The organism is Mycolicibacterium hippocampi (genome assembly GCF_010723735.1).
In the GTDB taxonomy this organism is placed as follows: Bacteria; Actinomycetota; Actinomycetes; order Mycobacteriales; family Mycobacteriaceae; genus Mycobacterium; species Mycobacterium hippocampi.
Genome location: NZ_BLLB01000002.1, coordinates 5414044 through 5527799 on the forward strand (window position 1 = coordinate 5414044; position 113756 = coordinate 5527799).

The window sequence follows — 113756 nt, forward strand, 5'->3', positions numbered from 1 at the left end:
AATGATCCGACGGTCAAGGGTGGCACCAGCAATCCGTGGACTCTGCGAAAGATTCTGCGGGCCAACCAGATCGCACGGCAGAACCGGCTGCCGGTGATCTCCCTGGTGGAGTCCGGCGGCGCCGACCTGCCCACCCAGAAGGAGATCTTCATCCCCGGCGGGCAGATGTTCCGCGACCTGACCCGGTTGTCGGCAGCCGGCATCCCGACAGTCGCCCTCGTTTTCGGCAACTCGACCGCGGGCGGCGCCTACATCCCGGGCATGTCCGACCACGTGGTGATGATCAAGGAACGCTCCAAGGTGTTCCTGGCCGGGCCTCCCCTGGTGAAGATGGCCACCGGTGAGGAATCCGACGACGAGTCGCTCGGCGGGGCCGAGATGCACGCCCGCATCTCGGGTCTGGCCGACTACTACGCGGTCGACGAACTCGATGCCATCCGCATCGGACGCAGAATCGTGGCCCGGCTGAACTGGCGCAAGCAGGGCCCGCAGCCACAGCCGGTGCGCCCCCCCTTGTTCGACGAGAACGAGTTGATCGGTGTCGTCCCACCGGATCTGCGCATTCCCTTCGACCCGCGCGAGGTGATCGCCCGCATCGTCGACGGTTCGGAGTTCGACGAGTTCAAGCCGATGTACGGCGGATCGCTGGTGACTGGCTGGGCCACTCTCCACGGCTACCCGCTGGGCATCCTGGCCAACGCCCGCGGAGTGCTGTTCAGCGAGGAATCCCAGAAGGCCACCCAGTTCATCCAGCTGGCCAACAGGTCCGACACGCCGTTGTTGTTCCTGCACAACACCACCGGCTACATGGTGGGCAAGGACTACGAGGAGGGCGGGATGATCAAGCACGGCTCGATGATGATCAACGCCGTGTCGAATTCGACCGTGCCGCACCTGTCGCTGCTGGTCGGCGCGTCCTACGGCGCCGGTCACTACGGCATGTGCGGGCGTGCCTACGACCCCCGGTTCCTGTTCGCGTGGCCGAGTGCCAAGTCGGCGGTGATGGGCGGTGCGCAGCTGGCCGGGGTGCTGTCGATCGTGAACCGCGCCGCCACCGAGGCCCGCGGGCAGAAATTTGACGAGGAGGCTGATTCCGCGATGCGCGCCGCTATCGAAGGTCAGATCGAAGCCGAGTCACTTCCGATGGTGTTGTCCGGCATGCTCTACGACGACGGGGTGATCGACCCACGGGATACCCGCACGGTGCTGGGGATGTGCCTGTCCGCCATCGCCAACGGGCCGATCGAGGGGACGTCGAACTTCGGCGTCTTCCGGATGTGAGTGTCCTCATGTCCGCGAATTCGGCGTGCTTTTCACCGCTGAGCGACCGAAATCACGCCGAAATCGCTGGGGGGAGCACGTGATCACACGAGTCCTGGTGGCCAACCGCGGTGAGATCGCCCGCCGGGTGTTCGCCACCTGCAGGCGAATGGGTATCGGCACCGTGGCGGTCTACACCGACCCGGACGCCGACGCTGCCCACGTCACCGACGCCGACGCCCGGGTGCGACTCGAGGGCACCCGCGGCTATCTGGACCCGGCCCAGCTGATTGCCGCCGCCCACGCCTCCGGCGCCGACGCGGTGCACCCCGGCTACGGATTCCTCTCGGAGAACGCGGAGTTCGCGGCCGCGGTGCAGGACGCGGGCCTCATCTGGGTCGGGCCGCCGGTGGCCGCGGTGGCGGCGATGGGATCCAAGATCGAGGCGAAGAAGATGATGGCCGCCGCGGGTGTGCCGGTGCTCGACGAACTCGATCCGGACACCGTGACCACCGACATGCTGCCGGTGCTGATCAAGGCCTCCGCCGGCGGAGGCGGGCGCGGCATGCGGGTGGTGCGCGACCTCGCCGAGCTGCCCGAACAGGTCCAGGCCGCCCGCCGCGAAGCCCAGTCGGCCTTCGGCGACCCCACGGTGTTCTGCGAGCGCTATCTCGACTCCGGCCACCACGTCGAGGTGCAGGTGATGGCCGACGCGCACGGCACCGTGTGGGCGGTCGGCGAGCGGGAGTGCTCGATCCAGCGCCGCCACCAGAAGATCATCGAGGAAGCGCCCTCGCCACTGGTGGAACGCATTGTGGGCATGCGGGACAAGCTCTTCGAGGCCGCGCGGCTGGCGGCGACAGCCATCGGCTACACGGGTGCGGGCACCGTCGAGTTCATGGCCGCCGATGACGGCCAGTTCTTCTTCCTGGAGATGAACACCCGACTGCAGGTCGAACATCCGGTCACCGAACTCACCACCGGTCTCGACCTCGTCGAGTTGCAACTGCTGATCGCCGACGGCGCAGCGCTCGACCCCGCGCCGCCGGCATCCCGGGGTTCGGCCATCGAGGCCAGGTTGTACGCCGAGGACCCGGCGAAGAACTGGCAGCCGCAGGCCGGCACGGTGCACCACTTCTCCGTGCCAGCGACGTCCACCCACTTCGGGCTCCTCGACAGGATCGGTGTGCGCCTCGACTCGGGCATCACCGACGGGTCGGTGATCTCGGTCTTCTACGACCCGATGGTGGCGAAGATCGTCTCCCACGCACCAACCCGCCACCACGCCGCGACACTGCTCGCCGACGCCCTGGCCCGCACCCGGATACACGGCGTCCGCACCAACCGGGACCTGCTCGTCAACGTGCTGCGCCACTCGGCTTTCCTCGACGGGGCCACGGACACGGCGTTCTTCGACACCCACGGCCTGGCGGCGCTGGCCGCCCGGGTCGGGGACACTCGCGCCACCAAGTTGTCGGCGATCGCCGCGGCCCTGGCAGACGCTGCGCACAACCGAAGCACCGCAACGGTCTTCGGTGCCGCGCCCAGCGGCTGGCGCAACCTGGCATCGGGGTATCAGACGAAGCGCTACGAGGACGCCGACGGTCGCAGCCATGAGGTTCGCTACCGCTTCACCCGAGCCGGAGTGCAGGTCGCGGATGACACCGATGGCACGGACATCTCGGCCGTCACGCTCGTCTCGGCCACCCCGCAACGGGTGGTGCTGTCGGTCGGCACGCACGGGCCGCGCGTGGACCACCCGTTCGACGTCGCCCACTACGGCGACGCCGTTTTTGTGGACTCGCCGCTGGGCTCGGTGTCCCTGCTCGTGCAGCCCCGCTTCCCCGACCCGGACGACGCGCTGGCCCACGGTTCGCTGCTGGCGCCGATGCCGGGGTCGGTGCTGCGGGTCGGGGCCGCGGTCGGTGACACGGTGGCGGCCGGGCAGCCGCTGATCTGGCTGGAGGCGATGAAGATGGAGCACACCATCACCGCTCCGGCGGACGGCGTGCTCGTCGAACTGAACGTCGAACCGGGCCGACAGGTCGAGGTCGGCGCCATCCTCGCCCGGGTGGACAACCCCGGGCAGGCGGACAACCCAGGAGGAACCCCATGACCCACGGCTTCGTCGAGACCGAGGAACAGCAGGCGTTACGCAAGGCGGTGGCCGCGATGGCCGCCAACTACGGCCAGGAGTACTACCTGGAGAAGGCCCGCGCGGGACAGCACACCGATGAACTGTGGTCCGAGGCAGGCAAACTCGGATTCATCGGGGTGAACCTGCCCGAGGAGTACGGCGGCGGCGGTGCCGGCATGTACGAGTTGAGCCTGGTGATGGAGGAGATGGCCGCCGCCGGCGCGGCGCTGCTGATGATGGTGGTCTCCCCCGCGATCAACGGCACCATCATCTCGAAGTTCGGCACCGACGAGCAGAAGCAACGCTGGCTGCCCGGGATCGCCGACGGAACCACCACCATGGCGTTTGCCATCACCGAACCCGACGCCGGTTCGAACTCGCACAAGATCACCACGACTGCCCGGCGTGACGGCGGCGACTGGATCCTGTCCGGGCAGAAGGTGTACATCTCCGGCGTCGACCAGGCCCAGGCGGTGCTGGTGGTCGGCCGCACCTTGCAAACGAACGGCGCGGCCAGGTCCGAATCGCTCAAACCGGCGCTGTTCGTGGTGCCCACCGACACCCCGGGCTTCACCTACACGAAGATCCCGATGGAGATCGTCAGTCCCGAGTTCCAGTTCCAGGTGTTCATGGACGAGGTACGCCTGCCCGCCGACGCGCTCGTCGGATCGGAGGACGCGGCGATCGCGCAGCTGTTCGCCGGGTTGAACCCGGAGCGCATCATGGGCGCCGCCAGCGCGGTCGGCATGGGCCGCTTCGCGATCGGCAAGGCCGTCGACTACGTCAAGACCCGTCAGGTGTGGAAGACACCCATCGGTGCGCACCAGGGCCTCTCACATCCGCTGGCGCAGAACCACATCGAGATCGAGCTGGCCAAGCTGATGATGCAGAAGGCCGCCGCCCTCTACGACAGCGGCGACGACGCGGGCGCCGCCGAAGCCGCGAACATGGCCAAGTACGCCGCCGGCGAGGCGTCGGTGCGCGCCGTCGACCAGGCCGTGCAGTCCCTCGGCGGTAACGGCCTGACCAAGGAGTACGGCATCGCCTCGGTGCTGACCGCATCCAGGCTGGCACGCATCGCGCCGGTCAGCCGCGAGATGATCCTCAACTTCGTGGCGCAGACCTCGCTCGGACTGCCCCGCTCCTACTGATGGAGTCGTACTGATGGACACGCTGGTCAGATATCACGCCGAAGGCCCGGTCGCACAGCTCACGCTGGATTCACCGAGTAACCGCAACGCCCTGTCCACCGCGCTGGTCGAACAACTGCACGACGGTCTGACGCGCGCATCGGCCGAACAGGGGGTGCGGGTGGTCGTGCTCGGTCACACCGGCGGCACCTTCTGCGCGGGGGCCGATCTGGGCGAGGCCTCCGGACGCGATCCCGGCGATCTGGCCGTCGTGCGGGCGCGGGAACTGACCCGGCTGCTGCGCAGGATTCTCGAGTCGCCGTTGCCGGTCATCGCGGCGATCGACGGCCACGTCAGAGCCGGCGGGCTGGGGCTGGTCGGTGCGTGTGACATCGCGGTGGCGGGAAGCGCCAGCACTTTCGCGCTCACCGAGGCGCGGATCGGCGTCGCCCCCTCGATCATCTCGTTGACGCTGCTGCCGAAGATGACGGCGCGCGCGGCCGGCCGGTACTTCGTCACCGGAGAGAAGTTCGGTGCGCAGGCTGCCGCCGAGACCGGGCTGATCACCGTGGCCACCGATGACGTAGCGGCGACGGTCACCGAGTTGGCTGCCGCGGTGGCGCAGGGGTCGCCCCAGGGTCTGGCCGAGTCGAAGCGGTTGACGACGGCAGCCATCCTTGCCGACTTCGATCTGCACGCAGAGAAACTGACGCAACGGTCGGCGGCGCTGTTCGTTTCCGAGGAGGCCCGCGAAGGAATGCTGGCCTTCCTCCAGAAGCGCAGACCCGATTGGGCCGGCTGAACGCTTACAGTTTGGCCAAGGCCCTTGCATGTACCGGTGTTCGTCGTAGGCTCGTGGGCGATGTGCGCTTGCGCGAACACCAGAAGGTCCCGATGAGCACCCCCGCGTCGCGGCACGGGTCGATGCGCGCTGCGGACACCGACCGGATTCAGGTCGCGCAATTGCTGACCGATGCCGCGGCATCCGGCACCCTCGAGCTGACCGAGTACGAAGACCGGCTGAACAGGGCTTACGCCGCCCAGACCTACGACGAACTCGCTCGGCTGTCCGACGACTTGCCCGGGTCGGTGACCCAGGGGCGCTCCGGACCGTGCCGGCCGGCTCCGTCGACGCTGCTGCTGGCAATCCTCAGCGGTTACGAACGCCGCGGTCGGTGGAACGTGCCGAGCCGGCTGACCACCTTCGCCTTCTGGGGCGGGGGCGTGGTCGACATGCGCTACGCCGACTTCACCTCCCACGATGTCGAGATCCACTCTTACTCGATCATGGGCGGGCAGACGATCCTGGTGCCGCCCGAGGTCAACGTCGATCTGCGCGGGGTCGCCGTGATGGGCAGTTTCGATCAGCGCGTCAGCGGGGAAGGTTCCCCCGGCGCGCCGTGCGTCAGGGTTCGCGGGTTCTCGCTGTGGGGCAAGGTCGCGGTCAAACGCAAGAAACGCACGGCCGCGGCCTGACGTTCAGCGGCGCCGTTTGGCGCTCAAGTAGTCGCTGACCACCGCCGCGCCCAGACCGTCGAGGTCCGGCTCCACCACCCGTCCGCCCACCCGGCGGGCCACCTGGTCGATGAACCGCGCCAGTCCCGGGTCGCTGCCCAGCCGGAAGATCGTCACCTGTGCCCCCAGCCGGGCGATCTCGTCGAAACCGCGCACCGTGTGCGCGATCGTGCGGGGATGAGGCGGGTAGTCGAAGAACACCTCCGAGGACCCGTCGAAGTTCTCGAGGTGTGCGGTGGGTTCACCGTCGGTGACCACGAGGACCACCGGTTGGGCGTTGGGGTGTCGCCGCAGGTGGCGGGCGGCCAGCGCGAGCGCGTGGTGCAGGTTGGTGCCCTGTTCGTAGACCCCCTCGAGCCCGGTCAGCTCGGTGGCGGTCACCGTGCGGGCGTACCGGCCGAACGCGACGATCTGCAGGTCGTCCGACCGGAACCGGGTACTGACCAGGTGGTTGAGGGCCAGTGCGGTGCGCTTCATCGGCAGCCACCGGTTCTCCATCACCATCGAGAACGACGTGTCGACCAGCAGCGCCACCGCCGCCTGGGTGCGGGTCTCGGTCTCGGAGATCTCGACGTCCTCGACGGTGATCCGTATCGGCTTGGCGGGTTCTGCGGTGCCGGCCTCGCGCAGCACCGCATTGGTGAGGGTGCGGGTGACGTTCCACGGCTCGGTGTCGCCGAACTGCCACGGTCGGGTGGCGCCGGTCAGTTCGCCGGCCGCCCCGGCCCGACGGGTGTCACGCTCCCCGTGCCGACCCGAGAGTTGTTGCGCCACATCTCTCAACGCGGCTTGCCCCAACTGGCGCATCGCCTTGGGCGACAACCGCCACTGCCCGTCGGATCCGCGATCCAGGAACCCCTGGTTCATCAGTGCGCGTTCGAGATCGGCCAGGGTGCGCGCGTTCACCGCGGCTTCGTCCCCGAGCTGGCGGGCCAGCATGTCGAGGTCGACGTCGTCCATCGTCGCTCCGGCGTAGCTCTGCGAGAGCTGCTCGGCGAGCTGTTCGAGTTCGGAGATGTCGGCCAGCGCCTGGGCGCCTTCCCCCATGCCCAGCGGATCACCTCCGGAGAACCGCTGCGAGCCTGTCCAGTCCTCCCCCGGTCGTGCGGCCTGCAGATGGCCGTCGAGACGGTTGAGCGCATTCATCAACGACGGTGACCCGAAAGCCTGCTGCGCCAGCGAGTCCAGCTCCGCTCGCTGCTCGTCGGAGAGGCTGTTGCGGAACCGCTGTGCGGCCGCGGCCCGCTGTGCCAGCGAGTCCAGCAGCTCGTCGATGTTGCGCGGATTCTCCGGGAAGAACTCGCCGTGCTTGGCCATGAAGTCTTGAAAATCTTCTGGGGAGTCTTGCCCTCTTGCGTGCTTGTCCAGCAGGTCGTTGAGGTCGTCGAGCATCTCGTTGACACGCTGCCGGTCCTCGTCGGTGGCGTTCTCCAGCGCCTGCTTCATGCCGGCGAAACGCTGGTCGAGCATCTCGCGGCCGAGCAGGTCGCGGATCTGTTCGTACTTCTCGCGAGCCTCCTGCGACCGCCAGTCGTAGTCGGCGAGCTCCTGGACAGCCTTGGCCGGCGACGGCGAAAGGGACTCCAGCTGCAACTCCCCGAAACGGGCGTCGTCGTCGAGCGCGCGCGCCAGTTCCTTGCGCTCGGCCAGCACCGCCTCGTCGAGCAGCTTCTTGATGTCGGCGAGCGTGCCGTCGAGGTTGTTGCGCTGCAACAGTTCCCGTCGGCGCCGGTTGGCTTCGGCCGCCAGCTTGTCGGCGCCCCGCATGTTCGCCGAACCACGCCTGAGCAACTCCGACAGCGCCCGCCGCGGGGAGGTGCCCTCCATGACGTCCTGGCCGATCGCCTCGAGCGCCTCGCGCAGATCCACCGGAGGGGCCAGCGGGTCCGGGCCGCCCGTGTATCGCGAGTAGCGCGACAAGCGCTTAGCCATAGACGGTTTCGCCCTCATCGGAGACCTTGTCGATGCGCTTGGCGAGATACAGCGCCTCCAACGCCAGCTCGATCGCGGCAGCCCGCTGGCCGTCGCTGGATGCCTGCAGCCGTTGCTGGATCTCGGCGACCGCGGACACCTCGGGAACCGCGGCGAGCACGTCGCGTGCCGACACCCGGTCCCCGGTGGTGACCGGCGAGCCGTTCTCGACCGCCGTCACGATCGGGCCCACATCGATGCCGCCGAGCAGCCGCTGTGCGGTGTCGGCGGTGGCGCGGCGCAGCAGATGTTCGAGGATCGCCTGCTCACGGCCTTCCTCGCCGGATTCGAACTCCAACTTGCCGCGTAGCACGTCGATCACCGACCCGAGGTCCACCACGCGCGCCACCGGATCCTGCTCACCGAGCACCGCGGCCCGGTGTCGCGCGGATGCCGCGACGGTCTCGGCAGCCGCGATCGCGAACCTCGCCGACACCCCGGACCGCTGGTCGATGGAGCTCGACTCCCGCAGGCTGCGCGCGAACCGGGCCAGGATCTGCAGCAGATGGTCGGGCACTTCGGCGGCCAAGTGGGCTTCCTGGGAGATCACGCCCACCTCGGCGACCAACTCGAGCGGGTAGTGGGTGCGGATCTCGGCGCCGAACCGGTCCTTGAGCGGGGTGATGATCCGGCCACGGTTCGTGTAGTCCTCTGGATTGGCGCTGGCGACGACCAGTACGTCCAGCGGCAGCCGCAGCGTGTAGCCGCGCACCTGGATGTCCCGTTCCTCCATCACGTTGAGCATCGCGACCTGGATGCGCTCGGCGAGGTCGGGGAGCTCGTTGACGGCGACGATGCCCCGGTGCGCCCGCGGGATCAGGCCGTAGGCGATGGTTTCCGGATCTCCCAGCGAGCGGCCCTCGGCGACCTTGATCGGGTCGATGTCGCCGACCAGGTCCGCGACGCTGGTGTCGGGGGTGGCCAGCTTCTCGGTGTAGCGCTCGCTGCGGTGCCGCCACGTCACCGGCAGGTCGTCGCCGGAGTCGGCGGCCCGCCTGATCGACTCGGGCGTGATGGGGCTGTACGGATGCTCACCGATTTCCGCCCCGGCGATCACCGGGGTCCACTCGTCGAGCAGTGCGGTCAGCGCGCGCAGCAGCCGGGTCTTGCCCTGGCCGCGTTCGCCGAGCAGCACCAGGTCATGACCGGCGATGATGGCGCGTTCCAGCTGGGGGATGACGGTGTCGTCGAAGCCGAGGATGCCGGTCCACAGATCACGGCTTTCGGACAGCGCGGCCAGCAGGTTCTCCCGCATCTCGGCCTTGACGCTGCGTTCCTGATGCCCGGATGCCCGCAGCTCACCGACAGTGCGTGGGAGGTCGTTAGGTGAAGTCACCACTCCACGCTACGACTCCTGTCCGCGGGCGCGCGTGTCTGTCCCCGACACACCGCCGCGAACTGGCATTTTGCGCGCGCTCGCCGTCGGCGTCAGTGCGCGAAGTGACGCGCTCCGGTCAGATACAGCGTGATGCCGGCCCCCTCGGCGGCTGCGGTCACCTCGTCGTCGCGGACCGAACCGCCGGGATGCACGATCGCCTTCACCCCCGCGCGGGTCAGCGTCTCCAGGCCGTCCGGGAACGGGAAGAACGCATCGGAGGCCGCGACGGCGTCCCGGGTGCGGGCCCCGGCCCGTTCGACCGCCAGCCGGGCGGCATCCACCCGGTTGACCTGACCCATCCCCACTCCGACGGTGGCCCCGTCCTTGGCGACGACGATCGCGTTGGACTTGACTGCACGGCAGGTGCGCCAGGCGAACACCAGATCGGCCAGCGTCTGCGGATCCGCTGGTGATCCGGTGGCCAGCGTCCAGTTCACCGGGTCGTCGCCCGCGGCGTCGATCGCATCGCGCTGCTGCAGCAACAGACCGCCGCTGATCTGACGGAACTCGGTGCCCCCGATCGCAGGCTCGGAGGCGACCAGCACGCGGATGTTCTTCTTCCCGGTGAGCACTTCCACCGCGCCGGGCGCGTAGGCCGGCGCGATGATCACCTCGGTGAAGATGCCGGCGACGGTCTCGGCCATCTCGACGCTGACCTCGGTGTTGGCCGCGATGACGCCGCCGAACGCCGACAGCGGGTCGCACTCGTGGGCCTTGCGGTGGGCATCGGCCACCGAAACCGACGACACCGCGATACCGCACGGGTTGGCGTGCTTGATGATCGCCACGCAGGTGTCCTCGTGGTCGAAGGCCGCGCGCCACGCCGCATCGGCGTCGGTGTAGTTGTTGTAGGACATCTCTTTTCCGTGCAGCTGCAAGGCCTGGGCGAGTCCCGGCCACGCACCGTCGTCGCTGTAGAGGGCGGCCTGCTGATGGGGGTTCTCGCCGTACCGCAACACGGCGGCACGCCGGAACGTCGCGCCGAGCCATGGCGGCAACGACGGCGCAGCCTCTCCGCCTTCGGGGGCCAGTACCGACTCCATCCACGACGCCACCGCCACGTCGTACTCAGCAGTGTGCCGGAATGCCAGCGACGCCAGCTTCTTTCGCTCGGCAAGGGTGAACCCGCCGGCCCGCACCGCAGCCAGTACCCCGTCGTAGCCCAACGGCTCGACGACCACCGCGACGCTCGGGTGGTTCTTCGCGGCGGCACGCACCATCGACGGCCCGCCGATGTCGATCTGCTCCACACACTCGTCGACCGCTGCGCCGGAGTTGACCGTCTGGGTGAACGGGTACAGGTTCACCACAACGAGTTCGAACGCCGCGACCCCGAGTTCAGCGAGCGCCGACACATGCTCGGGCTTGCGCTGATCGGCCAGCAGTCCGGCGTGCACGTGCGGGTGCAGCGTCTTGACACGGCCGTCGAGCACCTCGGGGAAACCCGTGACATCCTCGACCGGCGTGACCGGGATACCGGCGTCTGCAATGGTTTTGGCGGTCGATCCGGTGGACACGATGTCGACACCGGCGGAGTGCAGACCCTGCGCGAGCGGCACCAGACCGGTCTTGTCGTAGACGCTGATCAACGCACGGCGGATCGGCCGCCGGAACAGGCCCTCGTTCTCACTCATCCTATGGTCGCCTTTCGTCCTGTCCAGGTCACGCCGTGGGTTGCCACCGCTTCCAGTACCTCCACCAGCAGCTGTCGTTCGATCACCTTGATCCGTTCGTGCAGAACGGCTTCGTCGTCGTCGTCAAGCACGGGTACCGCCCGCTGGGCCAGTATCGGCCCGGTGTCGGTCCCGGCGTCGACGAGGTGCACCGTGCATCCGGTGACCCTGACCCCGTAGGCCAGGGCATCCGACACCGCGTGCGCACCGGGGAATGCGGGCAGCAGCGCCGGATGGGTGTTGACCACCCGCCCGGGGAACCTCGAAAGAAACTGGGGGCCAAGGATCTTCATGAACCCCGCCGATACCACCAGGTCTGGCTCGTGGACCGCGGTCGCCTCGGTGACGGCAGCGTCCCACAGCTCGCGGCGGGGATGGTCGGCGAGCGGGACCGTGAACGTCGGTATCGACTCGGCCGCAGCGATGTCGAGAGCGGCGCAGACCCGGTCGGTACCCACGGCGACCACTCTTGCCGGATAGTCCCCGACCGCGGAGCTCAGCAGCGACGCCAGAAGCGAACCGGTGCCGGAGGCCAGCACCACCAGCCGCGCCGGTGCGCTCGGGGGCACACGGACCGCAGGCTGCACGCCTGAGAGCCTAATGGGTCGCTAGCCGACACCACCTCCGCGGTGGCCGCCGCCATCAGGGTCCACGTCGTCGACTACGAAATGGTCCTCGGGGTCGACTACGAAGTGGTCCTCGGGGTCTAGGTCCTCGACGGGTGGCGCGGGCTCAGCCACCGGTGGCGTCACGTCGTTCTCACCGCCGGTGTCGGCGGCGGGCTGCTCGACGACGGGCGCGGAGTCGGCCTCAGGCTCGACGACGACGTCCGGAGCAGACTCGACGATGTCGAGAGACTCGACCTGTTCATCGCCGGGGGTCGGCACGACGTCGGTGTCGGTGTCGATGTCGGTGTCGGTGTCGGTGTCGGTGCCGGTGTCGGTGTCGGTCTCAGCGTCCTCATCGACGCCGGCGTCGGTGGCGGGAGCGACCTTCGGCCGGCGCACCCGCGGCTGCAGGCCGCCTGACATCACCACCGTGAGCGCGCCGATTCCCGCGAACCACAGGAACACCGCGGGCCCGAACGTCGTCTGGTCGACGCCGACGTCGCCGAAGTTGCCCAGCTGTCCCCCTCCGGCGTGCCCCAGCACAGCCATGACCGCGGCCGCGATCAACGCCGCGACCACCAGCTTGGCCAGCGCGGACCACACCGGCAGCCGGTGCCGCGCGCACTGCTGACCGAGCGCGACCGCGGACACCGCCGCCACGATCATCAGCGCCACCCACACCGGCCCGAGGGGAGGTGTGGGCACCGCGGCCAACACCGGCAGCGCCGGGATGTCGCCGCCGAACACCGTGAACGAACTGAACGTCGCCAGCCCGACGTGGGCACTGGATCCCACCGCCACAGCCGCCGCACCGACCATGACATTGGGCAGATAGAGCACGGAGAGAACCGTCAGGCTCAATTGCCCGAACATCGAATCGGTGATCGAGTACAGCTCGTGCATCGTCGACCAGTGCACGACCAGGGACCCAGCGACGATCGCTCCGGACAGGCCCATCAGCGCGATCACCCCGGCGGCAGCCGCGCGGAAGGCGTCGGGCAACCACCTCGGCAGCGGGGAGGCCAGCAGCAGTCGCCGGCCCACCCGGGAACCCACCCCGAGCAGCGCACCGATCAGATGTACGGCGAACACGCTCCCGAACGCGTGCAGCGCGTCCGGCGTCTGCAGGTCGGTGAGCACCGACGCCGCGTCGTGGATGACCGCCAGGCAGATCGCGGAGACCAGCACCGGCCCGCCCAGCGCGGAGGCCACCACCCAACGGGTGACGAACCACGACGTGCTCACAGTCGCCGACGCCGTGGTGCGTGCCGTGCCGTAGATCATGATCAGCACCGGGAGCAGCGGCATCGCACCGAGCGAGCTGCCCGCGATGGACACCGGCACCAGGTGCACGCCCAGCCACATGCTGGCGGTGGCGCCGAGTGCGCCGGTCATGTCGCTGTTGGCGATCAGCAGCTGCAGCAGCACCACCGCGGCGATGACCACCAACGCGACCAGCGACGGTCCGAACGCCACCCGGAGAAGGTCACGCGCCTGACGTGTCCCCACTGGTCGGGGGGTACCGCCCGGTTGCGGGGGTTTATCCACGGGTTGGGCCGCTCCTCGCACACGCTCGGCGCGCGCCGTACGCGCACGCGCGGCTCAGACTACGACGACGACGACTGATCCGACTGCGAGGATGGTGACGACTGTTGTTGCGTCGGCACCTGGGTCGTCGGCGTGTTGCTCGCCGGCGGTTGGCCGTAGGTCGGGAAACCGGTGGGCGGGGTCGGCGGACCCGACTGGTCCGACTGTCCCGGGCCGGACGTGGCGGGAAATCCGCCGGTGGACGGGCCGGTGGCGGGATAACCGCCGCCGTAGGGCGAGGGATACCCGGGACGTTGCTGCTGCGATGCCTGGTGATGGCTGGGGGCACCGTGCTGGGGCTGCCCCTGAGGCTGTCCGTAGTAGCCGCCGGGATACTGACCGTACTGCTGATGCTGGTCGTACTTGGGCCGCGGCACGGGCGCGCTGATGATCCCCGCGTCCAGCAGCAGGGCCCCGACGGCGACGATCGCCTGGATCGCCGTGAACGCGACGACCAGGTACAAGCCCCAGCCGATGGTGACGGCGCTCGGAGCGGTGAGCACGATCGAGATGACGAGCAGGAAGCTCAACAACGAGAGCACCCCGACCAGCGCCGGTCGGGGCGTCTGCTTCGGCAGCAGGCTGAACCCGGCGATGAGTGCGGCGACAAGCGACGCCACCAGCCCGAGGTCGATCCGCAGCGGGGCCAGGAAGACCTCGGTGCCGACAATGAACTGCTCACCGAAGCTCGACAGGTACACCAGGCCGCCGAGAACGGCGACCGCAGCGGCGAGGTAGACCGGCAACTTGGTGACTCCTGCGTCGGCCGGGGCCGACTCAGGGAGTTTGGCGAACTGCTGCGTGGGCGCCGAGAACTGAGCGTTCGGCTGCTGCGCGGGCGAGTATCCGGGGCCTCCCGGCGCGCCTTGGGGGTACGACATGACTTCTCCTGTGCTGTGCGGGCTCGAATCGCCGGTGACGTCGACGTAGACGACCTCCACGACGTGGCCCGGCTGCGATGGCGACGGACCGCCTGATCGATTCGATGATCCACGCTAGCGCACCGGCGGGTCGGCACCGGAGTACCCGCCGCGTGCGCCGGTGTCGCACACCGTGGGAAAGTCAGCGCCGGGTGGTCCTTGCGGTCAGCGACTGAAACACGTTCTAATTCCGGCATGGACTTCGGGCTCGTACTGTTCACCTCCGATCGTGGTATCGCTCCGGCCGCAGCCGCCAAGCTCGCCGACGAACACGGCTTCACGACCTTCTACGTGCCCGAACACACCCACATCCCGATCAAACGCCAAGCCGCCCACCCCACCACCGGCGACGAAACCCTGCCCGACGACCGCTACATGCGCACCCTGGACCCCTGGGTCTCCCTCGGCGGCGCCGCCGCCGTCACCACCCGCATCCGACTGTCCACCGCGGTGGCACTACCCGTCGAACACGACCCCATCACCCTGGCCAAATCCATCGCCACCCTCGACCACCTCTCCGCCGGACGGGTCTCCCTGGGCGTCGGATTCGGCTGGAACACCGACGAGCTCGCCGACCACAACGTGCCCCCCGGCCGCCGCCGCACCATGCTGCGCGAATACCTCGAAGCCATGCGCGCCCTGTGGACCGACGAAGAAGCCGAATACCACGGCGAGTTCGTCGACTTCGGCCCCTCCTGGGCCTGGCCCAAACCCGTCCAACCCCACATCCCGATCCTCGTCGGCGCCGCCGGCACCGAAAAGAACTTCAAATGGATCGCCCGCTCCGCCGACGGCTGGATCACCACACCCCGCGACTTCGACATCGACGCCCCCGTCAAACTCCTCCAGGACACCTGGGCCGGCGCCGACCGCGACGGCACCCCACAAATCGTCGCCCTGGACTTCAAACCCGACCCCGACAAACTGCACCACTGGAAAAACCTCGGCGTCACCGAAGTCCTCTTCGGCCTCCCCGACCGCAACCCCGACGACATCGCCACCTACGTCGAACGCCTCGCCACCAAACTCGACGGGCTGGGCTGATCGAAGCAGTAACGATCACCGGCCCGGGGCGCGATACTCCAGGTGATGATGAGGTCTTCGATCGGGCGCACCCACCTCGCCATGGGCCTGTCGGCGCTGGCGCTGGCAGCGGGTTGCGCCCAGGCGACGGCCACCCCGCCGGCAGACTTTCCCGATCTGTCGGGCTACCCGCCCGTCGACACCCGGACCTACAGTCAGAGCTACCCGCGGTTCATCGGCTTCGACTTCATCACCCCGGACGGCTTGTTGTGCAGTCACAACACGATGAACTCGCTGGGTGATCCTGCCCGGCTGACGCTGTCGTGCGAGGGACCGCGCCCCGACCTGGGTCCTGGCACCTGGCTGGTCCGCGTCGCCACCGATGAGCCGGCGGTCGTGGAACCGTCGTACCCGCCACTTGATCCGGCCTCCCTGGCAGCGAGCGGGGTCCAGCAACTTCCGCCGTTGCGCAAGATCGTGCACCAGGCCATCGAGTGTGGTGTCGACGACCGCGGCATGACCGCATGCCGGGTCGGTGATCACGGGTTCGTGCTCACCCCGACGTCGACGGAACTGTTCTAGCGCAGCACCGCGCGATTGCCGTTCTCGGTTGTCCTGACGGCGATCTCGGCGCCCAGGGGGTCGCCCTCGCCCATCAGCGACACCAGGTCGGCGTCTTCGGTGGTCGCCATCAACCGCGAGCCGTCGGCATCCAGACGGCCGACGATGATGCCGGTGCGTATCGGCCAGTCGTAGCGCACCGAATAGGTCTCGATCGTCGCGGCACCTTCCGGCGTCTTGACGACGGGTACTTTCGGCAGCTCGGCGACCTGTGCCGTCAGCTCCGCGCTACGCGACGTGCGCCACGGCACCGGCTCGGTCGAGTAGATGCCGGCCGAGTACTTGCTCTGGATCCCGCCGTTGGCGCCGACGAAGCCGAATTGTCCTGGCTTGTCCCGCATCTGACAGACTGTCTCGGCGATTCCGTGCAGCGAGTAGCTGTTTCCGGGGCCGCCGAAGTACGGAAGGCCGCCGGTGAGGGTGAGGCCGCGCGGATCGTCGGACGCCAGTTCCAGCGCCTCGCAGATCACGAACACGGGGAACGGGAAACAGCTGTAGAGGTCGAAAGTGGCGATGTCGTCGACGCCGATTCCCGCGACCCGCAGGGCCTCGTGCGCGGCGAGCACCGAGGCCGGGGCGGCACCGAGGTCGGCCCGCGTCAGCAGGGCCTGCTCGACGAGGTTGGAATGCCCGTGCAGGTACACCCACTTCTCTTCCGGCACACCGTGACGGCGCGCCGCCTCGACCGACATGATGACCGCCGCCGCGCCCTGGTTGACGGTGTCGCGTGCGACGAGCAACCGGGGGTAGGGATCGCAGATCATCCGGTTCTCGTCGGTGACCGTCTCGATCTCCTCGACCGTACGCTCCACCGGTGACGACGAGAACGGGTTCTTGGCAGCAACTTTCGACATCGGCGCGAACAACTCGGCCATCTGGTGCCGGTACGCTTGAACACTCAGCCCAAGTCGGGATCTGCGCGCGTTGTCCAGCAGCCCGTACTGGACCGGGGCACCGGTGAGCCCGTGCTGCACGGTGTATTCGTCGATGTAGCTGAAGATCTGGTGACCGCGGTCCTCGAGTTGGCCGTCGACGTGTTCGGTGAAGTCGGGTTTGTCGTCCCGGTTCGCGAAGTACTTCGCGGTTGATCCCGGCTCCGAGCCCATGATCATGACGACGTCGGCCTCGCCGGCGACGATCGTGTCACCCGCCTCGATGACGAGCTTCTGCGGGCTCTGCCCACCGACCGGTTCCAGGACCACCCGAGCCGGGTCCCCACCGAGCCGCTGCATCACCGATCGCGGGTAGTTGTTCGACTTGCCCAACGTCGCGGGCATCGGCCCGGAGATCTCGAACTGCCGCAGCCCGAAAACGGTGTCGACGGCCGCGGCCAGCCGGGTTTCGTCCACGCCGGTGTCGGCCAGCGCGGCTTGCACCGCTGCCGTCGCCAGATCCACGGCCGACATGCCCCGGTAGCCGGGGTCATCCATCCGCTCGGTGAACTGCCCGACCCCGACGATCACCGGCGTCCGTGGATCAATTGCCATGCTGCTGTCCTCTCGATTACTTCGAAAGGCTAATAGAACACGTTATAGTTTCGCGAACCGGCAGCAGCACGCGACGAGCGGCGCTTAGTTCAAGATCTCCCGGGCCAGGTTCGCGGTCTCCGACGGCGTCTTGCCGACCTTGACGCCCGCGGCTTCCAGCGCCTCCTTCTTGGCGGCGGCGGTGCCCGAGGAGCCGGACACGATGGCGCCCGCGTGGCCCATCGTCTTACCCTCCGGGGCGGTGAAGCCGGCGACGTATCCGACGACCGGCTTGGAGACATTGGCCTTGATGTAATCGGCCGCGCGCTCCTCGGCGTCACCGCCGATCTCACCGATCATCACGATGACCTTGGTCTCGGGATCCTTCTCGAACGCCTCGATGGCGTCGATGTGGGTGGTGCCGATGACCGGGTCGCCGCCGATGCCGATGGCGGTGGAGAAGCCGAGATCACGCAGCTCGTACATCATCTGGTAGGTCAGCGTGCCCGACTTCGACACCAGGCCGATCGGGCCTTTGCCGGTGATGTTGTTCGGCGTGATGCCGACCAGCGACTCACCGGGGGTGATGATGCCCGGACAGTTCGGGCCGATGATCCGGGTCTTCTGGCCCTTCTCGACGTTGTAGGCCCACGCATAGGCGCTGTCCTGCACCGGGATGCCCTCGGTGATGACGACCAGCAGCGGGATCTCGGCGTCGATGGCCTCGATGATGGCGTCCTTGGAGAACGCCGGCGGTACGAAGGCGATCGAGGTGTCGGCGCCGGTCTCCTTCATCGCCTCGGCGACGCTGCCGAACACCGGCAGCTCGACCTCGTTGCCGTCTTTGTCTTCATGCTTGACGGTGGTGCCCGCCTTGCGTGCGTTGACGCCGCCGACGATCTGGGTGCCGGCCTTGAGCATCAGCTTGGTGTGTTTGGTGCCCTCGCCGCCGGTGATGCCCTGGACGATGACCTTGCTGTCCTTGTTCAGGAAAATAGACATTTATTCGGTCCCTTACTTGTTCGCCAGCTCGGCGGCCTTGTCGGCGCCGGCGTCCATGGTGTCGGCCTGGATGACCAGCGGATGATTGGCCTCGGCCAGGATGCGGCGGCCTTCTTCGACGTTGTTGCCGTCGAGGCGCACGACCAGTGGCTTGTTGGCCTCGTCGCCGAGGATCTTCAGCGCGTTGACGATGCCGTTGGCCACCGCGTCGCAGGCGGTGATACCGCCGAACACGTTGACGAACACGCTCTTGACCTGGCTGTCGCCGAGAATGACGTCGAGGCCGTTGGCCATCACCTCGGCCGACGCGCCGCCGCCGATGTCGAGGAAGTTGGCGGGCTTCACGCCGCCGTGCTTCTCACCGGCGTAGGCCACCACGTCCAGCGTCGACATGACCAGTCCGGCACCGTTGCCGATGATGCCGACCGCGCCGTCGAGCTTGACGTAGTTGAGGTCGTTCTCCTTGGCCTTCAACTCCAGCGGATCGGTGGCGTCCTTGTCCTCGAACTCCGCATGCCCGGGCTGGCGGAAGTCGGCGTTCGCGTCGAGCGTCACCTTGCCGTCGAGGGCCAAAATCTGACCTGGGTCGCCTTCACCACGGGAGGGGGTCCGCACCAGCGGGTTGACCTCGACCAGCGTCGCGTCCTCGCCGACGAAGACATCCCACAGCTTGGCGATGGTCACCGCCGCGGCATCGAGCACCTCGGCGGGCAGGTGGCCCTGCTCGGCGATCGAGCGGGCGAACGCCTCGTCCACGCCCTTGACGGCGTCGACGGACACCCTGGCCAGCCGGTCGGGCTTGGTGGCGGCGACCTCCTCGATCTCCACGCCGCCCTCCACCGAGCACATCGCCAGGTAGGTGCGGTTGGCGCGATCGAGCAGGAAGGAGATGTAGTACTCCTCGGCGATGTCGCTGGCCTCGGCGACCAGCAACTTCTTCACGACGTGGCCCTTGATGTCCAGGCCGAGGATGTTCTGGGCGTGGGTGAAGGCGTCATCGGGTGTCGCGGCGTACTTGACGCCACCGGCCTTGCCGCGGCCCCCGACCTTGACCTGTGCTTTCACCATGACCGGCTTGCCGATCTCCTCGGCGATGGCCTTGGCGCCCTCGGCGGAGTCGGTGACCCGGCCCGGGGTGGTGGGGACGTTGTGCTTGGCGAACAGTTCCTTCGCCTGGTACTCGAAGAGATCCATGGACTCCGAAACACCTCTGTCTGTTGTTGTTGTCTGCAGTCGCTCGACTCGCGCGCCCGCCGAACATCTACGAAGTTGTTTGTCCCGCCGGGCTCGGGGGAACTTTATCGACACGAGCGCAGAGCTTTGACACCGCCTGCCGCTCATGTGGTGGATCTCACCGCCGGCGAGTCGTGATTCAAGTCACAATCTCCGGCGGAATAGGCGCTCGGGTTGCCACTTTGATTGGAATTTGGTTAACGTCCCTGTGGTCTCGGTAACGGTCCGATCACGACGACTCCGATCATCAGGACAGGACGTTTCAGCTTGCCCCAGCATCGTTCGCCTCGCCCCCCTGCGGGATTTTCGGCGAATGCGCGCACCGCGAGAACCGGCAATCGGCTCGCCGTCGCAGCGCCGAAGGCGACCGAAGTCACCGACATCATCCCGTTCAACGAGTTCGGTGAGATCGGCGACTTCGACGATCTGGACCTGCTGCCGCACGCCGCGTTCGACCGTGAGGCGCGCGTCATCCGCGCCCCTGAGCTCGACGATCTTCACGACACCGACGACCTGACCCCGTTGCGCCTCGAGGTGCCCACGCAGTTCCGTACGCCACGCGACGAGAACCGGGCACCCACCAGGGCCTACCGCGACAGCCACACCGACGTCAGCGACGGCGCCGCGGCCACCGACGTCATCGACATGCGGGGCCGCGCCGGCGGCATGCACCGCAAGCCGGAGGTACCCGTCAAGGGCCGCCTGATGGTCGCCGCCATGGCCGTCGGAGCCACCGCGGCGGGCGCCTACACCGTGACCAGCGGCACGCCGAAAGCTCCCGCGGAAACAGTGCTCGCCGCCGATCCGACCCCGACGGGCGGCGGCGCCGTGATCACGGGTTCGGTGGACGGCATGCAGGTCGTGACCGTCACCCCGGCCGCGAACTCGGCCGTTCACGCCGAGGAGATCACCAAGGCCGCGGCGTTCGCCCAGGAGCGTGCCGAACGCGAGGCCCGACTGGTTCGCCCACAGTTCGCGATGCCGACGCGCGGTGTGTGGACGTCCGGCTTCGGCTACCGCTGGGGCGTACTGCACGGTGGTATCGACATCGCCAACTCGATCGGCACGCCGATCCTGGCCGCAGCCGACGGAGTGGTCATCGCGGTCGGTCCGACCGCCGGATACGGCGCCTACGTCAAGCTCAAGCACTCCGACGGCACGGTGACGCTCTACGGCCACATCAACACCTGGACGGTCAGTATGGGCGAACGGGTCATGGCCGGCGACCAGATCGCCACGATGGGCAACCGGGGCAACTCGACCGGACCGCACCTGCACTTCGAGGTCATGGTCAACGGCACCGACAGGATCGACCCCGTCGGGTGGCTGTCCAAGCGGGGGCTCACCCCCGGCGGCTACGTTGGCTGAGTGGCCAGCGAACCCCACGACGTAACACCAGCTGAATCAGGCGCGTCAGGCTCCTCGCGGGACGCCGACGACTCCGTCGACACCCGGATCATCCGTCGCGCCCCGCTGAGCACCTCGTCCCAGCCGCAGCCGGCCTCGACCGACCCGCCGACGTGGGGGCACCGCCCGCTTGCGGGGGACATCATTCGCCGCCATCCGACCGGCGAGATCCCCACCGCGCACGACGACCTCAGCCCGCGGGCCAAACCCGTCGCGGTGGGCCCGTCCCGGACGCCTGCGGCCGACCCGAAGCCGGCCATCGCGGCCGCGGTCGTCAGCATCGTGGCCGGGTGGGCGACCGCGGTGATCGCCACCGACCTGATCACCGGTTGGTGGGGGACGGACCTGCTGTTCTGCATCGCCGTCGGCTTCCTGGCAGCGATTTCCGCAGCGGCCACCATCGGCGGGGTGATCGCGCTGCTGCTGCGACAGCGGGTCGGACGACTGCTGATCGTGGTCGGGTCGGTGGTCGCGATGCTGATCTTCACCAGCCTGTTCATCGCGGGCGCCAAACTACCCGGGCTGGTTTATGCCATGCCTCTGCTGCCGCTGGCGTCGATCGGGTTGGCACTGCTGCCCGACACCGCCCGTTGGGGCCGCGCGGGTTGACGGGCGGAAACGGCCCTAGAGCTTGGCGATCGGTGCATGGTTGTGCATCAGCTTCACCCGCCCGGCGCTGCCGAAGTCGATCAACGACATCGCCGACTCGCCGGCGCCGGACACCTCCTCGACCCGGCCAAGCCCGTACTTGTCGTGGGTGACCCGGTCACCGGCCTCCAGCACGATCAGCGGACGCTTGCCCGCCGACGACCGCGCGGGCGACGGCCGCGGGGTGCCGTACCGCCCCGCGTTGCCGACCGGCGCCGAGAACGTCGATGTCTGCTCGGTGCGCCGCCAGTCGATCAGCTCCTGGGGAATCTCCCGCAGGAAACGCGATTCCGGGTTGAGCATCGGCTGACCCCACGACGAGCGGACCTTGGCCCGGCTGAGGTAGAGACGCTGCCGGGCGCGGGTGATACCGACATAGGCCAGCCGGCGTTCCTCGGACAACTCACCCGGGTCGCCGAGCGCCCGCATGTGCGGGAACATGCCGTCTTCCCAACCGGTGACGAAGACCACCGGGAACTCCAGGCCCTTGGCGGTGTGCAGCGTCATCATGGTGACCACCCCCGAGCCGTGTTCGGGAATGTCGTCGGCGTCGGCGACCAGTGACACCCGTTCCAGGAATGCGGCAAGCACTCCGGTGTCGGGAATGTCCTCGTCTTCCGGTTCGGACTCGGCCAATGCCTTCGCGTTGGCCAGGTCGATGCTGAATTCGTGTGCGACGCTGACCAACTCGTTGAGGTTGTCCAACCGTGCCAGATCCTGGGGATCGCTCGAGGCCTCGAGCTCGGCGCGGTAGCCGGTACGGTCGAGCACGGCCTCCACGAGATCGCCGAGTTCGTCGTCGAGCTTGCCCCGCAGTTCGTCGAGTAGCGCGACGAACCCGGCGATCGCCTTCTCCGAGCGGGTGTTGAGCATCGGCACCCTGCCTTCGGCAGCCGCCACCAACGCGTCGTTGAAGTTGGCGCCGGTGCTCTCCGCGTGTACCGCCACACACGCCTCGGCGCGGTCCCCGATGCCGCGGCGCGGGGTGTTGAGGATGCGTCGCATGCTGACCGCGTCACCGGGGTTGTCCAGCACCCGCAGGTAGGCGACGATGTCACGGATCTCCCGGCGCTCGTAGAAGCGCACTCCCCCAACGACTTTGTACGGGATACCGGCACGGATGAAGACTTCTTCGATGGCCCGGGAGGAGTTGTTGGTGCGGTAGAAGACCGCCACGTCGTTATAGGAGAAACCTGGCACGGAGTCGGACAGCGAGTCGATCTCCTGGGCGACGAACCTCGCTTCGTCGTGCTCGTTGTCGGCGACGAAGCCGACGATCAGCTCACCCTCGCCGGCGTCGGTCCACAACCGCTTCTCGCGCCGCCCGGCGTTGCGCGCGATCACCGAGTTCGCGGCGTTCAGGATGGTCTGGGTGGACCGGTAGTTCTGTTCCAGCAGAATCGTCGTCGCATTCGGGAAGTCTCGTTCGAAGTCCTCGATGTTGCGGATCGTGGCGCCGCGGAACGCGTAGATCGACTGATCGGCGTCGCCGACCACACAGAGTTCGGCAAGCGGTACCTGATCGGTGTCGGGGGCCGCCACCCCCACGAGCTCGCGCACCAGCATGTACTGGGCGTGGTTGGTGTCTTGGTATTCGTCGACCAGGATGTGCCGGAACCGCCGGCGGTAGTACTGGGCGATCTGCGGAAAGGCCTGCAGCACAGCGACTGTCTCACCGATCAGGTCGTCGAAGTCCAGCGCGTTGGCAGCGCGCAGCCTGCGCTGGTACTCCCCGTACACTTCGGCGATGACGCGCGCCAGGTCGTCTGCCGCCTCTGATGCCTCGGCGGCCGCCTGCTCCGGACCGATCAGCTCGTTCTTGAGGTTGGAGATGCCGTTGGCCAGCAACCGGGGCGAGTGCCGCTTGGTGTCCAGGCCCATGTCCTTGCCGATCATCAGCAGCAGGCGTCGGGAGTCGTCGGCGTCGTAGATGGAGAAGTTCGAGTTGAGGCCGGGTAGCAGCGAGGCCTGGTTGCGCAGGATCCGGACACAGGTCGAGTGAAACGTCGACACCCACATGCTGCGGGCTCGGGGGCCGATGAGCCCGACGATCCGTTCGCGCATCTCCGCGGCGGCCTTGTTGGTGAAGGTGATGGCGAGCACCTGGCCGACGCCGACGTCGCGTGCGGCCAACAGGTAGGCGATCCGACGGGTCAGAACCGCGGTTTTTCCCGACCCCGCCCCGGCCACGATGAGGAGCGGGGAACCCTCGTGCAGCACGGCTTGGCGCTGCTGCGGGTTGAGCCCGTCCAACAGGTGCTGCTGATCGACGTCGCTGGTGGCGGAGAAGGCGGTCATATGCGCTCAAACCTACCGCTGCCCGGGGACACCTTTGCGCTGGCACGTCCGGTAGTGGCACACTCGTTGGGTGCAAACTGCGCAGTGGCGATTTTTTTACGGGTACCGGCCAGCGGTGCCCGTGGTCTAGCTGCTTCCTCCAGCCCCGCGGTCCGCTTCCGGATCCGGGGCTCGTCTCTTGTGTGAGGCCCGAAACCGGATGAGACCAGGCCCTTCACGCAACGAGAAACCGGAGAACCAAGACATGACGACGATGGAAACTTCCGACCCCGGCGCCTCCCAGACGCCCGCCACCTCCGACATCGACGGGCTGCGTCAGGAGATCGACCGCCTCGACGCGACGATCCTCGAGGCCGTCAAGCGCCGCACCGAGGTCTCTCAGCTGATCGGCAAGGCGCGGATGGCGTCGGGGGGCACCCGCCTGGTGCACAGCCGCGAGATGAAGGTCATCGAGCGCTACAGCGTGCTGGGCGTCGAGGGCAAGAACCTGGCGATGCTGCTGCTGCGCATGGGCCGCGGCCGCCTCGGTCACTGATCCCCGCCCGCGCTTTCACTGCGGTCTGAGCGCCTCGGACAGCCACGGCGTCAACCATTCGACGGCCTCCGGTGTCGGATGCACGCCGTCGCTGCGCATCCTGATGCCGTCGACCTTGATCTGGTAGTACCCGTTCGGGCTGAGCTTGCGGTTGAGGTCCAGCACCGAGGCGTTCGGCCGCTGGGCGACGACGCTGCGCAGCAACGTGTTCCAGCGTTCGACGCGCCTGGGCTGGTCCTCCGGGTAGAGGCTGCCGTCGGGCTTCTCGGCACGCCGGTTGTACGGTTCGGTGGTCACGACGATCCGCGCCCCGGTCGACCCCAGAATGTCCAGCGCCCGGTTGAGCTCCGCCCGCAGATACCCGTCGTAGCCGGGTTCGCCGATGTGGGTCCACCGGCCCTCGTTCATCCGGTCGACGACCTCCCAGCGCCCGACGATCAGCAGCACCACGTCGGGCCGCTCATGGCTGATCCGCTGCGCCCATCTGGCAGGCCAGGCGTCGCACTCGGGTTTCTGGTCGAGTTCCCGGCCGACGTACTCGTACGGTCCACCGCGGGCGATGCCGCAGCCGATGGTGGTGTAGTCGGTGAAGTGCAGCCCGGGCGTCGCCGGCAGGTACCGCATCAACGTCCACGCGATCGAGTCCCCGAACACCGCCACCCTGGTCTCTCCGGGGGTCCGCGGTCGCACCGGGGTGGTCACCTCGACGGGGACCTCCGGGGCGATCAGCGCCGCACTGTCCACCAGCGGCCCGGGCGTCGGCTCCGCGCTCTTCACCCCGACGGGCAGCACGCTCATCGTCACCACCGCGGCGGTCGCCGCCGTTGCGGTGGCCAGCGGCAGCATCGGCACGGTCAGCGGTCGCCACCGGCGGATCGGTTGTTCGACCAGCCACCACACCACGGTCGCGACCGCGACGGTCGCCGCGCACCGCAGCGCGAACAGTTCCCAGCCCGTCGTGCCGGTCCGCTCGCCGTTGATCACCAGGAACAGCGGCCAGTGCCACAGGTAGACGCCGTAGGAGATCGCGCCCAGCCCCACCAGCGGCGGCAGCGCCAGCAGTCGGGCGACGGGCCCGTCCTGCTCCAGGGCCACCGAGGCGACGACGAGGACCGCCGCGACCGCGACCACGATCAGCAGACCGTGGCGGAACTCCTGTGCGCTGCCGGTGGCGAGGTGAGCAGCCCCGCCGAGCACCACCAGCCCGACCACCGGTGCGAGGCGCGCCAGCCACCTGGCCCACCGGGAGCGCAACACCGCGCCGCCCTCGGCCAGCCCCCGCCAGTCGCGCACCAGCAACGCCGCCGCCGCGGCACCGACGAGCAGGGCCTGCATCCGGGTGTCGGTCCCGAAGTACACCCGGTTGAGCGTGGCTTGAGACGCCGAGGCGCTCAGCAGCACGGTCGCGCCCGCGGACCCGACCACCCCGACCGCCGCGGTGACGAAGACCGCTGTGCGCACTGCCCGCACCGTCAGCGGGACGCCGCGGCGGTAGGCCGCCGCGGCCAGGCCGGCGACCACGCCGGCCACCAGCAGCGGCCACAGCACGTAGTACTGCTCCTCGACACCCAGCGACCAGGTGTGCTGCAACGGCGACGGCGGAGCGCCCTGAGAGAAGTAGTCGGTCTGCTCGGCGACGAACACCCAGTTCGACATCCAGAAGAAGGTTGCGACGGCGTGCTCGCGCAGGGAAACGGTCGACTCGGCGGCAAACAACTCCCGCGCCGCCACGACGGCGAGCACCATCACCACCAGCGCCGGCAGTAGCCGCCGGGCGCGGCGAATCCAGAAGTCCTTCAAGCCGATCCGTCCGGTGCGACCGATCTCGTCGAGCAGCAGCGAGGTGATCAGGAACCCGCTGAGGACGAAGAAGACGTCGACGCCGAGGAAACCGCCGGACAGTCCGGGGACGCCGCCGTGGTCGGCCAGGACCAGTGCGACGGCCACTGCTCTGACGCCGTCGAGAGCGGCGATCCCCCGGCCCGGGCTGACATATCGGCGTGGGCCCACACGGATCGGCGCCGCAGTCACGGCAGTCACGGTCCAGCGCCCTCCTGATCATTCGCAGCCAGCTGCGAACCAGGAATTTTATGGGCTGCGCGGCGCCGGATCCGGAAGGCGCGCGGCCCGGACGCGGTCGAGTTCGGGCGCTAGTTCGTCAGCGCGATGTACTTGGTGTCGAGGTACTCCTCGATGCCCTCGGTGCCCCCCTCGCGGCCGAAGCCGGATTCCTTGACACCGCCGAACGGCGCGGCCGGGTCGGAGATGACACCGCGGTTGACGCCGACCATGCCCGCCTCGATGCCTTCGGCGGCGCGCAGCGCCCGGTCCAGCGACTGCGTGTACACATAGGCTGCCAGGCCGTACTCGGTGTCGTTCGCGGCCGCGATGCCCTCCTCGTCGGTGTCGAACCCGGTGATGGGTGCCACCGGCCCGAACACCTCCTCCTTGAGGATCCGGGCGTCGGCGGGGACGTCGGCGAGGACGGTGGCCGGGTAGAAGTTGCCGGGCCCACCAGGGGCGACACCGCCGACGGCGACGGTCGCGCCGCGCGACACCGCGTCGGACACCAGATCCTGGACCGTGGAGACCTGCTTGGCGTTGATCAGCGGGCCCAGGGTCGCCGATGGGTCGAGGCCGTCACCCAGGGTGAATTCGCTCATCCGCTTGACCAGCTTTTCGGTGAACTCCTCGCGCACCGCGTTGGCCACGTGGAACCTGTTGGCCGCCGTGCAGGCCTCGCCGCCGTTGCGCATCTTGGCCAGGATCGCCCCGTCGACGGCCGCGTCGACGTCGGCGTCGTCGAACACGATGAACGGCGCGTTGCCGCCGAGTTCCATGGACTGCCGCAACAGCGCATCCGACGCCTGCTTGGCCAGCGCCTTGCCGACGCCGGTGGACCCGGTGAAGGTCAGCTTGCGGATCCGGCCGTCGTCGATCAGCGCGGTGGTCACGTCGCGCGGTTTGGTGGTCGGCAGTACCGACAGCACACCCTTGGGCAGGCCGGCCTCGTCGATCAGCTTGGCCAGCAGCAGCATGGTCAGCGGCGTCTCCTGAGCAGGCTTGACGATCATCGTGCAACCGGCGGCCAGCGCGGGCCCGATCTTGCGGGTGCCCATCGCGAGCGGAAAGTTCCACGGCGTGATCGCGTAACACGGGCCGACCGGCGCCTTGGTGACGATGATCCGTCCGGTACCCGCCGGAGCCGGCGTGTAGCGGCCGCCGATGCGCACCGCCTCCTCGGCGAACCAGCGGAAGAACTCCGATCCGTACTTGACCTCGCCCTTGCTCTCGGCGAGCACCTTGCCCATCTCGAGCGTCATCAACGCCGCGATCTCGTCGGTCCGTTCGGTGATGGTCTCGAAGACCGCGCGCAGTATCTCGCCGCGTTCGCGCGGTGCGGTGGCGGCCCATTCGGCCTGCACGGCACACGCCGCATCGAGCGCGGCGACGGCGTCCTCGGCGGTCGCGTCGGCGACGCTGATCAGTACTTCCTCGGTAGCGGGGTTGAGCACATCGAACGTCGACGAGCCGGCGCGTTCCTCACCGCCGATCCACACGCCCGTCGGTACCGATGCCAGCAGTGCGGAAGTATCCATACCCCAATCATCTACTCCGTTGTCCGCCTGCCCGCACTAGGGTTCTTCACATGGCCGCAGAGTTTTCCGATATCTCCACCACCCCGGCATGGCAGGCGTTGGCCCGGCACCACGACGAGATCGGCGCCGAGCATCTGCGCGAGCTGTTCGCCCAGGATCCCACCCGCGGTACGGAACTGGCGTTGACGGTCGGGGACCTCTACATCGACTACAGCAAGCACCGGGTCACCCGGCAGACCCTGACGTTGCTGCTGGACCTCGCCCGCGCGGCCAGGCTCACCGAGCGCCGTGACGCGATGTTCTCCGGCGCCCACATCAACACCTCGGAGAACCGGGCAGTGTTGCACACCGCCCTTCGGCTGCCCCGCGGCGTCGAACTCGAGGTCGACGGCCAAGACATCGTCACCGACGTCCACGAGGTGCTCGACCGGATGGGCGACTTCACCGACCGGCTGCGCAGCGGCGAGTGGCGCGGCGCGACCGGGGAGCGCATCACCACCGTGGTCAACATCGGTATCGGCGGGTCGGATCTGGGCCCGGTGATGGTGGACCAGGCGTTGCGCCACTACGCCGACGCCGGCATCTCGGCACGGTTCGTCTCCAACGTCGACCCGGCCGATCTGGTCGCCAAGCTGGCCGGACTCGACCCGGCGTCCACTCTTTTTGTTGTCGCGTCGAAGACGTTCTCGACGCTGGAGACGTTGACAAATGCGACCGCCGCCCGCCGGTGGCTGATCGACGCGCTCGGGGATGCAGCGGTGGCCAAGCACTTCGTCGCGGTGTCGACCAACAGCAAGCTGGTCGACGAGTTTGGCATCAACACCGACAACATGTTCGGCTTCTGGGACTGGGTCGGCGGCCGCTACTCGGTGGACTCCGCCATCGGCCTGTCGGTGATGGCGGTGATCGGTCGGGAGCGGTTCGCCGAGTTCCTGGCCGGGTTCCATCTCGTCGACGAGCATTTCCGGACCGCGCCGCTGGAGGCCAACGCGCCGGTGCTGCTCGGCATGATCGGGCTCTGGTACAACAACTTCTTCGGCGCCGGGACCCGCGCAGTTCTGCCGTACTCCAACGATCTGTCGCGGTTCGCGGCATACCTGCAGCAGCTCACGATGGAATCCAACGGCAAGTCGGTGCGCGCCGACGGCACACCCGTGACCACCGACACCGGCGAGATCTTCTGGGGCGAACCGGGAACCAACGGCCAGCACGCCTTCTATCAACTGCTGCACCAGGGCACCCGGCTGGTGCCCGCCGACTTCATCGGGTTCAGCGAGCCCACCGACGACCTGCCCACCGCCGACGGCACCGGCAGCATGCACGACCTGCTGATGAGCAATTTCTTCGCGCAGACGCAGGTGCTCGCGTTCGGCAAAACCGCCGACGAGATCGCCGGGGAGGGTACGCCGCCAGATGTGGTGCCGCACAAGGTGATGCCCGGCAACCGTCCCAGCACGTCGATCCTTGCCACCAAGCTGACCCCGTCGGCGGTCGGCCAGCTGGTCGCCCTCTACGAGCACCAGGTGTTCGTCGAGGGCGCCATCTGGGGCATCGACTCCTTCGATCAGTGGGGCGTCGAGCTGGGCAAGACCCAGGCCAAGGCACTGCTGCCGGTGATCACCGCCGCCGAGGCACCCGCCGAACAGTCCGACTCCTCGACTGACACCCTGGTCCGTCGCTATCGCACGGAACGCGGCCGGACAGCGTGACTAGTCGGGGTCCGGGCGGGTCCACCCGAGGATCATCGCCGGCAGGCAACCGCCGATGAGCAACACGGTGAGCACCATCAGACCGCCGGCATAGGCCATGTCGGTGTCCGTGCCCTCAGTCTGCACCGCGCCGAAGATCAGGTAGAAGATCGGCAGCAGCATCAGGTTCTGGGTCACGGTGAGGCCGATGGATCTGGCGCTGTTGCGCTGCGCCAGTTCGTATTCGTCGAGCGCGGCGTCGGGCGCGTCACCCTGCCGGCCCGACACGACCTGCAGCACCAGCCAGAGCGGGAAGAACACCAGGCATGCCGGCAGCCACAGCAGCGGGGCCCACTTGATTCCGAAGGCGCACATCACACTCACCACCGCCATGAACGCGAACGTGATCGCCAACGCTGTGACGAGGATGCGCCGCCGCCTCTGGGTGCGCCATGCCGGCAGCGAATTGGCGTACGTGCGTTCGTGTTTGAGAAAGCGACGGGTGCGGTAGGTCTGGTACCGATCGATCAGGGTCGCTTCAGGCATGGGCATTCCCTCCTTGCGGTTTCCGGTAGAACTCCGTCGACAAGGGGGTGAACGGGGCCCGTGAGAACACGGCTTCGACGGGCAGGTCGAAGACGTCGCAGATGCGGAACGCGAGGTCGAGGCTTGGATAGTGGTCGCCTCGCTCCAGGGCGCCGACAGTCTGCGGGTTGACCTCGATGAGCTCCGCGAGCTGCGCGCGGCTCATCCGCCGCTCGGCACGCAGCACCCCGATCCGATTGTGAATCGGAGCAGTTTCCCCTCGTCTGACCGGGCTCATCTAACACATTGTTAGGAAAACCCAACAATTCGTCAAGGTGTCACGCGGCGGAGGACGCTCAGGCGAAGCGCTTGGTGAACCGCGGTGGCATCACTTTCATCAGCTCCACCAGCGGCCACCACGGCCACCCGGGCACCACAGCGCGGCCTTTCTCCTTCTCGATCGCGTCGACCATCGCCTTGACGCCGGTCTCGTTGTCGACCATCAACATCGTCGAGTTGGACTTGGCCGTCATCTCCGACTCGATATACCCGGGCTCGAGCACGGTGATCTTGATGGGACCGGACGGGTACTCGGCGCGCAGCGATTCGCCCAGCGAGATCACCCCGGCCTTGCTCGCCGAGTAGGCGGCCTTGTGCCCGGGCACGCCGACGTTGCCGAGCACGGACGCGACCAGCACGAGGTGCCCTGCGCCCGCCGCCTTGAACATCTCCAGCGCGGACTCGATCTGCACCAGCGCCGCAACAAGATTGGTTTCGATCGTGGCTTTGTTGGCCCACGGCTTCCCGCCGCCGAGCGGGTAGCCCTTGCCGATGCCCGCGTTGACGATGATGCAGTCGATACCACCGAGTTCGTCGCTGAGCTCGGCGAACACCTTGGGCACCTGCTCGTGGTCATTGACGTCCAATGCGGCGACGGCCACCGTGATGTCGGGGTGGCGAGCCGTCAGCTCGGCCTGCAGTTCGCTGAGGTTGTCGACGCGGCGCGCGCACAGCGCGAGGTCGCGGCCCTTGGCGGCGAACTGGCGGGCCATGCCCGCACCCAGTCCCGAGCTCGCCCCGGTGATGAGGATCTTCTGCCGAGTCATGCCGGGCAGGATAACCGAGTTAGACAAGTCCGATGTAATCCCGCCACCCGCCGGAACTGTATTCCGTGCGCGATTTTCCGAGTGAGCCCCTGCTGGAATACCGTTCCGGCGCTACTTGAGCAGCCGCGACATCCGCCGGTCGGCGAGGATCTTGCCCGCGGTCTGACAGGTCGGGCAGTACTGGAACGACTTGTCGGCGAACGACACCTCCCGCACGGTGTCACCGCACACCGGACACGGTAGCCCGGTGCGGGCGTGGACCCGCAGTCCGGAACGCTTCTCCCCTTTCAGCGTGGCCGCCTGCTGGCCCACCGACCGGGTGACGGCATCGGTGAGCACCGACAGCATCGCATCGTGCAGCGCCGCGAGCTGCGCGTCGGTCAGCTTGCTGGAGGTCGCGAACGGGGAGAGCTTGGCCACGTGCAGGATCTCGTCGCTGTAGGCGTTCCCGATACCCGAGATCACCTTCTGGTCGGTGATGACGGTCTTGATCCGGCCCGACTGGCCCGCGAGCACCTCGGCGAGTCCCTCGGGGCTCAGCGACAGCGCATCGGGGCCGAGTGCGGCGATCTGGGGCACCGCCATCGGATCGGTGACGATCCACACCGCAAGGCGCTTCTGCGTCCCGGCCTCGGTGAGGTCGAAGCCCACCGTGTGGTCCGGGGCGCTCGGAGTCGTCAAGTGCACCCGCAGCGCAATCGGGCCCTTCCCCGGCTTGAGCGGCGCAGCGGCCAGTTTGTCCGACCACCGCAGCCAGCCTGCCCGGGACAGATGGGTGATCAGATGAACGTCTCCCACCTGCAGCCCGAGGTACTTGCCCCACCGGTGAGCATCGGTCACCTGGTGGCCGGCCAGTGCGGACACCGGCGGGTCGAACGTCTTGAGCACCGACAGTGCCGCGACGTCGACGCGACTCACTGTCAGTCCGACGGCGTGCCGACGCAGATGATCGGCGAGGGCCTCGATCTCCGGCAGTTCGGGCATGACACTCAGTCTGCCTTCACGACCAGCGAGAGAAGCCAACTCACGACCGACAGCACGATCGCGGCCCAGATCGCGGTCCACCAGAAGTCGTCGATCGCCAGACCCCAGTGGGTGGTGTGTTCGGTGATCCACGATGTGATCCACAGCATGAACGCGTTGATGACGACGTGGAAGAGGCCGAGCGTGAGGATGTAGAGCGGGATCGAGATGATCTGGACGATCGGCTTGATGACCGCGTTGACCAGGCCGAAGATCACCGCGACGACGAAGATGACGCCGACCCTGGCCACTGTCGAGTCGCCGCCGACGAAACCGATGCCGGGGACGAGGAGCGTGACGACCCACAACGCGATCCCGGTCAGCGCGGCGCGGAGCAGAAAAGATCCCATAACCACCATGATCGCCCACCGCCCCGAATTCCGGGGTCCGCATTATCGATACCAGAGGTATGCGGTACCCGAGGTATTGACATCCTGCGGGACGCGGCCATAGTTTCGAGTCACCTCACATCGACGACAGGACATTCGCGATGACAGCTCCGGTGAGACCATCCGCGGCGGCGTCCGCCGGACCCACCCGCGACGAGTTCGCCGAACGCCTGCTGAAGGGATCGGTCAAGAAGTCCTATGCCCCGGTCGTCGACATCGACTGGGACGCGCCGCTGGATCCGGACAAGTTCTTCCTGCCGCCCAAGACCGTGTCGCTGTACGGCACCCCGCTGTGGGACGCCATGACAAGAGAGCAGCAGATCGAACTGTCCCGCCAGGAGCTGGCCAACACCCTCTCGGCCGGGGTCTGGTTCGAGAACATCCTCAATCAGGCGCTGCTGCGCAAGATGATGCACCAGGACCCGACGGCCCGCGCCACGCACTATGAGCTGACCGAGCTCGGTGACGAGACCCGGCACATGGTGATGTTCGGCAAGGCGATCGACCGGATCGGCGCCAAGCCGGTGCGCCCCAGGCGTTATCAGCGCGTCATCATCAACACCCTGCCGTTCGCCTTCCAGGGTTCGATGCTGTGGGTGGCCGCACTGATCGGCGAGGAGATCTTCGACTCGCTGCAGCGCCAGATGATGGACGATCCCGAGCTACAACCGATGGTGCAGCGGCTGATGCGGATTCACGTGGCCGAGGAGGCGCGCCACATCCAGTTCGCCCGCGACGGACTGCGCAAACGCGCACCTCACCTGCGGCGTCTCCCGAAGTTGTTCGTGGCCAACATCAACGGCGTGGGCGGTTTGTTCTTCGGGCGGCTGTTCACCAACCCCGTGCAGTATCGCCGCGCCGGGCTGCCGGACCCTCGGGGCGCCCGTCGCGCGGCACGCGCCAGCGCGCACCGCCACCGGGTGCAGGTGCTCGGCTTCGCCCCGCTGGCGGCGTTCCTCGAGGAAGTCGGGTTGATGGGGCCGATCGCCCGGCGGATGTGGAAGCGCAGCCGCTTCCTGTGACCGACCCCGGCTCCGACACCGACACCGACACCGACACTGTGGTGTACCTGCGGCGACCCGAGACCGAAAACGCCGTCTTCGACGAGGCGACCCACACCTGGACCGTCGACGACCGCCGCAGCCGGGTGATCATCGCGACCGACGGCACACTGCCGAACTGTCGGCCGCACTCATGCCTTCCCTACCTCGGTGTGGCGGTACGGGGCGTTCCGAACTACTTTCTGCTCACCGACCCCGACAGCGCCGCCCAGAAGGGTTACATCGCAAAGTGTCTGGCCTACCTGAGCCGCACCGGCAACACCCGCATCGAGGTGCGGGCGAGCACCCAGCAGTACTACCAGCAGCACTCCAGCGGACGAACCCACCGCCGCCGCCACTTCTGGCGCCGGGTGGGCAGGCGGATCCCGTCGGCGTTCGAGGTCAGCGGGCATGAAGGCACCGGTGACGACGACGCCGTCTACGACGGACCCGCCGCGGTGCTGGTCGACGAGCACCGTCACGACACCCGGGTACGGCTTGCCGGCAGGGTGGATCCGATCGACGGTCGCTACCACTGGCAGGGAACGATCCTGGATGCCACGTTCGACGTGAGATTGCCGCAGGACGTCACCGTGGTGGTGCGGGAGCAGGCGGCCGCGGCCCGGTTGACCGAGCGCACGCCGTGGTCGACGTACTCGGTCGTCGGTGTCGGCGCACCGCCGTTCGCGTTGGCAGACGTCGAGGTCGATGTTCCACGACTCTGAGCCAGGAAGTTCCCCTGGCCCGTTCGGCACCGACATACTAGAACACGTTCTAATATGTGCTCACCGACGAGCAGGAGACGATGTGCGTTTCACCTACGCGGAAGCGATGACCGATCCGACGTTCTACATTCCGTTGGCCAAGGCCGCTGAAGCCGCCGGCTACCACGCGATGACGATCCCCGACAGCGTCGCCTACCCCTTCGAGTCCGATTCGAAGTACCCCTACACCCCGGACGGCAGCCGCGAGTTCCTGGAAGGCAAGGCGTTCATCGAGTCCTTCGTGCTGACCGCGGCCCTGTGCGCCGTGACGACCACGCTGAAGTTCAACCACTTCGTGCTCAAGCTGCCCATCCGGCCGCCGGCACTGGTGGCCAAGCAGGCCGGCTCGCTCGCCGCGCTGTTCGACAACCGGCTCGGTCTCGGTGTCGGCACCAGCCCGTGGCCCGAGGACTACGAGCTGATGAACGTGCCATATGCCAAGCGCGGCAAGCGGATGGATGAATGCATCGACATCATCAGGGGCCTCACCTCGGGTGAGTACTTCGAGTATCACGGCGAGTTCTACGACATCCCCAAAACCAAGATGACGCCCGCTCCGTCGAAACCGGTACCCATTCTCATCGGTGGCCACGCCGATGCCGCACTCAGACGCGCCGCCCGCAACGACGGCTGGATGCACGGCGGCGGAGACCCGGAGGAACTCGACGCACTCCTGAAGAAGCTCAACCAGTTCCGCGCCGAGCACGACCGCAAGGATCCCTACGAGGTCCACGTGATCTCCATCGACGCCTACACCGCCGACGGAATCAAACGTCTGGAGGACAAGGGCGTCACCGATGTGATCGTCGGCTTCCGGATCCCCTACGTCATGGGCCAGGACACCGAGCCGCTGGACGCGAAGATCCGCAACCTGGAGATGTTCGCCGAGAACGTCATCGCCAAGGTGTGATCCCCGTCGACGGCGGCAGGAAGGCATAATCGAGGCAGAACTGGGTATCTCCTGGCTTCGATGACATCGACGCTGGACCCGCCACGAACGGGGGCGAGGTAGGGACAGTGAAGGGCCGCACAACGACGCGAAGGCGTTTCGCATGCCGTGCCGTCGATATCGCCAGGTGGCAGACGCCGATCATCGCCGTGAGTAGCGTGGACCGGATCGACCAACACACCCTGCAGGTCCTCTGATGCGCACCGTCCCCGGATCCACCGACCGTGTCGTCGTCGTCGGCGCCGGACTCGCCGGTCTGTCGGCGGCACTGCACCTGGCAGGCCGTGGCCGGGCCGTCACCGTCGTCGAACGCGGCGCGCATCCCGGTGGCCGCGTCGGTAGGGCCGACATCTCGGGATACCGCCTGGACACCGGGCCGACGGTGCTGACGATGCCCGACATCATCGACGACACGTTCGCCGCGGTGGGCGAGTCGACAGCCGCACGGCTGGACCTGCAGCCGGTGCTACCGGCCTACCGCGCCGATTTCGCCGACGGCAGCAGCCTGGACGTACACAGCGACGCCGGGGCGATGACGGCCGAGATCGAACGCTTCGCCGGTCCCCGCGAGGCCGAGGGCTACCTACGGCTGCGCGAGTGGTTGACGCGGCTCTACCGGCTCGAGTTCGACGGCTTCATCTCGGCGAACTTCGACTCGCCGCTGTCGCTGGTGACGCCTGCGCTGGCGCGGCTGGCCGCCATCGGCGGGTTCCGGCACTGGGAGCCGATGGTGCGCCGCTTCATCAGCGACGAACGCCTGCTGCGGGTGTTCACCTTTCAGGCGCTCTACGTCGGGGTTCCGCCGAAGAAGGCGCTGGCGGCCTACGCGATCATCGCCTACATGGACACTGTGTCCGGCGTGTACTTCCCCCGAGGAGGCATGCGGGCACTGCCCGACGCCCTCGCCGGCGCCGCTGCCGACGCCGGAGTCGAATTCCACTACAACGCGACCGTCACCGCACTGGAGCGCTCGGGGACCCGCATCAACGCGGTGCGCACCGACACCGGCGAGCGGTTCTCGGCCGACGCCGTGGTCCTCACCACGGAACTGCCGGACACCTACCGACTGCTCGGCCGCACCCCCCGGCGGCTGCTCGGGCTGCGCCCGGCCCCGTCGGCGGTCGTGGCCCACATCGGCTGCCGGGCCGTCGAGCCCGCTGCCGACCAGGCCCACCACATCATCGTGTTCGGCGAGGCCTGGGCGCAGACCTTCGACCAGATCATCGACGAAGGCCGCCCGATGGTCGACCCGTCACTGCTGGTCACCCGGCCCACCGCCGGTGACCGCAGCCTGGCCCCTACGGGCCGCGATCTGCTCTACGTCCTCGCCCCTGCACCCAACACCGCTGTGGGGCAACAGGACTGGGATTCCCGGCGGGACGAGTACGTGAACCACATGCTGGACACGGTGACCGCCCGGCTCCCCGATGTCGGCGACGACGCAGAGATCCTGCATGTCGTCACGCCACAGGACTGGGCTCGTCAGGGGATGGCCGCGGGAACCCCGTTCGCGCTGGCGCACACCTTCGGCCAGACCGGTCCGTTCCGGCCCGGCAACACGGTGCGCGGCATCGACAACGCGGTGCTGGCGGGGTCCTCCACAGTGCCCGGTGTCGGCATCCCCACCGCGATCGTGTCGGGTCGCCTCGCCGCCGACCGCATCACCGGAAGCGTGTCGTCGGCGCGACCGCGGGCGGTGCCGCAATGATCGGATCCGAACTCGACGCCGCCGGCGTGCACGACGAGGCGCTGCGGGACGCCTACCGGCGCTGCCGCGCCATCAACGCCGAACACGGCCGCACGTTCTTCCTGGCCACCCGGCTGCTCTCACCGGCCCAACGACCCGCCGTGCACGCGTTGTACGGCTTCGCCCGCCGGGCCGACGACGTTCTCGACGGATTCGACTCCCGTAGCCCGACCCAGCGCGCCGAGGAGCTGCAGGCACTTGCGGCTGCGCTGTTCGCCCGGTTGGTGGAAAAGAGGCAGGCCGCCGACGACGACCCGGTCGTCGAGGCCGTCGTGGACACCGCCCGCAGCTACCAGCTGGACTGGCAGTTGTTCGACGACTTCCTCGCCTCGATGCGGATGGACCTGACCGTCACCGACTATCCCGATCGTGCTGCGTTGGACCGCTATATGTACGGATCTGCGGAAGTGATCGGTCTGCAACTGCTGCCGGTGCTGGGCACGGTCGCCCCGCGCGAAGAGGCGGCACCGTATGCCGCCGCGCTCGGGAAAGCCTTCCAGTTGACCAATTTCCTGCGGGACATCGACGAGGATCTGACGCGCGGGCGGATCTACCTGCCCGCCGACGAACTGGCCGCGCACGGCGTCGACCGCGAGGTGCTGACCTGGTGTCAGCAGCAGCGCCGTACCGACCGCAGGCTGCGAGCCGCGCTGATGGAACAGCATGCGTTCACCAGACGGATATACACCCAGGCCCAGCGGGGTATCGCGCTACTGCATCCGAGGTCGCGGCCCTGCGTCAGCACTGCCCTGACGTTGTACTCGGGGATACTGGACCGCATCGAGGAAATGGATTTCGCCGTGTTCACCCAGCGGGCCCGCGTCTCGACGGCTCGCCGCCTGCAGGTCGCGTCCGTCGGCCTGGTCCGAGCCTGGCGTGCCCGGGCGACGCGCTCGCAGGAGGTGCGACCATCGACCGGTACCAGTATCTGATCCTGCTGGTTGCCTGCTGTCGTCAGAACACCACCGTGTCAACAGCGAACAGAAGGTGACATGAACCTCGAACCGCAGAACGTACCCGAGGCATTCGATGCCGGAGCCCGGGACTACGACGGCCTCGTCGGCGCCAATCCCGGGTACCACGAACATCTGAGAATGTCGGCGGAACGGATGCAGCTTCCCGACAAGGGACGTGGCCTGCGTCTGCTGGACATCGGCTGCGGCACAGGTGCTTCCACCGCTGCGCTGCTGGCCGTCGCACCCTACGCCGAGATCGTCGCCGCGGACGGTTCGGCCGGGATGCTGGCCGAGGCGGAGGCCAAGACCTGGCCGGCGTCGGTGCGCTTTGTGCACAGCCGGGCCGAAGACCTCGCCGACGCCGGCGTCACCGGCCCGTTCGACGGCATCCTCGCCGCGTATCTGGTGCGCAATCTCGCCGACCCCGACCCCGTGCTTCGCTCCTTGCGCTCCCTGTTGTGTCCCGGTGGCGTGTTCGCCGCGCACGAGTACTCGGTCCGTGACTCCCGCGCTGCGACCGCTGTGTGGAATGTGGTCAGCTGGGCGATCATCATCCCGGCCGGCCGGGTCCGCTCCGGCGATGCGGGCCTGTACCGCTATCTGCGCCGCAGCGTCAACGACTTCGACGGCGCCGACGCTTTCCGCAACCGGTTGCAGCGCAGCGGCTTCACCGATGTTCACAGCCTCACCGTCCCCGGGTGGCAGCGCAACATCGTGCACACCTTCCTCGGCCGGGCGCCGCAGTGAGCGATCCCCGCCGGGTGTGCCACCCCGCCGCGCCGGGGCTGGATGACGCGGGTGCGCTGCCCCACCGTCCCACGGTGGTGGTCATCGGGGCCGGCATCGCCGGGTTGGCGGCGGCGACCGCCCTGGCCGAACGCGGCGTGACCGTGGAGTTGCTCGAAAAACAGGACCACCTCGGCGGCCGGGTGGGCGGCTGGCGGGAGCATCTACCCGACGGCACCCCGGTGGCGATGAACCGCGGCTTCCACGCCTTCTTCCGCCAGTACTACAACCTGCGCAGCCTGTTGCGGCGCGTCGACCCGCAGCTGTCGATGCTGCGCCCGCTGGAGGACTACCCCCTCGTCGACGCCGCCGGCCGACGTGACACATTTCGCGGCCTGCCCCGCACCCCTCCGCTCAACGCTCTCGCTTTCGCGATGCGAAGCCCAACCTTCCGGCTACGCGATCTGGTCCGCCTCGACGCCCGCGCCGCGGCTCCGCTGGCGGCGGTGTCGGTACCGCAGATCTACCGCCGGCTAGACGACCTCGACGCGGAATCGTTCCTGCACGACATCAACTTTCCGGTGGCTGCCCGGCATCTGGCGTTCGAGGTGTTCGCCCGCAGCTTCTTCACCCGCCCCGAAGCGCTGTCCGCCGCCGAACTGGCCACCATGTTCCACATCTACTTCCTCGGCTCCAGTGAGGGTCTGGTCTTCGACGTCGCCGACGCCGACTTCGATGTCGCGCTGTGGGAACCGTTGGCCGACTACCTCCGGAACCTCGGGGTGAAGGTGCACACCGAGACACCGGTGCGAAGCGTCACCACCGCGGGGCCCGACAGGTTCGTGGTGACAAATCAGGCCGGCACCGACCTCGACGCCGACGGCGTGGTGCTGGCCACCGACGTCGCGGCACTGCAGAGCATCGTCTCGGGTTCGCCGGACCTCGGCGACGACGGGTGGCGCACCCGGATCGCCCGGTTGGGCACCGCGGCGCCGTTCATCGTGATGCGGCTGTGGCTGGACAGCCCGGTCCGCGACGACCGACCGGCCTTCCTCGGAACCGGCGGCCTGGAACCGCTGGACAACATCAGCGTGCTGAACCGCTATGAACACGAAGCCATCGAATGGGCCCAGCGCAGTGGCGGGTCGGTGGTGGAACTGCACGCCTATTCGGTCGCCGAGGACACCCCGCAGCTGCGCCGCGAGCTGCTCGCCCGGCTGCACGCTCTCTACCCGGAGACCTCGTCGGCCCGAGTCGTCTTCGAGAAGACGCTGTGCCGCAACGACTGTCCACGCCTGGCCCCCGGCGATCACGCCGGCCGGCCGACGGTGCGGACCCCGCACCCCACCCTGGCGCTGGCCGGCGACGGCATCCGGATCGACCTGCCGGTGGCGCTGATGGAGCGTGCCGCCACCACGGGCACGGCGGCCGCCAACACGCTGCTCGCCCATTTCGGCTTGAAGGGGCACGATATGTACACCGTGCCGGTGCGCGGACGCTCACCAGTCCTGCGGAAGCTCGCCGGCCGCGTCGAAAGGCGGACACTGCGATGAAGCCCCTGAACAAGTTGACCACCTCTCTCGGCAAGGCGTGGCCGTTCGAGGTGCTGCCGCGCATCCCGTGGAGCAGGCAGACCCCCACCTACCGACAGGCGTCACCGGCGGTGATCGATGCGGCGCTCGCGCGGTCCCAGAACCGACCCAGCGGCAACTGGTACGTCATCGGCGCGAGCTCCGACATCTCGGCAAAACCCTACGGGGCCAACGTCGCCGGAGCCGAGCTGGTCTGCTGGCGCGGCGCCGACGATCGGTTGAGGTGCGGCCCGGCGCGCTGCCCGCACCTGGGAGCCGACCTGTGCACCGGCACCATCGACGACGGCGCCCTGATCTGCCCGTGGCACGGACTGAGACTGACCGGGCGGTCCCGGCCCGACTGGACGTCGCTGCCGGTCTTCGACGACGGGGTGCTGACGTGGGTTCGTCTCGACCGGATCGGCGGTGAGGATCCCACGTCGGCCCCGATCCTTCCGGCCCGGCCCGAGGGACAACGGCTCGCGGCCGTCGCCAGCCTCACCGGCACCTGCGAACCCATCGACATCATCGCCAATCGGATGGACCCCTGGCACGGCGCCTGGTTCCACCCATACTCGTTCACCAGGCTGGAGGTGCTCAGCGCCCCGGCCGAGGGCGGTGACGTGCCGGAGGAACTGGACCGCTTCCTGGTGGCGGTGACCTTCCGGGTCGGCCGACTCGGTATTCCGGTGATCGCCGAGTTCACCAGCCCCGAACCACGCACGCTGGTGATGCGCATCGTCGACGGGGAAGGCACCGGTAGTGTCGTCGAAACCCACGCCACGCCAAACGGATACGGCACGGATGGATTGCCGCGCAGCACAGTTGTCGAAGCCGTCATCGCGCAGTCCGACCGCCCGGGGTTCGCGCGTGCGTTACGGGCGGCACCGCTGATCACGCCGCTGATGAGGCGCGCAGCCCACCGGTTGTGGCGCGACGACCTGCGCTACGCCGAACGCCTGCACACCGTGCGTCGCCAGGACACCGAAGGCGTGTCTTCGCTGCTCGAGCCCCCTGGGAAGCCCACGGACTGATTCATCGCGACGGTGTGACGAGCGCGTCGATGGCCTCCGGACCGAGCACTTTGTCGAGCACCATCATGGCACTGCCGATCACCCCGGCGCGGTCGCCGAGGGCCGACGGGACGACCTGCAGCACCCGGGTGGCCAACGTGGTCGCGTTGCCGTACAACGTTTCCCGCAATCCGGCGACGAAGAAGTCGTAAGCCCCCGCCACATCGCCCGCCACCACCAGAGCAGCGGGGTTGAGCAGGTTCACCGCCGCGGCGAGCACCTCACCGACATGACGACCGCTGTCGCGGATCAGCCTCCGCGCCAACGCGTCCCCGCCATGTGCCAACTCGACGACGTCTCGTAGGTTCCGGACGTCGCGACCTTCCTCGCGCAGCGTGCCGACCAACGCCCAGCCCCCGGCGACGGTCTCCAGGCAACCGGTGTCACCGCAGCGACAGACCCGTCCCGTCGCCGCCGCGGCCTTGTTGTGACCGAACTCGCCGGCCGCTCGGGTCGCCCCACGCTGCAGGGCCCCGCCGGCGACGATGCCCGCGCCGAGTCCGGTGGAAGCCTTGACGACCAGGACGTCGTCGAAGCCGCCGGATCCGGCGCGCCACTCTGCGAGCGCGATGACGTTGGCGTCGTTGTCCAGCACCACCGGCGCCGCGGTGAGTTCGCGGAAGTACGGCACCAGCGGTGCGCCGTCCCAGCCGCCGAGCACCGGCGAGTCCACGCTGCAGCCCCGCTCCTGGTCGACGGTGCCCGGAAGACTCAGACCGACCCCGAACACCTGCCGGGCGGTGTATCCCGTGCCGGCCAGCAGCAGATCGAGTCGTCTGACCACCTCCGGCATCAGATCCCCGGAGGTCAGCCCCGGCGCCTGGTCGATGTCGACGGCGGCCAGCACCTCGGCAGCCAGATTGCACACCGCCAACCGTGCCCGGCTGCCTCCGATGGCCGCGGTCAACACCACCCCGGCGTCGGCGTTGAAGCTCAGCAGCGTGGGCGGTCGGCCGCCGGTGGACGCCGCCTGTTCCCGCTCGATGACCAGGTCACGGGCGGTGAGTTCCCTCACCCTGGCGGACACCGCCGTCCGCGACAAGCCGGTCAGCTTTCCGGCCTCGGCACGCGTCATGTCGCGTTTGTCCCTGATCAGGGCGTACAGGTCCCCCACAGAAGTCGCGGACGCAGCCCGGAACAGGGACATACCGAGAGCCTAACGGTCCATACTTCTGCATTTCAAAGACTTAAGTCAGATTGAGAAGTACGTTAGCCGCGGTTACCGTTGGTCTGATGAAGGAGCCGAGATCGCTGTTGGACGTCGCCCCGGTGATGCCCGTGATCAGCGTGCGCAACGCGTCTGACGCCTCCGTCGCGGTGCCGATCGCCCGGGCACTCACCGCGGCGGGACTGCCGCTTGTCCAGGTGGCGATCGACTCGCCCGGCTCACTGCGGGCCATCGAGCTGATCGCGACCGAGGCGCCGGAGGTCATCGTCGGGGCCGGCGGGGTCGGCGACGTCGACCAGCCGGCACGAGCCTGCTCGGCGGGCGCCGAGTTCCTGATCGCCACGGGCGGAGGCGCACCGCTGCGGACGGCGATGTGTGCGACCGAACTGCCACATCTACCCGCTGCCAAGTCCGCCACCGAAGCCATGGAGCTGCTCGAGGACGGCTACACCGACATGGTGCTGCACCCCGCCACGGCTGTCGGCGGCGTGCGGTACCTCAGGGCGCTCGCAGCATTCGTGCCCGCTGCCCGGTTCTGCCCTTCTGGCGGGATCACCGCTGCGCAGCTGACGGGCTACCTGACGGCGCCCAACGTCGGGTGCGTCAGCGCGGACTGGCTCACGCCGGCAGACGCCGTCCGCCGCCGCGACTGGGATCGGATCCGTCGCCTGGCCGAAACCACGCTGACGCTCGGCAAACCCACCGTCGACGTCCTTCGAGCACTGTGACCGCGACCCTGGACCGCGCGTCCGGCCCGGTGTCGGTGGTGGCACCGGACCCCGTGGTGCGCTGGCTCGCGGTGGTCGCCCTGGCGCTCGGTGGGTTCGGCATCGGCACCACCGAGTTCGTGGCGATGGGCCTGCTGCCGGACATCGCCAGCGGCCTGGGCGTATCCGAACCCACTGCCGGGCATGTCATCTCCGCGTACGCGATGGGTGTGGTGGTCGGCGCCCCGCTGATCGCCGCGGTCACCGCGCGGATGGCGCGCCGGAGGCTACTGCTCGGGTTGATGGCGGTCTTCACCGTCGGGAACCTGGCCAGCATGCTGGCGCCGTCCTACGAGTCGCTCATCGCCGCACGGTTCCTGGCGGGCCTGCCACACGGCGCCTTCTTCGGCGTCGCCGCGATGGTCGCCGCCCACCTAATGGGTCCGCGCAACCGAGCCAGGGCGGTCGCCCATGTGATGTCCGGACTGACGATCGCGACGGTGCTCGGTGTGCCGATGGCGTCGTGGCTGGGCCAGACACTCGGTTGGCGAGCTGCGTTCGGCCTGGTCGTCGGCGTCGGCGTGGTCACCCTGACCGCACTGTGGTTCTGGCTTCCGTTCCAGTTGCGATTCATGCCGGCCACCAGCCCGATGACCGAACTCGGTGCGCTGCGCCGGGTGCAGGTCTGGCTGGCGCTGGTGGTGGGCATGATCGGATTCGGTGGCATGTTCGCCGTGTACACCTACATCGCCACCACCATGACCGATGTCGCCGGGCTGTCGCGCGCGTTGGTTCCGGTGGCGCTTATGGTGTTCGGCCTCGGGATGGTCGTCGGGAACCTGGTCGGTGGCCGATTGGCCGACCACTCGGTGATCCGGGCGCTCTACCTGTCGATGGGCTCACTGGGTGCCGCGCTCGCCGCCTTCAGCGTCGCGTCGCACAACCCGTGGGCCGCGCTGGTGTTGCTCTTCGCGATCGGCGCCTCTGGCTCGGCGGTCGCCCCGGCCCTGCAGACCAGGCTGATGGACGTCGCCCACGACGCACAGACGCTGGCCGCATCGCTGAATCACTCGGCGCTCAATGTCGGCAACGCCACCGGCGCCCTGGTGGGTGGCCTGGTGATCGCAGCGGGCCTGGGCTACACGGCGCCCGCCGCTGCCGGTGCACTGCTGGCGCTCGCGGGGATCGCGGTGCTGACGGTGTCGGTGCTGCTGGAGAGGCGCTCGGTCTCGTCTATGCCGGCCTGACGCCCAGCTTCGCGACCTACAATCCGGTCGTCCCAACAGAAGGGCCGAAGCCGTGGAGGAGCCTCCGTGACCGTCAGTCTCGACGAGATCCGGGTCGCCGATCCAGTGCAGGCCTGGACGCAGGCGGGGTTCGCGGTGGGTTCCGACGCGGTCTGCCGGCTCGGTGGCGTAGGCATCAGGCTGGTCGGACGCGACCGCGGCTCCGGCATCGTCGGGTGGTCGTTGCGGGGGCTGCCACCCGGCCGCTCGATCGATGACCTCGACGGTGTCCCGACGACGCGGTCAGACGCGGCTCCGGGCACACCGGGCACGCACGCCAACGGCGTTCTCGCGATCGACCATGTTGTACTGCTTTCGCCGGATCTGGGTCGCACGGTCGAGTCGCTGGCAGCCGTCGGTGTGGAGCCGCGACGGGAACGCGACGGTGAGCTCGGCGGACGGCCGATCCGCCAGATCTTCTTCCGGCTCGGCGAGATGATCATCGAGGTCGTCGGTTCGCCGGACAGCACCGGCAAGGATCCGTCCACTCTCTGGGGAATCACCTACGTCGTCGCAGACATCGACGCCACAGCCGCGTTTTTCGGTGACCGCGCCGCACCGGTCAAGGACGCGGTCCAGCCCGGGCGCCGGATCAGCACGCTGCGCCATGACCAACTCGGGATATCGGTACGTACGGCCGTGATCTCGGCGCCCGTCCGAGACGCCGAGGCGCGTCGCTGAGCCGGCCAGCCGACCGGATTGCCTATCCTCGGCGCATGACCGAACCCGCGGACCGCGGCCCCGTCTTCGACGGCGTCCGAGTCGGCAGGCCCGCAACCGGCGCGCTTGTCGACGCCGGTTACCGCACCCTTGCGGATCTGCCGGCGGATCTCGAAGCGCTGCTCGCTCTTCACGGCGTGGGGCCGAAAGCTGTGCGTCTGCTCGGACAAGCCCTGGGGGACTTGTGAGCGACCATGTCGTGGTCATCCACACCGACGGCGGGTGCCGGCCCAACCCCGGCCCGGGCGGCTGGGGCGCGGTGTTGCGCCACCGTGAGCACGTCCGCGAGATGTACGGCGGCGAATCCGGTGAGACCAGCAACAACCGGATGGAGTTGACCGCGCCGATCATGGCGCTCGAGGCGCTCACCAGACCGGTGGTGGTGCATCTGTACACCGACAGCACCTACGTGCGCAACGGCATCACCAAGTGGGTGCTCGGCTGGGAACACAACGGCTGGATGACGGCCGCGAAGCAGCCGGTGAAGAACGTGGATCTGTGGCAGCGACTCCAGATCGCCTGCGCGCTGCACTCAGTCGAGTGGTTCTGGGTGAAGGGTCATTCTGGAGTCGCCGACAACGAGTTGGCCGATCAACTGGCGACGCGCGGCATGCAACAAGCCATCGGCACTGGCCGAGATCACCCGACCGCGCTGTAGGCGTAAACTGTTGTCCTACAGCATATTCCATGCACGCCCTTAGCAGAGTGCACCTCCCCTCCTTTGGGAACGCGGAGGTGCACTCTGTGAAGCACGCGGCTGTCAGGCTGCTTGGTTTTCTGGTGGTGCGGGGCCGCCGGGTTCGCCGGGTTCGCCGGTGCGGGTCGCTTCGGTGGGCTCGCCGGGTTCAGTGGTGCGGGCCGCTTCGGGCTCGCCCCGCTTTCCGGTGGTCTCCGCACGCGTGGGCTCTTCTGGTGGGTTGAGGAGTCGTTCGGGGAGGTGGTGGTAGTTGATCCGGGTCTGGCCGGTGTCCAAGGGTGGCGGCGGGATCCATTCGACCTCGCAGCGTTCGTTCATCCGGGTGCGCCAGCCGCCGTCGGTGTCCACAGCGCGGTTATCAGGCCCGCACGCCAAACCCATCTCGTCGACGTTGGTGTTCCCGCCGTCAGCCCAGTCAGCAGCGGCGTGATGGGCCTGGCAGCCGTAAGCACCCACGGTGCAGCCCGGTTTGGTGCAACCCCCATCGCGGGCGATCAGCATGATCCGCTGCGCCGGGGACGCGACCCGTTTCGCCCGGAACAACGCCAACGCCGAGCCGGTGGCTTTGTCGAACACCGCCAGGTGATGGTTGGCGTGCGCACCCATCCGGATCACGTCGGCGATCGGCACCACCGTGCCCCCACCGCTGACACCGACCCCGGCACGCGATTCCAGATCCTGCAAGGTGGTGCGGATGATGACCGCGACCGGTAACCCGTTGAGCGTGCCGAGTTCCCCGCTCATCAACGCGATCCGCCCCACCACCACCAGCGCGTCGTGCTGGCGCTGGGCCAGGCTGCGGTGATCATTGTCGATCTGAGCTTGCGACGGCGTCCCCGAGGTGCACGGTTCAGGGTCGTCGGGGTTGCACATGCCTGGGGCGGCGTACTTGGCGAAGATCGCCTCCCACACCACCGCGGCCTCGGGGCTCAACTCCCCGGTGACCGGGGTCATCGCATCACCGCGCTGCTTACCCAGCCTCACTCCGCGTTTGCGGGCCCGCTCGGCGTCATCAGGCACCGGGCCGTCCTGATCGAGCAGAAACAACCTCAACGCGGCGGTGTCTTTGAGAGCCTTGGGTCCCACCCCGGCCGCGACCCGCACCAAATCGACTTCGAACTGCCCACGGGTCGCGGCGTCGACGAACCCCGGCAGCCGGTTCACCGCGTGACGGATCACCGCGACATGCTCGGCGTTGATCAATCCCAACGCCCGGGCGGCCGCAGTCGCCGGCAGCGCTGCGGGCAGCGGCTCTCCGGTCACCGTGCGCCGCGGCGCCAACACCGCCGCCTCGCCCAGGCGGCGGTGGGCTTCGCCGTGGGAGATCCGCCACCGGATCGCCAACACGTCCTTCCAGGATTTGGCGCCCAGCTGCTGCGGAGTCGCCTCGACCTGCAACCGGGCCAACAACCGATCCCGCAACCCCGGCAGTTGACACCACAACGTCTCCAACTCATCGAGCGAGTCGATCAGCTCAGCACGGGTCAACAGGTCGATATCGCAGGCGGCCACCGCATCAAAAGCAGCCCGCAACGCGGCCACCGCCTCCTGCAAAACCATCCCCGTACCCGACATGACTCGAACATACATTCGACCACCGACAATTTTCGGCGGGCGAAGTGTCCCGACGTATTCGCATCAACCGGCGGCGCCGCAGAGCGCGGGCGCCTCTCGTGGGGTGTAGAGCATCACCCAGTGGTCGCGCTCGGGATCGTGCAGCACCTCACTGTCGAAAATCAGCCAGCCACGGGGTCGGATGGCGTAGTCGTTTGACCGCTGACCGCCGCGCACCGACCTCACCTCGCTCCCACTGGGCGCGGAATGCCGGGCTGGTCGCAGAGAGCTCGCCGAGCAGCGCATGCAGGTACTCATCGTCCGGGTACCGACTCAGCGCCGACCGTAATTGCGCCGTTGCCTCGCTGGCGAGTTGGTCGATCCCGTCCTCGCCGAGGACGTCGCGAAGCGGTCCAGCCATGAAGCACTGGTAGACGATGTTGCGGCCGTACGTTCCCCCCGCCGAAAGCGGGCCGAAGAGCTCCGCCGCAGCGGCGTTGTGCGCCAACAGGTCCAGGCGCCCGTCGTGAACGGTGATCGGCGTGGTGTCGCCGAGACTGCGCATCAACCGCAGCAGGCCCGGCCGTACCTCGGTGCCGGGCGCGTCGGGTTCAGGGGGCAACTCACCGGCGAGTCGGAACAGGTGCGCGCGTTCGACGTCCGACAGCTCGAACGCTCTCGCCAAGGCCCCGAGGATCTCTCGCGACGGGCGTGGCGACCGGCCCTGCTCGAGCCGGGTGTAGTACTCGACCGAGATTCCGGCGACGTCGGACAGCTCCTGGCGGCGCAGCCCCGGAACCCGCCGCTGCGACGCCCGCGCCCCGCCCGGCGGATTCGGCGGCGCCATCTGGGCGCGCCGGTGACGCAGGTACTCCCCGAAGTCCGCCCGGTCGTTGTTGGTCACGTGGCCGTCACTTCACCATTGTGCCTGCGGCCGCGTGCGGCGGAGTCCCATGAGCATGGCCCTACCGATACCAGGCTCGGCGGGGTCTTCCCCACCCGACCGTGGTGCCGCACATTCAGCACATGAACACAACCACCGAGACCATCGTCATGACCGGCGCCACAAGGGGAATCGGTTTCCGAGCGGCACAGGACATCCTGCGCCGCAGTCCCGGGACCCACCTGGTGCTCCTGGCGCGAGAAAACACCGGCGCCGAGGCACTGCACCGTTTGCACGAGATCTCACCGGAGGTCTCGATGATCAGCACCGATCTCGCGAGCAAGGCGAGCATCGAGACTGCCGCAGCACAGCTGGAAGACCGTCTCGACGGAGGTGAGCTGTCCCCTCTGCGGGGCGTGGTCTGCAACGGTGGCGTCCACCTCGCCGACGCGCTCCACACCACCGTGGACGGGTACGAGACGACCTTCGCCGTCAACGTCCTGTCGACACACCTGCTCCTTCGACGACTGCACCCGCACCTCCGTGCGCCGACACGCATCGTCGTCACGGTCAGCGACGCCCACTTCGGCGACTTCCGGCACACTGCCGGCACACTGCCACCACCGCGATGGTCGACGCCCGAGATTCTCGCCCACCCGGGCGCGTTCGACCGACCCGACCGCGTCCGCGCGGGCCGCCGTGCTTATGCGACGAGCAAGCTGGCCGGTATCCACCTCGTACACGAATGGGCCCGCCGCCTACCCGAAGCCATCAATATCGTCTCCTACAACCCGAGTCTGGTGACGGGCACCGGGCTCGCGCGCGATGCGGGCGGGGCATTCCCGTTCCTGATGAAATGGATCGTCCCGGTCCTGGAGGCCACACCCATCGTGGACACCGCACCGGTCGCCGGTCGAAAGCTTGCCGATGTGGTCCTCGGTGTGACAACAGCTCCCACCGGCGCCTACATCCACCGCACTCAGGCCACGGCGTCATCCGCCGAGTCGTACGACACCGATCGCGAACGGGAACTATGGGACTGGATGGAACAGGCGAGCGCTTCTGATGCTCGCTAGGACTCCCACCTGACGGACGGAGAGGCCATGCGGGGTTCCAGCCGCGATGTGTGGGCCGCCTGGCTGTCGACAACTGATCGCCACGCGCGCCACCCGCGGCGGCGCCGCCTCGGGACACCTCAGGCAGCTCGGCAAGTCCTTCACGAAGCTCGGCACCCTGATCGAAGACGGCTTGGACGCTTCGCAGCGCGCCGCGCTCGGTGATCTACTGCTCACCACGGTGCGCGGCCTGGTCGCGACGCAGTTGATCATGTCCAGTGATGTTGAGACTGGCGACAGCAGAAGGGTTCTCATTGAGGTGATAAGCACCTACCGCGACCGAGAACAACAACCGGCCTATCCGTTTGATGCCAGCAGACCTGCGAGATTTTGCGCGTCGGCAATGCCCAGGAGCCGCTCGGTCGAGAGCATCCGGTACCAGATCACCCCGAATACGACGTCGCCAATGAGCTCACCGCGGACGGTCGCAGGCAGATCGCCTCGTCCTTCAGCGCGACTGACGATCTGGAACAACGCGGCACGACGTCGCTCGAGAAACTCTTCTCGAAACCGCAATAACAGGTCAGGGTTCTGCTGCGCCTCCGCCATCAAGCTTCGCAACGCCCGTCGAACTCCTTGTGGGCGAAGGAGCTTGAAGGTCTGATTGAGGAAATGGAGCAGGTCCTCCTCGTATGAACCATGATCCGAGGTGGAGATCTGCGCCTCCGCTCGCGCCGCAAGCGACTCGAGGAGGATGTCCCCTTTTGTCGGCCACCACCGGTAGATCGTCTGCTTGCTCACTCCGGCCCGCGCCGCGATGCCTTCGATTGTGAACTCCTGGGCATCTTCGGCCACCAGATCGAATGCAGCATTCAAGATCGCGAATCGGCTCTCTTCGCTTCGCCGCCGTCCACGCCGTCGCGGCTCTTCGCTGTTCACACTCGGAGCCTACTGAATAACGGTGCGTTGCGTCTCGCAAACGTGTAGTCTGATTTTCGAGACGCAACGCACCGCAAATAGGAGGCATCGTGACGGACCGTGTGCTGAATGGAAACGTCGTTCTGGTCACCGGCGCATCGAGCGGGATCGGTACCGCCGCCGCGGAAAGGCTCGCCGGGGCGGGAGCCAGGGTCGCCCTCGTGGCGCGGCGGGCCGACAAGCTCGAACAACTAGCCGAGCGGCTGCGGGCTCAAGGACACGAGGCATTGGTGATGTCTGCTGACCTCACCGATGCGGGAAACGCACAAAGGGCAGTCGACCGGACTGTCGAGGAGCTCGGCCGCCTCGACACCTTGGTGAACGCCGCTGGCGTCATGCTGAACGGTGCATCCGAGGAGTCACCGCTCGAAGAGTGGGACCGAATGGTCGACATCAACCTCCGCGGACTGATGTACGTGACCAAGGCGGCATTGCCGCATCTTCTCGTCGCTGCCCGGGACAGCCCGCGCTCCGTGGCTGACGTGGTGAACATTTCGTCCGTTGCCGGACGCGTCGCGGCCCCGACGGTCGCGATCTACAACGCCACGAAGTTCGCCGTGACGGGCGCGACCGAAGCATGGAGACAGGAGTTCACCAAGCGCAACGTCCGCTTCTCGGTGATCGAGCCCGGTCGCACCCAGACCGAATTGTTCGACCAGAAGGCTAATTCCGATGCGGATTTTGAAGCGGCGTTCGGCGCAGTGGAGCAATTGCACGCGCAGGACATCGCCGAAGCGATCGCATACATCGTCACCCAACCGCGTCGCGTCGCCGTGAACGAGATCGTCATTCGACCCACCGATCAGCCGTAGCGGGACCCGGCACTCACCACGAAAGGACGTCATACATGACCTCGAAATTGGCCGGAACGGTCGCCCTCGTCACCGGCGCCAGCAGCGGTATCGGTGCTGCCACGGCCCGCCACCTCGCTGAGCACGGAGCCGCGATCGCGCTTGTCGCCCGACGCAAAGACCGCCTAGTCACACTCGCCGCAGACATTGAACGCGACGGTGGTGCGGCGATGGCCGTGGAAGCAGACATCAGCGACCGCACGCAGGCTGAAGCCGCTGTCGGACAGGCAGTCGAACGATTCGGCCGACTGGACATCGTCGTCAACAACGCGGGCCTCATGCTGCTGGGACCTGTCGCCGGTGCGGACGCCCGGGAGTGGGATCGCATGATCGCCGTCAACGTCAACGGCCTGCTGAACACCACGCATGCTGCACTGCCGCACCTGCTGGCGGCCGCGGAGGACGGACCGCGTGGAGTCGCGGACATCGTGAACGTCAGCTCGGTCGCGGGCCGCAATGCCAGCGAGGGATACGGCGTGTACAACCTCACAAAGTTCGGCGTGAACGGCTTCACCGAATCCCTTCGGCAAGAAGTCACCCGACGTCACCTCCGAGTGGGTGTCATCGAGCCCGGTGGAGTGGACACCGAACTCGGTTCGCACAACAGCAGCGAGATCCGGTCGCAGATCATCGAGCCGTTCAACGCAAGCGTCGAGGCGTTGTCGCCCGACGATATCGCAGACAGCATCGGCTATATGGTCACCAGACCCCGCCATGCCTCGATCGGCGAGCTATGGATCATGCCGACTGAACAACTCGCTTAGCTTCCTAGAGCCTCTGAGCACCGCGCACCCTCTGAGGACGTTGCATCAGGTGCAGTATTGATGCGCCGGAGCCAGAGCGGTCGACCTCGCCCAGACTCAGCGATCCTCTCGGTCCCGGTCCGGGTTGCGGTCGGCCCAGTGCGCGGCGAGCGCCGCGCCGTAGAACCACCCGACCAACACAGGGCGATCAACGCCCGTCACGGCTACGACTGCGTCGACATCGCGTAGACACCCTTCGAAGGAGTAGTCCATCGGACGCTTCGACCTGCCGCGAGCTCGCTCGTCGTAGGTGCCGTGTCTCCACCGTGGGCCGAGTTCGGCCACGACGCGACGCCACGAACGCTGGCTGGCGTAGGAACCTCGAGATCACCGACAACGCCGCGTCGTCGACGGGCACCATCTTGCTTGTCGACTGCCCTGAAGCTATTCCCACACCACCTCGTCGGGGGTCTTGTCCGAACGCAGACCCCGCCAGCTCGGTTGGCGCAATCGGCCGTCCGAGGTGCGCTCGCTGTAGCGCACCTCCCCCACCAACTCCGGCCGGACGAAGGTCACACCCTTCGCGTCGGGACCGGTAAGCCTTGCAGCAAAAGGTGATTCGTCGGTGTGCAGCGGAGCCAGCGTCTTCTTCAGATTGGCGAGTTCCTTGTCACTGAAGCCGGTGCCCACCCTCCCGACGAACTGCAAACCGTCCTGGCCGGGGATGCCGAGCATCAACGCCCCCAGCCCGCTGCTGCGGCCGCCGGTCCCCTCGCGCCAGCCACCGATCACCACCTCCTGGGTGTTCCAGATCTTGTCCTTGATCCACGACGACGACCGTCGGCCCGGTTGGTAGGCGGAGTCGCGTTTCTTGGCGATGACGCCCTCCCACCGCTTCTCCCGGGCGAACTCGAGGGCTTCGGGCCCGTCACCGTCCAGCGCGTCGGGCACGATCAGACCGCCGCCCTCGGCGAGCGCCTCGAGCAACCGCCTGCGGTCGGAGTACTTGGCCCGCATCAGCGATCGCCCGTCGAGATGAAGGATGTCGAAGGCCCAGAACTCCACCCGGGTGGAGCGCGCCCGGTTCTGCATCTCACCGAAGCTGGGCACCCCGGACTCGTCGAGCGCCACCGCTTCACCGTCGAGGATCACATGGTGATCGGCGAGGTCGGCCGCCAGCGCCTGCAGTTGCGGGTACTCGGCGGTTACGTCGCGGCCTCGCCGGGAGCGCAGCGTGAGCCGGCCCCGGTCGGCATCGACGAGCAACCGGTAGCCATCCCATTTGCCCTCGAAGGCCCACTGGGCCGACTTGAGCCGCTGCACCGAACCCTCGGTGGCCAGCATGGGTGCGAGATCGGCTGCCGTCGGCCGTTTCTGCTCCTTCATCCGGTGGGCCAGCCAGTTCTTGCCGTCGGTCTGGATCAACGCGTAGCGGCCGTCGATCTTCTCCCCGTGAAGTGTCACGATCACCTCGCCGCCCTTGTCCGGGCCGTCCGGTGCGTTGTCGTTGAACTTCTCGGTCTCGTAGGTGCCGGTGTCCCAGACATGGACCTGACCACCCCCGTACTCGCCCTTGGGGATCTCGCCGGCGAAGGTCAGGTACTCCATCGGGTGGTCCTCGGTGTGCACGGCGAGATGGTTGACCGACGGCCTGTCGGGCAGGTTCTTCGGCACGGCCCAACTGACCAGCACGCCATCGCGTTCCAGCCGGAAGTCGTAGTGCAGCCGCCTGGCGTGGTGTTCCTGGATGACGAACTTGTCGTTGTTGCCGACGGTCGGCGCCGTTGCGGGAACGGGCTCCGGGGTCTTGGCGCTGTCCCGCATCCCGCGGTAGGTGGTCAGACGATCGGAGGCCGGCAACCACGGATCGAGGTCGGCGAGCAGATCGCCGTCGCGGTCCAACCGGTCGAGCACCTCGTCGAAGGTCAGATGACGCAGGTCGGGATCGGAGATCTCGTCCCAGCTCCGTGGTGCGGCGACCGTCGGATGTTCGCGTCCGCGAAGCGAATACGGCGCGATCGTGGTCTTGTTGCCGTTGTTCTGGCTCCAGTCCACAAACACCTTGCCCGCACGAAGGCTCTTGGTCATCGTCGCGGTGACCTTTGTGGGCATCGCCTGCTCGAGCTGCTGAGCCACCCTCTTCGCGAGCAGCGACGCCCCCCGCGAGCTGATCGGGTCCTGCAGCGGCACATAGAGATGCAGGCCCTTGCTTCCACTGGTCAGCGGGAAGGTCCGCAGGCCGATGTCGGTGATCAGGTCACGCACCTCGTGGGCCACCTCGCAGAGTTGGCGCATCGTGACGCCCTCGCCGGGGTCGAGGTCGAACACGATTCGCGTCGCCGGACCCATCTGACCGTTCACGAAACGCCACTGCGGTACATGCACTTCCAGCGCCGCCTGCTGGGCGATCCAGGCCAACCCCTCGATGCTGTCGATCACCGGGTAGGTGGTGCTTCCGGACTTGTGCACGATCGTGGCGCGGTCCAGCCAGTCCGGAGCCGACGAGGCCAGCTGCTTCTCGAAGAAGGACGCCTGTTCCACCCCGTTGGGCCAGCGCTTGCGGGTCACCGCCCGGCCCGCGATGTGGGGCAGCATCGCCTCGGCCACGCCGACGTAGTAGTCGAACACCTGGCCTTTGGTGGTGCCGGTCGCCGGATACAGCACCTTGTCCGGGTTGGTCAGCCGCACCCGGTCATAGCCGTCCACGATCCCAACGTATACCCGCGTCAGACCCGTCCTCGTACAGATCTGTACGGCGTTCCCCGCAGATGTGGCCGGGTCAGTCGAGCCGTTCTCCGGTCGTCGGGTGGAACAGGTGTACCGCGCCGTCGGGATGGCGGCGCAGCGTGACCTCGTCGGCGAGCCGAGGTGCGGTACGCGGATTGCAGCGCGCCACGAGTTCCACGCCCGAGCCGGCACCTGCGTGGGTGTAGACGTAGGCCTCGCTCCCGAGGTCCTCCACCAGGTCGACGACGACCGGCACCCCGTCGCCGTCGCTGAGCTCGAGTTGCTCGGGGCGTATCCCGACGGTGACCTCCGTCAGGCCGGCTTCGCTCAGGGTGGTCAGCTGTGCCCGCTCCAGCTCGATCGTCGAGTTCTCGCCCACCCGCACGCCCTCGGCCGTGATCGGCAGCGTCACCAGGTTCATCGCGGGCGAACCGATGAAGCCGGCGACGAACGCGTTGGCCGGATGGTCGTAGAGCTCGTTCGGCGACGCGAACTGCTGCAGCTTGCCGTGCCGAAGGACCGCCACCCGATCGCCCATCGTCATCGCCTCGACCTGGTCGTGCGTCACGTAGACGGTGGTGGTGCCGAGTCGTTGTTGCAGCGCCGCGATCTGGGTGCGGGTCTGCACCCGCAACTTGGCGTCCAGGTTGGACAGCGGCTCGTCCATACAGAACACCTGGGGCTCACGCACGATGGCACGGCCCATGGCCACGCGCTGGCGTTGACCGCCCGACAACTTGGCCGGTTTGCGGTCCAGGAAGTCGGTCAGGTCCAGGATCTTCGCCGCCTCCTCGACCTTGCGGCGTCGTTCGTCCGACGACACCCCGCGTAACTTCAAGGCAAAGCCCATGTTCTCCGCGACGGTCTTGTTCGGATAGAGGGCGTAGTTCTGGAAGACCATCGCGATGTCGCGGTCCTTGGACGGCACGCCGGTCATGTCCTTGCCGCCGATGAGTATGGCGCCCTCGTCGATGTCCTCGAGTCCGGCCAGCATGCGCAGCGCGGTGCTCTTGCCCGAACCCGAGGGCCCGACCAGGACGACGAACTCACCGTCGGCGATGTCGAGGTCGAGCCCGTCGACCGCGAGCTTGTCCGAACCTTCGTAGATGCAAGTGGCGTTCTGATAGCTGATCGTTGCCATGTTCGTGCGTGTCTTTCTTTTCTCGAGTGGGTGACGGGTGGACTACTTGATGGCGCCGAACGACAAGCCGCGGACCAGCTTGTTCTGAGCGAACCAACCGCACAGGATCACCGGCAGTGCGGCCATGGTTGCGGCCGCCGAGAGAACGGCCCAGTACTGCCCCTCACCGGCGATGAACCCGACCAGGTAGACCGGCATCGTCTGGGCGTTCACCGCGGTCAGGTTCACCGCGAAGAAGAACTCGTTCCAGGAAAAGATCACGCAGATCAGGGCGGTGGCGGCGATGCCGGGCGAGACGAGCGGGAGGATGACCTCGCGCACCGACCGCCAGAGGCTGGCGCCGTCCAAACTCGCTGCCTCGATCAGTTCGGCGGGAACCTCCAGGAAGAACGACCGCATCATCCACACCGCGATCGGCAGGTTCATCGCGGTGTAGAGGATGACCAACGCCCAGATGTTGTCCAGTAGACCGATATTGGAGACGATCACATACAGCGGCAGGATCACCGCGACGATGGGCAGCATCTTGGTGCTCATGAAGAAGAACAGCGCGTCCTGGGTCTTGCGCACCGGTCGCAGCGACAGCGCGAAGGCCGCGGGCACACCCAGCAGTAGCACCAGGAGGGTCGAGATACCTGTCGCCAGTACCGAATTCAGCACGGTTGGCCCGATTCCTTGGGCGAACACCTCCTTGAACTGGTCCAGCGTCGGGGTGAAGAGGATCGTCGGCGGGTTGGTCGCGGCGTCGCCTTCCTGTTTGAACGCGGTCAGCACCATCCACAGCACCGGGAAGAAGAAGCCGAGACCCACCAGCCAGGCCACTACGCCCCACGGGTCGACCTTGCGGCTCTTCTTCTTCGATGCGCGGGATAGCACCGTCGTCGGTGTGTCGTTCTCGAGTGAGGAGTCCTGTGCTCCCCGTGTGCGCGGCGTGGTCATGTCAGGCTGCCTCTTCCTTTCCGGAGAACGACTTGAAGATCAACCGCAGTGCGACGCTGGCGATCGCGATGGTGAACACCACGACCACCACGCCCATCGCCGCTGCCTGGCCCATATCGAAGCCCAGGAAGGCGCGCTGGTAGATGTAGAACGGCAGGTTCGCGCTGGCGATGCCGGGCCCGCCCTGGGTCATCATGTAGATGGCGTCGAAGGTGTTCACCAGATAGATCGCACCGAGTACGACGCCCAGCTCGATGAAGCGCCGAAGATGGGGCAGCGTCAGCTCACGGAAGACCTGAAATGCTCCCGCGCCGTCGACGCGACCGGCTTCGAGGATGTCGCGGGGCATCGACTGCAATCCGGCCAGAATCAGCAGCATCATGAACGGTGTCCACTGCCAGATCAGTTCGACCATCACCATCGCCAGCGGGAACTGGCCGATCCAGTCCACCGGACCGATGCCGACCAGCGACAGCACCCAGTTCAAGATGCCGTTCGTCGGGTCGAGAATCGTCGTCTTCCAGATCAGCGCAGCGGCAACTGGTGTGACGAGGAACGGGGTGATGAGCAGGGTCCGGACTATCCCGCGGCCGAGGAATGCGCGGTCCAGCAGCAGCGCCAGCAGCAGCCCCAGGGTGGCGGAGATCAGCACCACGCCCACGATGAGCACGACCGTGTTGAAGGCCACCGTCCAGAACTGGCTGTCCCGGACGACCGCGAGGTAATTGTTGAAGCCGACGAACTCGCGGGAGCCGGGCCGGACGAGGTTCCACGATTGCGTCGAGTAGTACAGCGTGAAAAGGAACGGAATCTGCGTGACGACGATCATGAAGATCAGCGCCGGCAGCAGAGGCCCGCGCCTGCGCCAGCCTTCCGCGCGGCTCACGCCGACGTTCTGCGCCGCACGGATCTTGCGAACCCGCTCTGCCACGTCCTTGTCGCCGGCCTCCGGTTCGGTGTCAGCGGTAACGGTCATCACTTCTCCTGGTAGGTCCGGCCGACGACCTCGGCGTATTCCTGTGCTTGGGCTAGCGCGTCGTCCACCGATTTCTGACCGGCGATCGCGGCGCTGATCTGCTGACTGACCCGGGTGCCGAGATCCTGGAATTCTGGGATGCCGACGAACTGGACGCCCGTGTACGGCACCGGCTGCACGGTCGGCTGTTCCGGGTCGGCGTTCTCGATCGAGCGCAGCGTCAGTGGCCCGTAGGACTCCGAGATCGCCTCGTATTCGGGCAGTTCGGTATAGGTCGAGGTCCGGCTACCCGGCGGGACGCGGGCCCAGCCCAGCTCCTCCCCCACCAGCCGCATGTAGTCCTTGTCGGTCATCCAGGAGATGAAGTCCCAGGCACCGTCTGGGTTCTTGGCAGCCTTCGGAATCCCCAGCGCCCAGGTGTAGAGCCAGCCGGAATCCGGCTTCTCGGCGACCGGCGCGGGCAGATAGCCGATCTTGCCGACCAGGTCCGGGTAGGACTGCGGGTCCTCCAGCACCGACACCGCCGACGTGGCGTCGTACCACATTGCGGTCTGGCCCTGGCCGAACAGGTTTGCGCACTCCTGGAATCCGGTCGAGGAGGCGCCGAGTTCACCGGCGTCGTCGAGCAGGTCGACGTAGAAGTTGACGGCGCGCTTGACCTCGGGACTGTCGAGCTGGGCGTTCCACTGCTCGTCGAACCACCGCCCGCCGAAGGTGTTGATCACGGTGTTCAGGGGGGCGAGCACCTCGCCCCAGCCGGGCTTTCCGCGCAGACAGATTCCGGCGCGCTGCGGCGTCTGCAACGTCCTCGCCCAGTCCGCGACCTCCTGCCACTGTGGCTGGTAGCCGGGGCTCTGGTCGACCTCGATGCCGGCCTGCTCGAAGAGATCTTTGCGGTACATCAGGAACGACGACTCCCCGTAGAACGGAACCGCGTACATGTCACCCTCGTATGACAGGGATTCGCGCAGCGACGGGATGAAGTCGTCCTGGTCATAGCCCGGCGTCTGCTCCGCATAATCCGACAGGTTGCGCAGCCAGCCGTCCCGCGCCCACTGCGGGGTCTCGAAGTTGCTGATCATCACCACGTCGAACTCGCTACCGCCCATGGCCGTCGACATCGTGATCTTGGCGCGGGCCTGGTTCTCCGACAGCGTGACGAACTTGAGCTTGGTGCCGGGGTTCTGCGCCTCGAACTCGGTCGACAGCTCCTGCGCGTCGGTCATCTGCGAGTTCGACACCAAGGCGATCGTCACCTCGTTGTCCGACGCGCCGAGGCTCCCCGCGCCGGAGCACCCGGCTGTGAAGGTCAGCGCCGCCGCAGCCGCGCACGCCGTTATTCGGTGGAGACTTCGGCCTCGAATCTTCACAGCAACTCCCTTTCCTCTACGCCAACTTCTGGGCCAGTAGCCAACGGGCACAATCGATGTCACACACGAGCAGTTTGGCCAGACCGCCGCGCAGCACGGCCAGCGTGGCGCGGTGTTTGGTGATGCCGCTCGATATCAGCAGGGTCTTGGCGCAGGCGCGAACGTCTTCGAGGGGCGTCGACACCGCGCGGTGCTGCAGCTCACTGTCCACCGGACGTCCCTCGGTATCGAAGAACCGGCCACCGATCTCGCCGACGGCCCCCAGCGTGACGAGCTCGTCGAGCATGCGACTGTCGAGGAAGCTGCCTTCGAACAAGGTGGTCGACGTCGACACTGATCCGACGCCGAACAACATCATGTCCGCGTGACGCCCGGCCTCGAGGCTGCGGGAGATGACCGAGTCGCTGCGCATGGAGGCGACCGTCGACGCGTCGGCGTACAGCGGCGCGGGCAGCCGGATGGGCTCGGCACGGAGCGTTTCGGCGCATCTCTGCAGGATCCGGTCGGCGCCCGTCTGGTATGCCGCGCTCGACACGGCACCGTCGAGTTGCACCACCGCCCGGCAGGTTGCCACGCCCGGCGTCAGCGCCGTCGCCACCGCGACCTGCTCGGGGCCCCAGGTGAAGCCCAGGACGTCGTCGGCCTCCAGTCGCCGCATCAGCAGCGTCGCCGCGGCTCGGCCGACACTGGCGAACGCCGCCGGACGGCCCGGGGCACCCACGTCGACGCCGTGTCCGGTAACGACGACCTCGATGAGCCCGAACCGCTTCTCGAGCTCACGTTCCTCGTCGGCATGCAGGTCGTCGCGCAGGTCTGGCGGCACCGCCACCTCGATGCGGACCAATCCGCGAGCCTTCGCGCGAGCTACCAGGCGCCCCGCCGTCGGCCGGGAGACCCCCAGCCTGGCGGCGACCTCGGCCTGCGTGAGCCCGTCGAGGTAATACAGCGTGGCCGCGCGAAGCGCCAGCCGCAGGTCCTCGGCCTCCGGGCGCGGACGACGCGCCAGAGCGTCGTCACCCCGTTCGGACACAGGTACGGCCATTCTCACCTCTCACGCCAGATCCACCACTGTGAGCATCTGCTCAGGGGTGTGTGAATATGCTCATCACGTTAACATGGTGAATGTGACGCACACAACACATTCCCCGCACTCGGTGAACCTCGACAACCACAGCCTTGCGCAGCTGGCCATACCGACACCGACCTACGACCGCGGCGCCCTCGAGATCGGCATCGTGCACTTCGGCGTGGGCGGCTTCCACCGCGCCCACCAGGCCATGTACCTCGACCAGTTGCTCGACCGTGGGCTCGCGGACGGGTGGGGTATCTGCGGCGTGGGGGTGTTGCCGGGCGACCGCAAAATGGCCGACGTGATGGCAGCCCAAGAGGGGCTCTACACGCTGCTTCTGGAGAATCCGGACGGCACCCGCGACGCCCGGGTGGTCGGATCGATCGTCGACTACCGCTACGCCCCCGACGACCCCGAGGGCGTCATCGAGTTGCTGGCCGCGCCGAGCACCCGCATCATCTCGCTCACCATCACCGAGGGCGGCTACCACGTCGACAATCTGCCCGAGGTCAACGTGTTCGGGCTGGTGACCGAGGCATTGGCGCGGCGACGAGACCGCGGCGTGCGCTCGCCGACCATCATGTCGTGCGACAACATCGAGGGCAACGGCCATGTGGCGCAGGAGGCTTTCGTCGCCTACGCCGACAGCGCGCATCCCGGCCTGTCGCAGTGGATGCGCGACCACACCCGGTTTCCGAATGCCATGGTCGACCGCATCACGCCGGTGACGACGCCGGACGTGATCGAGACCATCTCGGGCGAATTCGGTGTCGACGACCGCTGGCCGGTGATCGCCGAGCCGTTCACCGCCTGGGTGCTCGAGGACAAGTTCTCCGACGGCCGGCCCACGCTCGAGGAGGTCGGCGTGCTACTCGTCGACGACGTCACCCCTTACGAGCTGATGAAGCTACGCCTGCTCAACGCCGGGCACCAGGCGCTGTGCTACTTCGCCTACCTCGCCGGCTATCGACTGGTGCACGACGCCGCCGGCGACGAGTTGTTCGCCGAATTCCTGCTCCAGTACATGGATTCGGAGGCGACGCCGACACTGAAGCCGGTTCCGGGTATCGACCTGCCCGACTACAAACGCACGCTGATCGAGCGCTTCGCCAACCCCGGTGTGCGCGACACCATCGCGCGGCTGTGTTACGGGTCATCGGACCGCATCCCGCAGTGGCTGGTGCCGGTGATCCGCGCGAACCTCGACAGCGGCGCGCCCGTGCGACTGTCGGCGGCGGTGGTCGCCAGCTGGGCTCGCTACGCCGAGGGCGTCGACGAACAGGGCGAGCCGATCGACGTGCAGGACAACAGGGCCGACGCGCTCGTCCCACTGGCCAAGGCCCAGCGCGAGAACCCCACTTCCTTCATCGAGAACACCGATCTGTTCGGTGACCTCGCCGAGCATCCCCGCTTCGTCGCGGCCTATACCGAGACGCTGGACTCGTTGTACCGCAACGGCGCCCGCGCCACCCTCGAAATGCTGGTCGGCAGGGACGGGCAGCGATGAACGGCCGACGCGCGCTCGTCATCGGTGAGGCGCTGATCGATGTGGTGGAGCGCGGCGGACACATCACCGGCGAACACGTTGGGGGCAGCCCCCTCAATGTCGCGGTCGGCCTGGCCCGGCTGGGCCGCGACGTCGACTTCCTCACCCACATCGGCACCGACGAGCGCGGCCAACGGATCCGTGAGTTCGTCGAAACAGCCGGGGTACGAATGGTTTCCGGCTCCACCGACGCCGGGCGCACCGCCACCGCGCGCGCCTTTCTCGACGAGTCCGGCGCGGCGACGTACTCCTTCGACATCGACTGGCAGCTCAGCGGGACCCCACCGGTTCCGCCCCCGCTGGTGCTGCACACCGGATCGATCGCCACCGTCTTGGAGCCCGGCTGCCGGGCGACCGCAGCTCTGGTGGACACCTACCGTCCCTCGGCCACTGTCACCTTCGACCCCAACATCCGCCCGGCGCTCATCACCGACGCCCAGGCGGCACGGAACCGGATCGACCGGATTCTGGAGAAGGCCGACGTGGTCAAGGTCAGCGACGAAGACCTTCGCTGGATCGATCCGGACTTCGCACCCGAGCAGATCGGTGCGGCCTGGCTGGCACTCGGCGTGTCCGTCGTCGTGGTGACTCTCGGCGGCGACGGCGCGGTCGCCAGGTGTGCGGCCGGTGATGTGCGGGTACCAGCACCAAATGTGGACGTGGTGGACACCGTGGGCGCCGGTGATGCGTTCATGACCGGGCTCATCGATGCGCTGTGGTCGCAGGACCTGCTCGGCGCCGAGCGCCGTTCCCGTCTGGCGGCCATCGGATTGGACGAGTTGACGGGCGCCGTCCGCGCGGCGTCGCGGGCCGCTGCGTTGACCGTGGCGCGGGCCGGTGCCGATCTACCCGACCGCGCCGCACTGGATGCGGCGGGTTCATCGGACATACTGGGCTGATGCGTTCCATCTGGAAGGGCTCGATCGCCTTCGGCCTGGTCAACGTACCGGTCAAGGTCTACACCGCCACCGAGGACCACGACATCAAGTTCCACCAGGTGCACGCCAAGGACAACGGCCGCATCCGGTACAAGCGGGTCTGCGAGGTGTGCGGCGAGGTCGTCGAGTACCGCGACATCGCCAAGGCCTACGACTCCGACGACGGCCAGACCGTCATCATCACCGACGACGACATCGCGACCCTGCCCGAGGAACGCAGCCGCGAGATCGACGTGCTCGAGTTCGTCCCGGCGGGCGACCTCGATCCCATGATGTATGACCGCAGTTACTTCCTGGAGCCCGACGGCAAGTCGTCGAAGTCGTATGTGCTGCTTGCGAAGACGCTGATGGAGACCGACCGGGTGGCCATCGTGAACTTCGCGCTGCGCAACAAGACCCGGCTCGCGGCGTTGCGGGTCAAGGACTTCAGCAAGCGCGACGTGATGATGATCCACACGCTGTTGTGGCCGGACGAGATCCGTGATCCCGACTTCCCGGTGCTGGACAAGGAAGTCGAGGTCAAACCGGCCGAGCTGAAGATGGCCAGCCAGGTGGTCGACTCGATGACCGACGACTTCAACCCCGACCGCTATCACGACGACTATCAGGAGCACCTGCGCGAGTTGGTGCAGGCGAAGCTCGAGGGCGGCGAGGCGTTCACCACCGAGGAGGAGCCCCAGGAGCTCGACGAGACCGAAGACGTCTCCGATCTGCTCGCCAAGCTCGAGGCCAGCGTGAAGGCGCGCAAGAGCGGCTCCGACTCGGGCTCGGGCTCCGACGACAAGCCCGCCAAAAAGGCCCCCGCCAAGAAGGCTTCCAAGAAGGCGCCGGCGAAGAAGGCCGCGGCCAAGAAGTCGCCCGCCAAGAAGACCGCAGCCAAGAAGGGCTGACACCTCTGCCGACTTCTGCGTGATGGCTGCCGGGCCGGACATCCGGCGACCTTCATGCAGATCTCGGCATCGTCCAGCCCCGCCGGGTCAGGGCTGAGCGCACGCGGTGCAGGATGAAGGCCCGGCTGTGTTCCGCCACCACCTTGATGTCGATCCAGCCCTGGCTTTCGATGAACTCCGATCGGCCGATGTCGCGGACGTACCACCGGCGCTGGGCACTGTGATGGGCTCCCTCGTAGTCCAGCCCGACCTGCGGCTCGTGGTAGCCGAGGTCGAGGAACGACTCGTTGCGACCGTCACTGACCCGGACCTGCGTCGCCGGAACGGGAAGACCGTCGTCGATGAGCATCAGCCGCAGCCGGGTCTCCCGCGGAGACTGCGCGCCCGCATCCATCAGCGCCAGCGCCGACCGCGCGCGTCGGACACCACGAGCTCCTCGATATCGGTCGGCGACCTCGAGCGCCTCGAAGGCGGTGACACCGGTGGCGCCCGCCAGCGAGTCCAGGTGGGCGACGGCGAGGTCGCGCGGAAGATGGCGTGCCAGGTCGAGCGCGGTGCGGGCCGGGGTGGTCACCGGCATATCTCCGATGAGCGCATATTCGTCGGCGCCGATCCGCTCTTCACGCACGATCACACCCTGTCGGCGCCTGGTGTGTTCGGCGATCAGCTCAATAGGTGTGTCGACGTCGACCCAGTTCGCCCCGAGTAGCGAAGCGGCCGCCCTACCCGCGATGATGCCGCGTCGGCCGGACCACAACCAGGCTGCCTGTGCATTGACGAGCACGCTGGCCGCCGCACCCTTGGGGACGTAGACCCCGGGCTGCACCGCCCGGTAGTTCCAGCGCAACTGGCCGCGTGTCAGCCTGCCGTCGGCGACGGCCTCGGCGCCCAGGAACGGAAACCGCATGCCGCTGATACTCGGGCGGGCAACCGACAGACCAGCAGTGAGTAGCCCACTTCTGCATCTTGGTTGTGGACAACCGTCCGTCACTGCCATCACGCCGAAATCGCGACAAACTAGAACAGGTTCTTGTTACGGTGGCGCGCGTGATTCTCGACAGGTTCAGACTCGACGATCAGGTGGCCGTGGTGACCGGCGCCGGCCGGGGCCTCGGCGCCGCCATGGCGTTGGCGTTCGCCGAGGCCGGCGCAGACGTACTGATCGCAGCCCGCACTCAAGCCCAGCTCGAAGAGGTCGCCGAGCAGATCGGCAACGCGGGCCGCCGCGCGCACATCGTCGTCGCCGACCTCGCCCGCCCAGACGACACGGCAGCTCTCGCGGCACAGGCCATCGAGGCGTTCGGGAAACTAGACATCGTCGTCAACAACGTCGGCGGCACCATGCCCAACGCTCTGTTGAGCACGTCGACGAAGGACATGCGCGACGCCTTCACGTTCAATGTGGCGACTGCCCACGCGCTGACCACCGCCGCGGTCCCGCTGATGTTGGAGCACTCCGGTGGCGGCAGCATCATCAACATCACCTCGACGATGGCTCGGGTAGCCGGGCGCGGTTTTGCCGCCTATGGCACCGCGAAGGCTGCGCTGTCGCACTACACACGACTGTCGGCGCTCGACCTCGCCCCACGCATCAGGGTCAACGCCATCGCACCCGGATCGATCCTCACCTCCGCTCTCGACGTCGTGGCCCGCAACGAAGAGCTGCGCACCCCGATGGAGCAGGCCACCCCGATGCGCCGACTCGGCGACCCGCTCGACATCGCCGCCGCGGCGGTCTACCTCGCTTCGCCGGCGGGCAGCTACCTGACCGGCAAGACGCTCGAGGTCGACGGCGGCCTCACCTTCCCGAACCTCGAGTTACCCATCCCCGACCTGTGAGGACCGAGACATGACCATCAAAGTGGCCGCCATCGGCACCGGAAACGTCGGCAGGCACGCGCTGACCCAGCTGATCACCGACCCGCGATTCGAGCTGACCGCAGTGTGGGTCTCCTCCGAGGCGAAGGCCGGCAAGGACGCCGCCGAGCTTGCCGGACTGCAGGATTCCACCGGCATCCTGGCGACCACAGATCTCGATGCCGTGCTGGCGACCGAACCCGCCGTCGCGGTGTACACCGCGATGGCCGACAACAGGCTGACCGAAGCGCTCGAGGACTACCGGCGCATCCTGGAAGCAGGCGTCAACGTCGTCGGCAGCGCTGCGGTCTTCCTGCAGTACCCGTGGCAGGTACTGCCCGACGAGATGGTCACACCGATCGAGGACGCCGCGAAGGCCGGAAACGCGAGCATCTTCGTCAACGGCATCGATCCCGGCTTCGCCAACGACCTGCTGCCGCTGGCATTGGCCGGCACGTGCCAGAGCGTCCAGCAGATCCGCTGCATGGAGATCATCAACTACGACACCTACGACAGCGCGACGGTGATGTTCGACGTCATGGGCTTCGGCGGCAGCCTCGACGACACCCCGATGCTGCTGCAGCCCGGTGTGCTGAGCCTGGCGTGGGGTTCAGTGGTCCGACAGCTGGCCGCCGGCCTGGGCATCGAGCTCGACGAGGTGACCGAGACCCATGTTCGGGTGCCCGCGCCCGAGGACTTCGACATCGCCTCCGGCCACATCAAGAAGGGCACCACCGCCGCGATGCGGTTCGAGGTGCGCGGCATGAAGGACGGTGACGTCGCCGTGGTCCTCGAGCACGTGACCCGGCTGCGCGACGACCTGTGCCCCGAGTGGCCGCAGCCCGCCGCGCACGGCGGCAGCTACCGGATCGAGATCACCGGCGAACCCTCCTACGCTCTCGACCTGTGCCTGAGCAGTCCGAACGGCGACCACAACCACGCCGGTCTGGTGGCGACGGCGGCGCGCGTCGTCAATGCCATTCCTGCGGTGTTGAGCGCCCCGGCGGGAATCGTGACGGCGCTCGACTTGCCTCCCATTACCGGCAAAGGGCTGTACGCTGAGCGGTAACCCACGCTGGAAGGATCTGAAGACATGAAGGCTCGCCTCAGCACCCTCGCCGCTTTCCTGGTCGCAGGCGGTGCATCCGTGGCGATCGCTGCCGCACCCGTCGCACTGGCCCAGCCGAACTGCACCGAGACCGGACAGGGCGGCGGTTATCAGGGCGGCTCGACCACCGTGTGCCAGTCCCCGGGCAATGCCCAGATCGATTCGCGGCCAAGCGTTCTCGCGCCCAACGTGAGCCAGTCGATGTTCCCGTGGGGCATGGGGATGTTCATCCTCTGACGAGGACGGACGGACAACTGGAGCGAGTAGCCGGTCATGAGAATTCTTGCGCTGGCGATCGCCGGAGCGGCCCTTGCCATCGGAGCGGCGCCAACGGCCGCCGCGGCACCGCAATGCACTGACGTCGGGTCGACCGTGACGTTCTGCGAGACCAACGGCAGCACCCAACTGACCACCACCCCGCCCCCGTGGAACTACGGCGGCTGGCAGGGCATCGGATTCTGGCCGCTCGTCGGCGCCTTCGGTATCGGGGACTGAGCGGCATCGGAGACTGATCTCCGCCCGCGCGACGCGTGGGCCGCATTGCCTCGTCCCCAAGGTTTCGTCTAGCCTAACTTTTCTGTTCGCTCGTCCGGATAGAAGAGGGGTGTGGTGACGCGAGACGTCCGTCCGCAGACGCGGCCCGGCTGGCTGTTGCTCGGACCCGCGTTCGTCGCGGCGATCGCCTACGTCGACCCCGGCAACGTCGCGGCCAACGTCAGCGCCGGTGCACAGTTCGGTTTCCTGCTGGTCTGGGTGATCGTCGTCGCCAACCTGATGGCAGTGCTCGTCCAGTACCTTTCGGCGAAGCTGGGGTTGGTGACCGGGCTGTCGCTGCCGGAAGCCGTCGGGGCGCGGATGGGCCGACCGAGCCGGCTGGCGTACTGGGTCCAGGCCGAGTTGGTGGCGATGGCAACGGATCTCGCCGAGGTGGTGGGTGGTGCGATCGCGCTGTACCTGTTGTTCGACCTGCCCTTGCTGGTCGGCGGCGTCATCACCGGGGCGGTGTCGCTACTGCTGCTCGTGGTGAAGGACCGCCGCGGCCAGCAGACTTTCGAACGGGTCATCACCGGTCTGCTGCTGATCATCGCGATCGGCTTCCTCACCAGCCTGGTGGCCGCGCCACCGCCGGTCGACGAGGCCGCGGCCGGGTTGATACCGCGGTTCGACGGCGCCGAGAGCATTCTGCTGGCGGCGGCCATGCTCGGCGCCACGGTGATGCCCCACGCGGTGTACCTGCATTCCGGCCTGGCCCGCGACCGTCACGGTCATGCGCCGCCCGGCCCGGCCAGGCGGCGACTGCTGCGCGCGACGCGGTGGGATGTCGGCATCGCCATGCTGCTCGCCGGCGCGGTGAACCTGTCGATGCTGCTGGTCGCCGCCACCAACCTGCAGGGCATCGAGAACACCGACTCCATCGAAGGCGCACATCAGGCAGTGCAGAATGCGCTGGGATACACCGTGGCGCTGTTGTTCGCGATCGGCCTGCTGGCCTCCGGTCTCGCGTCCTCGTCGGTGGGCGCCTACGCCGGCGCGATGATCATGCAGGGGTTGCTGCGCCGGTCGGTGCCGCTGGTGACGCGCCGACTCGTCACGCTGCTGCCGGCCCTGGTGATCCTGGCCGTCGGCGTCGACCCGAGCCGTGCGCTGGTGTTGTCCCAGGTCGTGCTGTCCTTCGGGATACCTTTTGCCCTCATTCCGCTGGTGCGGCTGACCGCTAACGCCTCCCTGATGGGCGGCGACATCAACCATCGCGTCACCACTGTCCTCGGCTGGACGGTTGCGGGAGTCATTAGTCTTCTCAATGTGGTCCTGATCTATCTGACACTGACGGGCTGAATGGCAGACCGGCACATCTACTTCGCGTACGGGTCCAACCTGTGCGTGCGGCAGATGGCGCAACGATGCCCGGATGCGACCGACCCGCAGCCCGCGACACTCGCCGACCACGACTGGCTGATCAACGAGCGTGGTGTGGCCACCGTCGAACCATTCACCGGCAGCGAGGTCCACGGGGTCATCTGGCAGGTGTCCGACCGCGACCTCGCCACCCTCGACAGCGCCGAAGGGGTACCGCTGCGCTACCGCCGCGACCGGCTCACCGTGGCCACCGGGAACGGCCCGTCACCGGCCTGGGTCTACATCGACCACCGCGTCGAGCCGGGGCCACCGCGGACCGGGTACCTGGAACGCATCCTCGACGGCGCCCGCCACCACAGTCTGCCGCACCGGTGGATCGCTTTTCTGGAACGCTGGGACCCGGCCGGCTGGCCGCAGCGCAAAGACCACTCCGATGCCGCTGCGCCACAGACGCTTTCAGCGTTGCTTGCCGATCCTGCGGTCGCCGAATACAGCACGTTGCGGTCGGGGTTCGGATTCCTGGCCATCCACGGCGGCGGCCTGGAACAGATGACCGACGTCATCGCCGAACGCGCCGCCGATGCCGCAGGCGCATCGCTGTACGTGGTCCGTCATCCCGATCACTATCCGCACCACCTCCCGTCTGCGCTCTACCGCCGCGACGAGTCGCCGCGGCTCGCCGAGTTTCTCGACCACGTCGACGTGGCGGTATCGCTGCACGGCTACGGCCGGATGGGCCGCAGCACCCAACTGCTGGCAGGCGGGCGTCACCGGGAACTGGCCGGGCACCTCACCGACCACATCGACATCCCGGGCTACCAGGTCGTCACCGACCTCGACGCGATTCCGCGCGAACTCCGTGGCCTGCACCCCGACAACCCGGTCAACCGGGTCCGCAACGGTGGCGCCCAGCTGGAATTGCCGGCGCGGGTGCGCGGCATCAGCCCCCGCAGCGCCATGCCCGGCGACGACGGTCTGCCCCCTGCCACTTCGGCGCTCGTGCAGGGTCTGGCGCAGGGTGCGCGGTCCTGGAGTCTCGATTTGTGACATTAGCTACGCCGCACCTGATCGGCCGGCGCCACACCCATCCGTCGGTGACGCCGCTCCGAATAGGCGTATGTGGAACCCATGTACGCAGGAAAGCAGTCGATCCCGGTCATCGACGCCGGCGCGGTGAGCCCCGCGCTGTACCGCACCCGCATCACTCACCTGCGTCGGGCACCGGTGCACCACTACTTCGAGCACCGCAGCTACAGCTGGTTCGTCGATCTCGACGCTTTGCCGCGGCTGCCGCGCTGGCTGCGTCCGTTCGCCACCTTCGATGCCCGCGACCACTTGTGGGGCACTGAGGACGACACGCTCCGCGACCGCGTAGAGGCGTTCCTCGCCGACAAGGACATCAACCTCGGCGGCGGCAGGGTGACCGCGCTGATGCAACCTCGGGTGCTCGGCTACGTGTTCAATCCGCTGAGTCTGTACTGGTGCCATGACGCGCGAGGGGTGCTGCGCTACGTCATCGCCGAGGTGCAGAACACCTCGGGCGGACGCCATGCCTACTTGCTGCCACCGTCGGACGACCGGCCGGCGATGGTGTGCAAAAAGCTCTACACCTCGCCGTTCACCGGCATGGACGGCCACTACCTGGTTCGGGCACCACAGCCGGACGACCAGCTCAACGTCCGGATCTCGCTTCACCGCGACGACCATCCCGCGTTCGTCGCGACGCTGCGCGGCACCAGGAAGCCGGCAGGCGTCGCCCAGATCCTGGCCATGCAGGTCGTCGCGCCGATGGCCCCGCTGATGAACGCGCTGAGCATGCGGGTACAGGCAGTACTGCTGTGGCTGCGACGGGTCCCGGTGGTTCCGCAACCGAGTGTGGAGCGGGAAAAGGTGGACCAACTATGAGGAATCACCGCGGGCAAATTACCTGCCGGCGGGTATCCGGTGAATACCGTTCGCGGACTTCGTTTTTCACAGCGACACCGCCGAAGTACCGATTAACGTGACTATGAATGCGCTGGTAGCTAGGCTACCGGGCGTGACCGCCGAACTCGACGCACTTCTGCGCCAGGTGGCCCGGCGGGACACCGAAGCGTTCGCGGCCTTCTACGATTTGACCCGGTCACGGGTGTTCGGCCTGGTCACGCGGGTTTTGCGGGACCCCGGCTACAGCGAGGAAACCACCCAGGACATCTACCTGCAGGTGTGGCGGACCGCCGAGAACTACGACCCGTCCGCCGGATCTCCGCTGGCCTGGCTGATGACCCTGGCCCACCGGCGGGCGGTCGACCGGGTGCGCTCCGAGCAGGCGGCCAGCACGCGGGAATCCCGCTACGGCGCCGCCAACGTCGAGCCGGTGTCAGATCACGTCGCCGAGACCGTCATCCGCGGCGACGAGCATCGTCAGGTGACCGAGTGTCTGGGATCGCTGACCGACCACCAGCGCGAATGCATCCAGCTCGCCTACTACGACGGGCTCACCTACGCCCAGGTGTCGGAGCGACTGTCGGCGAACCTGGCGACCATCAAGTCGCGGATGCGTGACGCCATCCGTGGCCTGCGCAGATGTCTGGGGGTCGTGGCATGACCTATCCTCCTGGTCCTTCTGTCCCTCCTGGGTCCGCCGGCCCCCCGGAAATGGACCTGTTGTCGATGGCGACGCCGTACGCGTTGCACGCCCTGACCGACGCCGAGACCGCCGAGATCGACAGGCGCCTCGGGGAGGCCCCTCCCGACGTCGCGGAGGCATTCGTCTCCGAGGTGCGGGCCGCTCGGGAAACGATGGCGGCGATCGCGGCCGCCACCGCTGTCGAGCCTCCCACTCATCTTCGCGACCAGTTGCTCGAACAGATCTCCGACGACCGCGTTCGGCAGATCAGACCCGCCGAGCGGCAGACCAGCCGCTGGGCCAAGCCGGTCCTTGCCGCGGCAGCGACCATCGTGGTCGGCCTCGGTGCGCTCGGTGTCGGGCTTGCGATGCGACCCGCACCCGCACCGTCGACCGCCGATCAGGTGTTCGCCGCCCCCGATGTCCGCACCATCTCCGGCGAGATCCCCGGCGGAGGGGTGGCCACGGTGGTGTTCTCCCGGGAGCGGGACTCCGGTGTGCTGGTGATGAACAACGTGCCGCCGCCGCAGCCCGGCACCGTCTACCAGATGTGGCTGGTCGACGCGGACGGGCCGCACTCGGCCGGGACCATGGACGCCGAGGCGGTGGCGCCCTCGACCACCGCGGTGCTCCCCGACCTGGGTTCGTCGCGGGCGCTGGCGTTCACCGTCGAGCCACCCGGAGGGTCTGCTCAACCCACGAGCCCGGTGTTCGCGGAACTACCGCTGGTCTAGGGCGCTTCCAGCGTCGCCGCCGCGGCGGCGGCCAGCACGTCGCCCATGTCGTGCCGGCGCTCCCAGGCCCGGCGCTGACGCATCGCACCATTGCCCACCTCGGCGATCCGTGCCAGCCCGGTTGTCACGAGCTCGTAGTCTCCTGCGTCCTCCAGCGCCGGGCGGACCCTGTCTACAAGACCCTCGAGAAGCTCGAGCGCGGGCGCGGTGGCACGGTTCTGCAGATCGACACCGTCGCCGTCGAGCCCGTCGCGGGCGGCCTTCCAGTACGCAGCCTTCAGCAGGAACGGTGCCAACGACAGGGTGTGTTCGCCGCGCCGGGCGTCGTCGAGGGCCGTCGTCACGCAACCGCGGACCAGCGCGGCGAAAAGCACCGTCTCGGCCACCGTGGCGGGGACGTCGGCGACCCGCACCTCCACCGTCGGGAAGTTCGCCGACGGCCGGACGTCCCAGTAGACCATTCCGGCGTCGCGCATCACGCCGGTATCGCACAGCAGCTGCACTGCGGCGTCGTACTCCTCGGCAGAGCCGAACTGCGGCGGCGGACCGGCGCTGGGCCAGCGCGCCCACAGCACGCTTCGCCAGCTGGCATGACCGGTGTCGGTGTTGCGGTAGATCGCCGAGTTCGCGGTCAGCGCCAGCAGCTGCGGCAACCAGGGACGCAGCCGGTTGCTGACAGCGATGGCGGCGTCGCGATCGGGCACTGCGACGTGCACGTGGGCGCCGCAGATGCCCTGTTCGTGAGCGATCATGCCGAACATCTCCCCGATGTCGCGGTAGCGCGGGGTGTCGGTGACGGGAAACTCCCGGGGCAGCGTCGGCGGCAGCCCGACCGCGAGCAACTGCGCCCGGGTCCGTTCGGCGGCGTTGGCCGCGGTGCGCCGCAGCCTGACCAGTTGCTCGCGGAGGTCGTCGATCTCGGTGACGACGCCGGTCGCGGTCTCGACCTGGCAGCTCGTCAGCTCGAGCTGCAGTTCGACGCCGTGCTCGGCGGCCCGGTCGGCCACCGACTTGTTGCGTGCGACGGGCGCGCCCGAGGTGGGGTCGACGAGAAGGAACTCCTCTTCGACGCCGAGCGTGGGTGGGTTGGTCATGGCCAAAAACTGATCCGGCCCGTCGGATGGTTCGACGACGGGCCGGATCTGGGTGAGGAAGTCACTCGCTCATATGCCCGCCACCCGCCGGCCTCAAACGTGCCGCCTACCATCGTTTTTGTGGTCAAGGATTTCCGGTTCGGAGTGGGCGTCACGCGGGGCGGCTCACGGACGACGCTCGAGGAGACGGCGCGCCGGGCGGAGGGCCAGGGATTCGACATCCTGCATGTCCCCGACCACCTCGGGGGTGTTGCGCCGTTCCCGGTCATGACGGCCATCGCGATGGCGACCTCGACGCTGCGGGTGGGCACGTTCGTCATCAACTCGGCGTTTTACCGGCCGGCACTGCTGGCCCGCGACGTGGCCGCGCTGCACGAGCTCAGCGACGGCCGGTTCGAGCTCGGGCTCGGCACCGGCTACGTCAAGGAAGAGTTCGACGCCGCGGGGATCCCGTTCCCCAGTGCGGGCGAGCGCGTCGACCATCTCAAGGACACCACCGCCCACCTGGCCGAGCACCTGCCCGACGTGCCGATCATGATCGCCGGAAACGGCGACCGGGTGCTCCGTATCGCCGCGCGCTGCGCCGATATCATCGGGCTCACCGGCGGAGACCGGGCTCCGAGCGGCGACGAGGATCCGCTGGCCGACCGGATCGCGTTCGTGCGTGCGGCCGCTGTCGAGCGCTTCGACGACCTGGAGCTGAACGTCGCCGTCACCGCGATGCCGGTCGACGACTCCGGACGGCCCGACCTGACGATCACCCGGTACTCCCTGCCCGGCCTGTCCGACGACGAGCTGCTGCGCCACCCCGGCGTGCTCTCGGGGTCGACGCAGGAGATCGCCGACCGGATTCGCGGTTATCGCGACACCTACGGCATCAGCTACGTCATCGTGCAGGCACGCCACGCCGAGGCATTCTCGAAGGTGATCGCGCTGCTGAAGTAGCGGCCCGGGTCAGAGGAAGAGGTACAGACCCGACAGCAGCGCCCACATCCCCACGCAGTAGAACTCGAACGCGGCCCGCAGCGGGATCGGGGCGTGGCGCAGCTCCATAAAGTCCAGTCCCACCAGTCGCACCTTGATCGCCGCGATGGCCAGTACGACGACGGCCACCAACGAGCCGGTCCCGTGCTCGGCGCCGACTAGCCACGACAGGATCGTGGCGGCGACGAGGAACAGCCAGCTGGCGCCGGCGCGGTTCTTCAGCAGATCGAGGACAGTCATCAGCTCACCAGGTACAGCAGTGCGAACAGGAAGATCCACAGCAGATCGACCAGGTGCCAGAAGCAGGCAGCTCCCTCGACCAGCGCGGTGCGGGTCGCGCTGAGCTCGGCCCGGCGGGTCTGGGTGAGCACAAAGGCCAGGGCGGCCAGGCCCAGGCAGACATGGAACAGGTGCAGCCCGGTGAGGATGAAGTAATACAGGTAGAAATCGTTGGCCCCGGGGCCGTGCCCTGCGGTGGCCAACGAGATGTACTCGAACACCTTGAGGGCGATGAAGACCAGGCCGAACGCGATCGCCCCGGCCGCAGCGCGGGTGGCGATCGATCCGGCGCCGGCCCGTAGCGCGTTCAGCGCCAGCACCACCAACAGCGAGCTCGTGAGCAGGACCAGTGTGTTGAGCACCCCGACACCGAGGTGCAGGGTGCCGCGCGCGGCGTCGAACACCTCGGGTGCCTTGGCGCGCTCCACGAGGAAGGTGACGAAGAAGGCGCCGAAGACCGCCATGTCGCCGAACAGGAAGACCCAGGTGCCGCTTTCCCCGGGGATCCGCCGGGTGACCGGCGGGGTCACGGTGCCGCTCACGCCAGTTGGGCCTGCTCGGCCTTGATCGACTTCAGCATCACCGCGGTCGTGGAGAACAGCCACACCACCAGAACCAGGCCCGGGATGTAGAAGGCGAACACGCCGTTCCAGGCCAGCGGTCCGTCGTTGAACACCACCACCACACAGCCCGGCAGCGACAGCGTGGCCACCCACAGGTTGAGGTAGCCGTACCACCGCGGGAAGGTCGGCGGGTCGGCCTTGTCGACGAACGCCGCGACCGCCAGGGTGATGTTCTGCACGATGATGGTGCCGACGATGCCGATGAACCACAGCCAGAAGACGTCGTTGAGGGCCTGGGTGAGCTCGGCCGACCGCTCTTCGGGACGGTAGGCGGCCACGCCGAGGAAGAACTGCGGGAACAGCAGTGCCGGGACGAAGACCGTCGCGGCCATCAGCTGGGTCATCGACAGCATGCCCCAGCCGCCCTCGGCCCGGCGGATCCGCAGCACGATCGTCGCCAGGAACGGCAGGGCGAGCGCCGCGCTGAGCAGCGCACCGGAGACACCGAACCGGATCCAGAGCTTCTGGTCGACGAAGAACGCGGCGATCTCGTCGGCCGGGGCCGCCGGGGACAGTGGCGGGAAGAGCTGGGCGATACCGGAGAAGCTGGCGCCGTAGAGAATGATCATGACGGTGCCCGACCAGGCGCCGATGCGTTGCAGTGTCAGCTCCACGGCTGGCACGCTACCGGCCCTCCCGCAAGTTTTGACACTTTTGCCATAACTCGGCTCCACCGCCGTTGCGGGCCCGTGCCGCCACCCGGGTAAGCTGCCAGCGGTGTCAGCCCCCGTAGCTCAGGGGATAGAGCACGGCTCTCCTAAAGCCGGTGTCGCAGGTTCGAATCCTGCCGGGGGCACCATCTGACCAGCGGTTATGCATCTCCGCACAAGATCCGCACAACTAAGGCCAGCCTAATCGAACATTTGTTCGACATCACGGCAGCTCGAATGGCCCTTCACCGGGCCGCAGATCGTCGGTATTGATACGCCGGTACTCACCCAGCGGGCGAGCCGCACCGAACCGCCTCCGGAACCATCTGGGGCCATGCCGGACAGCCCACAGACGGGCCTTGGCGCGGTACTGGTGAGCGAAGTACCAGTGCCATTCCTCGACGTCAGCGCTCGTCAGACTCTTACGCATCGCACGCGTGCGGACGCCTTCACCTAGCGCCTCGACCCATGAAAGCACGCATTTGGTCTCACCGATCTGCGGAATGAGGAGGGCAAATCGCCAGCGCAATTCTGGACTCTCGGCAGTCATTACCCGCAGAGGATCAATCTTGGTGCGGTGGCCAGGTGCAGGTGCGTAGGGCTGTTTCTGCACACCGTTGACCTCAAGGTGCAGGGCGACGTAGTGCACCACGCCGGGTCCGTGGAGTTTGACGGATGCCTCACACACCGCCCATTGATGCCCTTCGGCCTCGGATTGCTCCAGATCACCGCGCGCCATCTGGGCGTTAAATTCAAATAGCCTGCCGCCCATCATATTCCGATCAAGACTTAGCTGCCGCCAAGCAATGAGCAATGCCAACAGCGTGGCAATCGACACCAATTGGGTCAGCAGACCCGGACCGGTATCGACTAGCCACGTCGACGTGGCGGTGAAGACCCCCCATAGCCAACCCGCCGCCGCAGCAATGAACGCGCACATAATCCTGATAGTTCCAGCAATGCGGCCGTTCGTGCCGATGCCACGCGGCAACGCGGCCGGGTAGTGTCACGTGCTCACCCCGGCGCGCCTCCTGTCGGCACGTGGCGTCCCAGCTCTGCGGCGCTGCCCAACAGGTGAGTCGCACTGACTCACAACGGGTTCCGGCTCCGCCTCGCTGGTGATGGCGACCCAGCATGGTTCGTTGGGTGTGCCGTCGCGGTGGTAGTAGCGGTCCTCTGACCGCCGGTACGTGCTGGGACGGCCGCAGTGCCCACACGGTTCGTCCCACTGCTCAACACGGCGGCCCGCGATCTGGGCCGCTATTGCCTGCTGCCTGTTCATCTGTGCGCCTCATTTTCTGGGGTCGCTCACCCGGCCGGGCGGAGATTCAGGGCCGGACCCGGCCGGGTGGCGACATTCATGGGGTAGGCCGCTCACCGCCGGGGCACATGGGAAGAATCCCCACGGCGGTGAGCGACCACAAGTGACCGCTGCCCTATCTGGCTGGAAAGGTGTCAGCCAGGGCGGCGGCGGCTCAACCGGCGTGCCACAACATCACACCGGGAACCAGAGCCGCTGGCCCGCAACATCAATCAGATTGCGGGTTGCAGCGACCCCCACGTTCTTTGGGCTACTGCACTCGTAGCAGTTCAAATGCGTTGGGTGTGAGAACCGTTGCACCCCAGCGACCAACCAGGAACAGGCCGGACTGATAGGTGGGCCGGTTGTTGGTACCCATGATGTGTGGAATCAATTCGATTGTGCTGCCGATTCTTTGGGACACCACCATCTGCGTGAAGTCGCCGTAGATCAGCACCTCTTCGCCGGTCGTCATCGCACCCGACATGTTGGACGCCTCGTAGAGGTTGCGCCCCAACAGTTGCGGCGGGTTCGCGGACGCCTCGCTGAACAACCTCGCCCCATTGCTTGACTCAAACTGCCGGATCGCGTTGATCACAGCCAGGTTCGCGATCCAGGAGGCGTTCGGCTGGAACCTCGGGGCAAGGGCTGCCTGAGTCGAGTACACATCGGCGCTGGCGAACGCCGCACCGGCGGTGTCGTTGTCGGCGGCAGTACCGGTCAGCGCGTCCAGCACACCGTGCGGCTGGCCAGTACCGGTGCCGTTGATCAACGCTTCATTCAACAGTTGCAGCGCGGCGTCTTGCAGAACCTTGGACACCTCGGAAAGCATTGTGGGCGCGTCCATCCCGACTTCCCGGCTGAACGGTGCCCACGCCGACATGCGATGATTGACCACGGTCGGTTCCGACAAGCTCGGGCTGTCGTCGGACACTTGCTCTGCTTCTGCGTACCAATGTGCCTCGGCCCCAGCGGAATTGACGAGATGCAGAACGTCGGTCACGGTGGGAATCACACGGGCGATCTGCAAAATCGGCGAAACGCTGCCGTCGCCAGTCAGATTCACCGCCGCATCGAGTTCGAACGGTACGAGATAACCTCCGGCGCTATCAGTCAAACTGAGGGCGCGTTCACCCTGTAGCTGGCTGACCTTCTGCATCGCGTCCCGTTCGGCCGGGGTGAATTTCAGCGCGGCCGACGCTTCGCCGAACGCCACCACCTTGGCGAACGCGTTCCGGTAGGCGTCGGAACCGCTTTCGGCGACGTACCGGCTGACCCACGACCGCTCCATGCCGTTGCCGTTGTCGAGCATCCGTTCCACCGTCTCGGCTGACCGGGCGGCCAGGGTGCCGCGCTTGACCGACTCGTCAAGCTGGCGCATGGCCCGCGAGCGCAGACCGGTGAGCGCGTCTACCGGCTCGTCCTGCCGGGTGATCGACTCGTAACCGGGCACCGGCGAGCCATCGAGTCGATGCGTGCCCTGCTCACCGATGGTCGCGAAACCGGGGTCACCGGTGGCGCGGGCCTCTTCGAACCGGATGCGGCCTAACTGACCTTCGAATGCGCGATGGTCGGCGCGAAGTTCGTCTAGGGCTTCCTCATCGGCTTCGCTGAGCCTGTGCTTGCTGGCGAGACGGCTCAGTTTCACGTCGGTTTCTGCCAGGTGTTCGACCACCTGTTCACGCGACATTGCGCGCAGTTCTTGCTTGGAGAATTTCATGGGGGTTCCTCACACGTTCGATTGAGCGACCCCGGTAATCCCCCGCCAGTACGGCGGGCACTCGGGGCACGGCGGTCCAACTGTCGGCGGCTCAATCGGTCGGGATCGCGGCCGGTGACTTTGTCGTCAGCAGCCGCTTTCGCGAGGTGAGGCGTCGTCTACCACGATACAACCGGGACGGTGCCGCAGGACTTCCCGGCGAACAAAGAAAACTAGCCACGGCGGTGGCTAATTTCGTCAGGCGAGCCATTGGCGCACGGTGCCGGTGCCCACCCGCAGCATCGCGGCGATCTGTTCGACCGGGATACCGGCGCGGTGTGCGTCGCGGCTGGCATCGCGGGCCACCCTGCGCGCACGGGCGGCCGCGTCACCGGCCTGGCGGGCCTCGCGGGCGAACTTCAACTGCCGGTGGCAACCGGCCACATCGTCAGGTTCGGCCGTCTCTGGGGCGCTCACTCGCCGTTCCGGTCCCGTTCGAACTCGGCCCACGCCTGCACGGCGGCCTCGTCGGTGCGGGCACCGACCAGGTTCATCCGGCGACCCCGCCAAAACAGCGGCGGACCCCATCGGCGTTCCATCGCGGCGAACTCTGGCAGGATTCTCCCGGCGCTCATTCGGCCCACGCAAACGGGTTCGTGTCGTCGTCGTCGTCGGTGCTGCCACCGGCGGCGGCCAAACGGCGGGCCACAGCGGCGGCGTCCAGACCCAAGAATGTGGCCAACCGCTGCCACGCGATCTGCGATTCCCGCTGGTCGGCGGTTGCCGGGTTGCGGACCTTCACACCGGACGGGCGGGTGATGAACCGGCCCTGTTTGCGGATGGTGGCGCGCAACGCGGACCATGTGGCGTATTCCTCGCACAGCATCTCGATTGCGGGACCATCTGAAATCTTGAGCGTGCCAGCGGCTTCCAGATCCTCCACGATCACATCCCACAACTCGGATGCCTTGGGAGACAACGATTCTGGCTTATCCGGCGCTTCCGGTCGCGGCACCGGTGGGGCGGCCGGGATTTTGCGGCCACCACTGTCGCGGCCATCGCCGCGACCGTTCAAAACGCGCAACTCACGCGGCGCGGGCTTCGGACCCCTTCTACCCATGTGAAAGTCCTTCCGTACCAGTCGATTTCACCATGCTACCCTCGCCGTCAAAACGGTCGAAAACCGGTCTCTACCAGCGGTTTTGCCGCTCGGCGGCACCGCCAGAAAAGGCAGGCCCCAAAACTTGAGCGCACATAAACGACGATGCGGAGCAGCTGTGTCGACGGGTTCGAGCCGCGATCGACACCCCACCCCCGGTGGGTTGGCCTGTGGCACAACGGGTTTGGCATCGCGGGCGAGACGTGAAGTGTTGGGCTGCAACATGTTTCGCCTCACCGTGGTGGCATAGCGACGGTGAACTCATCGTCGCCGTCGTCGCGGGGTTTGCGGGTGCGTCGCCTGTCCGCGTTCGTCTTGGCCTGGTGATGGTCACGGCACAACGCCATCAGGTTCTCGGGGTCGAGCGCGAGGTCAGGGTACTGGTGTACCGGTTTGATGTGGTCGGCTTCTGTTGCCGGATAAGGGCATTCGGACCGCTCGCATTGGGGGTGGCCGTCAAGGTAGAACTTGCGCAGCTTGCGGTAGCGCCATGTGCTGGTGACACCGGATGACGGCGACGGTCTGTCACCGGCCCGGCAGGGACAGCGTTGACCGGAAGGCACGGCACGTCGGCACCGCGAGCACACATACGGCGGTCGGTTAGGCACGGTCGGACTCCTTTGTGTTGGAATATGATTCGGCGAGCGCGTGAAACAGAGCGTGGATCACGCTGCGCAGTTGGCTTGCGCCGAGACCTTGGACGTGGAGGTCGACGGCCGACGCCATCTGCGTACCACGTTTAGCGTCGCTGACCAGGACTTTGGCCGCGCCGGTGGCGCGATCCTGTTGTGCGTCGCGTTGGTTGATGGCCCCGAGACGTGCACGACCGCTGATCGGCACGCCGCGTGTTGAGCGGGGCGTGGGCATCTAGCGGCCCTCACTCTCATCGGGGTCTGGCCACAGGTGGTCGGCCTGGTCGCTGAGCACCGACTGCCACAGCGACAAGAACCCGAGGGCCGCGTCGATCTGGCGGTCGGGGTCGGCGTGCAGCAGACCGGGCACGCCGCGAACCATCGTGTTGAGCATCCCCATGGAGCCGCGCTTCTCACCGGGTGGGAGCGCACCGGGGCGGGCCATGAGTGCCACGTCGATGGTCTGGCAGGCGACGTGCACTCGGCGTGCCCGTTGGGCCAGGTCGGTGTCGTTGGTCTGTGTCATCGGTGGTGCCTTCCGTTGTTGTTGGTTTGCTGCGGTCGGGGTGTACGGGGTGGACGGGGTGTACGCCGGGGTGTACCGGCATTTCTGCTGGCCAGGCAGGGGTGTACGGGGTGTACGGGGTGTACCGGCACCGACGATGTCGCGGGCCAGAAATTATGCAATATAAGGCAATCGTTAGTATAACTAGGGGGTTTACTGGTTGTGGTGTTGAGCAAACGCCGCGCAGCGTATGGCCCGCAATGACGGTCACGCCGCGACCGTACCGGCGGCCGCCAAAACCGCAGGGCGGGTGTGTATGGGGGTGGTACACCCCGTACACCCCGTACACCCCGCATTGACCTGCGACGATGGGCGTACACCCCTGGCGTACACCCCATCATTTCTGTACACCCCGGTAGCCGATCCCGTTCGGCAACTTGACCTCATCAAGCAAACCCTCATCGGTGAGTTCAGTGATTGCGGCATCGAAGTATTCGCGCCGATCCATCCGCATTGCGCGCCGCAAATCACTTCGGGCCACCGTCTCGCCCTCGGCCTTTTCGAGTCGCCGCAACAGATTCTCTTTAGTCGATTTCAGTTTGCTGGCTTCGGCGTATTCGTCGCGTTCAACATCGGCACGGGCACGGGCCAGGTTGGCTTGCCGCGCCTTCTCGGTTCCGGCGCGGGCCACCGATTCACGGGTGTGGTCGGACATCGCGAGCACTGTCCCGGCCAGCTGCCAGTCCTCGTCGCTGATCTGTTGACGGCTGTCGAGGGCCATCAGCCCGGTGGCCACTTTCAGTCGGCACAGCATGCGGTGACCGTCGAGCGGGTCGACGCCGGGGGCGCCGCGCAGTACGTCGAGCCGGTGGGCGCGCAACTGCTGCTGAATCGACGTGGGCACCACGACCTCGGAACGGTCGGGACTGGTCATGTTCGCGCCGGGGCCGAACATCGCCGGGATGTTCACGATGAACGGGTCGACCCGTTGCGGTGTGACATCGGGTGCGTCGGGGTCATCGACGGGCAGCCAGAGAAACCGCTGCGGGGTGCCCGCGTCGGCACCGTTGAGAAGAAACGTCCCGCGTGTGGGCTGCACACCCGTGATTAGGCAGGCGCGATAGGTGTGGGCGGCGACTTTGGTTCGGGTGTGTTTCTGGGCGTTGGTGAAACCCAGCGTCTCACCCGAATAGAGCTTTCGCAGTTCCGGTTCCAGTGTGGAGCCACGGCGGGTGAACAATGCTGCCACAGAGTCGATTTCGGATGCAGTGAACACCACCGGGTGACGCTGCTCATCGTCGCCAACAGTCAGCGACCTGGCGATACCCTCACCGGAACCTAAAGGCAGCTCGTCGATTTCGTCGGCACCGTTGCGGAACCTCACCGCTGCACGTCCCACCTGTTCGCAGCCACCTTTGCCGACACCGGACCCGCCGACCAGCGCCACCAGCATGTTCAGCGACGCCGGTTCCCCAATGGTGGACGGCAACTGCACTTCGGGCGGCAGCTCGCACACGGCACGCACCAGCACCACCCCGAGGACACCCCACGGGCCGACCATCCGGGACCGGGCGAAACCTTGAATGTGCGCCAGCACGGGCCGCGCTGACCAGAAATGTCGGACCACATCATCGGCGGGCGAAGTGTCCAATGCATTGGACACTTCTTCGGCGTTGATCCCTGAGCGCGGCACTTCGGCGGGGCCATCCCGGTCAGCTTTCCCGAACGCCGAACGGGTCGTGGCCTCAACACTTTTCACACCGTCGTCAGTAATCAACCCGTTGGCGTCACATGCGTCGACCAGGGCGTCATGCAACCATCCCCGGTTGTCGGGCAGCAGACGGGCCAGACGCAGCGCCACCCGGTTGAGGGTGTCGTTGCGGGAACCTCTTGCCGCGTCCCGCAGCATGGCCAGTTCGTCGCTGACTGCCTTTGTCACCCAAGGGTGTCTGCCGCTTGTGGTCCCGGCGGGCGCGGTCGCAGTCTTCGGTTTCCGGTCCCCCCATTCTTTGAACGCCGCCGTGTTGTGTTGAGCCATTCCGGGGATGGCAGCCGGGTCGGTGTGTTCGGTCTTGATATAGAGCGTGACACCCTCGGCGGCAGCGCGTTCCGCAGCATTCTCGTCGGCAACATCGATGCCGGGTAGCGACTCCCACGCCAGCAACCGCATATCAGGCTCAAGGCGCGTCCAGTTGGTATCGTGGGTGTCGCTGTCGCGATGTTGTTCCCCGCCCCCGGTTGGCTCGCCGGGGGCGGGTTTTTCTGTGTCAGTCACCCGTTGGCCTCCCCCATCACCCGCTGCCATTCCCAGTCATCGACCGTCGTGGAACGCACATAGCGTTCCCCGTAAAAGTCCACTGGCAGAAGCTCAAACGATTCTTGACGTTGTGGCGCGGCTGCGAAGATTACGCGGTTCTCCCCATCCGCGCCTCTCTGTGTGAGGACACCGGGGCAAGGAGACGTGTTGATCGTGTTGTCTTCATCTTTGAAGACGTTGATCCAACCTTTTAGCGGGGTGAAATTGAGTGTTTCCCAATCGGTCCCGCTCACGATGCGGCACCGCCGATAGGCTCGATGATCTTGTCAAGCTCCGCTTTGTCGATCTGAATGAGTTTGGGGCCGATGCGGTTTGCTTTGAGACGACCTTCACGAATCCACCGGCGGATGGTGCATTCTGCGACGTTGGCGTACTTGGCGGCGTCCACCACGCCGAGACGGGCCGGGATGGCAGGACGGGGTTTGATGTTGTGCATGGGGAAACTCCACGGTTGAACCAATTGGCCTGTCCGCATGGGCGGGTGGCGGTGTCAGGTCGCTCCGTGGCGAACCCCTGGCCGAAAGGGACCGCGATACTCTTGCTACCGACAAACTACGCTCACACACACGTGACCAGCAATGATCCGCCGTCTTACTTGTGAAGCTGCGTGCGCATTCCCCCAGCTAGACAGGGCTGCTCGTTCCGGAATCCCGAAACTTACGTGGCCGCCAGCTTCGACATCGCGACCGCTACTTCGGCATCGCGACCGGCCGCCACGTGCTGATAGCGCAAGGCCATCTGCGGCGTGGTGTGGCCGAGACGATGCATCAATTCGGCAGTGGTCGCGCCACTCTGGGCCGCCAGCACCGCGCCGACGTGCCGCAGGTCGTGCACCCGCAGCGTGGGCTTACCTATCGCTGAACGTGCTTTCTCCCAATGGGTTCGGTACAGATCAGCTCGCAGATGCCCACCATCGTCGCCGGGGAACAGCAGCGACTCGGGCGGTTTGGCGACATGGTTTCTCAAGTGCGCCAACAGCATCGGCCGAATGTGTGGCGGCACCGCCACGTCGCGGACACCGGCCGCCGTCTTGGGCGGGCCGATATGGAACTCACCCGACCGATAGGTGACGGCCCGGTGCACGCGCAGGGTGCCGCCGTCTTTGGACACGTCTTTGCGGCGTAGCTCGGCGGTCTCACCCCACCGCAGACCACACCAGGCCGCGAGCAACACACTGGCTCGCAGTTGGGCGGGCATCTTCGCGGCGAGCTTGTCGAGTTCAGCGGGGGTGAGGATGTCGACCTCGCGGCGGCGGGAAGTCTGCATCGCTGATCTGATTCGGCAGGGGTTGGCGTCGAGCACTTCGTCCTGCACCGCTGTTGCGCACACCGCATGCAACAGGGCGTAGGCGTGCGCGTTGCGGGTGGGGTGGCCGGTGCCGAGGTCGGCGTGCCATTGGCGAACGCGAGCCGGGGTCAGCGTCACGATCTTGAGGTCGCCCAACGACGGCAAGATCAGCCGGTCCAACATCGAGCGGTAATGCTGACGGGTGCGCGGCCGCAGTGCTCGCTGTTCGATCCATCGGTCGGCGTAGGCGCGCAGCGTGACGCCGTCAGAGCGCTCCACGGCACCCCACGTGCCGAGGTCGATTTTCTTGCGCTCATCGGCCAACCAGCCTTCGGCCCCATACCTGTCCGCGTAGGTTCGCGGTGCGCGGTGCAGTCGGCCGTCCGGCCCGACGTACCCCGCCGAGAACCGGCCACTGCGTTCCTGCCGGATGCGTCCGAACCCTCGTCGCGACCCCATTGCTGGCCCCTTTCTGCGCGCAATCTGTGCACAACATAAGTGCCCAAATGTGCACAGCAGCGACTATAACTGCCGGAAGGCTTGGAGTGCCTTAATCGCAGGTCAGAGGCGAGAAATGGCATGTCAACGGCACACTGTCACGCCGATAGTCAATCAGGTTCGAATCCTGCCGGGGGCACTCGCCGCTTCGGCTGACGTTCACCGCTCAGAATCCAGTGCGGCCATGTGCGCTGCGGGGTAGCGCTCACCCGCCACCTGGTCCGCCGGCACCGCCGCCTCGATCCGGGCGAGTTGGGCCGCGCTGAGGTCCACCGCGACGGCACCGAGTGACTCGGCCAGCCTCGCCCGGGTGCGCGCGCCCACCAGCGGCACGACGTCCCGTCCGCGTGACGCCACCCAGGCGATCGCCGCCTGTGCCACCGTGATGCCCAGCTCATCGGCGACCCCACGAAGCGCCTCGACCAGCGCCAGGTTGCGGTCCAGGTTCTCTCCCGAGAACCGAGGGCTCGCGGCGCGTGAATCTCCCGGCCCGCCACTGGTTTTTGTCCAGTGCCCGCTGATCAGCCCACGCGAGAGCACCCCGTAGGCCGTCACTCCGATACCGAGTTCCCGGCAGGTGTCCAGAATGTCGCGCTCGACCCCGCGTGACGCCAGGGAGTACTCGATCTGCAGATCGCTGATCGGGCGGACCGCTGCCGCACGACGGATGGTGTCGGATCCGACCTCGGACAGTCCGATGTGCCGTACGAATCCGGCGTCGACAAGATCCCCGATGGCACCGACGGTGTCCTCGATCGGCACCGCCGGATCCAGGCGCGCAGGGCGGCAGATGTCGATGTAGTCGGTACCGAGGCGCTGCAGCGAATACGCCACGGCGGTCTTGACGGCGGCCGGGCGGGCGTCGAACCCGAACCACGAGCCGTCCGGGCCGATCTGGGCACCGAACTTCACGCTGAGTTGGTAGGTGTCCCGCGATACCTGTCGCAGTGCTTCTGCAAGCAGGATTTCGTTGTGTCCCATGCTGTAGAAGTCGGCTGTGTCGAGCAGCGTGATCCCCGCGTCCAGCGCTGCGTGCAGCGTCGCGACGCTCTCGTCGCGGTCCGTGTCGCCGTACGCCGCAGACATGCCCATACAGCCGAGGCCGACTGCCGAAGTGGTGAAAGTTCCGAGTTCCTTCGTTTCCATGAGCGCCAGTGTTCGGCGTTGCGGCCGGGCCTGCCACGTTCCGTTCAACCAGGGACTGTGAGTCCCTGTCTCCCCGCCTCAGATCAGCGACAATGGCCGAATGGACCGTGACGCACTCGCGGAATTCCTGCGCCGTCGGCGCGAGTCGATGACTCCCGCCGAAGTCGGATTGTCGGATGGGGTACGTCATCGCCGCACCGCGGGCCTGAGGCGCGAGGAGGTGGCACAGCTCGCGGCGATGTCGGTCGACTATTACTGCAGGCTCGAGCAGTCCCGAAGTCCGCAACCCTCCACGCAGATGATTCGAGCGCTCGCTCGCGCGCTGCGGTTGACGGACGACGAGACAGCCCACCTGCACAGGCTCGCCGGCCACGCCGCCCCGGACCGCACCGTACGTTCGCACCACGTGCGGCCCGCGCTGCTGTTCGTCCTCGACCAGATGCGCGACGCCGCGGCCTTCGTCTGCTCGGACACCTACGTCATCCTTGCGCAGAACGATGTGGCCAAGCTGTTGATGGGCGACCGGACAGCGACCGCGACCGGGGTGCGGGACAGCCTCGCATGGCACTGGTTCACCGATCCGCATGCCCGCGACGAGGTTCCCGCCGACGAGCACGACGAGCACTCCCGGACCACGGTGGCGGACCTGCGGGCGGCGTGGGCGCGCCGGCGCAACGATGCCGACATGCAGGAACTCGTCGACGCACTCCTCGAACACAGCGCTGAGTTCGCCGAGCTGTGGGCACGCCATGAGGTCGCCGTCCGGCGCAGACAACGCAAGACGTTTCAGACGAAGGTCGGCCCCATCACGCTGGACTGCGAAGTCCTGATCACCGAGGACGACAAGCAGTTGGTGGTCCTCACCCCACCTGCCGGCTCCACGGCGCTGGCAGATCTGCGCCTGCTGGCTGTCGTCGGCGACCAGGCCGTCGGCTCTGACTGAGGTCGGTTCACTTACCCCTGGTCTCGATCACCCGGGCAGCGACCTCGCTCAGGCGGGTGTTGCTGTCCTGCGACAGCTTGCGCAGCATGTCGAAGGCCGCGACGTCGTCGACGTCGTAGCGCTCCATGATGATGCCCTTGGCCTGCCCGATCCGGTCCCTGGTCGACAACGCCGATTCCAGCTGCTCGCTCTGCCGGCTCGCCATGATCGCCGCGGCGGCGTGGGCGGCGAGCACCGCGCCGATCGTCTCGGCCTCGGCGTCGAACACATTCGGCTCGAACGCGAAGAGGTTCAGGGCACCCGCGGTCTGCGAGCTCGTGTAGAGCTTGAACGACAAGCCACTGAAAACCCCGAGCTCGACGGCAGCAGCCGAGTACCTCGGCCAGCGTTCCTCGGAGCGGAAGTCGTCGCTGCGCACGATGAGCTCATCGAGCGCCGCCTGCACACACGGACCCTCGTGATACTTCATCTGCAGCTCATCGAGCTGATGCGGCAGCTCCGATGTGACGCCCACCGAGTCGAACTTCCCCCCTTTCCCGATGAGCAGCACGCCTGCCGCATCAACGCCCGGGATCAGCTTTTTGGCCTCTGTGGTGACGTCGGACAGAACATCATCGACCCGCCGCGGCGTGGCCACCGTCCGAGCGAGCTCGGCCATTCGGTTGGCCAGCTCGTGATTTGACGATTCGGTCATCCCCCCAGACTCCCCTATCCGGCGCACGCCGTACAACCAAAGGGGTTTGCGGTGCGGCTGTGCGGGCAATGCAGCCGTGAGACAGAGGTGACGGTCGACCGTCTTTTCTGTCAGGTCTCGTCGGTTCAGACCTGCAGCCGGCGGGGCCGCCCCGTTTCGACAGGTCACTCCGTTAGTTGTAGTAACGTGCCGGAGGTGGGCACGCAGCAGGTCTGGATCCTCGGCGGATACCAGAGTGACTTCGCCCGCAACTTCGACCGCGAAGGGCTCGACTTCTCCGATCTGACGGCGGAGGTGGTCGACGGCACCCTTGATGCGGCGGGTCTTGACGCTCCCGACGTCGGCGTCGTCCACGTCGCCAACGCGTTCGGTGAACTGTTCGCCCACCAGGGCCACCTGGGTGCGATGCCCGCCACCGTCAACGACGGGCTGTGGAACACCCCCGCGACCCGGCACGAAGCGGCATGTGCGTCGGGCAGCGTCGCTATCCTCGCGGCGATCGCCGACCTCCGCTCACGGGCGTACCGCACCGCGCTCGTCGCCGGGATCGAACTGGAGAAGACGGTGCCCGGCAACACCGCGACGACGATTCTCGGCGCGGCCGCGTGGACGGGCCATGAAGGCCAGGACGCCAAGTTCATGTGGCCGCACATGTTCGAAGCTGTCGCCGCCGAGTACGACCTCCGGTACGGCCTGGACGAAACACACCTGCGCGCCATCGCGGCGCTCAACTTCGCCAACGCCCGGCGCAATCCGAAGGCGCAGACCCGCAACTGGGCGGTTCCCACGCCGCTGACCGACGACGACGTCCAAAACCCGGTGGTCGAGGGTCGGCTGCGCCGCCTCGACTGCAGCCAGATCACCGACGGTGGCGCGGGCGTCGTGCTGGTCAGCGACGACTGGCTGCGTGATCACCCGCAGGCACGACCCCTGGGCCGGATCGAAGGCTGGGGTCATCGCACCGTCGGCCTCGGGTTGCAACAGAAGCTCGACCGTTCCCGGGATGACCCGTACGTGCTCCCCCACGTCCGTACCGCAGTGCGCGACGCCTTCGGCCGGGCGAGCGTCACCCTCGACGACGTCGACGGGTTCGAGGTGCACGACTGCTTCACGCCCAGCGAGTATCTCGCGATCGACCACATCGGACTCACCGCCCCCGGTGAATCGTGGAAAGCCATCGAGAACGGCGAGATCGAGATCGGCGGCCGACTGCCCATCAACCCCAGCGGGGGCCTGATCGGCGGCGGACATCCCGTCGGCGCCTCCGGGGTGCGGATGCTGCTGGACGCCGCCCGACAGGTCAGTGACAGGGCCGGCGACTACCAGGTCGAGGGCGCAAAGACGTTCGGCACGCTCAACTTCGGCGGAAGCACCGCCACCACCGTCAGCTTTGTCATCGGGAGTCCACAGTGAGCATTCGCACCCACCCAGAGGTTGTCGGCAAGTTCCTGTCCACCCTGCCCGAACAGGACGACCACCCCTATCGCACCGGCCCGTGGCGGCCCCAGACCACCGAGTGGGATGCCGACGATCTGACCGTTGTCGACGGCCAGATCCCACCGGACCTCGACGGCGTGTACCTGCGCAACACGGAGAACCCGCTACACCCCGCGCTGAAGCACTACCACCCGTTCGACGGTGACGGGATGCTGCACATCGTCGGCTTCCGGGATGGAAAAGCGTTCTACCGCAACAGATTCGTCCGCACCGATGCATTCAGCGAGGAGAACGCCGCAGGCGGGCCGCTGTGGCCGGGCATCGGTGAACCGATCGAACTGGCCCGGCGCGACTACGGCTGGGGCGCCCGGACCCTGATGAAAGACTCGTCGTCGACGGACGTTGTCGTACACCGCGGCACCGCGCTGACCAGCCACTACCAGTGCGGCGACCTGTACCGCACCGACCCGTACACCGGCAAGGCCCTCGGAAAGGAGGACTGGTACGGCGCCTTCCCCTCGGCATGGGGCGTGTCCGCCCATCCGAAGGTCGACGACCGCACCGGAGAACTGCTGTACTTCAGCTACAGCAAGCAGGCCCCGCACCTGCGCTACGGCGTGGTCGACGACACCGGTCACGTGGTGCACCGCGTCGACGTCCCGTTGCCCGGACCCCGGCTGCCGCACGACATGGCGTTCACCGACAACTACGTGATACTCAACGACTTCCCGATGTTCTGGGACCCGGCGCTGCTCGAGCACAACGTGCACCTGCCGGGCTTCCACTCCGACATCCCGTCCCGGTTCGCGGTCATCCCGCGCCGCGGCGACACCACGCAGATCAGGTGGTTCGAGGCCGATCCCACCTATGTGCTGCACTTCCCCAACGCCTACGAGGACGGCGACGAGATCGTGCTCGACGGGTTCTTCCAGAGTGACCCCGAACCCGCCGATGACGGCCTGGGCGACAAGTGGGCGCGGCGATTCCGGTTCCTCGCCATGGACCGCATGCAGTCACGGCTGCACCGCTGGCGCTTCAACCTCGTCACCGGCGAGGTCCGTGAGCAGCAGATGTCGGACAGCATCAGCGAGTTCGGCATGATCAACCCCGGCTACGCCGGGCATGCCTACCGCTACACCTACGCGGCCACCGCCAAACCCGGCTGGTTCCTGTTCGACGGGTTGGTACGCCACGACCTTCAGACCGGCGTCGAGGAACGCTACGCGTTCGGCGACGGCGTATTCGGCAGCGAGACGGCGATGGCGCCACGCTCCGGGGTCGCCGCCGGCGAGGACGACGGGTATCTGGTGACGCTCACCACCGACATGGCCGCCGACGCATCGTACTGTCTGGTTTTCGACGCAGCACGGGTCGGCGACGGGCCGGTATGCAAACTTGCTCTGCCCGAGCGCGTCTCAAGCGGCACCCATGCGACGTGGGCGGCGGGAGCCGACCTTCGCCGGTGGCGGGAGACCGACAGCGCGGCAGCCTCGATCGGCCTCTAGTTGGCGCCACCACCCAACGCTGTAGCCCGGATGCTCGGGCTGCTCGGCGACGAATGGACGCTGCTGCTCATCCAGCGTGCGCTGCTGGGCGCCCGTCGCTACGGCGAATTCGCTGCAGCGCTTCCGGTCTCGCATTCTGTGCTGACCGCGAGGCTGCAATCACTGGTCACCGACGACCTCCTGACCCGCCGCGAGTACCAGACCAAGCCAGCGCGTTCGGAGTACCTCGTGACGGCGCGCAGTCGATCGCTGTGGCCGATGCTGGTCTCGATCTGGGAATGGGAGCGCCGCTGGGTCGTCGACCACGCCGAGCAACTGCCGGGCATGCGTCACGAAATGTGCGGCCGCGACTTCGCGCCGCAGACCACCTGCAGCGCGTGCAGCGGCGTCGCGAGTGAGGAACACGTTGTGGCGCAATGGGGACCGAGCGGCGGCTGGGCACGGTCCGTTCCGGCCACCGCGAACCGCCGCCGGTCGGGCGGCCGCCGCACGGGCGCTGTCGCGCTCTTCCCGCAGACGATGAGCGTGATCGGCGATCGCTGGGCATTCGCACTGCTGGTCGCGGCGTTTGTCGGGGCGTCCAGGTTCACCGACTTCCAGTCTCAGCTCGGCGCTCCACCCAGCACGGTCGCCGCCCGGCTGTCGGTGTTCACCGGCGAGGGGATTCTCGGCAGCACACGCAACCGGTACCGGTTGACCGACAAGGGCCGCGCGTTCTTCCCCGTTCTGGTGACCGCGCTGCAGTGGGCGCAACGCTGGTATCCGGATCCCGAGGGCCCGGCGGTGGTCCTGATCCATACGGTGTGCGGCGGCGGGTTCGCGCCGGTTCTGGTCTGCGATCGATGTGGTGAAATGCTGCATGGTGGGCAGGTGCTGCCGGTCCGGTAGTCGTCCCGCCGGAAGGGCGGTAGTGGCGGCGAAGCTGTTGCGGGACAGTGTCGGCCGGTCATAACGCTCGGCGGAATCAGCCAGAATTTGGGCTGGCACTCTCGCATCGAGAGTGCTAATCTCGGCGGTGCACAGTGATTGGGTCGCCCGCCAGGGTGGCGGGCCGTGAGTGACATAGGAGGTGGATTGCTGTGCTTCGCTTCGATCCCTTCGGCGACCTCGATGCCGTTACCCGGGGCCTGCTTGCCAACCAGACCGGATCAAATCGCACCCCGCGGTTCATGCCGATGGACCTGTGCAAGATCGACGACCACTACGTCCTGACTGCCGACCTCCCCGGTATCGACCCCGGGTCGGTGGACGTGAACGTGGACAACGGCACCCTCACCGTTTCGGCCCATCGAACCGCCCGTTCCGAGGAGTCCGTGCAGTGGCTGGCGAACGAGCGGTTCTTCGGCACCTACCGCAGGCAGCTGTCGCTCGGCGACGGCATCGACACATCGGCGATCTCGGCGACCTATGAGAACGGCGTGCTGACCGTGACCATCCCGGTTGCCGAGCGCGCCAAGCCACGCAAGATCGACGTCTCTCACTCGGGCGCACAGAAGTCGATTCAGCCGTCCACGGTCGATTCGAGCTAACCGCCGGCCGATCGAGGCTGCGGGCAGATCCCGGTCTGCCCGCAGCGTCGGCGGCTCACAAGTGCCGGTTCAGCCGGAACTGCAGGTTGTTTCGCACCGCAGGCCATTCGATGTCCAATATCGAGTAGACGACGGTGTCCCGGCGGGATCCGTCGGCCAGGATCTGGTGACTGCGCAGCACTCCGTCGAGTTTCGCGCCCAATCGCTCGATACCGGCCCGGCTGGTGGCATTGAAGAAGTGCGTGCGGAACTCCACCGCGACACAACCCAACCCGTCGAAGGCGTGGCCCAGCATCAGCAGCTTGGTCTCGGAGTTGACCCCGGTTCGCCGGGACGCAGCCGAATACCACGTGTTGCCGATCTCGAGGCGCCGATTGGGTCCGTCGACGTGTAGATAGCTCGAGGACCCGAGCAGGACGCCGTCCTGCCTGCTGCGCACCACGAACGTGAGCCCGGTGTCCGGATGCTGCACCGACAGCCGCGCCTCGACCCAGTCTGCGGCACCGCCCGCCTTCGGCGCGAACGTGAACCACAACTGTCCCAGTTCACCATCGGCGGCGGCCGCGTCGATCTCGGGAATGTGCTCGCGGGCAAGGGGTTCCAGCGTCACCCAACGGTCACCGGCGAGCGTCACCGGTTCGACGAATCCGGTCATGACAGCGCGCGCTCGGCCGTCGCGCTCTTCCACGCCGCCAGCATCGTCCACACCGACAGCAGCGCCGCGAGCAGCGCGACCGCACCGCCGACGTAAAGCCCGTAACCCGCCGCGACGGGCGGGTAGACGTAGAGCCGGTAGAACCACACCGCCAGCACCACCAGGACCACCGAAATCCCCAGCGCCACTGTCGAAGCCATCCGGGCCGAGATGCCGCGGGCCGACATCGCCCCGGCGACGACCAGTGACGACGCCAGCAGCACGATGAACTGTCCGACCCCGAACCCGGGAGGTGGCACCGGCATGGCTCCCGCGGTGACCCCGCCGATCGCGTTGGCCCGTCCACCGCCGTCGTCCGTGGACGTCAGCCAGGGGAACCACGCGCTCACCGCGACGACCAGCGCACACAACGCCACCAACCAGCCGGGACGCACGCGAGCCATTCCCGCACCCTACTAGGGTGAGGCGATGAGCGATCTTCCGGAATGGGCGCGTCGGCTGGAGCTTTCCCCGCATCCCGAGGGCGGTTGGTACCGGGAGACCTGGCGCAGCGACCTGACCGTCCCGCAGTCGGTGTTGCCGACGGACTACACCGGCCCTCGCAACGCCGGCACCGCGATCCTGTTCCTGCTCATGGCGGGACAGCAATCGGCATGGCACACGGTGCGTAGCGCCGAACTGTGGCTATATCACTCCGGCGGACCGCTGCTGCTGGAGGTCGGCGAGGAACAGCAGTCCCCACAGACCCACCTTCTCGGTGCGGACATCGTGGCCGGGGAGAGCCCGCAGTTCGTCGTCCCACCCGGGTATTGGCAGCGTGCGCGTCCCCGCGACGACCAGCCCTGCCTGGTCAGCTGCGTGGTGGTCCCGGGGTTCGACTTCGCGGACTTCGCCCTGGGCGCTCCTAACGACTGAGCAGGTCGACCGCGGCCGACACCAGCGCGGCGTTGTCGGCGGCGGTGGAGCCGTCGGGAAGGCACAGCGTGTCCTCCATCCCGATGCGGGTCTGCACTCCCCGCACGCCCGCATGTTCCAGTAGCGGCCAACAGCTTTCGTCGAGCCCGTGCAGCAGTACCGGGGCGGGCGACCTTGCCTCGGCCACCATGGCGAGCAGTTCGTCGGCGGTGGCGGCGTCACTGTCGGCTCCGAGCTCGATCATCACCCGCAGGCAGTGCGGGGCGATCTCGGACGCCGCCCACGACTGCGCAGCCTCGGCGTGGAAGATGCCCACCTCCACCCCGAGCCCGCGGCTGAGCAGCACCTCGGCCAGCTCCGGCGACCCGGGCTCATGCCAGTTCAGCGACGCGAAGTCGGGCAACACCGTCCAGCTCTCGACGGCCTTGCGTCGCTGCTGCGCGTCCGGCAGCGCCCAGAACCCCGTCGTCACGCCCAGCGGCAGACCCGGCGCGGCGTGGCGTACCGCCGCCACCGCGGCGTCCACCTGTTCCGGCAGCAGCGAGTCGACACCGTCGGTGGACTTGGGGTGCATGTGCACGGCCTTGGCTCCTGCCGCGTGTGCGGCGACGGCCTCGGCTGCGAGTTGCTCGGGGGTGACGGGCAGGGCGGGGTGCTGATCCGGGGTCCGGGCACCGTTGATACATGCCTTGACGTAGATCTTCGGGCTGCGGGGCATATCCCCAATCTTGGCCTACATGTCGGGACTCGGCAGGCCGTGACCCGCTCCTTCCGGGCATGTCAGAGGCCGTAGAGTCCTGCCGTTAGGCTCGGCACAGGACACGCCCGGACCCCGCGGTTTCAGCAGCGGCTGGACGGGTAGTAGAAATGCAAGCGTGCCGTGGGGCGCGTCACAATGGATTCTGCAGACAGGATGGGTCGATGCCGAACAGCTCAAGCGGAGAGTCGAACACCGCACAGTCCGCGTGGTTGTCGAAGTCGGCGTCGCAGACCCGCGGGTCGGACAAGAAGGAAGTCCAGTTCCACTACGACATCTCCAATGACTTCTTCAAGCTGTGGCAGGACCCCAACCAGGTCTACAGCTGTGCCTACTTCGAGAAGGACGACTACACACTCGAGCAGGCGCAGATGGCCAAGATCGACCTCTCGCTCGGCAAGCTGGGACTCGAGCCCGGGATGACGCTGCTCGACATCGGCTGCGGCTGGGGCGCCACCATCATGCGGGCGGTGGAGAAGTACGACGTCAACGTCATCGGCCTGACGCTGTCGGAGAACCAGAAGAGGCACATCGAGGATCACTGGTTCGCCAACTCGAACAGCAACCGCAAGATGGAAGTGCGGTTGCAGCCCTGGGAGGACTTCGACGGCAAGGTCGACCGGATCGTCTCGATCGGCGCGTTCGAGCACTTCGGCTTCAACAAGTACGACGACTACTTCAAGAAGACCTACGACTGGATGCCCGACGACGGAGTCCAGATGCTGCACACGATCACCATCCCGGAGGATGAGGAGATCAAGGCCAAGGGGCTGCCGCTGACCATGTCGCGGGTGCGGTTCATCAAGTTCATCATGGACGAGATCTACCCCGGCGGCCGTCTGCCGCTGGCGTCGATGGTCAAGGACCACGCCGTCAAGGCCGGCTACACCGTGACCCGGGAGCAGCACCTGCAGCCGCACTACGTCAAGACGCTGGACACCTGGGCCAGGAACCTCGAGGCGAACAAGGACGAGGCCATCGCGATCACGTCCGAGGAGATCTACGAGCGATTCCTGAAATACCTGGACGGATGTGCCGATCTGTTCCGTGAGGGTTACACCGACGTCGTCCAGTTCACCTGCGAGAAGAAGTAACTGACGGCCGTGTAGTAACTTGTGGCCACACACGTAGCCTGATTGTCAGCGCACGAAGCAAGTGGCCGCACGGTTCGGATGGAGGTCGGTCGACCTATGGTCGAGAGCACGGGGGAACCGCGGGAGGCAGGCAACAAGATGGAGCCCCACTTCGAAGAGGTCCAGGCGCACTACGACCTCTCCGACGTGTTCTTCGGTCTTTTCCAGGACCCGTCCCGTACCTACAGTTGCGCGTACTACGAGCGTGACGACATGACGCTCGGCGAGGCGCAGATGGCGAAGATCGATCTCGCCCTCGGCAAGCTGGATCTACAGCCCGGCATGACGCTGCTCGACATCGGCTGTGGTTGGGGCTCGGTGATGCAGCGGGCGGTGGAGAAGTACGACGTCAACGTCATCGGCCTGACGCTGAGCAAGAATCAGGCCAAGTTCGTCCAGGGGCTTCTCGACGGGATCGACACCGACCGCACCCGGCGGGTGCTGCTGCGCGGCTGGGAGCAGTTCGACGAGCCCGTCGATCGCATCATCAGCCTGGAGGCGATCGAGGCCTTCCCTCAGGAGCGGTACGCGCCGTTCTTCAAGGCGTGCCACAGCTTCCTGCCCAGCGGCGGCCGGTTCGTCATCCAGGCGATCCTGGGGCACCCGTTGAAGCGCTGGCCCGAGCTGGGCATCCCGATCGTGATGTCCGATCTGAAGTTCATGCGGTTCATCGCCAAGGAGATCTTCCCCGGCGGCTCGGTACCGTGTGACGACGACATCATCGGGCTCTCCGCCGACGCGGGGTTCTCACTGGAGCAGAAGCAGCTTCTCAACGAGCACTACGTCCGCACGCTGGACACGTGGGCCGAGGCGCTGGAGGCCCACCACGACGAGGCGGTCGCCGCCACGTCGGAGGAGGTCTACCAGCGGTACATGAAGTACCTGGTCGGCTGCAGCGACTTCTTCAAGCGCGGCATCAGCGAGCTCGGACAGTTCACCCTCACCAAGGCCTGATCTCCAAGCCTGATCTCCAAGCCTGATCTGCTGCGCTCAGGCGCGGCCCAGAACCAAGGCCACGTTGTGGCCGCCGAAGCCGAACGAGTTGGTGACGGCGTACTGATAGTTGCCCGGGCGCGGGCTGCCCGCGACCACGTCGAGGTGGATGTCCGGGTCGAGGTTCTTCAGATTGCGGGTGGCCGGCACGATGCCGTCGCGCAGAGCCAGCAGTGTCAGGATCGCTTCGACCGCGCCCACCGCCCCGACCGAGTGCCCGAGCGCGCTCTTGGGGGCGTACACCGCCGGCGCGTGACTGCCGAGCGCATTGTTGATCGCCACCGATTCGGCCACGTCTCCGACCGTGGTGCCGGTGGCATGGGCGTTGACATGGTCGATGTCGGTCGGCGCCAGGCCGGCGAGCTGTATCGCCCTGCTCATCGCGAAGCCGGCCCGTCTGCCGTCCGGGTCCGGAGCCACCATGTGGAATCCGTCCGAGGTGATGCTGGCCCCCATCAACCGGCCCAGGATCTTCGCCCCGCGGGCTTTGGCGTGCGCCTCGGTCTCGATCACCAGCAGCGCCCCGCCTTCGCCGAACACGAACCCGTCCCGGTCCCGGTCGAACGGCCGACAGGCGCCCTCGGGATCGTCGTTGTTCTTCGACAGCACGATGCGCATCTTGGCGAACCCGGCGATCGGGACCGCCTCGATCCTGGACTCGACCCCGCCGCAAATGGCGATGTCGGCCTCACCGAGCACGATCTGCCGCCAGGCCTGGGCGATTCCTTCCGACCCGGACGCACAGGCGGAGATGGGCGCCAGCGCACCGGCGCGGGCGTGACGCTCCAGCGCGACCGCCGCCGCAGGCCCGCTCGGGGCGTATTGCTGGACCGCGGTCGGGGACACCTGGTCGAGCCGCCCCTCACGCAGATGTTCGTAGGCGAACAGGATCTCTTCGATACCGCCCATTCCGGTGCCGATGGAGACCGCGAGCCTGCGGGTGTCGACGTCCGGTGAGCCGGCGTTCTCCCATACTCGCCGCCCGAGGACGACCGCCATGTGCTGCAGATAGGACCACTGCTCGGCCTCTTCGGGGGTCAGCTGATGGTCGAAGGTCTCCAGCAGATGACCGCCGATGCGCACCGGTAGGTCGAACTCGTCGACGAACGAGTCCTTGAGCGTGCGGATGCCGCTCCGGCCGTCGAGCAGAGCCTGCCACGTGGTCTCCGCGTCGGTGCCCAGGGCTGTTGTCATCGCAACCCCGGTCACCACCACGTCCGGGAACTTGCTGTCCATCGTCATCGCCACCCTTACCCCTGCGAAGTATTTCGCCGGGACTACCCGCTGTGTCAGCGTTTACTCACGGATTTCCGGCGTCGCCGCGGGGTATCCGTCCCTCCATGAAACAGCATAATTTCCGCAAGGGCGACAAAGTCACCTGGCAGAGCCATGGCAGTACCGCCGAGGGCACTGTGCAGGAGAAGATCACGTCGGACACCACTGCAGCCGGGCGTACCGTTCGGGCGTCCGAGGACGAACCGCAGTACCGGGTGCGTAGCGACAAGAGCGGGAACGACGCGGTGCACAAGCCGGAGGCGTTGACGAAGAACTCGGGTTGACCCGCGCGAGCGGTCGCCGAGCGTACGGTTTTGACGGAATTCGGGCGCGAATCCGTCATAAACCGTACGTTCACCGGCTACTGAGGGGCTACTGGGGCGAGTAGCCCAGCGCCGCCTTGGTCTCCAGATACTCGTCGAACGCGAAGTGACCCCACTCGCGCCCGTTGCCGCTGCGCTTGTACCCGCCGAACGGCGCGTTCAGGTCGAACCCGTGGTTGATCGCGACCGAACCGGCGCGGATCCGGCGGGCCACCGACCGTGCCTGATCGAGGTCTGCTCCCGAGACGTAGCCGGCCAGACCGTATTCCGTGTCGTTGGCGATCTCGAGGGCCTGATCGAGGTCGTCGTAGCCGAGGATGCACAGCACCGGGCCAAAGATCTCCTCGCGGGCGATCGTCATGTTGTTGGTGACGTTGGCGAACACCGTCGGCTTCACGTAGTAGCCGGTGTCCAGCCCGTCGGGACGGCCGACACCGCCGACGACGACGGTCGCCCCCTCGTCGATGCCCTTCTGGAGCAGTCCCTGGATCTTGTCGAACTGCGCCTTCGACGCCACCGGACCGATCGCGGTCTTGTCGTCGGGGTCACCGACCTTCACCGCTCCTGCGGTCTCCGCGGCGATCGCGATGGCTTCGTCCATCCGGGATTTCGGCACCAGCATGCGCGACGGCGCGTTGCAGCTCTGGCCGCTGTTCATCATCATCACCGACGTCCCGGCGGCCACGCTCTTGGCGAAGTCGTCGTCGTCGAGCACGATGTTGGGACTCTTACCGCCGAGTTCCTGGGTGACCCGCTTTACCGTCGGGGCCGCGTTCCTGGCCACGTCGATGCCGGCGCGAGTGGAACCGGTGAACGACACCATGTCGATGTCCGGGTGGCTCGACAGCGCCGCCCCGACACCGGGGCCGTCGCCGTATACCAGGTTGAAGACGCCCGCGGGAACGCCTGCGGCATCGATGATCTCGGTGAAGATCTGCGCCGAGTAGGGGGCCACCTCCGACGGCTTGAGCACCATGGTGCAGCCGGTGGCCAGCGCCGGGTAGACCTTGCACGCGATCTGGTTGATCGGCCAGTTCCACGGTGTGATCAGCCCGCAGACACCGATCGGCTCTTTGACCACGAGGGTGCTGCCGTGCTGCTCCTCGAACTGGAAGTTCTTCAACACGTCGATCGACGTGGCCAGGTGCCCGAGGCCCATGTTGACCTGCGGACCGGCGGCCAGGGATGCGGGCGCGCCCATCTCCTCGCTGACCGCGTCGGCAAGATCGGAGGCCCGCTTCTGGTACTCGGACAGGATCGCGCCCAGCAGCTCGAGGCGTTCCTCACGGGTGGATTGTGACCAGGTGGTGAACGCCTTGCGGGCAGCTTCGACGGCCTTGTCGACATCGGCGGGGCCGCCGATGGCGATCTGCCCGGAGACCTGCTCGGTGGTCGGGTCGTCGACGTCCAGAGACCGCTTCTCGACCGGGTCCACCCACTGGCCGTTGATGTAGAACTTCAGGTATTCGCGCATGTCTCTCACTCTTCCCTAGATCTCGCGCCTACTGGGTACCTTCTGCGTACCACGTCCGGAAACGGTCGTACTTGGGCATCTCCTCGGAGTTCGCCGTCGGGTCGATGCACACATGCACCACACCGACTTTGCCGCTGGCGTACGCACGGGCTATCGCCGGGCCGATCTCGTCTTCCTTCTCGACGTACTCACCGTGGCAGCCGAAGCCCTCGGCGATCTTGTCCATCCGGACATCCTTGCTCCAGTGCACGCCGGGCTGCGGTGACGGCTGGGTGAAGGTGCGCTTGTACACCCCCACCTCGAGGCCCCACTGGTGGTCGACACCGACCACACAGACCAGCGGCAGGTTCAGCCGCGCCGCAGTCTCCAATTCCGCGATGTGGAACAGGAATGCCGAGTCACTGGTCAGCAGCATCACCGGACGCTTGCCCCCCTCGGCGACGGAGGCGCCGACGGCATACGGCAGTCCCGTGCCCAGGTGTCCGAAGTTCTGGTTCCAGATGACGTCGCGCGGCTTGGCCTGCGAGTAGGTCCATTGGAAGATCACGGTGGCGCCGCCGTCGCGCACCATGATGCCGTCCTCGAGCTCTTTGAATGCTTTGGTCGCCTCGACCACGTAGCGCGCCGGGTGCACCGGGGTGCGTCCGCTCGGGGCCTCTTCGGCCACCCTCGCCAGTTCCGCGGCATCGGCTTTGACGAGCGCCTCGAGGTCCGCCGACGGTGCACGCGGGGTGTCGCGAAGCGCTTCGACGAGTTGCGGCACCACCCCGCGCAGATCGCCGACCAGTGGGACGTCGACGGGGCGGTTCACGCCGATCGCGGTCGGATCCTGCTCGACCAGAACCCACTTGCGCTTCGCGTCGTTGCCGGCCCAGTGCTGGGTCCGCCCGTAGTGCATGGGCTCACCGAGCTCGGTGCCCAGCGCGACGCACAGGTCGGACTTCTCGACCGCCTCGTTGGCGGCCGGGGAGAACAGGTAGGGAAAGGTCCGGTCCTGCAGTCCCGGGATGTATGACGTGCCGCCGGAGGTCTGGATCACCGGGCAGCCCATCAGGTCGGCCAGCTCCTTGACCTCCTGCTGGGTGCGTGAGGTGTGGACGCCGTGGCCGACGAGCAGGATGGGGCTTTCGGCTTCACGGATCAGCCTGACCGCTTCGGCCACCTCCTTCTCACCGGCACCGTGGTCGACGAGGCGATACCAGCTGGGCGGCAACGGCTCCGGGACGTCGAGCTCCTCGAGGATGACGTGCGACGGATACTCGATGTAGCTGGGGCCGGGGGTGCCGGACATCGAGCGGCGGATGGCCTCGCGGATGATCTCGTCGGTCTGGTCGGCGTACTCGATCGAGCTGCTGTATTTGACCGAAGGCGTGAAAAGCCCTTCCTGCTGGATGAATTGGATGCGTCCGCGGCGTACCCGCCGTTCGGTCACGCGGGCCCGCTGACCGCCGAGGAAGATCACCGGTGAGTTCTCCACCAGCGCGCACATCATGGCCCCGGCGATGTTGGCCACCCCGGGCCCGAGCGTGCCGATGCACAGGCCGGGTCTGCCGGTCATCCGGGACGCCGCTTCGGCCATGAAGCCGGCGCTGAGCTCGTGGTGCGGCGCGACGACCGACCAGCCCCTTGCTTCGGCTTCGGTGAACATGTGCACGAAGTTGGGGTCGGGGATGCCGAACAGCGTGTTGACCCCCTCGGCCTCGAACAGGTCGAGAATGCGTTTGTAGACGGGTACGCCCATCAGTGCTCCTTCATCGGTATCGCTGCGCGAGTATTTTCCGTTGTGCTGCAGGTGAACCGAGCAAGGACCGGTTCAGTGCGGCGCGTTTGAGGTAGGTGTGGATCCCGCTCTCCCACGTGTAGCCGATGCCGCCGTGGAGCTGCATGGCCTTGCCTGCGACGTCGACGGCCGCCGAGCACGTGTACGACTTGGCCATCGCGGCCGCCACCCCCGCGTCGGCGTTGTCGGAGACGGCAGCCACCGCTTGCGCGACGAGCTGGCGCGACACCTCGACGGCGACGAGCATGTCCGCGCATGCGTGCTTTACCGCCTGGAAGGACCCGATCGGACGACCGAACTGGTGGCGCATCTTCACGTAATCGACCGTGGCTGTCAGCATCTGCTCGGCCAGGCCCAGACTGTCGCAGGCGAGCGCCACTGCGGCGCGGTCCTGGAAGGCCCGGATGGCCGCCGTAGGTGCACCGGCGAATGGCAGCACCTCGTCGATCTCCGCGGCGTCGGCGGTGACGGTGGCCAGCCGGCGGGTCTCGTCGGCCACGGGTTGTGCCCGCACAGTCAGCGCGGCGGACGCCACGACCGCGACCCCGGAACCGCCGATCAGCAACAGCCGGTCCGCGCCGACAGCGTCGGCCACGAACTCTGCGTGCCCAGTCGCCCGACCGCCGTCGATCACGAAGTCACCTGCCACCGCGCACAGCCTGCTGCTGCCGTCGGCGACGGCGCTGAACAGCTCGTCTCGTAGCCGGCTGTGCTGCAGCTGGTTCAGCAGTCCGACGACGAGCGCCGCGCAGCCCAGGTAGCCGGCGGTGCCCGCTGCTCTGCCGATCTGATCGAGGATCACGGCGGTCTCGCCGAAGGTCGCGCCGGCGCCGCCGAGCTGCTCGGGTACCTCCAGCCCGGTCCAGCCGGCGTCGACCAGCACTGCCCAGCCGACCTCTCGATCCTTGGCCAGCAACTCACCGGCGACAGACCGCAGCTCGTCGTGAAACTCCGCGAACTCGTTGGCGGCCATCACACCACGCTCGGCTCTCGCGGCAAGCCGAGTCCGCGTTCGGCGATGATGCTCCGCTGGATCTCGCTGGCGCCGCCGGGGATGGTCCATTCCCAGGAGCCGACGAAATCCAGAACCCAGGAACCGGATTCCCAGCCGCTCGACATCGGTTTCGTCAACACGGTGTGCGCTTCGGGGCCGGTGATCTCGACGGCGAAGTCGGTGAGCCGCTGCAGCAGCTCGCTGTAGTACAGCTTGACGATCGACGCGTCCGCCGGCCCTCGGGGGCCGTGCTCGACGAGTCGTCGGCACAATCCCCGCAGTCCGGTGATCTCCGTCTCGAAAGCCGCGAGCCGATCGGCCACGACCGGATCGTCGACCGGCGCGGACCGCAGCAGCCGCCGGAACCCGGCATTGGCGAGGCGTTCGGCGAGCTCCAGCATCGTCATACCGCGCTCGGCGCCGAGGGTCTCCTGGGCCACCTGCCAACCGGCGTTCTCGGCTCCGATCAGGTTGGCCGCGGGGATCCTGACGTCGTCGAGGAAGATCTCGCAGAAGTGGGAGTCACCGATCGCGTTGCGGATCGGGCGCACCACCACACCGGGCGTCGTCATGTCCAGCAGGAAATACGAGATGCCCTGTCGTTTCGGAGCTTCGGGATCGGTGCGGGCCAGCAGCAGGCACCAGTCGGCGTGCATTCCTCCGCTGGCCCAGAGCTTCTGCCCGTTGACCACGAACTCGTCGCCGACCCGGCGCGCGGTGGTGCGCAGTGACGCGAGGTCCGACCCGGCCTCGGGTTCGGAGAATCCCTGCACCCAGATCTCGCCTTCGAGGATCGCGGGCAGATGCCGCCGCCGCTGCTCCTCGGTCCCGGCAACCAGCAGCGTCGACGCGGCGTGGTGGATTCCGACGAACGCGAGCACCAACCGGGGCGCGTCGTGGGCGGCCAGTTCCTGGTAGAGCACCACCTGTCGCTCCACCGGGAGGCCGCCTCCCCATTCGGCGGGCCAGTGCGGCACCGCGAAGCCCGCGCTGTGCAATTCGGCGAACCACGCCTTCTGGAACCGGACGAACTCCTGCTCATCGGCGCCGGACTGCGACTCACGCCAGTCGCGGGCGACGTGCTCGGTGCACCAGGCCCGGACCTCGACCCGGAAGTCGTCGAGCTCGCTCATGAGTACAGCCCCGACAGTCCGCGCCGTCCAGCGGTACGCGTGAGGTGGTCGCGGGTGGCCGACAGCCCGAACGGCAGGCGGCGCAGCGGCTGGCTGTAGCGCGACAGCCACGACAGCGTGGTCTCGTCGCAGAAGCCGACCGCGCCGTGCAGCTGATGACACACCCGGAACACCACCTCGGCCGCTTCGATCGCCGACATGCGCAGCGCGAGCGCGTCGTCGACGGCGTGCCGTTGGTCGGTGGCGATGCTCCACAGCGCGTGCTTGGCGAGGATGTCCACGCCGCTGCGTTCGACTTCGGCGTCGGTCAGCTGGAACTGCACCCCCTGGAAGGACGACAGCGACTGGCCGAACTGCTTACGGAGGCTGACATGTGCGACGGTGAGCGCAATCGCGCGGTCCAGCATGCCCAGCAGGGTCCAGCACGGCAGCACGAGCGTCAGAGCGATGTCCCGGGCACCGGCGTCGTCGAGCGGGGTCAGGCCGAGTTCGGTGACGAAGCCCGGTTCGACGGGCCCCCGGCCGGTCACGAGCGCCCGACGGCCATCGATATCAACTGTGCCCCAACGTAGGTCGAGGCCCTCGACAGCGGCGGCCGGCCGGGGACCGCCGACGGCGATGAGCCCGTCGACGTCGAGATCGGGCGGGGTTGCCAGCCGTTCGGCCAGCGGGTAGGGCAACGCCCAGTGCCCGGCGCTGCGGCACAGCGCTGCTGCGGCCTCCAGTCCGTCTGCGTCGGTGCGCGGGTCGAGCTCCCATGCACCGAGTTCGTCGAGCACCGGACCCACGAGCGATTCCCGACTGCCGGGATCCGCTTCGGCCTGCACCACCAGCAGGTCGCCGCCTGCGGACTCGAAGGCGTGCAGAGCCTGGCGGCCGTACTCCGATGCGTCGTCGCTGAGGTCGAGGATCATCGGCCACCGCCTGCGGCCAACATCGAGCGGGACAACAAGATCCGTTGCATCTCGATGCTTCCCGACGACACGGTGGACGCCTGCGAGTAGCGCCAGTGGTCTTCGACCTCTCCGAGGAACCACCGCGCGCGATGATCGTCGTGGCCGACCTCGGCGGCGATGTCCATCAGCACCTCGGCGCTGTCCTGGTCCAGTTTGGTGACCGCGATCCGATAAGCGGATGCGTCACCCGGGGTGATCCGGCCACTGCTCTGCAGCGTCACGACCCGGTAAGCCAGCAGCCGGGCGCGGCGACAGTGTGTCAGCATCCGGATCCACCGGCCTCGCAGCTCGGCGGGCAGTACTTCCCAGCGCGGTCCCAGTACCGTGGGCGCGGCCGCGAGCAGACGTTCACAGCGGGCGTACCGCGCGATGCCGACGCGCTCGAACGACATCACGTCTTGCACGATCGACCAGCCCTGATCGACCGTGCCCAGCACATCCGCGCCGGTGACCCGCAGGTCGTCGAAGAACACCTCATTGAGGTGGTGCGGACCCAACATGGTGCGGATGGGCCGCACCGTGATCGCCGGATCGTCCATCGGCACCAGAAAAATGGTCAGACCCTGCTGTTTCTTCTCACCGCGGGAGGTGCGGGCGAGCAGGAAACACCACTGCGCCATCGTCGCGTAGGACGTCCAGATCTTCTGGCCGCTGACCGACCAGCCGCCTGCACCGTCGGGCCGGGCAGTGGTCCGCAGCGACGCCAGATCCGAACCCGCCTCGGGCTCGGAGAATCCCTGACACCAGATCACCTCACCCGCCGCGATGGGTGGCAGGTGCGTCCGCTGCTGTTCGGCTGTGCCGTGCCGCATGATGATCGGCCCTACCCAGTTGACCCCCATGTACTGGGCGCCGCGCGGCTCGTGGTGCGCCCACATCTCCTCCCGCACCACGGTCTGCTCCCAGACCGACGCTGCGCCACCGCCGAATTCCTCGGGCCACGCCAGGCACAGCAGGTTGCGCTCGGCCAGCGTGCGACAGAACTGCTGCGCGGTGGCGAGGTCGGCAGGGTCGTCGGTGAACGCACCGAGAAAGTGCTCTGGCACCTGCTCGTTCACCAGCCGGCGCAGCTCGCGCCGCAGATCACCGGCTCGTTTGCCCATGTCGAAGTCCACGGTGCCCCTTACCCGACCGCTGCGTCTGTTGTCGGCACCGCAGCGGCCAGACCGAGCTCGTCGAGCACCGCGGCCGTGTCGGCGCCGAGCTCCGGTGCCGGCCCGCGCACCCTGCCGGGGGTGCGGGAGAACCACGTCGGCACACCGGGGAACGTGACCGGCCCGTGCGGCGTATCGACGGTCTCGAACATGCCGACGGCGTTGAGGTGCGGGTCGTCGAACAATGCGTCCGGTGTGTTCAGCCGTGCCGCAGGGATTTCCAGCTCACGGAAGAGCTCCAGCCACTCGTCGGTGGTGCGCTCGGCCAGTGTCTGCGCCACGAGTCCGTAGACGGCGTCGATCTGATGGGCGCGCGCCTCCAACGTGGCGTACAGGTCGGACGCCCATGACGGCTGCACCGCGGCGATGAACGCGTTCCAGTGCTTGTCGTTGTAGATCAGCGCGGCGATGTGGCCGTCCGCGGTGCGGTACGGGCGCCGGTTCGGCGCCACCGTCCGCGGATACACCGCCGGTCCCAGCGGGGGGTCGAACATGGCGCCGTTGGCATGTTCGACCAGCATGAAGGACGCCATGGTCTCGAACATGGCGACCTCCACCTCCTGGCCCTCGCCGGTGCGCTCGCGATGGAACAACGCCATCGTGGTCGCATAGAGCGCCGTCAGGCCTGCCACCTTGTCGGCCATGATGGTGCCGACGTAGTTGGCTTCGCCGGTGAGCTGTTCCTGTACCGCGGGTATTCCGCATTCGGCTTGGATCGTGTCGTCGTAGGCGGGGCGATCCCGCTCGGGACCGCGCCTGCCGTAGCCGTAGCAGTTGGTGTACACGATCGCCGGGTTGAGGGCGGCAACGTCGTCATAGCCGAAGCCGAGCTTGGTGATCGCCTTGGACCGCATCGAGTGGATGAACACGTCGGCGCGTTCGACAAGCGCCCGCAACGCTTCCCGACCCTCGTCGGACCGCAGGTCGAGCACGACGCTGCGCTTGCCACGGTTGACGTTGACGAACACCCCACTCATGCCCGACACCGGACCCACGGAGATGAACCGGGTGTTGTCACCCTGCGGCGGCTCGACCTTGATCACCTCGGCACCCATGTCGGCCATGATCTGGGTGCAGTACGGGCCCATCACCATCGCGGTCAGGTCGATCACCCGCACCCCTGCCAGCGGTCCCGGCATCGACTCAGGCATGGGCACTCGCCGCCATCGCGAAGCTGTACCGGATGTGGTCGTTGTGCCCGTCGGGCACCACCGGGAACCTCACGGGCTCGGACATGTCCCGGATCGCGGCGAGGTGGTCGGCCACGTCCTCGATCTCCCAGGACGGGCGGTACACACCCGGCGATTCGGTGACGACTGCCGTAGCCACCCGGCCGGCCAGCGCGACGAACATCTCCCCGGTGGCAGAACAGGATTCGTGTGCAAGGTAGCCGACGACGGGCGCGACCAGTTCGGGGCCCATCGGGGGGTAGGCGGAGGTGTCGATGCCCGCTGCCATCCGCGTCACCGCGGCCGGGACGATGACATTGCTCGTGACGCCGTGCGCCGCGCCTTCCATTGCCGCCACGTTGGACAGCCCGACCACGCCCGCCTTGGCGACCGCGTAGTTGGCGACGTCGTGGTTGCCGTACAGACCGCCGATCGAGGAGGTCAGCACGATGCGGCCGTGACCTGCCGTGCACATCTGCGGGAACGCGGGCCGCACCACATGGAACGCGCCGCGCAGGTGCACGTCCAGCACTGTCTCGAAGTCCTCGTAGGACATGTCTTTCAGGGCCGACCGGCGCACGATGCCTGCGTTGTGCACCAGGATGTCGATGCCGCCGAAGCGCTCGAGAGCGGCGCCGATGATGGCCTGGCCGCCCTCGGGGGTTGCGACTGAATCCGTGCTCGCCACGGCTTCGCCTCCGGCATCGACGATCTCACGCACCACGTCGTTCGCGGGGCCTCCATCACCGCCCTCACCGTCGAGCGCGCCCCCGGGATCGTTGACCACCACCTTCGCGCCGCGCTCGGCGAACATCAGGGCGTAGGCGCGGCCCAGCCCCCGCCCGCCGCCGGTGACGACCGCGACACGTCCGTCGAACCTCAGCTCACCCATTCCCACTCTTCAGGGTCAGGCCGTCGAGGTCGCCGGTGGCGCGCCAATCGGCGAGGAGATCATCGAACGCATAGAACCCGGGCGAGTAGAAGTCGCCGAGGAACGAGCCGTTGCCCTCGGCACCCCCACGGCCCTCGTTGTTGTAATAGCCCGGCGTGCAGGACAATTCGAACGCAGAGTTGTCGATCGCCAGTTCTCTGATGGTCGCGACCCAGGAGTTCTGTCCCTCGTCACTCGGCTCGACCGTGGTCGCTTCGCGGCTCTGCGCTTCAGCGAGAATGTAGGCGATGTGTCTGGCCTGCTGCTCGAACATCGCGGTGGTATTGGCCGATACCCCACCCTGAATGAACCCGGTGAAGAACATGTTCGGAAATCCGCGGCTGGTCATCCCGTGCAGGGTCTTGTATCTGTCCTGCCAGTACTCGAAGAGCGACAACCCGTCCCGCCCCTTGATGGTGTCGATCGCATACCGGCGGCTGATCTCGGTGGAGATCTCGAACCCGCTGGCGAAGATGACACAGTCGACGTCGTACTCGACCCCGTCGGCGACGATCCCGTTCTCGGTCAACCGCTCCACACCCTTGGACGCCGACACGTCGACCAGTGTCACGTTGGGCCGGTTGAAGGCCGACAGATATTCCTCGCTCGAACACGGCCGCTTGCACATGAACCGGTAATAGGGCTTGAGCGCCTCGGCCGTCGCAGGATCGTCGACCACGGCTGCCACGCGACGGCGCAGCCTCTCCATGATCTTGTAGTCTTCCTCTTCCCGGAACGCCATGATCTGTTCGATGGTCACCGACGCCGGATCCTCGGTGCCCGCGATGCGCGCCGTCAGGTTGCGGCCGAGCTCGGTCCAGAAGTCGCACACCAGATCCGGCTCGCCGAACACCACGCCGACGAACGGCGACCAGTTGTGGAAGTTGCGCTTGCGCTCCTCCTGCCATCCCGGTTGCAGATCGGCGGCCCACGCCGCGTCGGTCGGGGTGTTCGCGCGCTCGTCCACCGAGGACGGGGTGCGCTGGAACACATAGAGCTGTTCGGCATCCCTGCCCAGGTGCGGCACCAGCTGCACGCCCGTCGCGCCGGTACCGACCAGCGCGACGCGCTTGTCCGCCAACTTGTCGAGGCCTCCGTCGGCATCTCCGCCGGTGTAGTCGTAGTCCCAACGCGCGGAGTGGAAGACGTGTCCTCCAGCGGCCCGGTACTCCTTGATGCCCGGGATGTCGGGCAGCTTCGGACGGTTGTACGAACCCTGGGCCATGACCACGAACCGGGCTTTGATGTCGTCGCCTCGGTCTGTGCTGATCCGCCACCGCTCGAGGCCCTCGTCCCAGCGCAGTTCCCGCACCTGGGTGGAGAACAACGCGCCGTCGTAGAGGCCGAAGTGCTTGCCGATGTTGCGGCAGTGCTGGAAGATCTCGGCGCCATCGGCGAACTTCTTCGACGGCATGAAATCGAGCTCTTCGAGCAGCGGGATGTAGCAGTAGGCATCGTTGTCACACTGGATCCCGGGGAACCGGTTCCAGTACCACACGCCGCCGAAGTCGCCGGCCATCTCGACCACGCGGACTCCCTCCACGCCGGCCTTCTTCAGATAGGCCCCGGCCAGGAGTCCGGCGAATCCCCCGCCGAGAATCACGACCTCGGCGTTCTCGACGACGGGGTCGCGCTCCGTCACCGTGGTGTAGGGATCGACCTCGTAGAACTCGGCGAACTCCCCTTCCAATTCCAGGTACTGCGAGGCGCCTTCGGGCCGTAGCCGCTTGGCGCGCTCCTGCGCGTACTTCTCCCGCAGTGCCGGGATGTCGATGTCGGTGGGCGTGTCAGTCGGCCCGCAAGTCTCCACAGTTCCTCCTTCTCGGGGCGAATTCGGCGCGCAATGCGACGCTGAGGGTGCTTCAGCGCGCCGGATTCGCTACAGCTCGCGGGGTTGTCCGGTTCCCATGTACTTCGACAGCTGGTGGTGCAGGTTGACGGTGCTGCGTTCGCGGTACGGGTTGGGCCGGGTCCCGGGGAAGCCGGCCGACTTCATGCCCTGCTGCACCGCGGCCATGTTCGAGAAATCCTGAGGCAGCACCGACAGCCAGTTCGGTGAGTCCTTCGGCGTGTACTGCCATTCCGTCTCGGGCTCTTCACCTTTCGGGTACAGCTCGAACACCGCGACCTCGAAGATGCATTTGTTCGGGTCATAGCTGGGATCGGGACGCGCCGAGTAGCACAGCGCGCTGGTCAGACCCTGGCCGATCTGGAAGTTCGGGAAGATCTGCCACGCGGTCCCGCTCTGGCCGAGGATGTCCGGTGGGATCGTCGGCCAGATCACGCCGCGGGCCTCGTCGTCGCGACGTGCCGAAGCCAGCCAGTGCTGCAGCACCTTGTCGGGCGGTGTGCCCTCGGGCAGTTCGTCGACCAGCCGCTTGGCCGCGTTCACCAGCGTCTCGGTGGTGGTGGCGTTGGTCTGCTCCCAGGTGTACATCTGCATCTCGGCGGTGGTGACGCGCGGGTCGTCTCCGGTGCCGAGACGGATCTTGGACTTGGTCTCGTCCATACCCTTCGGCGCGTCGTAGCCGATGTTGCTGTGCCGGCCCTGCGCTTTGGCCCAGCCCTTGAACTCGCCGAACTTGTTGAACTCGGGGTGCGTGGTGAAGACGTGGTAGGTCTCGTTGAAGGCCTCCATCGCGACTTTCCAGTTGCAGTCGAAGTACAGCCACTTGCGCCACTTGTAGCGCATGTTCTCCAGACCGAACGGGTCGAGAATCTTCGACGCCGGGAACAGATAGTCGACCAGTGGCTCGCAGCCGGGGTCCATGTTGACGAACAGCCATCCACCCCAGGTGTCCACCTGCACGGGCGCGAGGTGGGTGTTCTCACGCGTCAGCGTGCCCTGCCAGTCGTCCTGTTCTCGGATGTGGGTGCAGGCGCCATCGAGACCGTATGTCCAGCCGTGGAACCCGCACACGAATGATTTGCGCGCCCGACCGACCGCGTTCTTGGCACCGTCCGGGGTGTCGACGAGCTTGCGGCCCCGGTGCATGCAGACGTTGTGATGGGCGGCGAAATCTGCGGCAGAAGACCCGGTTCCGGTACGCACGATGATGACCGAGTCGTCGAGGATGTCGTAGGTCAGGTAGCTGCCGACCTCGGAAATCTCCTCGACCCTGCCGACCTGCTGCCAGACCTTTCGCCACAGTCTGTCGCGTTCGGCGCGGGCGTACGTCTCGGAGATGTACGCCTCGACCGGAATCGTCATCGGCTCGGACAGATCTTCGGCGATCAAGCCTGTGGAGTCGTCCTCGTCGGCGTCGATCTCGATCGCGGTGTCGAGGTGGGATTCGGTATGGGTCATCACATTTCTCGCTTCCTCGAGCGGCCCGACATCACTGTTCCGTCTGCTGGATCGCTGCGCGGAAGGTCTCGTCCTTCAAAAACAGCGACGTGTTGTCCGCCCCCAGGTGGGTCCACTTCAGGTTCAGCCCGCCGTCGACGAGCAGCGTCTGGCCCGTGATGTAGCTCGACAGGTCGGACAGCAGGAACAGGATCGCGCCGGCCTGCTCCTCGGGGGTGCCGCGGCGTCCCATCGCGATCGCGGTGCGGTCACGGTCCGGATCCTCGTCGACGTACATCGCCGACGCGGCCGTTTCGGTGACTCCCGGTGCGACGGCGTTGACCCGGATTCCGTCCAGCGCCAGCTCGACCGCCATGGTCCGCGTCATCGCCACCACGGCAGCCTTCGCTGTGCCGTAGGCGATGTGGAACGGCGCGGTGTTCATACCGCTGATCGACGACACCGACACGATCGATCCCGTGCGGCCTTCGGCACGCAGTTCCCGGCTCACGGCCTGGCTCATGAAGAAGGCCGTCTCGAGGTTCGCGGCGAACAGTGAGCGCCAGTCGTCACGGGTCACCCGGGTCGACGGCATCCAGGTGGCCGGCGCGGCGCCACCGGCGATGTTGACCAGTCCATAGAGGTCGCCGGGAGTTCGACGAACGTTCTCCAGCACGGTGGCGATGCCGTCGTCGGTGGACGCGTCGGCCGCTACCGGGACCACCGACAGGCCCCGGCGCGCCAGGGGGCCCACGTGTTCGTCGAGGTTTTCCTTCGATCGGCTGACCGCCACCACAGTGGCACCCGCCTCGGCGGCCAGGCGCGTGACCGTGGTCCCGATGCCGCCGCCACCTGCGCCGGAGACGACAACGATGCGGCCGTCCAGCGTGATCGAAACTCCAGGACTCATCTTAATTGTCCGGACAAATAGGGCTGTTCTGCATATTGCAGAACACTATTCCGCAGCGGTTATGCCACCGTCAAGGCCGATCTGGACATCGACACCTCGCTATTGTCTGGACTAGTTGGACCTTGCTAACGTCCGGACGCATGAACGCCAGGTACGTCGCGCAGGACCCTTCTGCTGCGCAGGGATGGCAGCTGGACCGGGTGACCGCACCCAGCCGACTGTTCGGCGCCAACGGCCTGCGCACCGGGCCCGACGGGCGCATCTACGTGGCCCAGGTGACGGGCAGCCAGATCAGCGCACTGGACCTGGCCACCGGTGCGGTCGAGACCGTGAGCGCCAAGGGAGGCGACATCATCGCCCCCGACGATGTCGCGTTCGGCGACGACGGCACCATGTTCGCGACCGAGGTGATGGACGGCCGGGTCAGCGCGCGCGACAGCGCGGGCCGCACCCGGGTGCTACGCGACGATCTGCCCTGTGCGAACGGCATCACCGTCCATCGGGGTCGGCTTTTCGTCGGCGAATGCCGCGACGGCGGCCGGCTGATGGAGCTCCCACTCGACGGGAGCGCCCCACGAATCCTGGTCGACAATCTGCCGTCACCCAACGCGATGGAGGTCGGCCCCGACGGGCTGCTCTACTACCCGGTGATGACGGCCAACGAGATCTGGCGAGTGGACCCCGACGAGCACAGTGAGCCGCAGCGCGTCGCCGCCGACCTCGGCGTGCCCGATGCCGTGAAGTTCGACGCGGACGGTTTCATCGTCTCGACCCAGGTGGCCAGCGGACAGGTGCTGCGCATCGACCCCCGCAACGGCGACAAAACCGTGTTGGCACAGTTGAATCCGGGTCTGGACAACCTGACCTTCGTCGGCGACCGGCTGTTCACGTCGAACTTCACCGGCGAGATCACCGAGATCCACTCCGGCGGGCAGACCTCCACCGTGTTGCCCGGCGGGTTGAACTGGCCGTTGGACCTGACCGTGTCCGACGGGCGGCTGTTCATCGCGGACGGCACGTACTTCTACGCGGTCACACCGGAGGGTTCGCTGCAGACCGTCGGGATGCTGTTCTCCCCCGGCTATCCCGGATTCCTCCGCGGAATCGATGCCGTCGGCACGGGCGAGTTCGTCGTGACGACATCGGGCGGTCAGGTCGCCCGCTACCGTCCCGAAGCCGGGGAGACCGACTTCCTGGCCACCGACTTCGATCAGCTGTACGGCGTGGCCGTGACCCCCGACGGGACGATCGTGTTCGCCGAGCTGGGCACCGGGAAGGTGCACAGCCTCATGTCGGGCACCCTGGCGACGTTGGCCTCAGACCTGCAGGACCCGGTCGGTGTCGCGCTGGATCCCGACGGTGTGCCGTTGGTCGCCGAATCCGGCGTCGGGCGGGTGGTTCGGCTCAGCCCGGGCGGGGTGGACACCGTCGTGGACGGTCTGCAACGTCCACAGGGTCTGCACGTGCGCGACGGCCGGCTCTACATCGTCGACGCCGGCGCCAAGGAACTCGTGGAGTTCGACCTGTTCAGCAAGACCCGCAACACCATTGCCACCGGCATTCCCGTCGGCGCCCCACCGGGTGTCGAGCCGAAGCCGCTGAAGGGAATGCCGCCTTTCTCCGGCCCGCAGGGACCGTTCGCCGGCGTCACCTCGGGACCGGACGGC

At 67.3% G+C, this 113756-nt stretch carries 111 protein-coding genes, 1 tRNA gene and 1 pseudogene (2 of these 113 only partly in view); 51 read left to right on the top strand and 62 right to left on the bottom strand.

All coding sequences use genetic code 11. From position 1 onward, the window contains the following. The 5 genes from G6N53_RS27035 to G6N53_RS27055 all read left to right on the top strand — a co-directional run. Positions 1-1281, top strand: partial view of an acyl-CoA carboxylase subunit beta gene (locus tag G6N53_RS27035; RefSeq protein ID WP_163894337.1) — the 3' portion only. The gene continues 312 nt to the left of window position 1, outside the view; the window shows 1281 of its 1593 coding nt (coding positions 313-1593); its start codon lies off the left edge, out of view; its stop codon occupies positions 1279-1281. A gap of 79 nt (positions 1282-1360) precedes the next feature. Continuing rightward, positions 1361-3376 (top strand): acetyl/propionyl/methylcrotonyl-CoA carboxylase subunit alpha, encoded by a 2016-nt coding sequence (locus G6N53_RS27040; protein WP_163894339.1) that lies wholly within the window; start codon positions 1361-1363, stop codon positions 3374-3376. Further along, positions 3373-4548: an acyl-CoA dehydrogenase family protein gene (locus G6N53_RS27045; protein WP_163894341.1), complete on the top strand. Its 1176-nt coding sequence runs from the start codon at positions 3373-3375 to the stop codon at positions 4546-4548. Before G6N53_RS27040 ends, G6N53_RS27045 begins: the two co-directional genes overlap by 4 nt. Before the next feature lie 13 nt (positions 4549-4561). Continuing rightward, positions 4562-5329, top strand: a complete 768-nt coding sequence (locus tag G6N53_RS27050; RefSeq protein ID WP_163894343.1) for an enoyl-CoA hydratase family protein — start codon at positions 4562-4564, stop codon at positions 5327-5329. A 92-nt stretch (positions 5330-5421) separates the two neighbouring features. Continuing rightward, a complete protein-coding gene (locus tag G6N53_RS27055) occupies positions 5422-6003 on the top strand; it encodes a DUF1707 SHOCT-like domain-containing protein (RefSeq protein ID WP_163894345.1) in 582 nt (193 codons plus the stop codon). Between the two features lie 3 nt (positions 6004-6006). On the opposite strand, the gene G6N53_RS27060 is transcribed toward G6N53_RS27055, so the two are convergent. From G6N53_RS27060 to G6N53_RS27085, 6 genes are all read right to left on the bottom strand, one after another. Then, positions 6007-7974 carry a vWA domain-containing protein gene (locus G6N53_RS27060; RefSeq protein ID WP_163894347.1) on the bottom strand — a complete coding sequence of 656 codons (1968 nt, stop codon included), beginning with the start codon at positions 7972-7974 and terminating at the stop codon, positions 6007-6009. Further along, positions 7967-9349 (bottom strand): sigma 54-interacting transcriptional regulator, encoded by a 1383-nt coding sequence (locus G6N53_RS27065; protein ID WP_163894349.1) that lies wholly within the window; start codon positions 9347-9349, stop codon positions 7967-7969. The genes G6N53_RS27060 and G6N53_RS27065 overlap by 8 nt, the downstream gene beginning before the upstream one ends. A gap of 92 nt (positions 9350-9441) precedes the next feature. Further along, positions 9442-11025, bottom strand: a complete 1584-nt coding sequence (gene purH, locus G6N53_RS27070; RefSeq protein WP_163894351.1) for a bifunctional phosphoribosylaminoimidazolecarboxamide formyltransferase/IMP cyclohydrolase — start codon at positions 11023-11025, stop codon at positions 9442-9444. Further along, entirely contained in the window at positions 11022-11651 is a 630-nt protein-coding gene (gene purN, locus G6N53_RS27075) for a phosphoribosylglycinamide formyltransferase (RefSeq protein WP_163894353.1), read from the bottom strand. Before purN ends, purH begins: the two co-directional genes overlap by 4 nt. Positions 11652-11672: 21 nt before the next feature. Beyond that, complete coding sequence (locus G6N53_RS27080; protein ID WP_163894355.1) at positions 11673-13220, bottom strand: cell division protein PerM; 1548 nt, start codon at positions 13218-13220, stop codon at positions 11673-11675. 59 nt (positions 13221-13279) lie between these two features. Beyond that, the gene (locus G6N53_RS27085; RefSeq protein ID WP_163894357.1) at positions 13280-14140 is read right to left on the bottom strand and encodes a DUF5336 domain-containing protein; all 861 of its coding nucleotides are present in this window, start codon (positions 14138-14140) and stop codon (positions 13280-13282) included. A gap of 234 nt (positions 14141-14374) precedes the next feature. Here G6N53_RS27085 and G6N53_RS27090 point away from each other — a divergent pair, with 234 nt between their 5' ends. Further along, positions 14375-15223, top strand: coding sequence for an LLM class F420-dependent oxidoreductase (locus G6N53_RS27090; protein WP_163894359.1), 849 nt, complete (start codon positions 14375-14377; stop codon positions 15221-15223). A gap of 45 nt (positions 15224-15268) precedes the next feature. Then, positions 15269-15784, top strand: coding sequence for a hypothetical protein (locus G6N53_RS27095; protein WP_237166660.1), 516 nt, complete (start codon positions 15269-15271; stop codon positions 15782-15784). Here the strand turns inward: G6N53_RS27095 and G6N53_RS27100 are convergent. From G6N53_RS27100 to sucC, 3 genes are all read right to left on the bottom strand, one after another. Continuing rightward, positions 15781-17310, bottom strand: a complete 1530-nt coding sequence (locus tag G6N53_RS27100; protein ID WP_163894361.1) for an acetyl-CoA acetyltransferase — start codon at positions 17308-17310, stop codon at positions 15781-15783. The genes G6N53_RS27095 and G6N53_RS27100 overlap by 4 nt on opposite strands. Positions 17311-17394: 84 nt before the next feature. Continuing rightward, on the bottom strand, positions 17395-18291 hold the full coding sequence (sucD, locus tag G6N53_RS27105; protein WP_163894363.1) for a succinate--CoA ligase subunit alpha: 897 nt from the start codon (positions 18289-18291) through the stop codon (positions 17395-17397). Between the two features lie 12 nt (positions 18292-18303). Next, a complete protein-coding gene (gene sucC / locus G6N53_RS27110; RefSeq protein WP_163894365.1) occupies positions 18304-19485 on the bottom strand; it encodes an ADP-forming succinate--CoA ligase subunit beta in 1182 nt (393 codons plus the stop codon). Positions 19486-19791: 306 nt separating this feature from the next. Between sucC and G6N53_RS27115 the strand changes: the two genes are divergently transcribed. Further along, positions 19792-20892 carry a M23 family metallopeptidase gene (locus G6N53_RS27115; protein WP_163894367.1) on the top strand — a complete coding sequence of 367 codons (1101 nt, stop codon included), beginning with the start codon at positions 19792-19794 and terminating at the stop codon, positions 20890-20892. Beyond that, positions 20893-21540, top strand: coding sequence for a hypothetical protein (locus G6N53_RS27120; RefSeq protein WP_163894369.1), 648 nt, complete (start codon positions 20893-20895; stop codon positions 21538-21540). It begins immediately after the preceding gene. Positions 21541-21555: 15 nt separating this feature from the next. Here G6N53_RS27120 and pcrA read toward each other — a convergent pair whose 3' ends face one another. Beyond that, a complete protein-coding gene (gene pcrA, locus G6N53_RS27125; protein WP_163894371.1) occupies positions 21556-23877 on the bottom strand; it encodes a DNA helicase PcrA in 2322 nt (773 codons plus the stop codon). A gap of 199 nt (positions 23878-24076) precedes the next feature. On the opposite strand from pcrA, the gene G6N53_RS27130 reads away from it, so the two are divergent. After that, on the top strand, positions 24077-24412 hold the full coding sequence (locus G6N53_RS27130) for a chorismate mutase (RefSeq protein ID WP_163894373.1): 336 nt from the start codon (positions 24077-24079) through the stop codon (positions 24410-24412). A 15-nt stretch (positions 24413-24427) separates the two neighbouring features. Here the strand turns inward: G6N53_RS27130 and G6N53_RS27135 are convergent, their stop codons facing one another. Both G6N53_RS27135 and G6N53_RS27140 read right to left on the bottom strand, forming a co-directional pair. Then, a complete protein-coding gene (locus G6N53_RS27135; RefSeq protein WP_205390476.1) occupies positions 24428-26452 on the bottom strand; it encodes an acyltransferase family protein in 2025 nt (674 codons plus the stop codon). 110 nt (positions 26453-26562) lie between these two features. Further along, on the bottom strand, positions 26563-28011 hold the full coding sequence (locus G6N53_RS27140; RefSeq protein ID WP_163894375.1) for an NAD-dependent succinate-semialdehyde dehydrogenase: 1449 nt from the start codon (positions 28009-28011) through the stop codon (positions 26563-26565). A gap of 50 nt (positions 28012-28061) precedes the next feature. Between G6N53_RS27140 and pgi the strand changes: the two genes are divergently transcribed. After that, on the top strand, positions 28062-29720 hold the full coding sequence (gene pgi / locus G6N53_RS27145; RefSeq protein WP_163894377.1) for a glucose-6-phosphate isomerase: 1659 nt from the start codon (positions 28062-28064) through the stop codon (positions 29718-29720). On the opposite strand, the gene G6N53_RS27150 is transcribed toward pgi, so the two are convergent. From G6N53_RS27150 to G6N53_RS27170, 5 genes are all read right to left on the bottom strand, one after another. Further along, positions 29721-30245 carry a hypothetical protein gene (locus G6N53_RS27150; RefSeq protein ID WP_163894379.1) on the bottom strand — a complete coding sequence of 175 codons (525 nt, stop codon included), beginning with the start codon at positions 30243-30245 and terminating at the stop codon, positions 29721-29723. Then, positions 30238-30522, bottom strand: a complete 285-nt coding sequence (locus G6N53_RS27155) for a helix-turn-helix transcriptional regulator (RefSeq protein WP_163894381.1) — start codon at positions 30520-30522, stop codon at positions 30238-30240. Before G6N53_RS27155 ends, G6N53_RS27150 begins: the two co-directional genes overlap by 8 nt. A gap of 58 nt (positions 30523-30580) precedes the next feature. Beyond that, positions 30581-31330: an SDR family oxidoreductase gene (locus tag G6N53_RS27160; RefSeq protein ID WP_163894383.1), complete on the bottom strand. Its 750-nt coding sequence runs from the start codon at positions 31328-31330 to the stop codon at positions 30581-30583. Between the two features lie 111 nt (positions 31331-31441). Then, positions 31442-32314 carry an Fpg/Nei family DNA glycosylase gene (locus tag G6N53_RS27165; RefSeq protein WP_163894385.1) on the bottom strand — a complete coding sequence of 291 codons (873 nt, stop codon included), beginning with the start codon at positions 32312-32314 and terminating at the stop codon, positions 31442-31444. A gap of 5 nt (positions 32315-32319) precedes the next feature. Next, complete coding sequence (locus G6N53_RS27170) at positions 32320-32703, bottom strand: phage holin family protein (RefSeq protein ID WP_163894387.1); 384 nt, start codon at positions 32701-32703, stop codon at positions 32320-32322. Between the two features lie 140 nt (positions 32704-32843). On the opposite strand from G6N53_RS27170, the gene G6N53_RS27175 reads away from it, so the two are divergent. The 8 genes from G6N53_RS27175 (at position 32844) to G6N53_RS27210 (ending at position 41529) form a co-directional block, all read left to right on the top strand. Then, positions 32844-33764, top strand: a complete 921-nt coding sequence (locus G6N53_RS27175) for an AurF N-oxygenase family protein (protein ID WP_163894389.1) — start codon at positions 32844-32846, stop codon at positions 33762-33764. Continuing rightward, positions 33761-34507, top strand: a complete 747-nt coding sequence (locus tag G6N53_RS27180; protein ID WP_163894391.1) for a DUF4873 domain-containing protein — start codon at positions 33761-33763, stop codon at positions 34505-34507. The genes G6N53_RS27175 and G6N53_RS27180 overlap by 4 nt, the downstream gene beginning before the upstream one ends. Before the next feature lie 82 nt (positions 34508-34589). Next, positions 34590-35456, top strand: a complete 867-nt coding sequence (locus G6N53_RS27185; protein ID WP_163894393.1) for an LLM class flavin-dependent oxidoreductase — start codon at positions 34590-34592, stop codon at positions 35454-35456. Positions 35457-35691: 235 nt separating this feature from the next. Continuing rightward, complete coding sequence (crtI, locus tag G6N53_RS27190; protein ID WP_163894395.1) at positions 35692-37203, top strand: phytoene desaturase family protein; 1512 nt, start codon at positions 35692-35694, stop codon at positions 37201-37203. Next, a complete protein-coding gene (locus G6N53_RS27195; protein ID WP_163894396.1) occupies positions 37200-38174 on the top strand; it encodes a phytoene/squalene synthase family protein in 975 nt (324 codons plus the stop codon). The genes crtI and G6N53_RS27195 overlap by 4 nt, the downstream gene beginning before the upstream one ends. A 60-nt stretch (positions 38175-38234) precedes the next feature. Beyond that, positions 38235-38945, top strand: coding sequence for a class I SAM-dependent methyltransferase (locus G6N53_RS27200; protein WP_163894398.1), 711 nt, complete (start codon positions 38235-38237; stop codon positions 38943-38945). Next, the gene (locus G6N53_RS27205; RefSeq protein WP_163894400.1) at positions 38942-40477 is read left to right on the top strand and encodes an FAD-dependent oxidoreductase; all 1536 of its coding nucleotides are present in this window, start codon (positions 38942-38944) and stop codon (positions 40475-40477) included. The genes G6N53_RS27200 and G6N53_RS27205 overlap by 4 nt, the downstream gene beginning before the upstream one ends. Next, positions 40474-41529: a Rieske (2Fe-2S) protein gene (locus G6N53_RS27210; protein ID WP_163894402.1), complete on the top strand. Its 1056-nt coding sequence runs from the start codon at positions 40474-40476 to the stop codon at positions 41527-41529. The genes G6N53_RS27205 and G6N53_RS27210 overlap by 4 nt, the downstream gene beginning before the upstream one ends. Before the next feature lies 1 nt (position 41530). On the opposite strand, the gene G6N53_RS27215 is transcribed toward G6N53_RS27210, so the two are convergent. After that, positions 41531-42715 carry an ROK family transcriptional regulator gene (locus G6N53_RS27215; RefSeq protein WP_163894404.1) on the bottom strand — a complete coding sequence of 395 codons (1185 nt, stop codon included), beginning with the start codon at positions 42713-42715 and terminating at the stop codon, positions 41531-41533. Positions 42716-42801: 86 nt separating this feature from the next. Here G6N53_RS27215 and eda point away from each other — a divergent pair, with 86 nt between their 5' ends. From eda to rnhA, 5 genes are all read left to right on the top strand, one after another. Continuing rightward, positions 42802-43464: a bifunctional 4-hydroxy-2-oxoglutarate aldolase/2-dehydro-3-deoxy-phosphogluconate aldolase gene (gene eda, locus G6N53_RS27220; protein WP_163894406.1), complete on the top strand. Its 663-nt coding sequence runs from the start codon at positions 42802-42804 to the stop codon at positions 43462-43464. Continuing rightward, positions 43461-44690, top strand: a complete 1230-nt coding sequence (locus tag G6N53_RS27225; RefSeq protein WP_163894409.1) for an MFS transporter — start codon at positions 43461-43463, stop codon at positions 44688-44690. The genes eda and G6N53_RS27225 overlap by 4 nt, the downstream gene beginning before the upstream one ends. A gap of 66 nt (positions 44691-44756) precedes the next feature. Beyond that, a complete protein-coding gene (locus tag G6N53_RS27230) occupies positions 44757-45410 on the top strand; it encodes a VOC family protein (RefSeq protein WP_163894411.1) in 654 nt (217 codons plus the stop codon). A gap of 35 nt (positions 45411-45445) precedes the next feature. Beyond that, entirely contained in the window at positions 45446-45637 is a 192-nt protein-coding gene (locus G6N53_RS27235) for a helix-hairpin-helix domain-containing protein (RefSeq protein WP_163894413.1), read from the top strand. Further along, positions 45634-46107, top strand: a complete 474-nt coding sequence (gene rnhA, locus G6N53_RS27240; protein WP_163894415.1) for a ribonuclease HI — start codon at positions 45634-45636, stop codon at positions 46105-46107. Before G6N53_RS27235 ends, rnhA begins: the two co-directional genes overlap by 4 nt. 102 nt (positions 46108-46209) lie before the next feature. Here rnhA and G6N53_RS27245 read toward each other — a convergent pair whose 3' ends face one another. Both G6N53_RS27245 and G6N53_RS27250 read right to left on the bottom strand, forming a co-directional pair. Continuing rightward, on the bottom strand, positions 46210-47736 hold the full coding sequence (locus G6N53_RS27245) for a DUF222 domain-containing protein (protein ID WP_163894416.1): 1527 nt from the start codon (positions 47734-47736) through the stop codon (positions 46210-46212). Between the two features lie 133 nt (positions 47737-47869). Beyond that, positions 47870-48604, bottom strand: coding sequence for a helix-turn-helix transcriptional regulator (locus G6N53_RS27250; RefSeq protein ID WP_205390477.1), 735 nt, complete (start codon positions 48602-48604; stop codon positions 47870-47872). A gap of 122 nt (positions 48605-48726) precedes the next feature. On the opposite strand from G6N53_RS27250, the gene G6N53_RS27255 reads away from it, so the two are divergent. Then, on the top strand, positions 48727-49659 hold the full coding sequence (locus tag G6N53_RS27255; protein ID WP_163894418.1) for an SDR family NAD(P)-dependent oxidoreductase: 933 nt from the start codon (positions 48727-48729) through the stop codon (positions 49657-49659). Positions 49660-49995: 336 nt separating this feature from the next. Here the strand turns inward: G6N53_RS27255 and G6N53_RS27260 are convergent, their stop codons facing one another. Then, complete coding sequence (locus G6N53_RS27260) at positions 49996-50577, bottom strand: TetR/AcrR family transcriptional regulator (RefSeq protein ID WP_163894421.1); 582 nt, start codon at positions 50575-50577, stop codon at positions 49996-49998. A gap of 89 nt (positions 50578-50666) precedes the next feature. On the opposite strand from G6N53_RS27260, the gene G6N53_RS27265 reads away from it, so the two are divergent. Both G6N53_RS27265 and G6N53_RS27270 read left to right on the top strand, forming a co-directional pair. Further along, positions 50667-51428 (top strand): SDR family NAD(P)-dependent oxidoreductase, encoded by a 762-nt coding sequence (locus G6N53_RS27265; RefSeq protein WP_163894422.1) that lies wholly within the window; start codon positions 50667-50669, stop codon positions 51426-51428. Between the two features lie 35 nt (positions 51429-51463). Next, complete coding sequence (locus tag G6N53_RS27270; protein WP_163894424.1) at positions 51464-52231, top strand: SDR family NAD(P)-dependent oxidoreductase; 768 nt, start codon at positions 51464-51466, stop codon at positions 52229-52231. A 96-nt stretch (positions 52232-52327) separates the two neighbouring features. Here the strand turns inward: G6N53_RS27270 and G6N53_RS27275 are convergent. From G6N53_RS27275 to G6N53_RS27305, 7 genes and pseudogenes are all read right to left on the bottom strand, one after another. Continuing rightward, positions 52328-52567, bottom strand: a pseudogene (locus G6N53_RS27275) (alpha/beta fold hydrolase); the annotation flags it as partial. 87 nt (positions 52568-52654) lie between these two features. Further along, positions 52655-54919 carry an ATP-dependent DNA ligase gene (locus G6N53_RS27280; protein ID WP_163896405.1) on the bottom strand — a complete coding sequence of 755 codons (2265 nt, stop codon included), beginning with the start codon at positions 54917-54919 and terminating at the stop codon, positions 52655-52657. Positions 54920-54989: 70 nt separating this feature from the next. Beyond that, positions 54990-56078 carry an ABC transporter ATP-binding protein gene (locus G6N53_RS27285; RefSeq protein WP_163894428.1) on the bottom strand — a complete coding sequence of 363 codons (1089 nt, stop codon included), beginning with the start codon at positions 56076-56078 and terminating at the stop codon, positions 54990-54992. A 42-nt stretch (positions 56079-56120) separates the two neighbouring features. Next, the gene (locus G6N53_RS27290) at positions 56121-57017 is read right to left on the bottom strand and encodes a carbohydrate ABC transporter permease (protein WP_205390478.1); all 897 of its coding nucleotides are present in this window, start codon (positions 57015-57017) and stop codon (positions 56121-56123) included. 1 nt (position 57018) lies between these two features. Continuing rightward, positions 57019-57993, bottom strand: a complete 975-nt coding sequence (locus G6N53_RS27295) for a carbohydrate ABC transporter permease (RefSeq protein WP_163894431.1) — start codon at positions 57991-57993, stop codon at positions 57019-57021. Beyond that, the gene (locus G6N53_RS27300; RefSeq protein WP_205390479.1) at positions 57993-59363 is read right to left on the bottom strand and encodes an ABC transporter substrate-binding protein; all 1371 of its coding nucleotides are present in this window, start codon (positions 59361-59363) and stop codon (positions 57993-57995) included. The genes G6N53_RS27295 and G6N53_RS27300 overlap by 1 nt, the downstream gene beginning before the upstream one ends. Before the next feature lie 16 nt (positions 59364-59379). Continuing rightward, entirely contained in the window at positions 59380-60405 is a 1026-nt protein-coding gene (locus tag G6N53_RS27305; protein WP_163894433.1) for a sugar-binding transcriptional regulator, read from the bottom strand. Positions 60406-60478: 73 nt separating this feature from the next. Here G6N53_RS27305 and G6N53_RS27310 point away from each other — a divergent pair, with 73 nt between their 5' ends. Genes G6N53_RS27310 through ku form a run of 3 tightly spaced genes read left to right on the top strand, consistent with a single transcriptional unit; the run spans position 60479 to position 63806 of the window. After that, positions 60479-61939 carry a mannitol dehydrogenase family protein gene (locus G6N53_RS27310; protein WP_163894435.1) on the top strand — a complete coding sequence of 487 codons (1461 nt, stop codon included), beginning with the start codon at positions 60479-60481 and terminating at the stop codon, positions 61937-61939. Continuing rightward, a complete protein-coding gene (locus tag G6N53_RS27315; RefSeq protein WP_163894437.1) occupies positions 61936-62877 on the top strand; it encodes a carbohydrate kinase family protein in 942 nt (313 codons plus the stop codon). The genes G6N53_RS27310 and G6N53_RS27315 overlap by 4 nt, the downstream gene beginning before the upstream one ends. After that, a complete protein-coding gene (ku, locus tag G6N53_RS27320) occupies positions 62877-63806 on the top strand; it encodes a non-homologous end joining protein Ku (RefSeq protein ID WP_163894438.1) in 930 nt (309 codons plus the stop codon). Before G6N53_RS27315 ends, ku begins: the two co-directional genes overlap by 1 nt. A 52-nt stretch (positions 63807-63858) precedes the next feature. On the opposite strand, the gene G6N53_RS27325 is transcribed toward ku, so the two are convergent. Then, positions 63859-64713: a type IV toxin-antitoxin system AbiEi family antitoxin gene (locus tag G6N53_RS27325; protein WP_163894440.1), complete on the bottom strand. Its 855-nt coding sequence runs from the start codon at positions 64711-64713 to the stop codon at positions 63859-63861. Positions 64714-64853: 140 nt separating this feature from the next. Here G6N53_RS27325 and G6N53_RS27330 point away from each other — a divergent pair, with 140 nt between their 5' ends. The 9 genes from G6N53_RS27330 (at position 64854) to G6N53_RS27370 (ending at position 71970) form a co-directional block, all read left to right on the top strand. Beyond that, positions 64854-65645, top strand: a complete 792-nt coding sequence (locus G6N53_RS27330; RefSeq protein ID WP_163894442.1) for an SDR family oxidoreductase — start codon at positions 64854-64856, stop codon at positions 65643-65645. A 10-nt stretch (positions 65646-65655) separates the two neighbouring features. After that, on the top strand, positions 65656-66732 hold the full coding sequence (locus G6N53_RS27335; RefSeq protein WP_163894444.1) for an NAD(P)H-dependent amine dehydrogenase family protein: 1077 nt from the start codon (positions 65656-65658) through the stop codon (positions 66730-66732). A gap of 24 nt (positions 66733-66756) precedes the next feature. Then, entirely contained in the window at positions 66757-67008 is a 252-nt protein-coding gene (locus G6N53_RS27340; RefSeq protein WP_163894446.1) for a hypothetical protein, read from the top strand. Positions 67009-67044: 36 nt separating this feature from the next. Further along, the gene (locus G6N53_RS27345) at positions 67045-67266 is read left to right on the top strand and encodes a hypothetical protein (protein ID WP_163894448.1); all 222 of its coding nucleotides are present in this window, start codon (positions 67045-67047) and stop codon (positions 67264-67266) included. A 114-nt stretch (positions 67267-67380) separates the two neighbouring features. Next, positions 67381-68607: an Nramp family divalent metal transporter gene (locus G6N53_RS27350; RefSeq protein WP_163894450.1), complete on the top strand. Its 1227-nt coding sequence runs from the start codon at positions 67381-67383 to the stop codon at positions 68605-68607. Then, positions 68608-69675, top strand: a complete 1068-nt coding sequence (locus G6N53_RS27355) for a poly-gamma-glutamate hydrolase family protein (protein WP_163894452.1) — start codon at positions 68608-68610, stop codon at positions 69673-69675. 81 nt (positions 69676-69756) lie between these two features. Then, complete coding sequence (locus G6N53_RS27360; protein ID WP_163894454.1) at positions 69757-70533, top strand: DUF1365 domain-containing protein; 777 nt, start codon at positions 69757-69759, stop codon at positions 70531-70533. 103 nt (positions 70534-70636) lie between these two features. After that, complete coding sequence (locus tag G6N53_RS27365; RefSeq protein WP_205390480.1) at positions 70637-71215, top strand: sigma-70 family RNA polymerase sigma factor; 579 nt, start codon at positions 70637-70639, stop codon at positions 71213-71215. Then, positions 71212-71970, top strand: coding sequence for an anti-sigma factor (locus G6N53_RS27370; protein ID WP_371870868.1), 759 nt, complete (start codon positions 71212-71214; stop codon positions 71968-71970). The genes G6N53_RS27365 and G6N53_RS27370 overlap by 4 nt, the downstream gene beginning before the upstream one ends. Here the strand turns inward: G6N53_RS27370 and G6N53_RS27375 are convergent. After that, positions 71967-73064: a glutamate--cysteine ligase 2 gene (locus G6N53_RS27375; protein ID WP_163894458.1), complete on the bottom strand. Its 1098-nt coding sequence runs from the start codon at positions 73062-73064 to the stop codon at positions 71967-71969. The genes G6N53_RS27370 and G6N53_RS27375 overlap by 4 nt on opposite strands. A 120-nt stretch (positions 73065-73184) precedes the next feature. Here G6N53_RS27375 and G6N53_RS27380 point away from each other — a divergent pair, with 120 nt between their 5' ends. After that, positions 73185-74009, top strand: a complete 825-nt coding sequence (locus G6N53_RS27380) for an LLM class F420-dependent oxidoreductase (protein ID WP_163894460.1) — start codon at positions 73185-73187, stop codon at positions 74007-74009. 9 nt (positions 74010-74018) lie between these two features. On the opposite strand, the gene G6N53_RS27385 is transcribed toward G6N53_RS27380, so the two are convergent. The 3 genes from G6N53_RS27385 to G6N53_RS27395 are packed head-to-tail and all read right to left on the bottom strand — an operon-like array spanning position 74019 to position 75519. Then, a complete protein-coding gene (locus G6N53_RS27385; RefSeq protein WP_163894462.1) occupies positions 74019-74288 on the bottom strand; it encodes a cytochrome C oxidase subunit IV family protein in 270 nt (89 codons plus the stop codon). After that, positions 74288-74869: a cytochrome c oxidase subunit 3 gene (locus G6N53_RS27390; RefSeq protein WP_163894464.1), complete on the bottom strand. Its 582-nt coding sequence runs from the start codon at positions 74867-74869 to the stop codon at positions 74288-74290. Before G6N53_RS27390 ends, G6N53_RS27385 begins: the two co-directional genes overlap by 1 nt. Next, the gene (locus G6N53_RS27395; RefSeq protein WP_205390609.1) at positions 74866-75519 is read right to left on the bottom strand and encodes a hypothetical protein; all 654 of its coding nucleotides are present in this window, start codon (positions 75517-75519) and stop codon (positions 74866-74868) included. The genes G6N53_RS27390 and G6N53_RS27395 overlap by 4 nt, the downstream gene beginning before the upstream one ends. Positions 75520-75673: 154 nt before the next feature. Here G6N53_RS27395 and G6N53_RS27400 point away from each other — a divergent pair. Continuing rightward, positions 75674-75749: transfer RNA gene (locus G6N53_RS27400), tRNA-Arg, on the top strand. 74 nt (positions 75750-75823) lie between these two features. Here G6N53_RS27400 and G6N53_RS27405 read toward each other — a convergent pair. The 13 genes from G6N53_RS27405 to G6N53_RS27465 all read right to left on the bottom strand — a co-directional run bounded on the left by G6N53_RS27405 (position 75824) and on the right by G6N53_RS27465 (position 86143). Beyond that, on the bottom strand, positions 75824-76591 hold the full coding sequence (locus G6N53_RS27405; protein WP_163894468.1) for a hypothetical protein: 768 nt from the start codon (positions 76589-76591) through the stop codon (positions 75824-75826). A 580-nt stretch (positions 76592-77171) separates the two neighbouring features. After that, positions 77172-78620, bottom strand: coding sequence for a phage major capsid protein (locus tag G6N53_RS27410; RefSeq protein ID WP_163894470.1), 1449 nt, complete (start codon positions 78618-78620; stop codon positions 77172-77174). Positions 78621-78857: 237 nt separating this feature from the next. After that, positions 78858-79076 (bottom strand): hypothetical protein, encoded by a 219-nt coding sequence (locus G6N53_RS27415; protein ID WP_163894472.1) that lies wholly within the window; start codon positions 79074-79076, stop codon positions 78858-78860. Beyond that, entirely contained in the window at positions 79073-79234 is a 162-nt protein-coding gene (locus G6N53_RS27420; RefSeq protein WP_163894474.1) for a hypothetical protein, read from the bottom strand. The genes G6N53_RS27415 and G6N53_RS27420 overlap by 4 nt, the downstream gene beginning before the upstream one ends. Next, positions 79231-79578, bottom strand: a complete 348-nt coding sequence (locus G6N53_RS27425) for a P27 family phage terminase small subunit (RefSeq protein WP_163894476.1) — start codon at positions 79576-79578, stop codon at positions 79231-79233. Before G6N53_RS27425 ends, G6N53_RS27420 begins: the two co-directional genes overlap by 4 nt. A 413-nt stretch (positions 79579-79991) precedes the next feature. Further along, entirely contained in the window at positions 79992-80366 is a 375-nt protein-coding gene (locus G6N53_RS30355; RefSeq protein ID WP_237166663.1) for an HNH endonuclease signature motif containing protein, read from the bottom strand. After that, on the bottom strand, positions 80359-80625 hold the full coding sequence (locus G6N53_RS27435; RefSeq protein ID WP_163894478.1) for a hypothetical protein: 267 nt from the start codon (positions 80623-80625) through the stop codon (positions 80359-80361). Before G6N53_RS27435 ends, G6N53_RS30355 begins: the two co-directional genes overlap by 8 nt. Further along, positions 80626-80916 (bottom strand): hypothetical protein, encoded by a 291-nt coding sequence (locus tag G6N53_RS27440; protein ID WP_163894480.1) that lies wholly within the window; start codon positions 80914-80916, stop codon positions 80626-80628. A gap of 376 nt (positions 80917-81292) precedes the next feature. Beyond that, entirely contained in the window at positions 81293-83170 is a 1878-nt protein-coding gene (locus G6N53_RS27445; protein ID WP_163894482.1) for a hypothetical protein, read from the bottom strand. Then, positions 83167-83445 carry a hypothetical protein gene (locus tag G6N53_RS27450; RefSeq protein WP_163894484.1) on the bottom strand — a complete coding sequence of 93 codons (279 nt, stop codon included), beginning with the start codon at positions 83443-83445 and terminating at the stop codon, positions 83167-83169. The genes G6N53_RS27445 and G6N53_RS27450 overlap by 4 nt, the downstream gene beginning before the upstream one ends. Beyond that, positions 83442-83648 carry an excisionase family DNA-binding protein gene (locus G6N53_RS27455; protein WP_163894487.1) on the bottom strand — a complete coding sequence of 69 codons (207 nt, stop codon included), beginning with the start codon at positions 83646-83648 and terminating at the stop codon, positions 83442-83444. Before G6N53_RS27455 ends, G6N53_RS27450 begins: the two co-directional genes overlap by 4 nt. A gap of 221 nt (positions 83649-83869) precedes the next feature. After that, positions 83870-84958: a tyrosine-type recombinase/integrase gene (locus G6N53_RS27460; protein ID WP_163894489.1), complete on the bottom strand. Its 1089-nt coding sequence runs from the start codon at positions 84956-84958 to the stop codon at positions 83870-83872. Positions 84959-85156: 198 nt separating this feature from the next. Continuing rightward, on the bottom strand, positions 85157-86143 hold the full coding sequence (locus G6N53_RS27465; RefSeq protein WP_163894491.1) for an aldo/keto reductase: 987 nt from the start codon (positions 86141-86143) through the stop codon (positions 85157-85159). A 100-nt stretch (positions 86144-86243) separates the two neighbouring features. Between G6N53_RS27465 and G6N53_RS27470 the strand changes: the two genes are divergently transcribed. After that, positions 86244-87086: a helix-turn-helix transcriptional regulator gene (locus G6N53_RS27470; RefSeq protein ID WP_163894493.1), complete on the top strand. Its 843-nt coding sequence runs from the start codon at positions 86244-86246 to the stop codon at positions 87084-87086. A 7-nt stretch (positions 87087-87093) separates the two neighbouring features. On the opposite strand, the gene G6N53_RS27475 is transcribed toward G6N53_RS27470, so the two are convergent. Next, the gene (locus G6N53_RS27475) at positions 87094-87780 is read right to left on the bottom strand and encodes a GAF and ANTAR domain-containing protein (RefSeq protein ID WP_163894495.1); all 687 of its coding nucleotides are present in this window, start codon (positions 87778-87780) and stop codon (positions 87094-87096) included. A gap of 195 nt (positions 87781-87975) precedes the next feature. Here G6N53_RS27475 and G6N53_RS27480 point away from each other — a divergent pair, with 195 nt between their 5' ends. The 4 genes from G6N53_RS27480 (at position 87976) to G6N53_RS27495 (ending at position 92251) form a co-directional block, all read left to right on the top strand. Next, positions 87976-89193, top strand: a complete 1218-nt coding sequence (locus tag G6N53_RS27480; protein ID WP_163894497.1) for an acetyl-CoA acetyltransferase — start codon at positions 87976-87978, stop codon at positions 89191-89193. Further along, a complete protein-coding gene (locus G6N53_RS27485) occupies positions 89190-90722 on the top strand; it encodes a carotenoid oxygenase family protein (protein ID WP_163894499.1) in 1533 nt (510 codons plus the stop codon). The genes G6N53_RS27480 and G6N53_RS27485 overlap by 4 nt, the downstream gene beginning before the upstream one ends. Before the next feature lie 30 nt (positions 90723-90752). After that, on the top strand, positions 90753-91610 hold the full coding sequence (locus tag G6N53_RS27490; RefSeq protein WP_163894501.1) for a winged helix-turn-helix transcriptional regulator: 858 nt from the start codon (positions 90753-90755) through the stop codon (positions 91608-91610). Positions 91611-91801: 191 nt separating this feature from the next. Continuing rightward, on the top strand, positions 91802-92251 hold the full coding sequence (locus tag G6N53_RS27495) for an Hsp20/alpha crystallin family protein (protein ID WP_163894503.1): 450 nt from the start codon (positions 91802-91804) through the stop codon (positions 92249-92251). Between the two features lie 55 nt (positions 92252-92306). Here G6N53_RS27495 and G6N53_RS27500 read toward each other — a convergent pair whose 3' ends face one another. Together G6N53_RS27500 and G6N53_RS27505 are read right to left on the bottom strand one after the other, a co-directional pair. Further along, on the bottom strand, positions 92307-92906 hold the full coding sequence (locus tag G6N53_RS27500) for a GNAT family N-acetyltransferase (protein ID WP_163896410.1): 600 nt from the start codon (positions 92904-92906) through the stop codon (positions 92307-92309). Further along, positions 92903-93349, bottom strand: a complete 447-nt coding sequence (locus G6N53_RS27505) for a hypothetical protein (protein ID WP_163894506.1) — start codon at positions 93347-93349, stop codon at positions 92903-92905. Before G6N53_RS27505 ends, G6N53_RS27500 begins: the two co-directional genes overlap by 4 nt. Before the next feature lie 25 nt (positions 93350-93374). Between G6N53_RS27505 and G6N53_RS27510 the strand changes: the two genes are divergently transcribed. Next, positions 93375-93821 (top strand): cupin domain-containing protein, encoded by a 447-nt coding sequence (locus G6N53_RS27510; protein WP_163894508.1) that lies wholly within the window; start codon positions 93375-93377, stop codon positions 93819-93821. Here the strand turns inward: G6N53_RS27510 and G6N53_RS27515 are convergent. Continuing rightward, positions 93811-94539 (bottom strand): 3-keto-5-aminohexanoate cleavage protein, encoded by a 729-nt coding sequence (locus G6N53_RS27515; protein WP_163894510.1) that lies wholly within the window; start codon positions 94537-94539, stop codon positions 93811-93813. The genes G6N53_RS27510 and G6N53_RS27515 overlap by 11 nt on opposite strands. A 203-nt stretch (positions 94540-94742) precedes the next feature. Here G6N53_RS27515 and G6N53_RS27520 point away from each other — a divergent pair, with 203 nt between their 5' ends. Both G6N53_RS27520 and G6N53_RS27525 read left to right on the top strand, forming a co-directional pair. Further along, positions 94743-95672 carry a cyclopropane mycolic acid synthase family methyltransferase gene (locus G6N53_RS27520; RefSeq protein ID WP_163894512.1) on the top strand — a complete coding sequence of 310 codons (930 nt, stop codon included), beginning with the start codon at positions 94743-94745 and terminating at the stop codon, positions 95670-95672. 96 nt (positions 95673-95768) lie between these two features. Next, positions 95769-96665 (top strand): cyclopropane mycolic acid synthase family methyltransferase, encoded by an 897-nt coding sequence (locus G6N53_RS27525; protein ID WP_163894514.1) that lies wholly within the window; start codon positions 95769-95771, stop codon positions 96663-96665. A 36-nt stretch (positions 96666-96701) separates the two neighbouring features. Here G6N53_RS27525 and G6N53_RS27530 read toward each other — a convergent pair whose 3' ends face one another. Continuing rightward, positions 96702-97946: a KasA/KasB family beta-ketoacyl-ACP synthase gene (locus G6N53_RS27530; protein WP_163894516.1), complete on the bottom strand. Its 1245-nt coding sequence runs from the start codon at positions 97944-97946 to the stop codon at positions 96702-96704. A 98-nt stretch (positions 97947-98044) separates the two neighbouring features. Between G6N53_RS27530 and G6N53_RS27535 the strand changes: the two genes are divergently transcribed. Beyond that, positions 98045-98263 (top strand): hypervirulence associated TUDOR domain-containing protein, encoded by a 219-nt coding sequence (locus tag G6N53_RS27535; RefSeq protein ID WP_163894518.1) that lies wholly within the window; start codon positions 98045-98047, stop codon positions 98261-98263. An 88-nt stretch (positions 98264-98351) separates the two neighbouring features. Here G6N53_RS27535 and G6N53_RS27540 read toward each other — a convergent pair whose 3' ends face one another. From G6N53_RS27540 to G6N53_RS27590, 11 genes are all read right to left on the bottom strand, one after another. Continuing rightward, positions 98352-99776: an aldehyde dehydrogenase family protein gene (locus tag G6N53_RS27540; RefSeq protein ID WP_163894520.1), complete on the bottom strand. Its 1425-nt coding sequence runs from the start codon at positions 99774-99776 to the stop codon at positions 98352-98354. A gap of 28 nt (positions 99777-99804) precedes the next feature. Further along, the gene (locus tag G6N53_RS27545; RefSeq protein WP_163894522.1) at positions 99805-101517 is read right to left on the bottom strand and encodes a thiamine pyrophosphate-binding protein; all 1713 of its coding nucleotides are present in this window, start codon (positions 101515-101517) and stop codon (positions 99805-99807) included. A 10-nt stretch (positions 101518-101527) separates the two neighbouring features. Continuing rightward, entirely contained in the window at positions 101528-102529 is a 1002-nt protein-coding gene (locus G6N53_RS27550) for an acyl-CoA dehydrogenase family protein (protein ID WP_163894524.1), read from the bottom strand. Continuing rightward, positions 102529-103683 (bottom strand): acyl-CoA dehydrogenase family protein, encoded by a 1155-nt coding sequence (locus tag G6N53_RS27555; RefSeq protein WP_163894526.1) that lies wholly within the window; start codon positions 103681-103683, stop codon positions 102529-102531. The genes G6N53_RS27550 and G6N53_RS27555 overlap by 1 nt, the downstream gene beginning before the upstream one ends. After that, on the bottom strand, positions 103680-104597 hold the full coding sequence (locus G6N53_RS27560; protein ID WP_163894528.1) for an acyl-CoA dehydrogenase family protein: 918 nt from the start codon (positions 104595-104597) through the stop codon (positions 103680-103682). Before G6N53_RS27560 ends, G6N53_RS27555 begins: the two co-directional genes overlap by 4 nt. Continuing rightward, on the bottom strand, positions 104594-105754 hold the full coding sequence (locus G6N53_RS27565; protein WP_163894530.1) for an acyl-CoA dehydrogenase family protein: 1161 nt from the start codon (positions 105752-105754) through the stop codon (positions 104594-104596). Before G6N53_RS27565 ends, G6N53_RS27560 begins: the two co-directional genes overlap by 4 nt. Positions 105755-105762: 8 nt before the next feature. Continuing rightward, complete coding sequence (locus tag G6N53_RS27570) at positions 105763-106944, bottom strand: CaiB/BaiF CoA transferase family protein (RefSeq protein WP_205390481.1); 1182 nt, start codon at positions 106942-106944, stop codon at positions 105763-105765. Further along, positions 106937-107854, bottom strand: coding sequence for an SDR family NAD(P)-dependent oxidoreductase (locus G6N53_RS27575; RefSeq protein WP_163894532.1), 918 nt, complete (start codon positions 107852-107854; stop codon positions 106937-106939). The genes G6N53_RS27570 and G6N53_RS27575 overlap by 8 nt, the downstream gene beginning before the upstream one ends. Then, positions 107847-109703, bottom strand: coding sequence for a flavin-containing monooxygenase (locus G6N53_RS27580; RefSeq protein WP_163894534.1), 1857 nt, complete (start codon positions 109701-109703; stop codon positions 107847-107849). The genes G6N53_RS27575 and G6N53_RS27580 overlap by 8 nt, the downstream gene beginning before the upstream one ends. A gap of 69 nt (positions 109704-109772) precedes the next feature. Next, positions 109773-111200, bottom strand: coding sequence for an aromatic ring-hydroxylating oxygenase subunit alpha (locus G6N53_RS27585; protein WP_163894536.1), 1428 nt, complete (start codon positions 111198-111200; stop codon positions 109773-109775). Positions 111201-111231: 31 nt separating this feature from the next. Beyond that, on the bottom strand, positions 111232-112089 hold the full coding sequence (locus G6N53_RS27590) for an SDR family NAD(P)-dependent oxidoreductase (RefSeq protein ID WP_163894539.1): 858 nt from the start codon (positions 112087-112089) through the stop codon (positions 111232-111234). 140 nt (positions 112090-112229) lie between these two features. On the opposite strand from G6N53_RS27590, the gene G6N53_RS27595 reads away from it, so the two are divergent. Next, on the top strand, positions 112230-113756 hold the 5' portion of the coding sequence (locus G6N53_RS27595; protein ID WP_163894541.1) for an SMP-30/gluconolactonase/LRE family protein. The gene runs 57 nt beyond the window's last position; only the first 1527 of its 1584 coding nucleotides appear in the window; it begins with the start codon at positions 112230-112232; its stop codon lies beyond the right edge, outside the window.

What these genes read in the sequence shown, in the direction of transcription:
- G6N53_RS27045 (WP_163894341.1), top strand. Translation starts at nt 3,373, where the DNA reads ATGACCCACGGCTTCGTCGAGACCGAGGAACAGCAGGCGTTACGCAAG.
- G6N53_RS27050 (WP_163894343.1), top strand. Translation starts at nt 4,562, where the DNA reads ATGGACACGCTGGTCAGATATCACGCCGAAGGCCCGGTCGCACAGCTC.
- G6N53_RS27055 (WP_163894345.1), top strand. Translation starts at nt 5,422, where the DNA reads ATGAGCACCCCCGCGTCGCGGCACGGGTCGATGCGCGCTGCGGACACC.
- G6N53_RS27060 (WP_163894347.1), bottom strand. Translation starts at nt 7,974, where the DNA reads ATGGCTAAGCGCTTGTCGCGCTACTCGCGATACACGGGCGGCCCGGAC.
- purH (WP_163894351.1), bottom strand. Translation starts at nt 11,025, where the DNA reads ATGAGTGAGAACGAGGGCCTGTTCCGGCGGCCGATCCGCCGTGCGTTG.
- G6N53_RS27085 (WP_163894357.1), bottom strand. Translation starts at nt 14,140, where the DNA reads ATGTCGTACCCCCAAGGCGCGCCGGGAGGCCCCGGATACTCGCCCGCG.
- G6N53_RS27090 (WP_163894359.1), top strand. Translation starts at nt 14,375, where the DNA reads ATGGACTTCGGGCTCGTACTGTTCACCTCCGATCGTGGTATCGCTCCG.
- G6N53_RS27095 (WP_237166660.1), top strand. Translation starts at nt 15,269, where the DNA reads ATGATGAGGTCTTCGATCGGGCGCACCCACCTCGCCATGGGCCTGTCG.
- G6N53_RS27100 (WP_163894361.1), bottom strand. Translation starts at nt 17,310, where the DNA reads ATGGCAATTGATCCACGGACGCCGGTGATCGTCGGGGTCGGGCAGTTC.
- sucD (WP_163894363.1), bottom strand. Translation starts at nt 18,291, where the DNA reads ATGTCTATTTTCCTGAACAAGGACAGCAAGGTCATCGTCCAGGGCATC.
- sucC (WP_163894365.1), bottom strand. Translation starts at nt 19,485, where the DNA reads ATGGATCTCTTCGAGTACCAGGCGAAGGAACTGTTCGCCAAGCACAAC.
- pcrA (WP_163894371.1), bottom strand. Translation starts at nt 23,877, where the DNA reads ATGACCGCCTTCTCCGCCACCAGCGACGTCGATCAGCAGCACCTGTTG.
- G6N53_RS27130 (WP_163894373.1), top strand. Translation starts at nt 24,077, where the DNA reads ATGAGACCAGGCCCTTCACGCAACGAGAAACCGGAGAACCAAGACATG.
- G6N53_RS27140 (WP_163894375.1), bottom strand. Translation starts at nt 28,011, where the DNA reads ATGGATACTTCCGCACTGCTGGCATCGGTACCGACGGGCGTGTGGATC.
- pgi (WP_163894377.1), top strand. Translation starts at nt 28,062, where the DNA reads ATGGCCGCAGAGTTTTCCGATATCTCCACCACCCCGGCATGGCAGGCG.
- G6N53_RS27150 (WP_163894379.1), bottom strand. Translation starts at nt 30,245, where the DNA reads ATGCCTGAAGCGACCCTGATCGATCGGTACCAGACCTACCGCACCCGT.
- G6N53_RS27155 (WP_163894381.1), bottom strand. Translation starts at nt 30,522, where the DNA reads ATGAGCCCGGTCAGACGAGGGGAAACTGCTCCGATTCACAATCGGATC.
- G6N53_RS27160 (WP_163894383.1), bottom strand. Translation starts at nt 31,330, where the DNA reads ATGACTCGGCAGAAGATCCTCATCACCGGGGCGAGCTCGGGACTGGGT.
- G6N53_RS27165 (WP_163894385.1), bottom strand. Translation starts at nt 32,314, where the DNA reads ATGCCCGAACTGCCGGAGATCGAGGCCCTCGCCGATCATCTGCGTCGG.
- G6N53_RS27170 (WP_163894387.1), bottom strand. Translation starts at nt 32,703, where the DNA reads ATGGGATCTTTTCTGCTCCGCGCCGCGCTGACCGGGATCGCGTTGTGG.
- G6N53_RS27175 (WP_163894389.1), top strand. Translation starts at nt 32,844, where the DNA reads ATGACAGCTCCGGTGAGACCATCCGCGGCGGCGTCCGCCGGACCCACC.
- crtI (WP_163894395.1), top strand. Translation starts at nt 35,692, where the DNA reads ATGCGCACCGTCCCCGGATCCACCGACCGTGTCGTCGTCGTCGGCGCC.
- G6N53_RS27195 (WP_163894396.1), top strand. Translation starts at nt 37,200, where the DNA reads ATGATCGGATCCGAACTCGACGCCGCCGGCGTGCACGACGAGGCGCTG.
- G6N53_RS27200 (WP_163894398.1), top strand. Translation starts at nt 38,235, where the DNA reads ATGAACCTCGAACCGCAGAACGTACCCGAGGCATTCGATGCCGGAGCC.
- G6N53_RS27210 (WP_163894402.1), top strand. Translation starts at nt 40,474, where the DNA reads ATGAAGCCCCTGAACAAGTTGACCACCTCTCTCGGCAAGGCGTGGCCG.
- G6N53_RS27215 (WP_163894404.1), bottom strand. Translation starts at nt 42,715, where the DNA reads ATGTCCCTGTTCCGGGCTGCGTCCGCGACTTCTGTGGGGGACCTGTAC.
- eda (WP_163894406.1), top strand. Translation starts at nt 42,802, where the DNA reads ATGAAGGAGCCGAGATCGCTGTTGGACGTCGCCCCGGTGATGCCCGTG.
- G6N53_RS27235 (WP_163894413.1), top strand. Translation starts at nt 45,446, where the DNA reads ATGACCGAACCCGCGGACCGCGGCCCCGTCTTCGACGGCGTCCGAGTC.
- G6N53_RS27245 (WP_163894416.1), bottom strand. Translation starts at nt 47,736, where the DNA reads ATGTATGTTCGAGTCATGTCGGGTACGGGGATGGTTTTGCAGGAGGCG.
- G6N53_RS27255 (WP_163894418.1), top strand. Translation starts at nt 48,727, where the DNA reads ATGAACACAACCACCGAGACCATCGTCATGACCGGCGCCACAAGGGGA.
- G6N53_RS27270 (WP_163894424.1), top strand. Translation starts at nt 51,464, where the DNA reads ATGACCTCGAAATTGGCCGGAACGGTCGCCCTCGTCACCGGCGCCAGC.
- G6N53_RS27285 (WP_163894428.1), bottom strand. Translation starts at nt 56,078, where the DNA reads ATGGCAACGATCAGCTATCAGAACGCCACTTGCATCTACGAAGGTTCG.
- G6N53_RS27290 (WP_205390478.1), bottom strand. Translation starts at nt 57,017, where the DNA reads ATGACCACGCCGCGCACACGGGGAGCACAGGACTCCTCACTCGAGAAC.
- G6N53_RS27295 (WP_163894431.1), bottom strand. Translation starts at nt 57,993, where the DNA reads ATGACCGTTACCGCTGACACCGAACCGGAGGCCGGCGACAAGGACGTG.
- G6N53_RS27305 (WP_163894433.1), bottom strand. Translation starts at nt 60,405, where the DNA reads ATGGCCGTACCTGTGTCCGAACGGGGTGACGACGCTCTGGCGCGTCGT.
- G6N53_RS27310 (WP_163894435.1), top strand. Translation starts at nt 60,479, where the DNA reads ATGGTGAATGTGACGCACACAACACATTCCCCGCACTCGGTGAACCTC.
- G6N53_RS27315 (WP_163894437.1), top strand. Translation starts at nt 61,936, where the DNA reads ATGAACGGCCGACGCGCGCTCGTCATCGGTGAGGCGCTGATCGATGTG.
- ku (WP_163894438.1), top strand. Translation starts at nt 62,877, where the DNA reads ATGCGTTCCATCTGGAAGGGCTCGATCGCCTTCGGCCTGGTCAACGTA.
- G6N53_RS27325 (WP_163894440.1), bottom strand. Translation starts at nt 64,713, where the DNA reads ATGCGGTTTCCGTTCCTGGGCGCCGAGGCCGTCGCCGACGGCAGGCTG.
- G6N53_RS27335 (WP_163894444.1), top strand. Translation starts at nt 65,656, where the DNA reads ATGACCATCAAAGTGGCCGCCATCGGCACCGGAAACGTCGGCAGGCAC.
- G6N53_RS27340 (WP_163894446.1), top strand. Translation starts at nt 66,757, where the DNA reads ATGAAGGCTCGCCTCAGCACCCTCGCCGCTTTCCTGGTCGCAGGCGGT.
- G6N53_RS27345 (WP_163894448.1), top strand. Translation starts at nt 67,045, where the DNA reads ATGAGAATTCTTGCGCTGGCGATCGCCGGAGCGGCCCTTGCCATCGGA.
- G6N53_RS27355 (WP_163894452.1), top strand. Translation starts at nt 68,608, where the DNA reads ATGGCAGACCGGCACATCTACTTCGCGTACGGGTCCAACCTGTGCGTG.
- G6N53_RS27360 (WP_163894454.1), top strand. Translation starts at nt 69,757, where the DNA reads ATGTACGCAGGAAAGCAGTCGATCCCGGTCATCGACGCCGGCGCGGTG.
- G6N53_RS27365 (WP_205390480.1), top strand. Translation starts at nt 70,637, where the DNA reads ATGAATGCGCTGGTAGCTAGGCTACCGGGCGTGACCGCCGAACTCGAC.
- G6N53_RS27370 (WP_371870868.1), top strand. Translation starts at nt 71,212, where the DNA reads ATGACCTATCCTCCTGGTCCTTCTGTCCCTCCTGGGTCCGCCGGCCCC.
- G6N53_RS27375 (WP_163894458.1), bottom strand. Translation starts at nt 73,064, where the DNA reads ATGACCAACCCACCCACGCTCGGCGTCGAAGAGGAGTTCCTTCTCGTC.
- G6N53_RS27385 (WP_163894462.1), bottom strand. Translation starts at nt 74,288, where the DNA reads ATGACTGTCCTCGATCTGCTGAAGAACCGCGCCGGCGCCAGCTGGCTG.
- G6N53_RS27395 (WP_205390609.1), bottom strand. Translation starts at nt 75,519, where the DNA reads ATGATCATTCTCTACGGCGCCAGCTTCTCCGGTATCGCCCAGCTCTTC.
- G6N53_RS27410 (WP_163894470.1), bottom strand. Translation starts at nt 78,620, where the DNA reads ATGAAATTCTCCAAGCAAGAACTGCGCGCAATGTCGCGTGAACAGGTG.
- G6N53_RS27420 (WP_163894474.1), bottom strand. Translation starts at nt 79,234, where the DNA reads ATGAGCGCCGGGAGAATCCTGCCAGAGTTCGCCGCGATGGAACGCCGA.
- G6N53_RS27435 (WP_163894478.1), bottom strand. Translation starts at nt 80,625, where the DNA reads ATGCCCACGCCCCGCTCAACACGCGGCGTGCCGATCAGCGGTCGTGCA.
- G6N53_RS27440 (WP_163894480.1), bottom strand. Translation starts at nt 80,916, where the DNA reads ATGACACAGACCAACGACACCGACCTGGCCCAACGGGCACGCCGAGTG.
- G6N53_RS27455 (WP_163894487.1), bottom strand. Translation starts at nt 83,648, where the DNA reads ATGCACAACATCAAACCCCGTCCTGCCATCCCGGCCCGTCTCGGCGTG.
- G6N53_RS27460 (WP_163894489.1), bottom strand. Translation starts at nt 84,958, where the DNA reads ATGGGGTCGCGACGAGGGTTCGGACGCATCCGGCAGGAACGCAGTGGC.
- G6N53_RS27465 (WP_163894491.1), bottom strand. Translation starts at nt 86,143, where the DNA reads ATGGAAACGAAGGAACTCGGAACTTTCACCACTTCGGCAGTCGGCCTC.
- G6N53_RS27470 (WP_163894493.1), top strand. Translation starts at nt 86,244, where the DNA reads ATGGACCGTGACGCACTCGCGGAATTCCTGCGCCGTCGGCGCGAGTCG.
- G6N53_RS27475 (WP_163894495.1), bottom strand. Translation starts at nt 87,780, where the DNA reads ATGACCGAATCGTCAAATCACGAGCTGGCCAACCGAATGGCCGAGCTC.
- G6N53_RS27490 (WP_163894501.1), top strand. Translation starts at nt 90,753, where the DNA reads ATGCTCGGGCTGCTCGGCGACGAATGGACGCTGCTGCTCATCCAGCGT.
- G6N53_RS27500 (WP_163896410.1), bottom strand. Translation starts at nt 92,906, where the DNA reads ATGACCGGATTCGTCGAACCGGTGACGCTCGCCGGTGACCGTTGGGTG.
- G6N53_RS27505 (WP_163894506.1), bottom strand. Translation starts at nt 93,349, where the DNA reads ATGGCTCGCGTGCGTCCCGGCTGGTTGGTGGCGTTGTGTGCGCTGGTC.
- G6N53_RS27510 (WP_163894508.1), top strand. Translation starts at nt 93,375, where the DNA reads ATGAGCGATCTTCCGGAATGGGCGCGTCGGCTGGAGCTTTCCCCGCAT.
- G6N53_RS27515 (WP_163894510.1), bottom strand. Translation starts at nt 94,539, where the DNA reads ATGCCCCGCAGCCCGAAGATCTACGTCAAGGCATGTATCAACGGTGCC.
- G6N53_RS27520 (WP_163894512.1), top strand. Translation starts at nt 94,743, where the DNA reads ATGCCGAACAGCTCAAGCGGAGAGTCGAACACCGCACAGTCCGCGTGG.
- G6N53_RS27525 (WP_163894514.1), top strand. Translation starts at nt 95,769, where the DNA reads ATGGTCGAGAGCACGGGGGAACCGCGGGAGGCAGGCAACAAGATGGAG.
- G6N53_RS27530 (WP_163894516.1), bottom strand. Translation starts at nt 97,946, where the DNA reads ATGACGATGGACAGCAAGTTCCCGGACGTGGTGGTGACCGGGGTTGCG.
- G6N53_RS27535 (WP_163894518.1), top strand. Translation starts at nt 98,045, where the DNA reads ATGAAACAGCATAATTTCCGCAAGGGCGACAAAGTCACCTGGCAGAGC.
- G6N53_RS27540 (WP_163894520.1), bottom strand. Translation starts at nt 99,776, where the DNA reads ATGCGCGAATACCTGAAGTTCTACATCAACGGCCAGTGGGTGGACCCG.
- G6N53_RS27545 (WP_163894522.1), bottom strand. Translation starts at nt 101,517, where the DNA reads ATGGGCGTACCCGTCTACAAACGCATTCTCGACCTGTTCGAGGCCGAG.
- G6N53_RS27550 (WP_163894524.1), bottom strand. Translation starts at nt 102,529, where the DNA reads ATGGCCGCCAACGAGTTCGCGGAGTTTCACGACGAGCTGCGGTCTGTC.
- G6N53_RS27555 (WP_163894526.1), bottom strand. Translation starts at nt 103,683, where the DNA reads ATGAGCGAGCTCGACGACTTCCGGGTCGAGGTCCGGGCCTGGTGCACC.
- G6N53_RS27560 (WP_163894528.1), bottom strand. Translation starts at nt 104,597, where the DNA reads ATGATCCTCGACCTCAGCGACGACGCATCGGAGTACGGCCGCCAGGCT.
- G6N53_RS27570 (WP_205390481.1), bottom strand. Translation starts at nt 106,944, where the DNA reads ATGCCTGAGTCGATGCCGGGACCGCTGGCAGGGGTGCGGGTGATCGAC.
- G6N53_RS27575 (WP_163894532.1), bottom strand. Translation starts at nt 107,854, where the DNA reads ATGGGTGAGCTGAGGTTCGACGGACGTGTCGCGGTCGTCACCGGCGGC.
- G6N53_RS27585 (WP_163894536.1), bottom strand. Translation starts at nt 111,200, where the DNA reads ATGACCCATACCGAATCCCACCTCGACACCGCGATCGAGATCGACGCC.
- G6N53_RS27590 (WP_163894539.1), bottom strand. Translation starts at nt 112,089, where the DNA reads ATGAGTCCTGGAGTTTCGATCACGCTGGACGGCCGCATCGTTGTCGTC.